The 115,343-nt window shown below is 38.0% G+C and carries 93 protein-coding genes, 7 tRNA genes, 3 rRNA genes, 4 pseudogenes and 1 riboswitch (2 of these 108 running past the window's edge); of the genes and pseudogenes, 54 read left to right on the top strand and 53 right to left on the bottom strand.

The features are described from left to right. A protein-coding gene (locus DJ533_RS05955) for an RNA polymerase factor sigma-54 (protein WP_065995431.1) crosses the window boundary here: on the bottom strand, positions 1 to 1,313 show its 5' portion. The gene continues 136 nt to the left of window position 1, outside the view; only the first 1,313 of its 1,449 coding nucleotides appear in the window; it begins with the start codon at positions 1,311 to 1,313; its stop codon lies beyond the left edge, outside the window. A 521-nt stretch (positions 1,314 to 1,834) separates the two neighbouring features. On the opposite strand from DJ533_RS05955, the gene DJ533_RS05950 reads away from it, so the two are divergent. The 4 genes from DJ533_RS05950 to DJ533_RS05935 all read left to right on the top strand — a co-directional run bounded on the left by DJ533_RS05950 (position 1,835) and on the right by DJ533_RS05935 (position 5,116). After that, a complete protein-coding gene (locus DJ533_RS05950; protein WP_065995432.1) occupies positions 1,835 to 2,734 on the top strand; it encodes an amino acid ABC transporter substrate-binding protein in 900 nt (299 codons plus the stop codon). 103 nt (positions 2,735 to 2,837) lie between these two features. Next, entirely contained in the window at positions 2,838 to 3,680 is an 843-nt protein-coding gene (locus DJ533_RS05945) for an amino acid ABC transporter permease (RefSeq protein WP_065995433.1), read from the top strand. Positions 3,681 to 3,682: 2 nt separating this feature from the next. Further along, a complete protein-coding gene (locus DJ533_RS05940; protein ID WP_065995434.1) occupies positions 3,683 to 4,360 on the top strand; it encodes an amino acid ABC transporter permease in 678 nt (225 codons plus the stop codon). A gap of 12 nt (positions 4,361 to 4,372) precedes the next feature. Continuing rightward, positions 4,373 to 5,116 carry an amino acid ABC transporter ATP-binding protein gene (locus tag DJ533_RS05935; protein WP_065995435.1) on the top strand — a complete coding sequence of 248 codons (744 nt, stop codon included), beginning with the start codon at positions 4,373 to 4,375 and terminating at the stop codon, positions 5,114 to 5,116. A gap of 209 nt (positions 5,117 to 5,325) precedes the next feature. On the opposite strand, the gene rrf is transcribed toward DJ533_RS05935, so the two are convergent. The 5 genes from rrf to DJ533_RS05910 form a co-directional block, all read right to left on the bottom strand. Beyond that, positions 5,326 to 5,440: ribosomal RNA gene (rrf, locus tag DJ533_RS05930) — 5S ribosomal RNA — on the bottom strand. Between the two features lie 180 nt (positions 5,441 to 5,620). Beyond that, positions 5,621 to 8,513 (bottom strand): 23S ribosomal RNA (locus DJ533_RS05925). Between the two features lie 392 nt (positions 8,514 to 8,905). Next, positions 8,906 to 8,981: transfer RNA gene (locus DJ533_RS05920), tRNA-Ala, on the bottom strand. 73 nt (positions 8,982 to 9,054) lie between these two features. Beyond that, positions 9,055 to 9,131 (bottom strand) — tRNA-Ile (locus DJ533_RS05915). 59 nt (positions 9,132 to 9,190) lie between these two features. Then, positions 9,191 to 10,729, bottom strand: a 16S ribosomal RNA gene (locus DJ533_RS05910). The 16S, 23S and 5S rRNA genes sit together here with 2 tRNA genes alongside, the layout of an rRNA operon. 602 nt (positions 10,730 to 11,331) lie before the next feature. On the opposite strand from DJ533_RS05910, the gene DJ533_RS05905 reads away from it, so the two are divergent. Genes DJ533_RS05905 through DJ533_RS05895 form a run of 3 tightly spaced genes read left to right on the top strand, consistent with a single transcriptional unit; the run spans position 11,332 to position 13,525 of the window. Further along, positions 11,332 to 11,802 (top strand): YfiR family protein, encoded by a 471-nt coding sequence (locus DJ533_RS05905; protein WP_228716517.1) that lies wholly within the window; start codon positions 11,332 to 11,334, stop codon positions 11,800 to 11,802. 5 nt (positions 11,803 to 11,807) lie between these two features. Continuing rightward, the gene (locus DJ533_RS05900) at positions 11,808 to 13,025 is read left to right on the top strand and encodes a sensor domain-containing diguanylate cyclase (RefSeq protein WP_065994365.1); all 1,218 of its coding nucleotides are present in this window, start codon (positions 11,808 to 11,810) and stop codon (positions 13,023 to 13,025) included. 20 nt (positions 13,026 to 13,045) lie between these two features. Then, positions 13,046 to 13,525, top strand: a complete 480-nt coding sequence (locus DJ533_RS05895; RefSeq protein ID WP_065994364.1) for an OmpA family protein — start codon at positions 13,046 to 13,048, stop codon at positions 13,523 to 13,525. Positions 13,526 to 13,637: 112 nt separating this feature from the next. Here DJ533_RS05895 and DJ533_RS05890 read toward each other — a convergent pair. The 8 genes from DJ533_RS05890 to secA form a co-directional block, all read right to left on the bottom strand. Then, positions 13,638 to 13,714 (bottom strand) — tRNA-Pro (locus tag DJ533_RS05890). An 18-nt stretch (positions 13,715 to 13,732) separates the two neighbouring features. Beyond that, a tRNA-His gene (locus tag DJ533_RS05885) sits at positions 13,733 to 13,808 on the bottom strand. Between the two features lie 41 nt (positions 13,809 to 13,849). Beyond that, positions 13,850 to 13,926: transfer RNA gene (locus DJ533_RS05880), tRNA-Arg, on the bottom strand. Positions 13,927 to 13,973: 47 nt separating this feature from the next. Then, positions 13,974 to 14,050: transfer RNA gene (locus tag DJ533_RS05875), tRNA-Pro, on the bottom strand. A 153-nt stretch (positions 14,051 to 14,203) separates the two neighbouring features. Beyond that, positions 14,204 to 15,271, bottom strand: a complete 1,068-nt coding sequence (gene nadA, locus DJ533_RS05870; RefSeq protein WP_065994363.1) for a quinolinate synthase NadA — start codon at positions 15,269 to 15,271, stop codon at positions 14,204 to 14,206. A 149-nt stretch (positions 15,272 to 15,420) separates the two neighbouring features. After that, on the bottom strand, positions 15,421 to 16,641 hold the full coding sequence (argJ, locus tag DJ533_RS05865; protein WP_065994362.1) for a bifunctional glutamate N-acetyltransferase/amino-acid acetyltransferase ArgJ: 1,221 nt from the start codon (positions 16,639 to 16,641) through the stop codon (positions 15,421 to 15,423). 234 nt (positions 16,642 to 16,875) lie between these two features. Continuing rightward, positions 16,876 to 17,271 (bottom strand): hypothetical protein, encoded by a 396-nt coding sequence (locus DJ533_RS05860; RefSeq protein WP_065994361.1) that lies wholly within the window; start codon positions 17,269 to 17,271, stop codon positions 16,876 to 16,878. Positions 17,272 to 17,411: 140 nt separating this feature from the next. Then, positions 17,412 to 20,144 (bottom strand): preprotein translocase subunit SecA, encoded by a 2,733-nt coding sequence (gene secA, locus DJ533_RS05855; RefSeq protein ID WP_065994360.1) that lies wholly within the window; start codon positions 20,142 to 20,144, stop codon positions 17,412 to 17,414. 345 nt (positions 20,145 to 20,489) lie between these two features. On the opposite strand from secA, the gene DJ533_RS05850 reads away from it, so the two are divergent. From DJ533_RS05850 to DJ533_RS05840, 3 genes are all read left to right on the top strand, one after another. Beyond that, positions 20,490 to 21,131 carry a peroxiredoxin gene (locus tag DJ533_RS05850; RefSeq protein WP_065994359.1) on the top strand — a complete coding sequence of 214 codons (642 nt, stop codon included), beginning with the start codon at positions 20,490 to 20,492 and terminating at the stop codon, positions 21,129 to 21,131. A gap of 189 nt (positions 21,132 to 21,320) precedes the next feature. Beyond that, on the top strand, positions 21,321 to 22,136 hold the full coding sequence (locus DJ533_RS05845; RefSeq protein ID WP_065994358.1) for an MBL fold metallo-hydrolase: 816 nt from the start codon (positions 21,321 to 21,323) through the stop codon (positions 22,134 to 22,136). Then, entirely contained in the window at positions 22,133 to 22,729 is a 597-nt protein-coding gene (locus DJ533_RS05840) for a dual specificity protein phosphatase family protein (protein ID WP_065994357.1), read from the top strand. The genes DJ533_RS05845 and DJ533_RS05840 overlap by 4 nt, the downstream gene beginning before the upstream one ends. A 3-nt stretch (positions 22,730 to 22,732) precedes the next feature. Here DJ533_RS05840 and DJ533_RS05835 read toward each other — a convergent pair whose 3' ends face one another. From DJ533_RS05835 to trpA, 4 genes are read right to left on the bottom strand one after another with little or no spacing between them, the layout of a single operon-like run. Beyond that, on the bottom strand, positions 22,733 to 23,758 hold the full coding sequence (locus tag DJ533_RS05835) for an SPOR domain-containing protein (protein ID WP_065994356.1): 1,026 nt from the start codon (positions 23,756 to 23,758) through the stop codon (positions 22,733 to 22,735). Continuing rightward, complete coding sequence (folC, locus tag DJ533_RS05830) at positions 23,749 to 25,035, bottom strand: bifunctional tetrahydrofolate synthase/dihydrofolate synthase (protein WP_065994355.1); 1,287 nt, start codon at positions 25,033 to 25,035, stop codon at positions 23,749 to 23,751. Before folC ends, DJ533_RS05835 begins: the two co-directional genes overlap by 10 nt. Further along, positions 25,032 to 25,928, bottom strand: a complete 897-nt coding sequence (accD, locus tag DJ533_RS05825; protein ID WP_065994354.1) for an acetyl-CoA carboxylase, carboxyltransferase subunit beta — start codon at positions 25,926 to 25,928, stop codon at positions 25,032 to 25,034. Before accD ends, folC begins: the two co-directional genes overlap by 4 nt. After that, positions 25,925 to 26,728, bottom strand: a complete 804-nt coding sequence (gene trpA / locus DJ533_RS05820) for a tryptophan synthase subunit alpha (protein WP_065994353.1) — start codon at positions 26,726 to 26,728, stop codon at positions 25,925 to 25,927. The genes accD and trpA overlap by 4 nt, the downstream gene beginning before the upstream one ends. Positions 26,729 to 27,086: 358 nt before the next feature. Between trpA and DJ533_RS05815 the strand changes: the two genes are divergently transcribed. Next, complete coding sequence (locus DJ533_RS05815) at positions 27,087 to 28,418, top strand: Na+/H+ antiporter NhaC family protein (RefSeq protein ID WP_065994352.1); 1,332 nt, start codon at positions 27,087 to 27,089, stop codon at positions 28,416 to 28,418. Positions 28,419 to 28,551: 133 nt separating this feature from the next. On the opposite strand, the gene DJ533_RS05810 is transcribed toward DJ533_RS05815, so the two are convergent. Then, entirely contained in the window at positions 28,552 to 29,583 is a 1,032-nt protein-coding gene (locus DJ533_RS05810) for a helix-turn-helix transcriptional regulator (protein ID WP_065994351.1), read from the bottom strand. A 130-nt stretch (positions 29,584 to 29,713) separates the two neighbouring features. On the opposite strand from DJ533_RS05810, the gene DJ533_RS05805 reads away from it, so the two are divergent. The 4 genes from DJ533_RS05805 to DJ533_RS05790 all read left to right on the top strand — a co-directional run bounded on the left by DJ533_RS05805 (position 29,714) and on the right by DJ533_RS05790 (position 32,803). After that, positions 29,714 to 29,905, top strand: a complete 192-nt coding sequence (locus tag DJ533_RS05805) for a hypothetical protein (RefSeq protein WP_065994350.1) — start codon at positions 29,714 to 29,716, stop codon at positions 29,903 to 29,905. A gap of 21 nt (positions 29,906 to 29,926) precedes the next feature. Further along, the gene (locus tag DJ533_RS05800) at positions 29,927 to 30,802 is read left to right on the top strand and encodes a metal-dependent hydrolase (RefSeq protein WP_065994349.1); all 876 of its coding nucleotides are present in this window, start codon (positions 29,927 to 29,929) and stop codon (positions 30,800 to 30,802) included. Positions 30,803 to 30,861: 59 nt separating this feature from the next. Next, positions 30,862 to 31,737: a metal-dependent hydrolase gene (locus DJ533_RS05795; RefSeq protein WP_065994348.1), complete on the top strand. Its 876-nt coding sequence runs from the start codon at positions 30,862 to 30,864 to the stop codon at positions 31,735 to 31,737. A gap of 190 nt (positions 31,738 to 31,927) precedes the next feature. After that, positions 31,928 to 32,803 carry a metal-dependent hydrolase gene (locus DJ533_RS05790; RefSeq protein ID WP_065994347.1) on the top strand — a complete coding sequence of 292 codons (876 nt, stop codon included), beginning with the start codon at positions 31,928 to 31,930 and terminating at the stop codon, positions 32,801 to 32,803. A 29-nt stretch (positions 32,804 to 32,832) separates the two neighbouring features. On the opposite strand, the gene DJ533_RS05785 is transcribed toward DJ533_RS05790, so the two are convergent. Beyond that, entirely contained in the window at positions 32,833 to 33,828 is a 996-nt protein-coding gene (locus DJ533_RS05785) for a DUF2804 domain-containing protein (RefSeq protein WP_065994346.1), read from the bottom strand. Positions 33,829 to 34,154: 326 nt separating this feature from the next. Continuing rightward, positions 34,155 to 35,273, bottom strand: coding sequence for a CaiB/BaiF CoA transferase family protein (locus DJ533_RS05780; RefSeq protein ID WP_065994345.1), 1,119 nt, complete (start codon positions 35,271 to 35,273; stop codon positions 34,155 to 34,157). Between the two features lie 211 nt (positions 35,274 to 35,484). On the opposite strand from DJ533_RS05780, the gene DJ533_RS05775 reads away from it, so the two are divergent. The 5 genes from DJ533_RS05775 (at position 35,485) to DJ533_RS05755 (ending at position 41,214) form a co-directional block, all read left to right on the top strand. Beyond that, complete coding sequence (locus tag DJ533_RS05775; RefSeq protein ID WP_065994344.1) at positions 35,485 to 36,495, top strand: AraC family transcriptional regulator; 1,011 nt, start codon at positions 35,485 to 35,487, stop codon at positions 36,493 to 36,495. 104 nt (positions 36,496 to 36,599) lie between these two features. Continuing rightward, positions 36,600 to 37,145: a GNAT family N-acetyltransferase gene (locus DJ533_RS05770; protein WP_065994343.1), complete on the top strand. Its 546-nt coding sequence runs from the start codon at positions 36,600 to 36,602 to the stop codon at positions 37,143 to 37,145. Between the two features lie 219 nt (positions 37,146 to 37,364). After that, positions 37,365 to 38,570 (top strand): acetyl-CoA C-acetyltransferase, encoded by a 1,206-nt coding sequence (locus DJ533_RS05765; protein WP_065994342.1) that lies wholly within the window; start codon positions 37,365 to 37,367, stop codon positions 38,568 to 38,570. Between the two features lie 11 nt (positions 38,571 to 38,581). Then, the gene (locus DJ533_RS05760; protein ID WP_065994341.1) at positions 38,582 to 40,714 is read left to right on the top strand and encodes a 3-hydroxyacyl-CoA dehydrogenase NAD-binding domain-containing protein; all 2,133 of its coding nucleotides are present in this window, start codon (positions 38,582 to 38,584) and stop codon (positions 40,712 to 40,714) included. A gap of 182 nt (positions 40,715 to 40,896) precedes the next feature. Further along, positions 40,897 to 41,214, top strand: a complete 318-nt coding sequence (locus DJ533_RS05755) for a hypothetical protein (RefSeq protein WP_065994340.1) — start codon at positions 40,897 to 40,899, stop codon at positions 41,212 to 41,214. 173 nt (positions 41,215 to 41,387) lie between these two features. On the opposite strand, the gene DJ533_RS05750 is transcribed toward DJ533_RS05755, so the two are convergent. Next, the gene (locus DJ533_RS05750) at positions 41,388 to 41,810 is read right to left on the bottom strand and encodes a GNAT family N-acetyltransferase (protein WP_065994370.1); all 423 of its coding nucleotides are present in this window, start codon (positions 41,808 to 41,810) and stop codon (positions 41,388 to 41,390) included. Between the two features lie 20 nt (positions 41,811 to 41,830). Continuing rightward, positions 41,831 to 43,045: a class I SAM-dependent methyltransferase gene (locus DJ533_RS05745; protein WP_065994339.1), complete on the bottom strand. Its 1,215-nt coding sequence runs from the start codon at positions 43,043 to 43,045 to the stop codon at positions 41,831 to 41,833. A gap of 100 nt (positions 43,046 to 43,145) precedes the next feature. Between DJ533_RS05745 and trhA the strand changes: the two genes are divergently transcribed. Continuing rightward, a complete protein-coding gene (gene trhA, locus DJ533_RS05740; protein ID WP_065994338.1) occupies positions 43,146 to 43,787 on the top strand; it encodes a PAQR family membrane homeostasis protein TrhA in 642 nt (213 codons plus the stop codon). Positions 43,788 to 43,927: 140 nt separating this feature from the next. After that, complete coding sequence (locus tag DJ533_RS05735; RefSeq protein ID WP_065994337.1) at positions 43,928 to 45,241, top strand: MFS transporter; 1,314 nt, start codon at positions 43,928 to 43,930, stop codon at positions 45,239 to 45,241. 277 nt (positions 45,242 to 45,518) lie between these two features. On the opposite strand, the gene DJ533_RS05730 is transcribed toward DJ533_RS05735, so the two are convergent. Further along, on the bottom strand, positions 45,519 to 46,529 hold the full coding sequence (locus DJ533_RS05730) for a metallophosphoesterase (protein WP_065994336.1): 1,011 nt from the start codon (positions 46,527 to 46,529) through the stop codon (positions 45,519 to 45,521). Positions 46,530 to 46,626: 97 nt separating this feature from the next. On the opposite strand from DJ533_RS05730, the gene DJ533_RS05725 reads away from it, so the two are divergent. Beyond that, positions 46,627 to 48,258, top strand: coding sequence for a phospholipase D family protein (locus DJ533_RS05725; protein ID WP_065994335.1), 1,632 nt, complete (start codon positions 46,627 to 46,629; stop codon positions 48,256 to 48,258). A 57-nt stretch (positions 48,259 to 48,315) separates the two neighbouring features. On the opposite strand, the gene DJ533_RS05720 is transcribed toward DJ533_RS05725, so the two are convergent. Continuing rightward, the gene (locus DJ533_RS05720) at positions 48,316 to 49,134 is read right to left on the bottom strand and encodes a lysophospholipid acyltransferase family protein (RefSeq protein ID WP_065994334.1); all 819 of its coding nucleotides are present in this window, start codon (positions 49,132 to 49,134) and stop codon (positions 48,316 to 48,318) included. Positions 49,135 to 49,525: 391 nt separating this feature from the next. Here DJ533_RS05720 and hflX point away from each other — a divergent pair, with 391 nt between their 5' ends. The 8 genes from hflX (at position 49,526) to DJ533_RS05680 (ending at position 59,478) form a co-directional block, all read left to right on the top strand. Beyond that, a complete protein-coding gene (gene hflX, locus DJ533_RS05715; protein WP_065994333.1) occupies positions 49,526 to 50,857 on the top strand; it encodes a ribosome rescue GTPase HflX in 1,332 nt (443 codons plus the stop codon). A gap of 45 nt (positions 50,858 to 50,902) precedes the next feature. Beyond that, the gene (locus tag DJ533_RS05710; RefSeq protein WP_065994332.1) at positions 50,903 to 51,274 is read left to right on the top strand and encodes a hypothetical protein; all 372 of its coding nucleotides are present in this window, start codon (positions 50,903 to 50,905) and stop codon (positions 51,272 to 51,274) included. Positions 51,275 to 51,284: 10 nt separating this feature from the next. After that, the gene (locus tag DJ533_RS05705; RefSeq protein WP_065994331.1) at positions 51,285 to 51,953 is read left to right on the top strand and encodes an LrgB family protein; all 669 of its coding nucleotides are present in this window, start codon (positions 51,285 to 51,287) and stop codon (positions 51,951 to 51,953) included. Between the two features lie 201 nt (positions 51,954 to 52,154). Next, positions 52,155 to 52,619, top strand: coding sequence for a DUF2147 domain-containing protein (locus DJ533_RS05700; RefSeq protein WP_407647727.1), 465 nt, complete (start codon positions 52,155 to 52,157; stop codon positions 52,617 to 52,619). Positions 52,620 to 52,924: 305 nt separating this feature from the next. After that, positions 52,925 to 53,374, top strand: coding sequence for a DUF2147 domain-containing protein (locus DJ533_RS05695; protein WP_065994330.1), 450 nt, complete (start codon positions 52,925 to 52,927; stop codon positions 53,372 to 53,374). 465 nt (positions 53,375 to 53,839) lie between these two features. Beyond that, complete coding sequence (locus DJ533_RS05690) at positions 53,840 to 54,484, top strand: hypothetical protein (protein WP_065994329.1); 645 nt, start codon at positions 53,840 to 53,842, stop codon at positions 54,482 to 54,484. A 134-nt stretch (positions 54,485 to 54,618) separates the two neighbouring features. After that, on the top strand, positions 54,619 to 55,872 hold the full coding sequence (locus DJ533_RS05685; RefSeq protein WP_065994328.1) for an exonuclease SbcCD subunit D: 1,254 nt from the start codon (positions 54,619 to 54,621) through the stop codon (positions 55,870 to 55,872). A 9-nt stretch (positions 55,873 to 55,881) separates the two neighbouring features. Continuing rightward, entirely contained in the window at positions 55,882 to 59,478 is a 3,597-nt protein-coding gene (locus DJ533_RS05680) for an AAA family ATPase (RefSeq protein WP_065994327.1), read from the top strand. Between the two features lie 131 nt (positions 59,479 to 59,609). On the opposite strand, the gene DJ533_RS05675 is transcribed toward DJ533_RS05680, so the two are convergent. The 3 genes and pseudogenes from DJ533_RS05675 to DJ533_RS05665 form a co-directional block, all read right to left on the bottom strand. After that, a complete protein-coding gene (locus DJ533_RS05675; protein WP_065994326.1) occupies positions 59,610 to 60,371 on the bottom strand; it encodes a hypothetical protein in 762 nt (253 codons plus the stop codon). 175 nt (positions 60,372 to 60,546) lie between these two features. Beyond that, positions 60,547 to 60,951 (bottom strand): annotated as a pseudogene (locus tag DJ533_RS05670) (hypothetical protein); the annotation flags it as partial. 296 nt (positions 60,952 to 61,247) lie between these two features. Beyond that, the gene (locus DJ533_RS05665) at positions 61,248 to 62,042 is read right to left on the bottom strand and encodes a thioesterase family protein (protein WP_065994325.1); all 795 of its coding nucleotides are present in this window, start codon (positions 62,040 to 62,042) and stop codon (positions 61,248 to 61,250) included. A gap of 182 nt (positions 62,043 to 62,224) precedes the next feature. On the opposite strand from DJ533_RS05665, the pseudogene DJ533_RS05660 reads away from it, so the two are divergent. Further along, positions 62,225 to 62,494: pseudogene (locus tag DJ533_RS05660) on the top strand (phosphate-starvation-inducible protein PsiE); the annotation flags it as partial. A 54-nt stretch (positions 62,495 to 62,548) separates the two neighbouring features. Here the strand turns inward: DJ533_RS05660 and DJ533_RS05655 are convergent. Further along, on the bottom strand, positions 62,549 to 63,031 hold the full coding sequence (locus DJ533_RS05655) for an RcnB family protein (RefSeq protein ID WP_065994324.1): 483 nt from the start codon (positions 63,029 to 63,031) through the stop codon (positions 62,549 to 62,551). Between the two features lie 170 nt (positions 63,032 to 63,201). Here DJ533_RS05655 and DJ533_RS05650 point away from each other — a divergent pair, with 170 nt between their 5' ends. Then, positions 63,202 to 63,654, top strand: coding sequence for a hypothetical protein (locus tag DJ533_RS05650; protein ID WP_065994323.1), 453 nt, complete (start codon positions 63,202 to 63,204; stop codon positions 63,652 to 63,654). Between the two features lie 49 nt (positions 63,655 to 63,703). Here the strand turns inward: DJ533_RS05650 and DJ533_RS05645 are convergent, their stop codons facing one another. The 3 genes from DJ533_RS05645 to znuD all read right to left on the bottom strand — a co-directional run bounded on the left by DJ533_RS05645 (position 63,704) and on the right by znuD (position 68,882). Next, entirely contained in the window at positions 63,704 to 65,095 is a 1,392-nt protein-coding gene (locus DJ533_RS05645; RefSeq protein ID WP_171488535.1) for a tetratricopeptide repeat protein, read from the bottom strand. Between the two features lie 96 nt (positions 65,096 to 65,191). Continuing rightward, the gene (locus DJ533_RS05640; protein ID WP_065994321.1) at positions 65,192 to 66,655 is read right to left on the bottom strand and encodes a phospholipase D family protein; all 1,464 of its coding nucleotides are present in this window, start codon (positions 66,653 to 66,655) and stop codon (positions 65,192 to 65,194) included. 82 nt (positions 66,656 to 66,737) lie between these two features. Further along, positions 66,738 to 68,882, bottom strand: coding sequence for a zinc piracy TonB-dependent receptor ZnuD (gene znuD, locus DJ533_RS05635; RefSeq protein WP_065994320.1), 2,145 nt, complete (start codon positions 68,880 to 68,882; stop codon positions 66,738 to 66,740). 137 nt (positions 68,883 to 69,019) lie between these two features. On the opposite strand from znuD, the gene DJ533_RS05630 reads away from it, so the two are divergent. The 4 genes from DJ533_RS05630 to DJ533_RS05615 all read left to right on the top strand — a co-directional run bounded on the left by DJ533_RS05630 (position 69,020) and on the right by DJ533_RS05615 (position 73,512). Continuing rightward, complete coding sequence (locus DJ533_RS05630; protein WP_065994318.1) at positions 69,020 to 69,799, top strand: DUF4184 family protein; 780 nt, start codon at positions 69,020 to 69,022, stop codon at positions 69,797 to 69,799. A gap of 159 nt (positions 69,800 to 69,958) precedes the next feature. Next, positions 69,959 to 71,743, top strand: coding sequence for an aspartate--tRNA ligase (aspS, locus tag DJ533_RS05625; RefSeq protein ID WP_065994317.1), 1,785 nt, complete (start codon positions 69,959 to 69,961; stop codon positions 71,741 to 71,743). 156 nt (positions 71,744 to 71,899) lie between these two features. Beyond that, a complete protein-coding gene (locus DJ533_RS05620) occupies positions 71,900 to 72,115 on the top strand; it encodes a hypothetical protein (RefSeq protein WP_065994316.1) in 216 nt (71 codons plus the stop codon). Positions 72,116 to 72,240: 125 nt separating this feature from the next. Next, entirely contained in the window at positions 72,241 to 73,512 is a 1,272-nt protein-coding gene (locus DJ533_RS05615) for an O-antigen ligase family protein (protein ID WP_065994314.1), read from the top strand. Positions 73,513 to 73,569: 57 nt separating this feature from the next. On the opposite strand, the gene DJ533_RS05610 is transcribed toward DJ533_RS05615, so the two are convergent. From DJ533_RS05610 to DJ533_RS05590, 5 genes are all read right to left on the bottom strand, one after another. Further along, positions 73,570 to 74,343, bottom strand: coding sequence for a glycosyltransferase family 25 protein (locus DJ533_RS05610; RefSeq protein ID WP_065994312.1), 774 nt, complete (start codon positions 74,341 to 74,343; stop codon positions 73,570 to 73,572). A gap of 77 nt (positions 74,344 to 74,420) precedes the next feature. After that, positions 74,421 to 75,401, bottom strand: a complete 981-nt coding sequence (locus tag DJ533_RS05605; protein WP_065994311.1) for a glycosyltransferase — start codon at positions 75,399 to 75,401, stop codon at positions 74,421 to 74,423. Positions 75,402 to 75,596: 195 nt separating this feature from the next. Beyond that, positions 75,597 to 76,592, bottom strand: a complete 996-nt coding sequence (locus DJ533_RS05600; RefSeq protein ID WP_065994309.1) for a capsular polysaccharide synthesis protein — start codon at positions 76,590 to 76,592, stop codon at positions 75,597 to 75,599. 53 nt (positions 76,593 to 76,645) lie between these two features. Then, positions 76,646 to 77,494, bottom strand: a complete 849-nt coding sequence (locus DJ533_RS05595; protein WP_065994308.1) for a WlaTC/HtrL family glycosyltransferase — start codon at positions 77,492 to 77,494, stop codon at positions 76,646 to 76,648. Positions 77,495 to 77,503: 9 nt separating this feature from the next. Further along, the gene (locus tag DJ533_RS05590; RefSeq protein WP_215900545.1) at positions 77,504 to 78,277 is read right to left on the bottom strand and encodes a glycosyltransferase family 25 protein; all 774 of its coding nucleotides are present in this window, start codon (positions 78,275 to 78,277) and stop codon (positions 77,504 to 77,506) included. A gap of 142 nt (positions 78,278 to 78,419) precedes the next feature. On the opposite strand from DJ533_RS05590, the gene DJ533_RS05585 reads away from it, so the two are divergent. From DJ533_RS05585 to DJ533_RS05575, 3 genes are read left to right on the top strand one after another with little or no spacing between them, the layout of a single operon-like run. Beyond that, positions 78,420 to 79,118 (top strand): hypothetical protein, encoded by a 699-nt coding sequence (locus DJ533_RS05585; RefSeq protein ID WP_065994306.1) that lies wholly within the window; start codon positions 78,420 to 78,422, stop codon positions 79,116 to 79,118. A gap of 2 nt (positions 79,119 to 79,120) precedes the next feature. Beyond that, positions 79,121 to 80,056: a glycosyltransferase family 2 protein gene (locus tag DJ533_RS05580; protein WP_065994305.1), complete on the top strand. Its 936-nt coding sequence runs from the start codon at positions 79,121 to 79,123 to the stop codon at positions 80,054 to 80,056. 39 nt (positions 80,057 to 80,095) lie between these two features. Beyond that, positions 80,096 to 80,893 (top strand): glycosyltransferase family 32 protein, encoded by a 798-nt coding sequence (locus DJ533_RS05575; RefSeq protein ID WP_065994304.1) that lies wholly within the window; start codon positions 80,096 to 80,098, stop codon positions 80,891 to 80,893. Between the two features lie 16 nt (positions 80,894 to 80,909). Here the strand turns inward: DJ533_RS05575 and DJ533_RS05570 are convergent, their stop codons facing one another. The 5 genes from DJ533_RS05570 to DJ533_RS05550 form a co-directional block, all read right to left on the bottom strand. Then, on the bottom strand, positions 80,910 to 81,716 hold the full coding sequence (locus DJ533_RS05570) for a polysaccharide deacetylase family protein (RefSeq protein WP_065994303.1): 807 nt from the start codon (positions 81,714 to 81,716) through the stop codon (positions 80,910 to 80,912). 12 nt (positions 81,717 to 81,728) lie between these two features. Further along, on the bottom strand, positions 81,729 to 82,631 hold the full coding sequence (locus DJ533_RS05565) for an ELM1/GtrOC1 family putative glycosyltransferase (protein ID WP_065994302.1): 903 nt from the start codon (positions 82,629 to 82,631) through the stop codon (positions 81,729 to 81,731). Positions 82,632 to 82,718: 87 nt separating this feature from the next. Further along, entirely contained in the window at positions 82,719 to 83,645 is a 927-nt protein-coding gene (locus tag DJ533_RS05560) for a branched-chain amino acid transaminase (RefSeq protein WP_065994301.1), read from the bottom strand. A 26-nt stretch (positions 83,646 to 83,671) separates the two neighbouring features. Continuing rightward, positions 83,672 to 86,422: a bifunctional [glutamate--ammonia ligase]-adenylyl-L-tyrosine phosphorylase/[glutamate--ammonia-ligase] adenylyltransferase gene (gene glnE, locus DJ533_RS05555; protein WP_065994300.1), complete on the bottom strand. Its 2,751-nt coding sequence runs from the start codon at positions 86,420 to 86,422 to the stop codon at positions 83,672 to 83,674. A 147-nt stretch (positions 86,423 to 86,569) separates the two neighbouring features. Then, on the bottom strand, positions 86,570 to 87,856 hold the full coding sequence (locus tag DJ533_RS05550; RefSeq protein ID WP_065994299.1) for a sensor histidine kinase: 1,287 nt from the start codon (positions 87,854 to 87,856) through the stop codon (positions 86,570 to 86,572). A gap of 1,051 nt (positions 87,857 to 88,907) precedes the next feature. On the opposite strand from DJ533_RS05550, the gene DJ533_RS05545 reads away from it, so the two are divergent. Continuing rightward, a complete protein-coding gene (locus DJ533_RS05545; RefSeq protein WP_065994298.1) occupies positions 88,908 to 91,142 on the top strand; it encodes an NADP-dependent isocitrate dehydrogenase in 2,235 nt (744 codons plus the stop codon). Between the two features lie 375 nt (positions 91,143 to 91,517). On the opposite strand, the gene queA is transcribed toward DJ533_RS05545, so the two are convergent. Then, positions 91,518 to 92,555 (bottom strand): tRNA preQ1(34) S-adenosylmethionine ribosyltransferase-isomerase QueA, encoded by a 1,038-nt coding sequence (gene queA / locus DJ533_RS05540; protein WP_065994297.1) that lies wholly within the window; start codon positions 92,553 to 92,555, stop codon positions 91,518 to 91,520. A 173-nt stretch (positions 92,556 to 92,728) separates the two neighbouring features. On the opposite strand from queA, the gene DJ533_RS05535 reads away from it, so the two are divergent. The 6 genes and pseudogenes from DJ533_RS05535 to DJ533_RS18870 form a co-directional block, all read left to right on the top strand. After that, positions 92,729 to 92,815: transfer RNA gene (locus DJ533_RS05535), tRNA-Leu, on the top strand. Between the two features lie 261 nt (positions 92,816 to 93,076). Then, positions 93,077 to 94,207, top strand: coding sequence for a tRNA guanosine(34) transglycosylase Tgt (gene tgt / locus DJ533_RS05530; RefSeq protein WP_065994296.1), 1,131 nt, complete (start codon positions 93,077 to 93,079; stop codon positions 94,205 to 94,207). Between the two features lie 129 nt (positions 94,208 to 94,336). After that, a complete protein-coding gene (gene yajC / locus DJ533_RS05525) occupies positions 94,337 to 94,666 on the top strand; it encodes a preprotein translocase subunit YajC (protein WP_065994295.1) in 330 nt (109 codons plus the stop codon). A 51-nt stretch (positions 94,667 to 94,717) separates the two neighbouring features. Next, the gene (secD, locus tag DJ533_RS05520) at positions 94,718 to 96,616 is read left to right on the top strand and encodes a protein translocase subunit SecD (protein WP_065994294.1); all 1,899 of its coding nucleotides are present in this window, start codon (positions 94,718 to 94,720) and stop codon (positions 96,614 to 96,616) included. 7 nt (positions 96,617 to 96,623) lie between these two features. Beyond that, a complete protein-coding gene (secF, locus tag DJ533_RS05515) occupies positions 96,624 to 97,607 on the top strand; it encodes a protein translocase subunit SecF (RefSeq protein WP_089024791.1) in 984 nt (327 codons plus the stop codon). Between the two features lie 155 nt (positions 97,608 to 97,762). Further along, positions 97,763 to 98,186 (top strand): annotated as a pseudogene (locus DJ533_RS18870) (VOC family protein); the annotation flags it as partial. A gap of 167 nt (positions 98,187 to 98,353) precedes the next feature. Here DJ533_RS18870 and DJ533_RS05505 read toward each other — a convergent pair. From DJ533_RS05505 to DJ533_RS05470, 8 genes and pseudogenes are all read right to left on the bottom strand, one after another. Beyond that, positions 98,354 to 99,340 (bottom strand): diaminopimelate dehydrogenase, encoded by a 987-nt coding sequence (locus DJ533_RS05505; RefSeq protein WP_065994292.1) that lies wholly within the window; start codon positions 99,338 to 99,340, stop codon positions 98,354 to 98,356. 264 nt (positions 99,341 to 99,604) lie between these two features. Further along, positions 99,605 to 100,090 carry a DUF934 domain-containing protein gene (locus DJ533_RS05500; RefSeq protein WP_065994291.1) on the bottom strand — a complete coding sequence of 162 codons (486 nt, stop codon included), beginning with the start codon at positions 100,088 to 100,090 and terminating at the stop codon, positions 99,605 to 99,607. Continuing rightward, a complete protein-coding gene (locus DJ533_RS05495; RefSeq protein WP_065994290.1) occupies positions 100,083 to 101,726 on the bottom strand; it encodes a nitrite/sulfite reductase in 1,644 nt (547 codons plus the stop codon). The genes DJ533_RS05500 and DJ533_RS05495 overlap by 8 nt, the downstream gene beginning before the upstream one ends. A 231-nt stretch (positions 101,727 to 101,957) precedes the next feature. Continuing rightward, positions 101,958 to 102,467 (bottom strand): annotated as a pseudogene (locus DJ533_RS05490) (DUF1543 domain-containing protein). A gap of 9 nt (positions 102,468 to 102,476) precedes the next feature. Next, the gene (locus DJ533_RS05485; RefSeq protein WP_065994289.1) at positions 102,477 to 103,202 is read right to left on the bottom strand and encodes a CPBP family intramembrane glutamic endopeptidase; all 726 of its coding nucleotides are present in this window, start codon (positions 103,200 to 103,202) and stop codon (positions 102,477 to 102,479) included. Between the two features lie 202 nt (positions 103,203 to 103,404). Further along, entirely contained in the window at positions 103,405 to 104,658 is a 1,254-nt protein-coding gene (gene trpB / locus DJ533_RS05480) for a tryptophan synthase subunit beta (protein ID WP_065994288.1), read from the bottom strand. Then, a complete protein-coding gene (locus DJ533_RS05475; RefSeq protein ID WP_065994368.1) occupies positions 104,642 to 105,283 on the bottom strand; it encodes a phosphoribosylanthranilate isomerase in 642 nt (213 codons plus the stop codon). Before DJ533_RS05475 ends, trpB begins: the two co-directional genes overlap by 17 nt. A 109-nt stretch (positions 105,284 to 105,392) precedes the next feature. Continuing rightward, positions 105,393 to 105,614, bottom strand: a complete 222-nt coding sequence (locus DJ533_RS05470; RefSeq protein WP_065994287.1) for a hypothetical protein — start codon at positions 105,612 to 105,614, stop codon at positions 105,393 to 105,395. 50 nt (positions 105,615 to 105,664) lie between these two features. Then, positions 105,665 to 105,869, top strand: a riboswitch (cobalamin riboswitch). A 36-nt stretch (positions 105,870 to 105,905) separates the two neighbouring features. On the opposite strand from DJ533_RS05470, the gene DJ533_RS05465 reads away from it, so the two are divergent. The 7 genes from DJ533_RS05465 (at position 105,906) to DJ533_RS05435 (ending at position 113,851) form a co-directional block, all read left to right on the top strand. Beyond that, entirely contained in the window at positions 105,906 to 107,777 is a 1,872-nt protein-coding gene (locus DJ533_RS05465) for a TonB-dependent receptor plug domain-containing protein (RefSeq protein ID WP_065994286.1), read from the top strand. A gap of 108 nt (positions 107,778 to 107,885) precedes the next feature. Continuing rightward, positions 107,886 to 108,464 carry a cob(I)yrinic acid a,c-diamide adenosyltransferase gene (locus DJ533_RS05460; protein WP_065994285.1) on the top strand — a complete coding sequence of 193 codons (579 nt, stop codon included), beginning with the start codon at positions 107,886 to 107,888 and terminating at the stop codon, positions 108,462 to 108,464. A gap of 57 nt (positions 108,465 to 108,521) precedes the next feature. Continuing rightward, entirely contained in the window at positions 108,522 to 108,833 is a 312-nt protein-coding gene (locus tag DJ533_RS05455; protein ID WP_065994284.1) for a low molecular weight protein tyrosine phosphatase family protein, read from the top strand. A 96-nt stretch (positions 108,834 to 108,929) separates the two neighbouring features. After that, on the top strand, positions 108,930 to 109,628 hold the full coding sequence (locus DJ533_RS05450) for a DsbC family protein (RefSeq protein ID WP_065994283.1): 699 nt from the start codon (positions 108,930 to 108,932) through the stop codon (positions 109,626 to 109,628). Positions 109,629 to 109,816: 188 nt separating this feature from the next. Further along, positions 109,817 to 110,158, top strand: a complete 342-nt coding sequence (locus DJ533_RS05445) for a VIT domain-containing protein (protein ID WP_065994282.1) — start codon at positions 109,817 to 109,819, stop codon at positions 110,156 to 110,158. Further along, positions 110,139 to 112,757 (top strand): DUF2135 domain-containing protein, encoded by a 2,619-nt coding sequence (locus DJ533_RS05440; RefSeq protein ID WP_081406107.1) that lies wholly within the window; start codon positions 110,139 to 110,141, stop codon positions 112,755 to 112,757. The genes DJ533_RS05445 and DJ533_RS05440 overlap by 20 nt, the downstream gene beginning before the upstream one ends. A 299-nt stretch (positions 112,758 to 113,056) precedes the next feature. Continuing rightward, positions 113,057 to 113,851: a tetratricopeptide repeat protein gene (locus tag DJ533_RS05435; RefSeq protein WP_065994280.1), complete on the top strand. Its 795-nt coding sequence runs from the start codon at positions 113,057 to 113,059 to the stop codon at positions 113,849 to 113,851. Positions 113,852 to 114,071: 220 nt separating this feature from the next. Here DJ533_RS05435 and DJ533_RS05430 read toward each other — a convergent pair whose 3' ends face one another. Beyond that, a complete protein-coding gene (locus DJ533_RS05430; RefSeq protein ID WP_065994279.1) occupies positions 114,072 to 114,923 on the bottom strand; it encodes a symmetrical bis(5'-nucleosyl)-tetraphosphatase in 852 nt (283 codons plus the stop codon). A 3-nt stretch (positions 114,924 to 114,926) separates the two neighbouring features. Then, positions 114,927 to 115,343, bottom strand: the 3' portion of a protein-coding gene (gene rsmA / locus DJ533_RS05425; RefSeq protein ID WP_065994278.1) for a 16S rRNA (adenine(1518)-N(6)/adenine(1519)-N(6))-dimethyltransferase RsmA. It continues 396 nt past the right edge of the window; only the last 417 of its 813 coding nucleotides appear in the window; its start codon lies beyond the right edge, outside the window — the gene reads right to left on this strand; the stop codon is at positions 114,927 to 114,929.

The raw sequence follows: 115,343 nt of genomic DNA, 5'->3' as shown, positions 1-115,343 counted from the left end.
GGGTTTTCTTCTGCAACCAGCTTCTTAATTTTTGCTCGAATCGCAGTTGAAGATGCCTCGCCTCCTGATGTTGTCCCCACATGACTTGAAAAGAAATATTTCAGCTCAAACAAACCACGAGGGGTAAGTAAATATTTATTGGTCGTGACACGCGATACTGTTGATTCATGTAGCTCCACTTCTTCTGCAACCTCTCGAAGTACTAAAGGTTTCATCCCTTCTGCACCAACTTCCAAAAACTCACGTTGATGTTGCACAATACAAGTTGCTACTTTCAATAAGGTTTTATGACGCTCATCTACACTTTTTATAAAGTTCTTAGCTTCCAACATCTGATTACGTAAATATTGATTATCCTCGCTTTGATCTGCCCTACGAATCATATTGGCATAAAAACTATTTACTCTTAATTTAGGCATCACATCAGGATTAAGTTGTACATGCCAAGCATCATTCTTCTTAGATACCACCACATCTGGAATTTGATAATCAACATCTTTTTCCGCAAATTCAACACCAGGATAAGCTTTTAAAGTCTTCAATAAGTCTACCGCAGACTTTAACTGCTCTGCATTCAAACCCGTTTGTTTGAGTAATTTTGGCAATTCATTACTCACCAAAAGCTCATAATGCTTTAATAATGCTAGTGCTTCATTTTTATATGCGGTTTCATTTGGCAAGACATCGACTTGTAATGACAAACATTCAGCCAAATGACGTGAACCTACCCCTACTGGGTCTAAGCGCTGAATATGCTTAAGCACAACCAAGACTTCATCTTCTTCAAGTTCAACGTCATAGTTCATCTGGGTCAAAAGATGAGTCACTGATTGTACAATTTCTGAAATTTCAGCATCTAGAAAGCCTTTTTCGTCCAAAGCATCTACAATGCAATACGCGGTTAACTTATCTACAGGTGAAAAGTGCAGTAAATTAATCTGTGCCAACATATGCTCTTTTAAGGAGGTATGCCCTTGACGATTATCTTCACGCTCTTCAAATTCTGGACGTTCCATTGCAGTTGATTGATGGGTATAAACCTCGTCCCAATCTGTATCCACAGGCAAATCATCAGGTAAATGATCCGCATTTAATTCTTTAGTTAAGTCTTTGGACTCTTGTTCTTGTAATTGCTGCAGACTTTCTATAGAGGATTCTTCCTCAACTTTTTCAAGTAGAGGATTACTGTCGAGTTGGATTTGAATTTCTTGTTCTAATTCTAAACTTGAAAGTTGTAATAATCGAATCGCCTGTTGCAATTGTGGCGTTAATGACAACGTATTTGCAACTTTTAACCCGACCGATAACTTCATAAATCATATCCTAAATCAATTTAAATCATTCTAAATCTACTTTCTATAAATTAAGCAAAATTCATGCCTATTTATTCTTTATAACATACAGATAATACTGAACCTAGTCATAAAAAACCAATTTATATGAAAAAATGTTTATAATTTATTTACTAAAATAAACCCTTGTTTATATAATATTTTTAATGATTAATCACATAATAATCTCGACAAATTATTTTAAAAACCATTATCATTTTGCTAAATACTTGCGCATTTTTTATAATCAAAAAAAATATCTTCCGATCTTTTTATTTAAAATTATTTCCATAAAATACTTTTCAATCGTGATAAACATCACACTCTTTAATGTTGACTTATTATTTTTTTCTTCTTTACTTGGTGAAGTAGTGGTATAAAAATAGTGATGTAAAGAAATATGATGGATCATAATTTTTGAATAAGTATTGGCATATTTCGTGCTTCCGAATACTCAGGTAAGTAGCGAATTTGCTCAATAAAATATGTATGGAGAGCGTAAAATGAAAAAATTAACCACTCAGGTTTTAACAACAACACTCGGTGTGCTTTTGGCATCAGGTGCATTTTCTCAGGTTCAAGCAGCAGACACATTAGCTAAAATCAAAAACTCAGGCAAAGTAGTAATTGGTTATCGTGAATCCTCAGATCCAATTTCTTATGTTGTAGGGGGTAAACCTTTAGGCTATGCAGTTGATATTTGTAATAACTTTGCAAATGAGCTTAAAAAATCCCTCAAAATGCCGAACTTAAAAGTTGAATATAAAGCAGTAACTTCATCTACACGTATTCCAGAAATGTTAGCGGGTAATATTGATATGGAATGTGGTACTACGACAAACTCTATTCAACGTCAACAACAAGTCGGCTTTTCAACCAACTACTATGCAACTGAAGTTCGCATGGCAGTTAAAGCGAACTCAACAATTAAAACAATTGCTGATCTAAATGGTAAAGCTGTTGTAACAACACAAGGGACAACTTCTGACAAATACATCAAAATGGGTGAAAAAGGTCAAAAAGTTAACGTAAATAACGTATACGGTAAAGACCATTCTGATTCATTTGCAATGGTTGCTTCAGGTCGTGCTGCAGCATTTGTCATGGACGACAATATTCTTGCAGGCTTAATTGCAAAATCATCAAATCCTAAAGATTTTAAAATCGTAGGTCCTGTCTTATCATCTGAACCTTACGGCATCATGATTCCAAAAGGTGATGCAGCGTATAAAGCCATTGCAGACCGTGTCGTTACAGGTATGTGGAAAAATGGTCAAATGGCAGCACTGTATAAAAAATGGTTCTTGTCTCCAATTCCACCAAAAAATGTCAACATGAATATGCCGATGAGTTCTTCATATAAAGCACTTATGGCAAAACCGAATGACGCTGGTATTAACTAATACTTTATAAAAATTAGCACATTATAGATCAAAATGCATTTTTTGTATTTTGATCTATATTTATTTAGAGAACTTTTAGAGATTATAAATCCAAGGAGCACACATGTCCGTTGGCTCGCTTAATTGGACGGCATACTGCCTTCCCTCAAATGAATATAGTTTAGACAAAGCTGCTTGGGCTGAATCAGTGTGTAAAGCGATTGGTGGTGAAAGTTATTCTCCTGTTGCAGATGCACCTACTTGGTTACAACTTTTAGGTTCAGGTGTTTGGACAATGATCTGGACTGCTGTCGCAGCATTTTTCATTGCCTTTCTACTGGGTTCACTGATTGGGATTATGCGTACATTACCCAATAAATCACTATCTTTTATTGGCACATGCTATGTCGAACTATTCCGTAATATTCCTTTAATTGTTCAGCTATTTTTCTGGGCTTTCGTATTTCCAGAATTACTTCCTTTGAGTTTAAGTACAGGAAGTGGAGAAATGGTGAATGGTGGTTGGTGGCAAAATATCCTCAATGATAATCCTGCAGTGATTGGTGTATTTGCATTAGGTTTATATACAGCTGCTCGTATTGCTGAACAAGTCCGCTCAGGGATAAATACAGTTTCACGTGGTCAAAAAAATGCAGCTTTTGCTCTTGGTCTAGATCAAAGCCAAAGTTATCATTATGTCATCTTACCTGTCGCTTATCGCATTGTTTGGCCAACACTGACATCTGAAGCAATGAATATTTTCAAAAACTCCGCCGTTCTTTATGCGCTCAGTATTTTAAATTTCTTTGCTTATACTAAAACCATGCGTGAAGAAACCTCACAAGACATTGTGATTTTGATTTTATCTACACCTGTATATTTAGTTATCACTTATTGCATTAAATTCCTGATGGCATGGGTTGAAAAACGCATGGCTGTTCCTGGTCTTGGCTCAGGAGGTAAGTAATCATGGATTTCAGTGTATTACAAAATGAAGATGTGATTAGCACATTATTGTATGGTTTTAAATTCACTATTACTGTTACCGTACTTTCAATTATTGGCGGTATTTTAATTGGCACACCGCTTGCCATGATGCGCCTATCCAATAATAAAGCTCTAAGTAATATTGCAAAAGTTTATGTTGATTTCTTTCGTGGTGTTCCACTTATCCAAGTGATCTTCATTTTCTATTTTTTATTACCTAAATACTTCGATTTTCAATATGACACCTACTATGGTCCACTTTTTTCAAGTGTGGTCACTTTTGCTATTTTCGAAGCTGCATTTTTCTCAGAAATTGTGCGTTCAGGAATTCAATCAGTTTCCAAAGGTCAGGTTAATGCTGGTTATGCCTTAGGTTTTACTTATGGACAAACCATGTCAAATGTTATTTTGCCGCAAGCTTTTAGAAATATGTTACCTGTCTTGCTGACACAATCCATTGTACTGTTCCAAGATGTTTCATTAGTTTATGTAATTAGTGCGCCAGATTTTGTAGGGAATGCCAATACATTAGCCAACACTTATGGCTCTGAAACAAAAGCAACATTCTATTTACTTGTTGCAGTGATTTATTTCTGTATTTCTTTTGCGCTCTCACGTTTAGTGAAGCGTTTACATCAAAAAATAGCAATCATACGATAAGGGAGAATCAATATGCCGATGATAGAAATACAACATATCTCAAAATGGTATGGAGATTTTCAAGTTCTCACTGATTGCACAACTTCAATTGAGAAAGGTGAAGTTGTAGTGGTATGTGGTCCTTCTGGTTCAGGAAAATCAACACTCATCAAAACAGTGAATGCACTAGAACCTTTTCAGGAAGGTAATATCATTGTTGATGGTACTGCATTAAAAAATCCAAAAACAGATCTTGCTAAATTTCGCTCACGTGTAGGCATGGTGTTCCAACATTTTGAGCTTTTTCCACATATGACAGTTTTAGATAATTTAACCATTGGACAAATTAAAGTCTTAAAACGCTCTAAAGAAGAAGCAAAAAAGAAAGCTTTACAGTATCTAGACCGTGTAGGACTTGCTGCACATAAAGATAAATTCCCTGGTCAACTTTCTGGCGGACAGCAGCAACGTGTTGCCATTGCACGTGGCTTATGTATGGATCCAGTTTGTATGCTATTTGATGAACCAACTTCTGCACTTGATCCTGAAATGGTCGGGGAAGTTCTAGAGGTGATGAGTCAACTTGCTAAAGAAGGCATGACCATGATGTGCGTGACTCATGAAATGGGCTTTGCACGTAAAGTTTCAGACCGCGTCATTTTTATGGATCAAGGAAAAATCTTAGAAGATTGTAAAACTGATGATTTCTTTAATAAGCCTGAAGAAAGACATGAGCGCACTAAATTTTTCCTAAATAAAATTGCAATGGTAGTCTAATCACTTCAACTTTATCCCTTAGCCTTCGTTAAGGGATATTCTAAATTTGTGGAATATCTTTAAAATAGCTTTCCTAATAAAAACAAGTCTACTCTTTCTCAATTCAGCTTTACATGCCGTAAATGCTTTCATTTCTATATTCTTTTATATTATTTTCCCACCCATAAAAAACACCCTCTGTCTTCTGACAGAGGGTGTTTGAATTTAAAAGCTGGCGATGACTTACTCTCACATGGGTAACCCCACACTACCATCAGCGCAAAGAGGTTTCACTTCTGAGTTCGGGAAGGGATCAGGTGGTTCACTCTTGCTATTGTCGCCAGCAAACTGTTTATGATTAATCACTTGGTCTTAATTACGATGCTTTGTGCTTCGATGTGCCTAGCTTTGGTCAAATGAGTTATTAACAGAAATTTATTTGAGTTGGATATTTTAACTAGCTTTTTCACTAAATCAAGTATTTTGCATTGAATTTATCGAAACATACAACTGTTTGGGTGTTGTATAGTCAAGCCTCACGAGCAATTAGTATTGGTCAGCTTCATACGTCGCCGTACTTCCACATCCAACCTATCAACGTCCTAGTCTTGAACGGCTCTTTAGGAGGCATAAAGCCTCGGGGAAATCTTATCTTGAGGTAGGCTTCCCGCTTAGATGCTTTCAGCGGTTATCCCTTCCGAACATAGCTACCCGGCGATGCGACTGGCGTCACAACCGGTACACCAGAGGTTCGTCCACTCTGGTCCTCTCGTACTAGGAGCAGATCCTCTCAAATTTCCAGCGCCCACGGTAGATAGGGACCGAACTGTCTCACGACGTTCTAAACCCAGCTCGCGTACCTCTTTAAATGGCGAACAGCCATACCCTTGGGACCTGCTTCAGCCCCAGGATGAGATGAGCCGACATCGAGGTGCCAAACACCGCCGTCGATATGAACTCTTGGGCGGTATCAGCCTGTTATCCCCAGAGTACCTTTTATCCGTTGAGCGATGGCCCTTCCATACAGAACCACCGGATCACTAAGACCTACTTTCGTACCTGCTCGACTTGTGGGTCTCGCAGTTAAGCGCGCTTTTGCCTTTATACTCTACGCGTGATTTCCGACCACGCTGAGCGCACCTTCGTACTCCTCCGTTACTCTTTAGGAGGAGACCGCCCCAGTCAAACTACCCACCAGACATGGTCCTCGTCCCGGATAACGGGACAGAGTTAGAACCTCAATATTACCAGGGTGGTATTTCAAGATTGGCTCCACCGAAACTAGCGTCTCGGTTTCAAAGCCTCCCACCTATCCTACACAAGTAAGATCAAAGTTCAATGTCAAGCTGCAGTAAAGGTTCACGGGGTCTTTCCGTCTAGCCGCGGGTACACCGCATCTTCACGGCGAATTCGATTTCACTGAGTCTCTGCTGGAGACAGCGCCCCCATCATTATGCCATTCGTGCAGGTCGGAACTTACCCGACAAGGAATTTCGCTACCTTAGGACCGTTATAGTTACGGCCGCCGTTTACTGGGGCTTCGATCAAGAGCTTCGCTTACGCTAACCCCATCAATTAACCTTCCAGCACCGGGCAGGCATCACACCCTATACGTCCACTTTCGTGTTTGCAGAGTGCTATGTTTTTAATAAACAGTTGCAGGGGCCTAGTTTCTGTGGCTGCCAGCAGCTCAAGAAGCAAGTTCTATCACCACCGGCAGCGTACCTTCTCCCGAAGTTACGGTACCATTTTGCCTAGTTCCTTCAGCAGAGTTCTCTCAAGCGCTTTGGTCTACTCGACCTGACCACCTGTGTCGGTTTCGGGTACGATTCCTGTGTAACTGAAGCTTAGAGACTTTTCTTGGAAGTATGGTATCAGCCACTTTACTGTACAAGTACAGCTTGCTATCAGTTCTCAGCATAGAGTACCCCGGATTTGCCTAAGATACATGCCTACAACCTTTCACCTGGACAACCAACGCCAGGCTGACTTAACCTTCTCCGTCCTCTCATCGCATTACACAGAAGTATTGGAATATTAACCAATTTCCCATCGACTACGCCTCTCGGCCTCGCCTTAGGGGTCGACTCACCCAGCCCCGATTAACGTTGGACTGGAACCCTTGGTCTTTCAGCGAACGGGTTTTTCACCCGTTTTGTCGTTACTCACGTCAGCATTCGCACTTCTGATACCTCCAGCAGACTTCTCAATCCACCTTCATCGGCTTACAGAACGCTCCCCTACCACGTATACATAGTATACATCCGCAGCTTCGGTACTATATTTTAGCCCCGTTACATCTTCCGCGCAGGCCGACTCGACTAGTGAGCTATTACGCTTTCTTTAAAGGGTGGCTGCTTCTAAGCCAACCTCCTAGCTGTCTATGCCTTCCCACATCGTTTCCCACTTAATATAGATTTTGGGACCTTAGCTGGCGGTCTGGATTGTTTTCCTCTTGACTACGGACGTTAGCACCCGCAGTCTGTCTCCCGGATAGTACTCATTGGTATTCGGAGTTTGCATCGGTTTGGTAAGTCGGGATGACCCCCTAGCCGAAACAGTGCTCTACCCCCAATGGTATTCGTCCGAGGCGCTACCTAAATAGCTTTCGGGGAGAACCAGCTATCACCGAGTTTGATTAGCCTTTCACCCCTATCCACAAGTCATCCCCTGGCTTTTCAACGACAGTGGGTTCGGTCCTCCAGTTAGTGTTACCCAACCTTCAACCTGCTCATGGATAGATCACCCGGTTTCGGGTCTATACCCAGCAACTATGCGCCCTATTAAGACTCGATTTCTCTACGGCTCCCCTATTCGGTTAACCTTGCTACTGAATATAAGTCGCTGACCCATTATACAAAAGGTACGCAGTCACCGAACAAGTCGGCTCCCACTGCTTGTATGCATGCGGTTTCAGGATCTATTTCACTCCCCTCACAGGGGTTCTTTTCGCCTTTCCCTCACGGTACTGGTTCACTATCGGTCAGTCAGGAGTATTTAGCCTTGGAGGATGGTCCCCCCATATTCAGACAAGGTTTCACGTGCCTCGCCCTACTCGTCATCATTATATGTGCCCTTTCGTGTACGGGACTATCACCCTCTACGGTTGCACTTCCCAGAGCATTCCGCTAAAACACATATAACTTAATGGGCTGATCCCCGTTCGCTCGCCGCTACTGAGGGAATCTCAATTGATTTCTTTTCCTAAGGGTACTGAGATGTTTCACTTCCCCTCGTTCGCCTCGCATGACTATGTATTCATCATGCGATACCTACCTTATGGTAAGTGGGTTTCCCCATTCAGAAATCTCCGGATCACAGGATATTTGCCGCCTCCCCGAAGCTTATCGCAGGCTATTACGTCTTTCATCGCCTCTGACTGCCAAGGCATCCACCACATGCACTTAATTACTTGACTATACAACCCCAAACAGTCGTTAATCCCTACAAGTAGGATTAAGACAATTTAATAAATATTCATATTTATCAAACCTACAGTTTGTTGTCTGTGCACTTAAGCACTGTACAGCTTCAATCTAAATTCATATACCAAAACGCTTGATTCAGTTTTATCGCTAGTAACTCAATTTCTTTCAAACATTCAAACATGTCACTTGCGTGTCATATTCTTATGTTTAATTGAAACGAGTATGAACAATTTATTTCAACTCAAATATATTCTGTTAATGATTAACTACTGCCTCGTCAGCACGTAGTAAACTGTGATAAATCACAGAAATTAATCAATTCAATTTTCATCAAATTCATTAATTTCTATAATCTATTTTAGCTCGTACTCTTGAAAGTACTTGGTGGAGACTAGGAGAGTCGAACTCCTGACCTCCTGCGTGCAAAGCAGGCGCTCTACCAACTAAGCTAAGTCCCCAGCTTAAGACCAATATATCTAATTTCCTGCATTCAATACTTAAACTCTCATTCAAATATTTTGTTAGTCAGAATGGTGGGTCTGACAAGACTTGAACTTGTGACCCCACGCTTATCAAGCGTGTGCTCTAACCAACTGAGCTACAGACCCTCAGATACATCAATGAAGAACAACTTGTTGTGGATTCTTACCAATCGTCAATCTTTCGTTAAGGAGGTGATCCAGCCGCAGGTTCCCCTACGGCTACCTTGTTACGACTTCACCCCAGTCGTCGACCACACCGTGGTAAGCGTCCTCCTTGCGGTTAGACTACCTACTTCTGGTGCAATAAACTCCCATGGTGTGACGGGCGGTGTGTACAAGGCCCGGGAACGTATTCACCGCGGCATTCTGATCCGCGATTACTAGCGATTCCGACTTCATGGAGTCGAGTTGCAGACTCCAATCCGGACTACGATCGGCTTTTTGAGATTAGCATCCTATCGCTAGGTAGCAACCCTTTGTACCGACCATTGTAGCACGTGTGTAGCCCTGGTCGTAAGGGCCATGATGACTTGACGTCGTCCCCGCCTTCCTCCAGTTTGTCACTGGCAGTATCCTTAAAGTTCCCATCCGAAATGCTGGCAAGTAAGGAAAAGGGTTGCGCTCGTTGCGGGACTTAACCCAACATCTCACGACACGAGCTGACGACAGCCATGCAGCACCTGTATGTAGATTCCCGAAGGCACCAATCCATCTCTGGAAAGTTTCTACTATGTCAAGACCAGGTAAGGTTCTTCGCGTTGCATCGAATTAAACCACATGCTCCACCGCTTGTGCGGGCCCCCGTCAATTCATTTGAGTTTTAGTCTTGCGACCGTACTCCCCAGGCGGTCTACTTATCGCGTTAGCTGCGCCACTAAAGCCTCAAAGGCCCCAACGGCTAGTAGACATCGTTTACGGCATGGACTACCAGGGTATCTAATCCTGTTTGCTCCCCATGCTTTCGTACCTCAGCGTCAGTATTAGGCCAGATGGCTGCCTTCGCCATCGGTATTCCTCCAGATCTCTACGCATTTCACCGCTACACCTGGAATTCTACCATCCTCTCCCATACTCTAGCTTCCCAGTATCGAATGCAATTCCCAAGTTAAGCTCGGGGATTTCACATCCGACTTAAAAAGCCGCCTACGTACGCTTTACGCCCAGTAAATCCGATTAACGCTCGCACCCTCTGTATTACCGCGGCTGCTGGCACAGAGTTAGCCGGTGCTTATTCTGCGAGTAACGTCCACTCTCTATAGGTATTATCTATAGGAGCCTCCTCCTCGCTTAAAGTGCTTTACAACCATAAGGCCTTCTTCACACACGCGGCATGGCTGGATCAGGGTTCCCCCCATTGTCCAATATTCCCCACTGCTGCCTCCCGTAGGAGTCTGGGCCGTGTCTCAGTCCCAGTGTGGCGGATCATCCTCTCAGACCCGCTACAGATCGTCGCCTTGGTAGGCCTTTACCCCACCAACTAGCTAATCCGACTTAGGCTCATCTATTAGCGAAAGGTCACAAGTGATCCCCTCCTTTCCCCCGTAGGGCGTATGCGGTATTAGCGTCCCTTTCGGAACGTTGTCCCCCACTAATAGGCAGATTCCTAAGTATTACTCACCCGTCCGCCGCTAGGTCAGTTACCGAAGTAACTCACCCCGCTCGACTTGCATGTGTTAAGCCTGCCGCCAGCGTTCAATCTGAGCCATGATCAAACTCTTCAGTTAAAATCATTTGTGCCTTTATTATAGAATAAGACACCAATTCTGGCTCATCAATTTTCTGACAAATTCTCTCAAATAAACTTCGAGTAATTTAAACCAATCAATCAATGATAATATTTCGATCAATCAACCAGTAAAAATCCACACAAGTTGTTCTTCATATACTCTTAATGATCCTCTCGATGCTTCATCAGCATCAAGCTAGGTCGGCTATATTACTCTCTTAAAGCAGAAAGTCAACATGTAATGAAAATTATTTTCAACCCCTCTTCCTAAAACCCAACTTAACCACTTAATGCTAAGCCACTGTTTTAGCAGAAGTTTTAATCTTCATCGCCGCCGATGGATGTGCATTCTACAGTATTTCATTACTGACGCAACCCCTTTTTTTAGTTTATTTTTATTTTTTTATTCAACTGTACGTTTATTCAGCACAATTAAGTCATTTCGCTCATTTTTTCAACTTAAAATACAGAAAAATATTTTCAGAAATTAGTTTTACATTGATTTTTTGAACTATGTCTCATTTTTTATTAGAATAAGCCCATTATTATTTCACCATCATCATAAATATGTCGTTAAATAAGTATAGAGTTATTTTTGTTATGGGAGTTTTGCTTTTTTTTAGCAACATTTCTCAGGCAAACTCTACCCACAATATATATATGATGACACTTTCTATTTTAAGTTATGCAAAATGGAATGATCCAACTCCAACGCTATGCGTTACAGAAAATCAGAATGCAGCTAAACAATTTTTATTTTATTTAAAACAACAAAATTCACCTTTTAGCGTAAAAAATATATCTTATGATGAGATAAAGGGAGAAAACTGTGATGCTGTTTATTTTTCTAATACTTCTCCGACTCTCGAACAGAAACTCTTAAATTCCTCGGCGAAACAGTCTGTGCTTTCCTTTAGCTCAAATAATCATGCCTGTGAAATCGGAAGCGTTTTTTGTTTACAAAGTACAAAAAATGGCAATACTATTTTTAAAGTTAACTTGGATAGCTTAGCACGCTCAAAAGTACATGTAGATCCTCGTGTTTTACTCTTAGCCAAAAATTCGGAGTAACCCTGATGATCCATAAGCTCTATAAGTCGACATCCTTACAAACATTATTCCGTAAATCTCAATTCACTATATTTGCAATTACTTTCGCAATTTGTACTTTCACCTTTGTCACGATTTCAGTCTTTACGATGGAGTCTTTTGCAAAACAAAACCTACAACTGATTAGTCGCACTATTTCAGAACGTATTCAACCCGCATTGGTATTTCAAGACAAATCTGCTTTATCACAAATTTTACACGAATATACTCAACAACATTCTGTACGCTTAATCGAGGTTTACAATGTTCAAAATCAAAAGATTTCTGAAAGTATTAAAAATGTAGATCATTATTCTGCGCTTCAAAATTTGTTCGATCATATTTTTCTACGAGATGCCATTCATGTTGCTGTTTCACACAATGGTAACTATGTTGGAAAAATAATTTTATACGGTAGCTCGAATGAAATTATGATGTTTATCATCAAAATTTTTATTGGTTTAGGCGTAGGGATGTTGTTTATGACACTTGCTTTATGGTGGTCAATCAATTTGACCTATCGCCATATTATGCAATCCATGATGCCTATTGTACAAATAGCACAACTGGTGAGTACCCAAAGCGCTTATAATTTACGCTTCCCCAATAATGATATTCAAGAGTTCAATCATCTAAATAGCGTTTTCAATCAACTACTTGAAGAAATTCAATCATGGCACACGCATTTACAAAATGAAAATCAACAGTTGTCCTATCAAGTTCAACATGATCATTTAACAGGTTTACCCAATCGCAATTACTTTTATCAAGTTTTAGTAAATTCATTTAACAGTACTTCAGAAAAACAACAAATAGCTTTACTTTTTATTGATACCAATAACTTTAAAACTATTAATGACCAATATGGGCATCAAGCTGGCGATGCAGTCCTTAAAGAAATGGCGCACCGTTTGCAAAAAAATATCCGACAAGATGATTTTGTGGCTCGTTTGAGTGGCGATGAATTTGCAATTATTTTAAACTCAATTCAACATATCGAGCACCTAATTTCGATTGCAGAAAACCTGGTTAAGAGTTCTGAAGAGCCTTTGCTTTATAATGATCAAAGTATTTATTTCAGTTTTAGTTTAGGTATTGCACTTTCAAACCAAGCCATGTCACCCGAGGATTTAATTTCTCAAGCAGATCAAGCTATGTATAAAGCAAAATCTCTGACACACCATTGGTTTATTTACCATCATTAATTTATTTTGGAATGTTCATCATGTTTGCAAATCATTTTAAATTTTCTGTACTTGCTTTACTGTGTCTTGCATTAACTGGATGTTTAAATCTTGGTGGTCTTAAATACAATCAGGTACGTGCATTAAAAAAAGAAGGCTTTGTATTAACTGAAGAAGGCTGGAGTTTGGGATTACCTGAGCGTCTACTATTTGAGTTTGACCAAGCTGAAATTAATGCACAAAAGCGAGAAGGCTTAGTGCGCTTATCACAACAGCTACAAAAGTATAATCTCACCAAAGTTAAAATTGTTGGACATACAGACGCTGTCGGCAGCACAGAGTACAATCTCGCACTTTCAAAAAAACGTGCGCAAAGTGTTGCCGATATCTTTATTGCCGAACATTTTAACCCACAAAATATCTATGTCATTGGTCGAGGTGCAGCACAACCTATTGCTGCAAATGATACTGAACAACATCGCGCTGAAAATCGTCGAGTCACTGTAACGATTGTGCCATAAACACTTTCAAGCTAAAGAGGTCTTAATAGACCTTTTTTTATTGCATTAAATTTTAGGCATAAAAAAACCGCTATATAGCGGATAATTTATATTTAAGTTTTATTACTTAAATTGGTCGGAGCAGTAGGATTCGAACCTACGACCCCCTGGTCCCAAACCAGGTGCACTACCAGGCTGTGCTATGCTCCGTTTTTCTCATCAAGAGATTGGGGTGAATGATGGGGCTCGAACCCACGACAACCGGAATCACAATCCGGGGCTCTACCAACTGAGCTACATCCACCGTTACAACATGCTTCAGATTCTACAATATCAAGTCGCAAATGGCGCGCCTGACAGGATTCGAACCTGTGACCATCCGCTTAGAAGGCGGATGCTCTATCCAACTGAGCTACAGGCGCATGACTGATAACTTTAACATTATCAATAAACCTTTGCCTTGAAGAATTGGTCGGAGCAGTAGGATTCGAACCTACGACCCCCTGGTCCCAAACCAGGTGCACTACCAGGCTGTGCTATGCTCCGATTCATCTCAGCTTTAGTGTATCGCACATCGTGCGGTACGGTGTGCATTCTAGGCGTGACGCCCTTGGACGTCAACACCTATCTTCAAAAAAAATGAAAAAAACACGTCAAATGTATATTAATCAAGCATTTCAAATGTTTTTTATACAATTATTAACGTTTTAAGCTCGCACTAAAATTCAACATACGATCTAAAGGGAGTTTAGCGCGTTGTGCTAATTCAGCATCCACAAATACTTCTTGATCATTTTTTTGTAAAACTTGCAAAATTCCTTCCAATTCGTTCATTGCCATCCAAGGGCAATGTGCACATGAGCGACACGTCGCCCCTTCACCTGCTGTTGGTGCTTCGATCAATGTCTTATTTGGTACAGCTTGTTGCATTTTATAAAAAATACCACGGTCTGTAGCCACGATTAAGGTGTCTTGCGTTAAATTTTGTGCTGCTTTAATCAATTGCGAGGTACTTCCTACCGCATCTGCGATTTCGACCACGGATTCAGGCGATTCTGGATGAACCAGTACTGCTGCATGTGGATATAAAGCTTTCATATTGCTAATACCACGAGCGCGGAACTCCTCATGCACAATACATGAACCATCCCAAAGTAACATTTCAGCGCCAGTTTTCTTTTGAATATAACGCCCAAGATGTTGATCAGGTGCCCATATAATTTTTTCACCTAAACTATCTAGATGCTCAACAATTTCTACAGCACAACTTGAGGTAACTACCCAATCTGCACGTGCCTTTACAGCGGCAGAAGTATTGGCATAGACCACCACAGTATAATCAGGATGTGCATCACAGAATGCCGTAAACTCATCCACTGGACAGCCTAAATCAAGTGAACAAGTTGCTTCTAGTGTTGGCATTAAAACCTTTTTTTCAGGAGATAAAATCTTGGCAGTTTCTCCCATAAACTTGACACCTGCAACCACCAAAGTTGAGGCAGAGTGATCACGCCCAAAACGTGCCATTTCTAACGAATCAGACACACAACCACCTGTGAGTTCAGCCAACTCTTGCACTTCAGGATCGCAGTAATAATGCGCAACCAATACCGCATCACGTTTTTCTAGCTCAGCTTTGATTTGAGCAAATTTCGTTTGTTTTGCTTCCTCAGTCAAAGCGTTACTTTTAGGTTCACCCAAACGATCTAAATGCGCTTGTACAATTGATTTTGCTTCATTGGCAATTAAATTGGTCGCATCATTCATAAAACGTATTCTCTATCCATATGCCTGTTCATCAACAAGCGTTTCATATAATTCACTGGCAATTTTGCGTCGGCTTATTTGACCAGTTATTAAAAAACATATAATTATAAAAAAACCTCACAACGGAGGCTTTTTTCAATTTTTTGATTTTAAGAGCGATAATCTGCATTGATTTTGACATAGTCATATGACAAGTCACAGGTATAAACCGTATCTTTTGCAGTACCACGTCCTAAATCAACACGAATGGTCATTTCAGTTTGTGACATTACTCGTGCACCTGCCTCTTCGATATAGTCCGCAGCAGCGCCCCCATCTTTACAGATTTGTACATCATCTAACCAGACTTGGATTTTTTCGACATCTAAATCTTTCACCCCAGCATAACCAATTGCAGCAAGGATACGCCCCCAGTTTGGATCAGAGGCAAAAATTGCCGTTTTAACCAAAGGTGAATGCGCAATACTATAGGCAATGTCACAACACTCTTGTGTATCGTTTCCACCTTCAACAGCAACCGTAATAAATTTGGTTGCACCTTCACCATCACGAATAATTAACTGCGCTAAGCGTTTCATCACGCGACATAAAACATCTAACACCACCGCATAGCGTGGATCATTTATTGACTGGATTTCTGCGCCACCTGCACATCCTGTTGCCGCAAAGATACATGAATCATTGGTCGAAGTATCACCATCCACTGTAATACGGTTAAATGACTGATCAGCACTAATTTTTAACATTGTCTGAACCAATGGGCGAGCAATGGGTGCATCCGTTGCGACAAAGCTTAACATCGTTGCCATATTTGGACGAATCATGCCCGCACCTTTGGAAATACCCGTCATGGTATATGTGATGCCATCTAGCTCAAACTGTTCAGATGCACCTTTTGGCGTGGTGTCTGTGGTCATAATCCCTGTTGCAGCATCATGCCAAGCACTTTCACTTAGTGAATCTAAAGCAGGCTGTAAACCTTGGGTTAAACGCTCGATTGGAAGTTGCTCACCAATCACACCTGTTGAAAATGGTAAAACCTCAAACTCCTCAACCTGTGCCAATTCGGCTAATTTTAAGCAGGTGAATTGTGCGTTTTGCATACCTAACTTGCCTGTACCGGCATTGGCATTTCCTGTATTAATCACTAAATAACGCGGATTAGCTTGTTGTAAATGTAGTTTAGACACATGCACTGGTGCTGCGCAGAATGCATTTTGTGTAAATACACCCGCAACATTTGTTCCTTTAGAAAATTCAAAAATGACTAGATCACGTCGATTTGGATAACGTACATACGCCTCTGCAGAGCCAATTTTTACCCCTTGCACCACATGCATATGTGGCATAGTTACGTCACCTACAGCCATTTTTAAATGTCCAGAATCAAATTAAGAAAACAACAGCTTATTAGAAAATGCATCAAAAATCGAGTTTATTGCTCAGTGAATTGTTTTTTATCATGTTCAAGCGACTTTTAAACCAATTTTTCATTCTAAGATGTTGGCAATAAAACCTTTCATAGAATATAAATATTCAAAATCATATAAAAATAAACCAGCATTTTCTAAATACTGGTTTGATTTGTTTTATCGTGACAAAAATTATTGCTGTGCAGTCGTTGTTGGCTGCACTTGCGCTTGAGCAACTGTTTGTTCATTTGGTAAAAGTGCTTGTTTTACTTTTTCTTGGCTTGAAGCAGACAGTGCTGGATTTGAAGCAACTACACGATTAATGGTTGCAGGAGTTACTGCTGCAATCGCTGCTGTTTTTAAAATAATTGGACGACCACCTGTATTCCCCAAAGTATAACGAATGCCTGTACGTGGGCTAATCACTGTAGTTGAGTCATTTTTTACTTCTGCTTGTGCTTTCACTGTGCCTGCCGCAGCTTGTAAGTTTGCAACCGTCGTGGTTTGGGTTTGTGGTTGCGTATCTGCAAAAGCAAGCACGGGCATTGCTAAAACTGCAACAAATAAGGGTTTGAATAGTTTTTTCATTATCATTCCTAAATCTTTCAAACGGGTCGAGAAAGTAAATACCATTTAATCACACTGGGCGCAATCAATATTCACGCATTGTAATAACTTGTAAAAAAAGCAGAACCAAAGTCCTGCTTTTTTAAAGTATCAGCGGTAAATTACAATTTACCATGACATTGTTTGTATTTTAAACCTGAACCACATGGACAAGGAGCATTACGGCTTTCAGGCGGCGTAAAGCTTGCTTGTGGTTTGTCTAAATTCAACTGCTCATCTTCTGTTTGATAGTTAGCACTGACTTCACCTGTCAAACCATCTACATCATCATGCGCAAAGTTCAAACGCATTGCTTCTGCTTGCGCTTGTTGCTGCGCTTCCATTTCCGCTAACTCTTCTGGCGTTGGGATATGTACACGAGAAAGATCAGTCACTACATCCGACTTGATCACACCCAACATATTTACAAACAAGTTAAATGCTTCTTTTTTATATTCTTGCTCAGGATTCTTTTGTGCATAGCCACGTAAATGAATCCCTTGGCGTAAATAGTCCATCGCAGCCAAATGGTCTTTCCAATGACGGTCTAGTGAACCTAACAAGAAATGACGTTCTAAGGTTGCAGCTGACTCTTCACCCATACTTTCACGACGTCGGCGATAGCGCTCTACAACTTCATCACTGATGCGTTCCACTAATGCTTCTTCATCTAAACGACGATCTTCTTCAAGCCATTGTGATACAGGCAGTTCGATCCCAAAGTCGACACGTAAAGCATTTTCCAAACCTTCAATATCCCATTGGTCATGGATCGACTCAGGCGGAATATAAGTTTCGATTAAGCCTTTCATGACTTCGTGATGCATTTCCTCAATATAATCTTGAAGCGTTGCTTCTTCTAAGATTTCATCACGTTGTGAGTAAATAATTTTACGTTGTTCATTATTTACATCGTCGTATTTCAATAAGTTTTTACGAATATCGAAGTTACGTGCTTCGACTTTACGTTGTGCATTTTCGATTGAACGTGACACCATTTTATGCTCAATGGCTTCATTTTCCTGCAAGCCCATCGCACGCATCATTGCCACAACACGGTCACCTGCGAATATACGCATCAAATCGTCTTCAAGTGATAAGAAGAAGCGTGACACACCAGGGTCACCTTGACGACCTGAACGACCACGTAATTGGTTATCAATACGGCGTGATTCATGGCGCTCTGAACCAATGATATGTAAACCACCAGAACTTAACACCATTTCATTGTTCTTTTCCCATTCACTACGAAGGCGTGCTTCATCTTCAGGCGTTGGGTTTTCGATTTTGGCAAGCAAGGCTTTCCAGTTACCACCCAGCAAAATATCTGTACCACGACCTGCCATGTTGGTAGCAATCGTGACTGCATTTGGCGCACCAGCTTGGGCAATAATATCCGCTTCACGCTCATGTTGTTTTGCGTTTAAAACTTCATGGTGAATGCCTGCTTCTTTGAGTTTATCCGATAAAATTTCTGAAGCTTCAATGGTTGCTGTACCAATCAAAATAGGCGCAACACCAGCGGCATGGATTTTTTGAATTTCTTCAATAATCGCATTGTATTTACCATTACGATTTAAGTAGATTAAATCGTTTAAATCTTTACGCACCATTGGGCGATGGGTTGGAATCAACACAACATCCAAACCGTAAATTTCTTTCATTTCTGCAGCTTCGGTATCTGCCGTACCTGTCATCCCCGAAAGTTTTTTGTATAAACGGAAATAGTTCTGGAATGTCGTCGTTGCTAAGGTTTGGTTTTCAGGTTGGATTTCTAAACCTTCTTTGGCTTCGACTGCTTGATGTAAACCTTCTGACCAACGGCGACCTGGCATGGTACGCCCAGTGTTTTCATCGACAATGATTACTTCGCCTTCATTGACAATGTAGTGCACATTACGTTGATAGAGGAAATGCGCACGAATCGCTGCTGAAACATGATGTACAAGGTTTAAGTTACCCGCTGAGTACAAACTTTCGCCTTCAGCCAACAAGCCCATTTGAATGAGTTCTTGCTCTACTGTTTCATAACCTACTTCGGTCATTTCAACAGAACGCTGTTTTTCGTCAATCCAGAAATGCCCACCGTCAGGAACTTTTTCTTCTTTCTGAGGAGTGAGTTTTGGTGGAATATTATTCATCAACTGATAAAGCTGTGATGAATCTTCACTTTGACCCGAAATAATCAATGGTGTACGTGCTTCATCAATTAGGATCGAGTCGACCTCATCGATAATGGCATAGGTCAGTCCACGTTGTTTTTTCTCGGACATCGAGAAAACCATGTTGTCACGTAGATAATCAAAGCCAAATTCGTTATTGGTACCGTAAGTAATGTCTGCACGATAAGCTTCAGCCTTTTCCATAGGCGCTTGCATGGAGTAAATCACCCCAACAGTTAAGCCTAAGAATTCGTACAACGGACGGTTTAACTCCGCATCACGTTGTGCCAAGTAATCGTTCACAGTAATAACGTGTACGCCTTGTTCACTAATAGCATTCAGATAGACAGCCAAAGTACCCATCAGGGTTTTACCTTCACCAGTACGCATCTCTGCGATTTTACCTTCATGTAAGGTAATACCCCCGATGAGCTGCACATCATAATGACGCATCCCCATCACTCGCTTACCTGCTTCACGGCAGACAGCGAATGCTTCTGGCATCAACTGATCTAGGCTTTCACCTTTTTTGTATCTTTGTTTAAATTCTTCGGTTTTTACAGATAAGTCAGCATCACTTAAAGCAGATATTGTCGGCTCAAGCGCATTGATCTTATCGACAATTTTACGCATGCGTTTCAGTTCACGCTCGTTTTTAGTACCGAAGATTCCTCCGATCAGGCTTGCCAACATGTATAGACTCTCTAAAACTTGCTTATCAAAATAAATTTTTCTCAGACGTTATTATGGTGTTAGAAATTTCAAGTACAAGGTTTTTACACAAAACCAATTAAAAAAATCTGCACACCGATTTTTGCGTGTATGAGTTTAGGCGACCTAATGTAGCAAATTTGCACGATAGACCGATAGATTATTCGACAGAAATCTGCAAATTTTATGCATCATTCAGTCTTTTTATGAAAAATAATCATAAAGAAATACAAAAACACTATTTTTAATTATAAGAAATTTAGGTGATAGTGTTTTTGACGAGCAAATACACAACTTTTTAGCATTTTAAATTTTGAGGTAAAAATAATGACGATTCGTTTAGGTAATGTTGCACCAGATTTTGAACAAGACTCAAGTGAAGGTAAAATTCATTTTTATGAGTTTTTAGGTGATGATTGGGGGATTTTATTTTCACATCCTGCAGATTACACGCCTGTATGTACGACTGAGCTAGGTTATACAGCAAAACTTAAAGATGAATTTGCAAAACGTGGCGTCAAAGCAATTGCCCTGTCTGTTGATGACGTAGAGTCACATCAAGGCTGGATTCAAGACATTAATGAAACTCAAGACACAACCGTAAATTTTCCAATCATTGCGGATAAAGATCGTAAAGTATCTGCGTTATACGGATTTATTCATCCCAATGCTATCGAAACTTTAACAGTGCGTTCTTTGGTAATCATTGATCCAAATAAAAAAGTCCGTTTAATCATTACTTATCCTGCATCGACTGGGCGTAATTTTAATGAGATTTTACGCGTGATTGATTCCTTACAACTGACAGACAACTACAAAGTGGCAACGCCTGCCAACTGGCAAGAAGGTGAGGATGTAGTGATCGTGCCATCCATCAAGGATGAGGCTGAGCTAAAAGAACGCTTCCCAAAAGGTTATACGGCGGTTAAACCATATCTGCGTTTAACGCCACAACCCAATAAAGATTAATATTTAGTACATAAAATTAAAATATTCATTTTCTCCATCAACTCCAATATTACAATTGGAGTTCTTTTTTTAATTTAATATCAAAAAATCAGATATGAAATGCGAGGATTATACTGCTGATTTTTTAAGCATTGGTTCTTATTTAAAAATAAGGTATAAATATTTTAGAAAATTTAAAAACAGAACAAGATGATCTATAACATTCACCATTTACACTGCGGTAGCATGTGTCCCATGTGCGCACCTTTGTTTGGGCAAAAGGGTTTAAAAGCCAATTTGGTCTGTCATTGTTTACTGATTGAAACAGATCGAGGTTTAGTCTTGATCGATACAGGTTTAGGCTTACAAGACTACTTACGCCCACAGCAACGCTTAGGTAAGCTCATGACAAAAATGAGTGCAATTGTGTCTGATCCATATTTGTCAGCGTTTCATCAAATTCAAAAACTTGGTTTTAAACCGAGCGATGTTCAACATATTTTGGTGAGTCATTTAGATTTTGATCATGCAGGTGGTATTAGTGATTTTCCCCATGCAACTGTGCATATTTTGTCGAATGAGTTTAATGCAGCGCAAACATTTTCTAGCAAAAATAAATTACGTTATCGTCCACAACAGTTTAAAAATCATACCTATTGGCATTTTTTAGAACATGAAGCGGGTGAACCTTGGTTTAATTTTCAGCGTGTGCAAAGCTTTAATATTTTTAAAGATGAAATTCTGATGATTCCTTTGCTTGGTCATACTGCAGGACATTGTGGCATTGCCATTCGCCAAAAAGATCAATGGCTGTTGTTTTGCGGTGATGCTTATTACTCTCATCTTGAACTTGATCCAAAGTATAAGTCTTTGGGGTTAAATTTGATTGAGCGTTTATTTGCATTTAATAATCAACAACGTCTACACAGTTTAAAAGCCATCCAAACTTTAGCCCAAAATCAAACGCACATTGACATTATTTGTGCGCATGATCCTTTTGAATTACAGCGTTATTCTTCTTTATGAAATTACATTTTTTAGCAATTTTACTCAGCTCTAGCCTAATGACAGGCTGCATTACTTCATCAACGCTGCCACAAGAACAACGACCACAACAGTGGGGAGATTTAATCCAAGAGTCTTCTAATTTTTATCAAATGAGTGATACTATGTTCCGTAGCGAACAACCTACTGCTCAACTCATTCCCTTGCTGAAAAAGCATCAAATTGATGTGGTAATTAATTTACGCAGTCGAGATAAAGATCGCACAACACTTGCAGGGCAAGCTTTGAATTTGGTGCATATTCCCATCAATACATGGGCAATTGATGAACATGATTTATTAAAAGTGATGCAAAGTATCCAAAAAGCACAACGGAAAAATCAAAAAGTTTTATTACATTGTTATCATGGCTCTGATCGTACGGGTGCAAGTATTGCCATGTATCGAATTGTTTTTGAAAATTGGTCAACCGAAGATGCCTTAAAAGAAATGAAGCATGGCGGCTATGGTTTTCACCCGATTTGGGTCAATATCGAGAAAAATTTTACAGCGGAGAAAATAAAATGGATTCGTGAGCAACTCACAAATCCATCTTTCATAGCAGAATCACAATAGAACTTAACGCTTATCTAAAGGTACCCAATCAATCACCCACGCAGACTTCATTCCTAAGCTTGCATCTGAGTTGATCTTCTTACGTGTTGCATCCGCAGTTTCACGATCTTTAGCTGGTCCAACCATGATGCGAATGCCTTTTGAGGTTGGGCTCTTGGTGACTTTATACCCTTTAGCACGCAGTTTTGCAGCCACTGCATCCGCATTGGCTTCATTTGCCGCCAGTGCCACCTGTACCATCCATTGTTTATCGCCATTTTCCAAGAGATCACGCGCTTTGTCTGCTTCCGCTTTTTTCTTTGCTTCGTCAGCCTTACGTTTTTTCTCATCGGCAACTTTCTTTTCTTCAGCTTTACGTTGTTCTTCAAGCTTACGTTTCTTGTCTTCGGCTGCTTTCTTATCCGCTTCAGCTTTTTTATCCGCCTCGGCTTTTTTCTGGGCTTCTTCAGCTTGACGTTTTTTCTCGTCAGCCGCTTTCTTTGCTGCATCTACAGTAGCTTGGCGCTTCTGCTCAGCGAGCTTTTTTTCAGCCTCCGCCTTTTGTTGTGCTTGTTTTTGCTGTTGTTGCTTTTTATCAGTTTCAGCTTTTAACTGTGCTTTGGTTTTATCGTCTACATTTAATTCAGGTGGAATATTATCTGAGCTTTCTTGTGCAGCCTTACGACGGGCATTGGCAGCAGCATATTCCTCAGCAGCTTTACGTGCTGCCTCAGCTTCCGCTTGTTGTTGCATGCGTAAGAACTCGGCTGCTTTGGCTTCTTGTTCAGCCACTGCTTTTTCACGTGCTCGGCGCTGCTCTTCAAGCAAACGTTTTTCTGTTGCCACATCTACCGTCATCGGTTGTAGTTGTACCGATTCTTCGACAGGGGTAGCTTTACCTTGTTGCGAAGCTGTTGCAGCAGATGATGGTGGTGTCACCTGATTTTGATGAATTTCTTCTTTACCTTTTAGAAGTAATGCCGCTAATAAAACACCACCACCTAATAAAACAACGCCACCCATCCAGCGTTGTTTGTTATTCATTGACATTCTTCTAAATACTCCCAGACCGCTTCTAAGGTATGGAATGAACCGCATACCAAAATCAGTTGATTATTTTTTGTTTCTTCAAGCGCTGATAAAAAAGCAGCTTGTACATTTTCAAACTGTTCAACTGTTTCATTCTGCAAAGCCGATCTTAATTGATCCATCGATGCTGCACGAGCTACAGTCAATGGCGCAATTTTCCACTTTAATACAGTGTTTTTCAATAAGGCAATTACAGATTCAATATCTTTATCAGCCAACATTGAAAAAACAGTAACAACTTCTGTGTACTGTTTATTGTATTCTAAGAATTTTCGCAATTGCTTTAACAAAAATTCAACACCATGTGGGTTATGCCCTGCATCGAAAATTACTGTTTTGCCACGTATTTGTTGTATTTCAAAACGACCTTGTAACCGTGCATTTAAAATGCCTTGTGTCATTGCATCTTGCGTAACGTTCAACCCACTAAGTAAAATCGCAGCTATTGCTGTTGAAATATTTTCAAGTGCAAGCTGACCGAATGGAAATTTTAGTGTTAAACCAGCGCTTGCAAAATTCCATGATTGCCCATCTTTAGCATCCTCATAGAAATAATCTTGATTCACCACGTATAATTTAGCCTGACAATCGTGTGCTTTTTTTTGAATGGCTTGCGGTAAGGGTTGTAATCCAGCGAAAATCACAGGAATATTTGGACGAATAATGCCTGCTTTTTCAAACGCAATTTTTTCAATGCTATCGCCCAACCAATCAGTATGGTCGAGTCCGATATTCGTAATCACAGCAATATCAGGGTCAACAACATTCACGACATCCAAACGACCGCCGAGTCCCACTTCAAGCACCCAGACATCACATTGCATGTTTTTAAAAATGACAAAAGCAGCCAAAGTGGTTGCTTCAAAAAAAGATAAGCTCAGCTCACACTCACGGCGTGCTTGATCTACCAAGACAAAAGCATCAATCAAAGTTTGATCATCAACTTCTTTGCCTGCCAGTTTCACACGCTCATTAAAACGATAAATATGGGGGGACTGGTACAAACCGACATTAAAACCTTGTGCATTTAAAATCGCAGCCAATGTGGTCGTGGTTGAGCCTTTACCATTGGTTCCTGCAACGGTAAAAACTTTGGCTTGAGGTTTCGTCACGCCTAAAGCTTCAGCCACAGGAATGACCCGTTCCAAACCTAAATCAATCCCTGTAACGTGAACATGGCTCCAATAATCGAGCCATGTTTGTAAACTATCAGTATTTAATGGAGCAATGTTATTCAAGGCAGATTCATCAGTTTCGCTACGATACGATATACAGTATCACGTAATGCATGACGATGAACAATTTGATCGACTACACCATGATCAAGCAAGAATTCTGCACGTTGGAACGGTTCTTCTAACTTTTCACGCACAGTTTGTTCGATCACACGTTTACCCGCAAAACCGATCATCGCTTTAGGCTCTGCAATATGTACATCACCAAGCATTGCCAATGAAGCAGTTACGCCACCGTAAACTGGATGAGTAAGCACCACGATATAAGGCAGATGCGCTTCTTTCATTTTTTGAATTGCTGCTGAGGTACGTGCCATTTGCATCAAAGACAACATGCCTTCTTGCATACGTGCACCACCCGATGCCGCAAAACAGATCAAAGGCTGTTTCAAAGCAATTGCTTTTTCCGCAGCTTGCACAAAACGGTCACCAACTACTGTTCCCATTGAGCCGCCCATGAAGTCAAACTCAAATGCACATGCCACCATTGGAATGTTTTTAAGTTGCCCTTGCATCACCACAAGTGCTTCTGACTCACCTGTTTTATCTTGTGCTTCTTTCATACGCACAGGATAGGCTCTGCTATCAACAAAGTGTAATGGATCTTTGGCTTCAAACTCTTGACCAAGTTCAGCAGTGACATGATCAAAAAACCAGTTTAAACGATCACGTGCTTTCATTTTCAAATGTTCGTCACATGATGGACAAACATAGGCATTGAACGACATCGCTGTACGAGTCACTAAAGCATGACACTCAGGGCACTCAATGGTTGGTTCAGTAAATGTTGCTTTGAGTGTTTGCTGTTGATCAGGCATATGAATGCCTGGAATCGAACGTTCAGTCCACGGTGTTGCTGGGCTGAGAATTTTCCCTGATTTCACTTCTTGATTCATACTAACTCATCGAGCGCAGCTCGAAGCTCCTTGACTTTATTCACTGCTTGTTCAGCAGCGTGTTCTGGTGCTAAGTTCGCAAATGGTTTTACAAATGCACTTCCAACAATGACAGCATCGGCAACACGACCAACAGCTTGTGCAGAAGCAGCATCACTGATCCCAAAACCGACACCCACTGGAATATCAGTCATGCTTTTGATCTTTTCGATACGACTTGCCACTTCTGTGGTATCGAGCGTTGCAGCACCAGTCACCCCTTTGAGTGATACGTAGTAAATAAAGCCACTGGCTTGTTTCACTACACGCTGAATACGTTCGTCGGTGGTTGTGGGTGCAAGCAAGAAAATCTGATCCATGCTGTATTTTTGTAATACCGCATCAAAATCTGCTGCTTCTTCTGGTGGTAAATCCACTAAAAGCACACCATCCACCCCACAGTCATTCGCATAAGCCACAAATTTTTCATAGCCAATCACTTCAACAGGATTTAAATAGCCCATTAAAACGACTGGTGTTGTAGTATCTTTTTGACGAAATTCTTTGACCATATTCAAAGCATCAAGGGTATTTGTTCCCGCAGCTAAAGCACGTTCTGCTGCAAGTGCAATTACTGGTCCATCTGCCATTGGATCGGAAAATGGTAATCCAAGTTCCACAACATCTACGCCCGCTTCAACCATTTGATGCAACAATGGCACTGTTACCTGTGGTTGTGGGTCACCCGCCATAACATAAGAAACCAAAGCTTTACGCTGTTGAGATTTAAGCTGTGCAAATCGAGTGGCTAAACGTGACATAGGGCTGACTTTCCTTGGATTATTTAAACTTGAGGAATTGATGTAAAAATACAAGACACTGCATTGTACCGCTATTTTTTATCCAATAGATAGAGCGATACAACCGCATAATACTATCTTATATCCCTACAAAATTTATATATCCACCCAAGTGCTACATTTAGCTATACTTTGATTTTATGGACAATGATCAAAGCTTACTAATTTTGGCTTTTTTAAAAATCATGAAAAATCAGAAAAATATAAATTAAATTCTAAAATCTGATAAAAAAACGTTATTTAGTGATTACATTTTAATTTTTGGGATATTGCAAAAGCTGTTTATACTATAGCGGCTTATCTTTTTATTTTTTGTGTTATGACCACTCTCCCCACCGAAGCAGTGCAAGCTCGGGCGCTTGCACTTGTGCCGCTTATTGTCTTTTTAACCATTTTTTTAGGCAGTGGTATTTACCACTCAATGATTGGCACTGAATTTGCTTTTTATCAAATCAAAGCACCTGTGGCAGCCTTACCCGCCATTATACTGGCTGTCCTACTCTATCGAGGCAAACTCAATGCTGCAATCGATACCTTCTTAAAAGGTGCAAGTCATCCAAATCTCATTTTGATGTTTATGGTGTTTATGCTTGCAGGCGCATTTGCCAGCGTTTCAAGTAGCATCGGTAGTGTTGATGCGACCGTACAGTTTGGTTTATCCATTATTGCACCTGAATTTGTCTTGCCGATGCTGTTTGTCATTTCGGCATTTATTGCCACTGCAATGGGCACGTCCATGGGAACCATTGCTGCCTGTGCACCGATTGCCTTTGGCTTTTCTCAGGCAACGGATATTCAACCTGTGTATGCCATTGGTGCAGTGGTGAGTGGGGCGATGTTTGGCGATAATTTGTCGATGATTTCAGATACTACTATTGCCGCAACGCGCAGTTTAAATGTTGAACTCAAAGATAAATTTCGGGTGAATGTCTGGATTGCGCTGCCTGCAGCACTGATCACGATTATTATTTATATTTTAAATACGCAAGCCTCTCAACACATTAGCTATAAAGATTATGACATTTGGTTAATGTTGCCGTATTTAGCTGTATTCTTTTTGGCATTTACCCGTTTACATGTGCTTGCCGTTCTCTGCATCGGCATCGTGCTGTCAGGGGCTATAGGTTTACTCGAACACCCCTCTTTTGACATTTTAAAACTTAATAATGCCATTTATGATGGCTTTGTTGGCATGTTTGAAGTGGCATTACTGTCCATGTTGTTAGGTGGCTTGTCTGCCATTATGCAAAAAGAAGGTGGGCTAGACTGGCTGATTCAACGTATTTATGCAGTAACACGTTCGTTTAAAGTGGGTACACAACGTGCAGGCGAAATTGGGATCAGCTTTTTGGTAATTTTCTCTAACTTTTTTGTGGCGAATAATACCGTTGCGATTATTTTGTCGGGCGATATGGCACGTGAAGTTGCCAAAGAATATGGCATTGACCCGAAACGTGCTGCGGCACTGATGGATATTTTTTCTTGTGTGGTACAAGGAATTATTCCTTATGGTGCTCAGCTTTTATTGGCATGTTCGATTGCAAAAATGTCACCGATCGAGTTGATTGGGTCGATTTATTATTGTTGGATTTTGGCAATATTTGCTATCTTGGCGATCATTTTTAGATTTCCAAAGTTAAAAACTGGCTAAGGGAATAAAACCTCTTTATTGGAAGTAAAGAGGTTTTTTTAACAGCTTACTTAGCATATTTTTTCTATTCATCATTCTCGCTATAATTTTTAAATAGCGTGATATCTTGCTTATTTTATTGATTTTATAGCGCTTACTCTTTTAACTGTTGTTTCTTTTGCAACAAAGTTTGCCCACTAAAGGCTTTATAAGCACGTGCCAAAGCGGACTGATCGCTATAGCCAAGTTGTAAGGCTATATCTGTCAAATCCTTATCTTGCATCAATAGCGTTTCACAACGCTGCATACGCTCCTCTTCCAAAATTTGCTTAAACGATGTGTCATATTGCTTTAACTGACGCTGCAATGTTCGTCCAGAAACAAAGAGTTCTTGAGCAATATCTTCAATTTTTGGGGCTTGTTGTTCTAGCTTTAAATACTCAGCCACAATAAATCGAATTTGTTGCACAACTGTTGTGTGTTGCGATGTGTGTGCAAGCTTTTCTTCCGCCTGCTTGACTAAAAGCTGAATCAAGTTTGGATCAGCTTGTTCATGTTTCATTTGTAAAGCGTCTATAGAAATGATGATTTCATACATTGGCTGTTCAAACTTTATAATACATTGATAAAACTGCTGATATAAATATAAAGGCATGGTTGGCGCATTGACAAAACTCATTTGAATTAAGGGGAAGTGCTGCGAGCCAACGAATTGCTTTGCTAAAAAAATCATTGCAGCAAAAGTCACTTCATGTAGAAAAATATATTTATCTGCGCCCAAGGGACAAAAAAGACGAATCGTGTTATCGATGATTTCATAACGCATATACGTCACGTTTAATCCAGCAACCACCAATGGACTAAACCGCACAACGTATTCTAATGCCTGTGCCAAACTTTCACTTCGAGATGCCATATAGCCTAAAAGCCCAAAGTTTGCAGGTGTAATACATTTCGCTAGTGCAAAAGCAAGATCTGGACAGTCGATACGAAGATGGATTGCAGTAACAACCTCCATAAAAAAATCATAACTGCTTTGTTGGTCAATCGCTGCACCTAACGTTTTTTCTAATTCTACGCGTTGTTCGTCATTCAAAGCTAACTCAGCTAGATCAACATGTTGTTCCTTTAAAAAAACTTTTAAGAGTTGAAAATAGCCATTTGATATTTTTAATTGATGTTCCATGGCAAACTCATTTTGAAAATAAAAATTGTCACTTGTCGTAAAATGTATAAAAAATGGCAACAACTGTCAAAACAATTTGTTTTATTCATTGCATACTGAAAACATAACTGGCTATTGACGAAATAAAATAATGAACAGTTTAGTCAAATTTCAAGTGACACCTGTTGTATGTCCAAATTTAGAGTTTAAATTACATGACTTCCACCCTAGTCAACATCCAATTATTCGCCAATATCAAACTTGGCTCGATGTGTTACAACAAACCCCAGATCCTATCGCAGCAGGCAATGCTTTTTGGCAAGCAGCCTATCCAAATGAATAGAAAATTTTATAGGTGAATTCAATGAATGCTTATGTAAAACATCAAGTTGATCCTGTTGTTCGTACCAAACTGAACTTTAAGCTTGATGAAGTTCCACGTTTTTGGTTTGGTGGCGATCCCTTTAAAACACGCATGTTCGATGCACTCAGCCTGACTTTCCCTGATGGTGAGCGTTACTTTATTGAGTGTGTCCGTTTGTTTCGTGACAAAATTACTGATCCTGACTTGCAGCGACGTGTTGCAGATTTTATTCGCCAAGAAGCGCAACATGGCATTGCACATGACAAAATGAATGAAGAAATGCGTAAACAAGGCATGCCTGTTGACCAATTCATCAACTTTTTAATGCGTTTGTTTAAATCAGAACTGAAAAATCGTTCACCACAATACAACATTGCCATGACCGCAGCAGCAGAACATCTCACAGCATTGATGGCAGAAACCTTTTATAGCAAAAAAGAAACATTGGCTGACGCACATCCTTATGTACGTGCTTTATTTGCTTGGCATTCGATTGAAGAAATGGAACATCGTGATGTCGCCTTTGATGTGATGCAACAAGTCGGTGAAGTACCTGAGTATCTAAGAAAGTTTACCCTTGCACTGACCACAGTCGCTATGTTTGGTTTTACTTCATACCGCGCCAACATCATGCTCAGTCATGATGGTTTTAGCCGTCTTGAACGTTTGAAATTGGCTTATCGCGGCTTGCCTTGGTTCTTCGGTCGACGAGGCGTCATGAGTCGAATGAAACGTCAATATTTAGACTGGTACAAGCCAGACTTTCATCCAAGCCAACATCCGATTATTCGCCAATACCAAGTTTGGGTAGATACTTTAGCCGAAACCAATGATCCAATTGCTGCTGGAGAAGCTTTTTGGCAAGCAGCTGAATAATAGTCCTTATTTTAAACAGAAGGAAATAAAGTGTTTCCTATTTTGCGAGAAAAATAATCATGAATGCATATATCAAGCACCAAGTTGATCCTGTTGTACGTAGTAATTTAGACTTTAAAATTGATGAGATTCCACGTTTTTGGTTTGGTGGAGACCCATTTAAGACACGCATGTTTGATGCTTTAAGTTTAACTTTTCCAATTGGTGAACGTTACTTCATTCAAAGTGTGCGTGCCTTACGTAATAAAATTAGTGATCCTGAATTAGCACAAAAAGTCACGGACTTTATTAAACAAGAAGCACAACACGGCATTGCCCATGACAAAATGAATGAGGAAATGAAAAAGCAAGGCATGCCTGTCGATCAGTTTATTGCTTTTTTGGATCAACATTTACAATACGTACTCAAGCATCGTTCAAAGCAATATAATATTGCGATGACCGCAGCAGCCGAGCACTTAACTGCACTGATGGCTGAAACTTTTTATAGTAAAAAAGAAACTCTCGCAGATGTTCACCCGTATGCACGTGCCTTATTTGCGTGGCACGCAATTGAAGAAATGGAACATCGTGATGTGGCTTATGATGTCATGCAACACGTGGGTGAAGTGTCTGAAACCCTACGTAAATTCGCCTTAGCTTTTATTACTTTGCAAATGTTTGGATTTACTTTTTATCGTGCCAACGTCATGTTGAAATATGATGGTTTTTCAGCATTTCAGCGTGCCAAAATGGCAGCGCAAGGTTTACCTTGGTTTTTTGGAAAAAAAGGGAAACTTTCCATGATGCAAAAACCTTATATGGACTGGTATAAAAAAGATTTCCATCCAAGTCAGCATCCTATTATTCGTCAATACCAAACTTGGGTTGACACACTCGCCAAAACCAATGATCCGATTGCTGCAGGTGAGGCATTTTGGCAAGCAGCGTTGTAGTGTGGTGAATCAAACTATTAAAAAAACAGCACTGACGGCAGTGCTGTTTTAAAACTTGTTTTAATTCAATTCTGACTAAATGTGTCACCTTTTACCTTTAAATTGGCATGACAAGACAACGGATATTTTCTACTTTTTTGCGATAATTGCCTGAGCCAAAAAGTTTTTTGACAATGTGAAGTAAAATAAAATGAATGCATTAGTCCAATATCAAGTCGACCCGATTGTTCGCACGCACCTCGATTTTAAACTCGATGAAATTCCACGTTTTTGGTTTGGCGATGACCGTTTTCGTACCCGTGTTTTTGATGCCTTGAGTTTGACTTTTCCTGATGGTGAACGTTATTTCATTCAATGTGTACGTTTATTTAAAGATCAAATTCAAGATTCCGACCTAAAGCAACGTGTTGCTAACTTTATCATGCAAGAAGCACAGCATGGTATTGCACATAACAATATGAATAAAATTTTGATCAATCAAGGCATGCCTGTTCAAAAATTTATTGGTCATGTTAATCGTCGTTTTGGACATGCGCTGAAACGTTATCCAAAGCAAGTAAATATCGCCATTACTGCAGCCTGTGAGCATTTAACAGCACTCATGGCAGATGCTTTTTTTACTGAAAAATCAACCATGGCAGAAGCACATCCTTATATCCGTGCTTTATTTGCTTGGCATTCGATTGAAGAAATGGAACATCGTGATGTCGCCTTTGATGTGATGAGTAAAATTGGCAATACACCGAATGCCGTGCGTTATACGGCATTGATCTTGGTTACTGCAATGATGTTTGGTTTTACCATGCAACGTACCAACGGTTTACTCAAATGCGATGGTTTTAGTCGTCGAGAACGCTTAAGCATGATGGCAAAAGGTTTACCGTGGTTTATTGGTCGTCAAGGTATTTTATCGAAAATGAAGCATGAGTACTTAGACTGGTACAGACCAGACTTTCATCCAAGCCAACATAAAATTATTCAACAATATCAAACTTTCGTTGATACCTTGAATGAAACAGGTGACCCAATCGCAGCAGGCGATGCATTTTGGAATGCTGCCCTATAAGTATAAGTTTCTAAATCTCGCTCACAGCATTACCATTTTGCGTAATGCTGTTCGAGTAAGCCATATTCTTGATTTAACGTGACTAACTCTCCCGATTCAGCTTGTACTGTACCACTGATTTTAGATTGCCACTGACTAAACTGACTACCGATTAAGCGTAAATTCAGGTTTTCATAACGACGCCAGCCCGTTTCTACAGTTAAATTTAATTTTTGATCAAGTGAATGAATTGACCATGTAGTATCAGTTAATTTTTCAAACAATACATCACTGATTGGGTATAAAATACCATTTATCCAGAGACAGTTTTCGTTACCAAAACTTTCATTTACACCAGAAGCTAGATTTAATCCTATACGGTTGTCCTGCTCATCCCAAAAATTACAAGACAACCAAAACCATGCTGTTTCAGGACGTAAAAATCCACAAGTATCATCTAAAGAAGCGAAACTTTTTTCATTAAAATGTATAGTTTCATTTTTCTTATTAACGAAAAAGCCTTCGACACCTAAAGTTGTCAATTTCTGAGTATAAGTCCAGCCATTAATCCCTGTCGGACTGCATAAACTTAATGGGTTTGTTGCTGCACAGAAAATACGAGCTTTCAGTTTTTCATCACCATGTTTGGTAATGCTGATATAGCGCACGCCATTGGCATGTTGCATTTCGATTTGAAAAGGTGATTTGTTAAAACGGCTTTGATTATAGAGAGGTTGCTCATCTACAAAAGTATGATGGGCTAAAATATTATTTGAATTCCACTCCAACACATCTCCACTTTCATGATCATAGATATAAATAAAAGCATGCCCAACCCAACCAATATCAACAATGGCAAAACCAATACTATAATGTTCATGCTGAATACCACAAAATTTAAATTTCTTATATTTTAAACTCTTACGCCAACCTTTTAAGGTTTTACCATAGGGCGTTTTATAGATATAACGATCTGTACTGATAGCACTGGGTAATGTCGTAAAGCGTCCATAACGAGGTAATCCATTCGTTTGTATTAAATCCATTTTTAACCCAATCCTTCGTTTAAAAAATCTTTAGACTTTAGTCTACACATCCGATTATTGCTTATTTTAAAGTGAATAGACAATCCTTTTGACTTAGATCTCGCATCAAATAACTGATAAATGGTTTAAATAAAAAGATTTTTTGATATAACCATAGCTCACCCTTTTCAACTATAAAGCTAGATATTTTTTGTATTTAAAATAGGCGCAGCAGATAGGCAAATAAAAAGTAATCTTCTATTGGGTAAAAGATTACTTTATAAATTAAAACATTTAAGGAAGTCACATATTTTTATGCAAATCTCTAAACAAAGTTAGCACGACATTTACCAACGTCCTTCACCTAACTCTTGACCAATATAGTCATAACGCATTTGTGAGCGAGAGAATTTAATTGGACATGCCAACTGCTGTTCTTTTTGCTCAGCGTCAGCTTTTAAAGGAACATCTACCACCCAATTTCTTTGTTGTGCCAATGGTGAACTCAAAGCTTCCTCAAGACTCAATACAGGCTCTACACAAAAATCCAACTCCCCAAAGATTTCATTCCACTCTGCCCAAGTTTTACTGAGAATTTTTTCTTGAATTGCATGTTTCACCGCTTGACGATCTTCAGCATCAAACGATGCGCCTTTTTGTAAGACTATAGGCAAATCTAAAGTTGCAGCCAAACCACTCATAAACTGCGGCTCTAAACTTCCTACTGAAATATAACGTCCATCTTGGGTACGATAATAATCATAGAATGTTCCACCATTAAGTTGCTCATTTTCAGCTTTTTGATGCTGTCCACCCGCCAAACTTGCCGCTGCCGCCATATTATTCATACTGACCACACAATCGGTCATAGAAATATCAATATATTGCCCTAAACCACTTTGATGACGTTCAGTCACCGCAGCTAAAATACCAATAACAGCATGCAGCGAACCACCCGCAACATCTGCAATTTGAATCCCCATCGGTGGTGGGCCACTGTCCTGACGACCACTATGCCCAGCGATACCTGACAAAGATACATAGTTAATGTCATGCCCTGCTTTATCTTTATAAGCGCCTGTTTGCCCATAACCTGTGATGGAACAATAAATCAGTTTTGGGTTAATTTCAGCAAGGGTTTGATAGTCCAAGCCGAGACGTTGCATGACGCCAGGACGAAACTGTTCAACGACAATGTCAAATTCAGAAATTTTCTGTTTAATCAGTTCAATATTTTGAGGGTCTTTTAAATCAAGTGCCACAGATTGTTTATTACGGTTTAAATAGCTATGTGAGGTTGCCTGTCCATTGGCATAAGGAGGAAACAAACGTACTAAATCAGGACGTGTTGGAGATTCAACATGAATCACTTCTGCCCCCATGTCTGCTAAGTACATCGTTGCAAATGGTCCAGGTAATAATGTTGAAAAATCGAGTACTTTCAATCCATTTAGTGCACTTGTCATAATGATATTTACCATTCTTATGTTGATTTTTAGTCCATATTAGAAATATAAAACTAACATAACAATGTCATGTTCAGCCATTTACCTTGATCATTTCGGCAATTTAAGATGTAAAAAGGTGATTCGCATTGTTGTAAATCGCCAATCCAACATTTTTTAGAGTGTATTAGGTCAATCGCTAGTGAACATCAAAGAGTCAGAAGGATTTAACATGAGTCGTGATACGATCAGTATCCATTTCGTGAATGCAGCCCTTACAGGTGTCAAACGCCTAGGCATGGATGTCGAAACTTTGCTTTCGCATGTCGGGATTGAGGCAGAACTATTGCGCCAACCCAAAGCGAGGATTTCACCTGAGCAATACACACGTTTTGTGAAAATGTTGTGGATGGTCACCCAAGACGAGCATGTCGGTTTTGACATTCAGCCAAGACGTTTGGGATCTTTTGCCATCATGTGTCAGTTGATTATCCATGCCAAGACATTAGGGGATGCTTTAGAGCTTTCTTCCCAATTTTATAAACTATTTGGTGATGAATGGTCGGTTGCTGTTGAACGTGATAAGCATGAAGCACGCTTAGTGCCTCTCATTCCCAAAACAATGGATCCTGATCACTTCATTACTGAAAGTATGTTAATGATTTGGCATGGTTTAGCATCATGGCTGATTGAGCGTCGTATTCCGCTAGAGCGTGTGCATTTTGGTTATCCACGTCCAAATCATGCAGATGAGTATGACGCACTCTTCTTTGCACCTGTGATGCAGTTTGATATGCCACGCACTGAAATTACCTTTGCAGCAGATTATTTAGACCTACCCATTCGCCAGAATGAAGCGAGTTTGGAAGAGTTTTTAAAAGCAGCGCCTGCACAGCTTTTGGTAAAATTCAAAAATACCAACTCTTTAACTTCGCGTATTCGCGATGTGCTGAAAAGTCAAATTGGTGAGGAAATGCCAACATTAAATGACGTTGCCTCGATGTTGTATTTATCACCACAAACATTGCGCCGTCGTTTGGCTGCTGAAGGTAAAAGTTATCAGGGTGTAAAAGATGCCTTACGTCGTGATGCCGCAATTCACTTGCTTCTAAACCCAGATCTCACACTTGAAGATGTTGCCCAACAAGTCGGTTTTAGTGAAACCTCAACTTTCCATCGTGCATTTAAAAAATGGACAGGTGTAACGCCTGGTTTGTATCGTCAGTTACATGGTTATCACTGATTTTTATTTCCTGCTTTACCTCCGCCCAAGTTCGACTTGGGCTTTTTTTATTTCAAATATTTAATAGCGATTTAAAAATAAAACTGATTTTAAAGGTATCTAATATGATCTATTCGATTCGACCTGCATTAGTTTCGGATATCTCACTTCTGATTCAAATCGAACAATCTGCCAATCAAGCCTTTGCCCAGATTCCAAAGTTAAAATGGCTTGCTAAAAGCTCCGTCATGTCAAGTGATGAGCATTTACAACTCATTCAAAAGCATTATGCTTTTGTCGCTGTGAACGTACATGATCAAGCGCTAGGGTTTTTATATGCTGAACAGCAAGGCAATGATCTTTATATTATTGAACTTGATGTTGCTGCTGAATATCAACAACAAGGCATTGGTCGTCAGCTCATGACATATATGATTGATTTTGCCAAACAGCAAGGTTTTCAAGCAGTGACATTGGCCACATTTACAGATGTGGCTTGGAATCGTCCATTTTATGAAAAATTAGGCTTTAAACGATTCAATCCGCAAAATTTAAAACCTTATTTAAAACAAAAAATAGACCATGAAGTTACACAAGGTTTTGAACGTGAAAGTCGTTGTGCAATGCAATTCACTTTACCCTCCCATAAAAACATTTTTGAAAATCGTTAAAATATTGTATTGAAACTGGGTGATTTGCTATTTATACCGCATATTATTTCAAATAAGTCACATAAGATTTTGATTTATTTTATAAATAAAAAAATAAATTTGTGCATGAATTGACAAAAAATATCATTAAACTGCTTCGTTCTCGTCATTGCACTTCACCTTTTATAAAGTACACTCAAAGTCACATAACAATTTTAGAAGTCATAAGAAGGAATAGCTATGAGCGAGGCTTATATCATTGATGCCATTCGCACACCACGCGGAAAAGGAAAGAAAGATGGTTCACTGTATAGTGTGAAACCGATTACTTTACTCACGACATTACTCAATGAATTAAAAGATCGTCATCACTTAGATACCTCTAAAGTAGACGACATCGTGTTGGGCTGTGTAACACCGATTGCAGACCAAGGTGGGGATATTGCCAAAACTGCTGCGATTGCCGCAGGTTGGGACAATGATGTCGCTGGTGTGCAAATCAACCGTTTCTGTGCATCTGGTCTTGAAGCTGTAAACTTAGCAGCTCAAAAAGTTCGTTCGGGTTGGGAAGATATCGTTGTTGCAGGTGGTGTAGAGTCAATGTCACGTATTCCAATGGGTTCAGATGGCGGACCGTGGGCACTTGATCCTGAAACCAATTTAAAATCTAAATTTGTTCCGCAAGGGATTGGCGCAGACTTGATTGCCACTTTAGATGGTTATAGTCGTTCTGATGTTGATGAGTTTGCGGCAAATTCACAGCGTAAAGCTGCAGCTGCACAAGCTGCTGGGCATTTTGATAAGTCGATTGTAGCAATCAAAGATCAAGCTGGTGTGACCATTTTAGATAAAGATGAGTTTATTAAACCAACCACCACAGCTGAAGGGTTAGCAAAACTCAATCCAAGTTTTGAAATGATGGGGAGTATGGGCTTTGATGCGGTAGCATTACAGCAATATCCAGAAGCACAAAAAATCAATCACGTACATCACGCAGGTAACTCATCAGGGATCGTGGATGGTGCTGCGGTGGTTTTAATTGCCTCTGAAAAAGCAGTCAAAGAACAAGGTTTAAAACCGCGTGCCAAAGTGTTAGCTACAGCACTTGTAGGAACAGACCCAACAATCATGTTGACAGGTCCTGCGCCTGCTGCACGTAAAGCCTTGGCGAAAGCAGGCTTAAGCATTGATGATATTGACTTATTTGAAGTGAATGAAGCATTTGCGTCAGTCGTTATGCGTTTTATGAAAGAACTCAAAGTGCCAAGCGATAAAGTCAATGTGAATGGTGGTGCAATTGCCATGGGGCATCCATTGGGCGCTACAGGTGCGATGATTTTGGGGACATTGCTGGATGAACTTGAACGTCAAGGCAAAAAACGTGGTTTAGCGACATTATGTGTGGGTGGTGGCATGGGTATTGCAACCATTATTGAGTTGGTATAAGGAGAATAAGAATGAGCGCAATTCAATACGAAAAAAATGCGGATGGTATTGTTATTCTGACCATGGATTCTCCAAACCAATCTGCAAACACCATGAATGCAGATTTCCAAAAAGCATTGAATGAAACTGTTGAAAAATTAAAAGCAGACGCAGGTATTACAGGGATTATTTTCCGTTCAGCGAAAAAAACCTTCTTTGCAGGTGGTGATCTGGATGATTTGATTCAGGCCCGCCCTGAAGATGCAAAAGAGTTTTTTGATGTGGTTCAACTCATGAAAAAAGAGTTACGCTACATTGAAACTTTAGGTGTTCCTGTGGTTGCAGCACTGAATGGTACTGCACTAGGCGGTGGTTGGGAAATCGCACTCGGTTGTCATGCACGTATTGCTTTAAATGATCCAAAGTCTAAGTTTGGTTTACCTGAAGTGACTTTAGGCTTGCTACCAGGTGGTGGTGGGATCGTGCGTATGGTACGCCTACTTGGTTTACAAAATGCATTCCCATTCCTGATGGAAGGCAAGCAGTTTGGTGTCGACAAAGCCAAATCTTTAGGTCTAATCCATGACACGGCAGATTCAATTGACGAATTGATGGAAAAATCAATTGCCTGGGTCAAAGCCAATCCAAAATCACAACAACCATTTGATGTAAAAGGTTATAAAATCCCAGGTGGTGATCCGAAAACGCCTGCGGTGGCTCAGATTCTTGCGATTGCGCCTGCAATGCTGCGTGATAAAACCAAAGGTTGCTATCCTGCACCTGAAGCGATCATGGCTGCTGCGGTTGAAGGTGCGCAGGTCGATGTTGATACAGCACTGACCATTGAATCACGCTATTTCACTTACCTTGCAACAGGGCAAGTTGCGAAAAACATGATCGGGACATTCTGGCATGGTTTGAATGCGATTAAAGCAGGTGCAAGCCGTCCGAAAGATGTCGCGAAATGGCAAGCAACCAAAGTTGGTATCTTAGGTGCAGGCATGATGGGTGCAGGTATTGCTTACTCAACTGCGACTAAAGGCATCGCTGTTGTACTGAAAGATGTATCTGTTGAAAATGCAGAAAAAGGCAAAGCCTATAGCCAAAAACTCTTGGATAAAAAAGTTTCTCAAGGTCGTATGACGGCTGAAAAACGTGACCAAGTTTTAAACTTAATCACTGCAACTGCCAATGCTGAAGACTTAAAAGGCTGCGATTTGATTATCGAAGCGGTATTTGAAAATCAGGAACTCAAAGCCAAAGTGACCCAAGAAGCAGAAGCATTCCTTGCTGATGGTGGTGTATTTGCCTCAAATACCTCCACATTGCCAATCACAGGTTTAGCAAAAGCCTCTAAAGATGACAGAAACTTCATCGGTTTACACTTCTTTAGCCCTGTTGACAAAATGCCTTTAGTTGAAATTATCAAAGGACAAAACACCTCTGCTGAAACTTTAGCGAAAGCGTATGACTATGTTCAACAAATCGGCAAAACCCCAATCGTAGTCAACGACAGCCGTGGTTTCTTCACTAGTCGTGTATTTGGTACTTTCGTTAACGAAGGCTTACGCTTACTTGCTGAAGGCGTACACCCTGCCCGTATCGAAATGGCAGCGTTAAAAGCAGGTATGCCAGTTGGACCATTGGCGATTCAGGATGAGGTTGCATTGACATTGTCTGAGCACGTCACCAATGAAACCCGTAAAGCATTACAAGCTGAAGGTAAAGACTTACCACATTCTCCATCTGAAGATGTACTAAAAACCATGATTCATGAGTTTGGACGTAAAGGTAAAGCAGCAGGTGCAGGTTTCTATGATTATCCTGAAGGTGGCAAAAAACATCTTTGGGATGGCTTGAGCCATTGGAAGAAAGATGTTGATATTTCCGAGCAGGAAATGATTGATCGTATTCTGTTTGTACAATCACTCGACACATTACGTTGCTATGAAGAAAACGTATTGGAATCTGTGGTCGATGCCAACATTGGTTCGATCTTCGGGATTGGTTTTGCGCCGTGGACAGGGGGTGCGATTCAGTTCTTAAATCAATATGGTTTAGACAAAGCTTTAGCACGTGCCAATGAACTTGAGGCTAAATACGGTGAGCGTTTCAAAGCACCACAATTACTCAAAGATAAAGTGGCGAGTGGAAAAATTGACTGATTTTTAAATCTGTTGGGTGAATGAAAAGAGGCAAATAAGCCTCTTTTCTTTTATCTAGGTATTCATTTTTCGTGTAAACAACCATCATTTTATTAAGACTTTTCTTTGAAAAAATCGGAGATCATCATTTTTTGTGTTATAACATTACACGGATTCTCATTTTCTCAATTTGGAATACTCCCATGTCAAATGCTATTGAGTCTCAAAAAGTCGCTGATGAAAAGAAAGGTTGGAAAGGTCTTTTAGTTGCAGCAGTTTTAAGTGTTCTTTTTTTGGTTATTTTTTATTTAGCAATCGAAAATGAACCTGACTATATGCCAAGTAAGCAGCAAGAAACCAATCAAACTTCTTTTAAAAACTCACCTGTAATGTCAAAAGAAGCTTTGGCAGAAGCAGAAAAACAACGTTTAGCAACTACAGAATCTCAAGCTGCTGATACAGGTATGAAAAATATGCAGCAGGCTGCAACTGAAACTCACTCAGAACACAGCGCTCATTAAAATCAATATTAGGTTTTATCACTTCTTTATTGTCTATTGCTTGTGATAAAACCTCTTATATCATTTTAGTCAAGATCGCCATAAATTCTGAAAAATGATGTAAATTAGCATCTGCATATTTAGAAATAATAAAGTTGTAACTTTACTTACTCATTACAAAAAAATTATTTTGCTTAAATGTTCATATACATATCAACATGTGGAATACCACAATCTAAGTATGGATCTCCTCTCAGTTTAAATCCCAAATTTTCATAAAATCCAATCGCATAAACTTGTGCCGATAACTTTAAAAAATCTCTCTGTTCCGTCACTGCAACCGCAATAATATGTTGCATCAATTGCTGTCCAATGCCCTGTCCTCGATAATTTTTTAGCACAGCAACGCGCCCAATACTGTTATTTTCCAGTAAGCGTGCTGTGGAAATGGCTTGATTTTTATCGTACATCACGAAATGCAAACATTTTTCATCTTCTGCATCCCATTCGTCATTTTCAGCAATATTTTGTTCTTGGATAAATACCACTGTACGCACTTTTTTAGCATCTATTGCTAGATCATCCCAAGAACCGTTATGAATTGCATAATCTGGCATAATATCTCTTTCATGATTAATTAACATTTACAACCTATACCTTGCAGGTCCCATTGATCATTCAACAACAGTTCTAATGAGTGTTTTTGAATGCCATACATTTTTTTCAACTCTGCAATTTGTGCCAAAACTTGCTCATCAGGTCTAGTAAAGTTCTTTCGTTTGGTCGCCAAAATCATTTTATTTTTACTGGTATGTTCCAAAGCCACAAATTCAAAAACTTTGGTGTCATAGCCATAAGCATTTAAGAGTAATGCCCGAATGGTATCTGTGAGCATTTCCGCTTGCTGCCCTGCATGAATACCAAACTGCAACATTGGTGCAAGTACTGTTGGACTTTTTAACTGCGGACGTAATTCTTTATGACAACAGGGTGCACACATGATCATCTGTGCATTTAAACGAATTCCTGTATGAATCGCAAAATCTGTTGCGACATCACAGGCATGTAGTGCGATCATCACATCCAATTTTTCAGGCGCATAGGTGCGCACATCGCCTTGGAAAAACTCCAAATGCTTAAAGGCTGATGCTGTAGCTACGTTTTGGCAAAACTCAACCATTTTAGGATTTAGCTCAACCCCAGTGACATAAGGTGTTATTTGATTTTTCAGCAAATAATCATATAGTGCAAAAGTTAAATAACCTTTACCTGAACCAAAATCCACCACATGTAAAGCAGGTTCTGATTGTTCAATTTTCTCTAAAGCACCTGAAAATATTTCCACAAATTTATTAATCTGTTTCCATTTTCTTGCCATGCTTGGAATGATTTGCGCTTTGGCATCGGTAATGCCCAACGGCTGTAAAAAATAACTCTCTTGCTCAACATAACGCTGTTTCGCTCGGTCATGTTGTTCATTCACATTGGATTTTTTCGGTGCTGCTTTGCTATAGCTGAGTAAGGCTTTCTTTTTATTTTTTTTCAGTTGAATTTCTTGTGTATTCGTAAATAAATTAGCTTGTTTACATTGGACAAAATATTGCTGAATAACAGTTAAACTTTCATTGATTGGATAGTTTTTGGTGACATCTTGGGTTTTATAACGATATAGACAACTCATCATCTCTTGATTTTGTAGTGAAATAATACGAAAAGTCATTTTTTCTAAATGTTCTAATGCTCCTTTATATTGACTGAGTATCAATCGTTCAAAAGCTTGTGTTTCAATGGCTTGCTGTACAGCATTGATAAATTGTTGTTCTTGCTCGGACATCGAAGCCAACTGTGACATAGTGCAAACTCATATTGATACAAGTTACTATTTTAAATGTTCTTACTTTAAAGGTAAAACTCTATTACTATACAAATGTATTTTTAAGAAAATTACAATCATGACCTCAAATATTATTCACGTTTATGCCCCCCAAGAAGAACGTATAAATGCGATTAGTCATGCGATCGGTGCTGTTTGTGCTGCAATTGCTATGATTTTTATGCTAATCAAGGGTAGCTATTTACCTACTTGGCAATTTTTTGGTTTAGTGGTTTATGGTTTAAGCATGGTGTTGTTATTTTCAAGTTCTGCAATTTATCATTTTTCTGTCGATGAGAAAAAACGCCATTGGTATAAAAAATTAGATCATACCGCTATTTATTATTTGATTGCAGGGACATATACACCGTTTTTAGGTATCGCAATTCCTACAGCAAAAGCACATTATTTATTAATTGCACTCTGGGTAATTGCTGCTATTGGTACATTATTCAAGTTAGTTTTCATTCATCGCTTTCAAAAAATTTCGCTCATTGCATACTTGGTTATGGGATGGCTTGCTGTATTGGTCATGGACGATATGCAACGGTTTTTAAGTAGCGGTGCCATCAAATTATTGGTCGCAGGTGGGCTTGCTTACACCATTGGTGCATTGTTTTATGCCTTAAAAAGAGTAAGATATACCCATGCTATTTGGCACATCTTTGTGTTGATGGGTGCGGGATTACAATTCTTCGCAATCTATCTCTACGTTATCTAATCTTCACTTACGCATATATCAGCGACCCTGATCGAGTTGGTGTGGATTTATCTCGTTGTTTTTTTAAGAAATTACGCCTTTTTTAAAAAGATTACGCTTTAGAAAATTAATTTTTTACTTTTAAAAGTGTAAGGTCTACCATGGCGTCATCTAATATCACTGCGACTGACCAAGTTCAGCCGAATTCAAAAACGCGTGTCCTTTTTGCAAGCCTTGTAGGCACAACCATTGAGTTTTTTGACTTTTATATTTATGCAACCGCAGCAGTCATCATTTTTCCGCATTTGTTCTTTCCTGCAAGCACAGATCCAACTACTGCTACGATTCAATCTTTAGCGACTTTCGCCATTGCCTTTATCGCTCGCCCAATTGGTGCTGCTTTATTTGGACATTTAGGTGATCGTATCGGTCGTAAAGCCACATTGGTTGCAGCACTGCTAACCATGGGAATATCGACAGTATGTATCGGTTTGTTACCGACTTATCATCAAATTGGCATCATCGCCCCATTATTACTGGCACTTTGTCGTTTAGGCCAAGGGCTTGGGTTGGGTGGTGAATGGTCTGGTGCAGTGCTATTGGCGACCGAAAATGCACCTGAAGGCAAACGTGCTTGGTATGGTATGTTCCCTCAACTAGGTGCACCAATTGGTTTTATTTTAGCTACGGGTTCATTCTTAACTCTTAGTGCATTCATGTCTGAAGCGGACTTTATGCAATGGGGCTGGCGTATTCCCTTTATTGCCAGTGCTGCCTTGGTCATTGTCGGTCTCTGGATCCGTTTAAAACTTCATGAAACCCCTGCCTTCCAAAAAGTGTTAAATAAACAAAAAGAAGTAAATATCCCCTTTAAAGAAGTGCTGACTAAACATTGGGGAATGCTGATTTTAGGAACAATCGCAGCGATTTGTACTTTTGTGGTATTCTATTTAACCACTGTCTTTGCCTTAAACTGGGGAACGACAAAACTTGGTTATTCTCGTTCTGAGTTCTTAGAACTTCAATTATTGGCAACGCTTTGTTTTGCAGCATTCATTCCTCTTTCTGCGATTTTAGCTGAGAAATTTGGACGCAAAGCCACATCTGTTGGGGTGTGTATCGTTTCAGCATTATTCGGTTTGGTTTTCTCGAGTATGTTGGAGTCTGGAAATACCTTTGTCGTATTCCTATTTCTATGTACAGGTCTTGCGATTATGGGCTTAACTTATGGTCCAATCGGTACAGTACTGTCAGAAATCTTCCCCACCTCTGTACGCTATACGGGTTCAGCTTTGACTTTTAACCTTGCTGGTATTTTTGGGGCATCTTTTGCACCTTTGATTGCCACTAAACTGGCAACCACTTATGGTTTATATGCGGTGGGTTATTATTTAACTGCTGCCTCTATTCTTTCACTACTTGCGTTTTTAGCCATTCGTGAAACCAAAAATGATGATGTAAATAATCAGATTTAATGGTGTGATTACAAATAAAAAGCCTGCAAAATTTGCAGGCTTTTTATTTACTTTGAATATTTTTAAGTCAAATAGACAGTCATAAAAAATATCGAATTTCACGATCTTGTATAAAAATACTGTATTTCCTTTTCAACAATCCATCTAGATCTAGACTCAAGATCCTAACTTCAGCGTTGTTGCTGCTTTTCTTTGCTATTTGCAAAATAGCCATATTTGGTAGCAAAAAGTTCAGAAGATCATCCTTATCAGAGCCTTAAGCTCTAACATTTTAATATCAACTCAACTCAATAATATCAATGGTTGGCGGCACTCTAAAACGAAAGGGTACACCCACCATACCTGTACCCACACTGACAAAAACATCGGCATTTTCATGCTGATACAGACCACGTTTATGCCCAAGAATAGACACTTTTTTCATGACATAATTGGTTACCCAAGGCAACTCGACTTGCCCACCATGGGTATGCCCTGCCAACATCAGGGGACGAGATGCCAATTTAGGCACCATATCAACCGTATCAGGGTTGTGCGACAAAATCAGCCAAGGTTTATCTTGTGGTAATAATGGCATGCTGCGCATATCCGTTTTACCTGCCCACAGATCTCCAACACCAATTAAACGGAAATCCTCAAACTCAAGCATTTGCCCTTCGATGTCGATAACATTATTCACCTTTAAAGCATGTGCCAATAAGTCTTGAATCGGAGGACCTGGATATTGCTCATCATGATTGCCGTTGACTGAATAAATCGGTGCTTCTATATCTTTCAGCATAGCCAATTCTTCAGCCAATTTATTTTCAGGTTCATACGTCCAATCACCTGCTACGACCACAATATCAGGCTTTTGTGCATTAATTTTCTTCACGATGATTTTTAACTGACGTTCATGCCCTGAAAATAATCCAATATGTAAATCAGCGATTAAAGCGACTTTGAATGGCTTTTTAAATGCTTGCTCAGCACTCAATTTATACTGATGCGTATCTACCCGTACCAAATGTGGCTCAATAAAACGAGCATAGATCAATAAACACGACAATAAGAAAATAAAAACACTTTCATGTAATGAAAAATATTCGACCCAACCCGCATATAAACTAAAAAAGAACAACGGAAATAATAAATAAGACAGGTAGAATACCAACAAATGGACAAAAGACTTCAATGGATGAATGGTTTCAGTACGCGATTGACTAATCCAAGCTTGTGCAATCCCCCAAAGTGCAACAAAGGCAAAGCACACAAAAAAGTAAAAAATAATTGAATTTGTCATCCACATACGAAATCTCGAAAAAGGCGACTAGCGCCGATTAACTTTATTTATCTTTTGAAATTTGGCAATTATACTCTAGCTCTGTAAATTCTTAGATTAAATTATGACGCAAACCATCAATACGATACGACAACATCACCAATCACATAACAAACACAAGGTTTTTAATACAAAAAACTTGTTTCTCTGCACCGTGATCGTATTCGGTTTACCTGCCTGTAATACTTTACCTAAGCCACAGCCCACGACACCTGTATATGCCAAAGATATCAACACAGAACAAACCTCTTTGGCTAAAATTATTACGCCTTTAAAAGCACAAAATCCAGATTTAACTGGCTTTCACGTATTATACGATCCTTTTGATGCGATTGCGGCACGTATTCATCTCATTGATCGAGCTGAAAAAACTTTGGATTTACAATATTATATCTGGGACAATGACAAAATCGGTTCGTTGGCACTCTATAAAATTATCCAAGCAGCGGATCGTGGCGTCAAAGTTCGTCTATTGATAGATGATAACAATGCACAAAAGATGGAAGCTGTCTATTTAGCCTTAGACCAACATGCCAATATTGATGTAAAACTATTTAACCCCTATCGTTTTCGCTCGTTTCGCCCGTTGGAAATGGTGATTGATTTAAAAAGAATCAATCGTCGTATGCATAATAAAACTTTTACGGCAGACCAACAAATCAGTTTGATTGGTGGACGTAATATGAGCAACCAATATTACAATATCAGCGAGAACTATCAGTTCTCTGACGTTGATGTCATGTTAGTCGGCAAAGCAGTCGATGATATCAACCATTCTTTTGATGAATATTGGAACCACGAATACGCATTCCCTGTTCGAGATATTGTAAGTCATCAAAAATACACTTTACGTTATGAGAGTTTAAAAGAGCAATTAACCGAACATTATCAGGAAATTACCACACAAAATTATATGAATTTAAGTTCACATTCTAATGATTTTGAAAACTGGTTAAATCATCATATCCAACTCGACTGGGTCAAAGCTGAAGTGGTGAAGGACTCACCAGAAAAAATTAAAGCCAAAGCTAAAAAAGAACAACACCTCAACTTTCAAATGCTGACGTATTTAGAAAAGCCTGAAACGAGTGTGGATATCGTTTCAGCATATTTTGTACCCGAACAAGAGGGTGAAAAACGATTAATCGAACTGGCACAAAATGGTGTGCAAGTACGCGTTTTGACTAATTCATTTAAAGCCAACGATGTCGCTTTGGTGCATGCATTTTATGCCAAGTACCGAGAAAGCCTACTCAAAAATGGTGTGGAATTGTATGAGTTTTTGCCTGCAATTCCAGAAGAAGAACTGGATGAGAATATTAAAAAACTCTCGAAAGAAACCAAAATTAGTTTAAAAGGTTTAAGTCGTTCCAGTTTACATGCCAAGCTGATGGCGCTGGATGACAAACAAGTTTTTATTGGTTCTTTTAACTTTGACCCACGTTCTGCTAATTTAAATACGGAAATTGGCGTTATTTTAAATAGTCCACCATTAGCCCAAGCCGTACACTCTACAATGGATAAAAATCTGACCAAATATGCGTATAAGTTGGTATTAAATTCACAAGAAAAAATTCACTGGATTCGGACTACTCAGACTGAAATTCGTACCATTCGTAAAGAACCCAAAATGAAGTGGTGGCAAAAAGCAGGTGTAAAATTTATTTCATGGTTGCCGATCGAAGGTTTTATGTAAATACAAAAAATCTGATTGAGTTTTTCAATCAGATTTTTCATTTCTGAACAATTAAAATCAGCCTAAAACTTCTTTGTGTAATTCAGCTAAGCCTTCTTGCATTTGCTGCTGTACCAGTTTGGTTAATGATTCCACTGTATGTCCTTCAACAGAAATCGCAGGCAAGGCTTTTAAATGTGCGGTAACTTTCGGCATTTCTAGAACAGCCTGAACATGATCCACAAACGTAGTTTCACCAATAAATGGCACAACGCTATCTAGCTTACCTTCTTGATTGACATAGCAAATCACACAAGCTTGTACGGGTTTTTTGGCTTCAATCGCAGCGCCTAAGATACGACCATGGACTTTTTTAACTTTGGTACCATCTGTTGTGGTGGCTTCAGGAAAAAATAAAACGGGCACATCGTGCTTTAAAAACTCAGCAATCTGTTCACGAATACGAATCGAATCACCCGAACCTCGTTGAATAAATAAAGTCCCACCACCTTTTGCCAAAGTTCCTAAAATTGGCCATTTTTCAATTTCTGCTTTTGCTAAAAAGAAAATACGTGCACCCGACCCCAACACTGCGATGTCTAACCATGAAATATGGTTACTCACCCATAATGCGGGTTCTCGTGGAATTTCCCCATGAACATGTACATCGACATTAAAAACGTCAGCAAGACGACGACAAAAATACTGCACATAACGTGTGTTATTTGAATTATTTGGGTCTTTATACAATTGATGTCGGAAAACCAGATAAAAGCCTTCTGAAACGACACTGGTACCTTTGACCAGCTTTTTAGTATATAAAAACGTTTTCGAAAATAGATTTAATTTCTTTTTTGCGTTTGACGGTATTGTGGCATTTGTCTGTGGTTGAGGCATGGGGACTCACTAAACTGAATATTAGTCAAATTCATTTACATCTAAGTATATTGTATACAGATATACAGAAAGTTGCATTGATCATATAAACACAACAATTGCATAACTTAAGCTCATTTTTCTATACACGACATTGTATTAAAGTTTGTTGACCACATGAGTAAAAATGAAGCAAAAAGCATGATGTCACAAAGTAAACATGTGCATACTCCCCAGTATTCTCACTTTAAAATTCCATTTAACAAGCTCTTAGGTTATATCATTTTATACTGCGGAAGCTTGGTGTTTATGTCTAAAATATTTATTGCATTTCTTTGACAAGAATTGCACTTTTCCTCATAAATTACTCTAGAATGGCATTTAATCAATCTATTTGAGAGTCTAAATATCTGTGGAATATGTAAATCGAAAACAAATCAATGAATGTACCATCTTAGTCAGTGTTGCAGTTCAAATTTTAGATGATATTGATCAAGAAGAGTTTCGATTATTAGCCAAATCCGCAGGTGCAGAAATTTTAGAACATTTACATGTGCAACGCATAAAACCTGATCCAAAGTTTTTTATAGGTTCAGGCAAAGCCGAAGAAATCGCCCAAAATGTAGCTGATCTAGAAATTGAATTGGTTATTTTTGATCATGCGTTATCCCCTGCACAAGAACGAAATTTAGAAAATATTTTAAAATGTCGTGTGATTGACCGTACTGGTTTAATCTTAGATATTTTCGCCCAACGTGCTCGCACGCATGAAGGAAAATTACAAGTTGAATTGGCTCAACTGGATCACCTCTCTTCTCGCCTGGTTCGCCGCCACAGTAACTTAGACAGCCAAAAAGGTGGGATTGGACTGCGTGGTCCTGGTGAAACAATCTTAGAAACAGACCGCCGTTTATTGCGGATTCGCATGGATCAACTCAAAGATCGTTTAGAGAAAGTGCGTAAGACACGATTACAAGGTCGTGCAGCTCGACAAAAAGCGGATATTCCAACTGTGTCTTTGGTGGGTTATACCAATGCAGGAAAATCTACATTATTTAATATCTTAGCCAATAGCGACGTTTATGCTGCAGATCAATTGTTTGCCACACTAGACCCCACTTTAAGACGCTTAGATTGGGATGGTATCGGTAGATTAGTCCTTGCAGATACTGTCGGCTTTGTGCGCAATCTTGCCCATTCTTTAGTTGAATCCTTTAAAGCAACACTAGAAGAAACATTACAAGCCAGCTTATTGCTACATGTGATTGACTCAAGTAGTCCAGACATGTTGGAGCAAATAGAAGCCGTTGAAAACGTCCTCAAAGAAATTGGTGCCGATATCCCAACACTGCGGGTTTATAATAAAATTGATCAATCTGGCGAAGAACCTAAAATCATCTATGCACGTCCACATCAACCAGAGCGTGTTTATGTATCTGCACATACAGGACAAGGTTTAGACTTATTACGTCAAGCAGTTCAAGAATGTTTGATGGGGCAAATTCAAAGTTTTCAACTTGTTCTTAAACCTGAGTATGGAAAATTACGCACACAACTTTATGCGCTAAATGTGATTCAGTCTGAAAGCTATGATGAACAAGGACAATTGCTTTTAGTGGTAAATATCGCCCCGTATAAACTTGAGCAACTGATCAAACAAGCACATTTACCGATTGATCAAATTTTAGGTGAAAAAGCACACCAATTTACAAGACCTTTAGAAGAGTTTGAAATTCAGCGCTGAATGAGTTAAAACGTGAAAGATAAATTGAGTTGATTAAAAAATAGCATGGACTTGTTCAAAAACATTGATTGGCTGGCATGGATTTGCACCATTGCACTGATCATTTTCTTTCGTGAAGCTTCAGTATGGATCATGGGTCTGTTTCACCATCCTGAACTGGGAAATTTAACTGGTTTACTAAGCTTACTCATTGTTTTAGTGATCTGGCGTAGATTTAAAAAAATTCCACCTCGCTTAGTTGACACCAACAACAAATTAATGAAAGAAAGTGGTTTTGCTTTTCTACCCATTTGTGCAGGCTCACTGCTCATGTTGGTAAGTATGGGTAAAGAAATTCCTTTGTTCTTAGTAGTGATGTTTGTCAGTACCCTGATCCCTTTGTGGGTCTACGCAAAAATGGCAAAAAAATGGTTATAGGGAGATCATCATGCTCAGTGTGTTAACTGGTTTTTTAATCACTCTCATTGCTTATTTGGCTGCAAAACCTGTAAATAAAAGATTTCCTCAAGTACCTTTATTGGTCATTGCGATGTTCTTTGTGATTGGTATCTTAATGTTATTTAAAATTCCTTATGAACAATATAATACGCAAATGAACGGTATTTTTAGCCATCTTTTGGGTTATGTCACAGTAGCACTTGCCATACCTCTAGCAGCCATGCGTTATGATGATTTACCCATTAAATCAGTCGTGGGAATTTTAGTATTTGCTAGCATCAGTGCTGTAGCACTGCCTATGGGTTTAGCCTATCTATTACATATGTCTGAGCCGACCATCATGGCTTTTGCAACCCGTGCAGTGACTACACCCATTGCCATTAATATTGCAACACTGTTGCACTCACCTGTATCGTTAGTGATTTTGATCGTGATTTTATCAGGAGTAATTGGTGCTGCATTTTCTTCAATTATTCTACGTAATATCAATGATGAACGTGCATCAGGGTTGGCTTTGGGATTGGCGGCACATGCCATTGGAACGGCACAAGCATGGCAACGTGGTGCTGTTGCAGGTCGTTATGCTGCCTTTGGTATGGCAGTAAATGCTGTATTTACTGCAATTTGGTTACCTAGTTTTATTTTATTTATTCAATAATTCACTTAAAAAAGGTTGTTGATCTAACAATCTTTTTATCTTCAAATACGCATTCCATATTGCTAACAAAAAATGTCACTATTGTTAAAAATACGTGATGTAATTCACACTATAAAAATAATGTTTGCTCATGATTTAAATAATATGGCAAACTCATCATAATTAATGAACATTTGTACAATATCAAAAATTGCAATGTGAATGAGAAAACGTACTATGAAAAATGTATTTAAAATGCTTGCGGTGGGTACTTTAACCTGTATAAGTACAGCAATTTGTGCACAAGATATTATAGGCTCTTGGCAAAGTATTGATGATAAAACAGGCTCACCGAAAGGTATTGTAGAGATTAAGAAAGATGCGAACGGTACATACTACGGCATTATTACCAAAGTGACACCACGGGTCGGGTATCAACCGAAAGAATTATGTGTAAATTGTCCCGCACCTTATACCAATAAGCCTATTATAGGTATGAAAGCAATTACAAATCTGCAAAAAGTTAATGATTTTGAATATGATAAAGGCAAAATCTTAGATCCAAACACAGGACGTTTATATAGTTTAAAAGCAAAAATGTCGCAAAATGGCAGTAAACTTAATATTCGTGGTTATTATGGATTTTCAACTATTGGACGTAGCCAAACTTGGATCAGAGTTCAATAAAATGAGTGTGAACACGACCGATTTTATTTTATAAGTAGCATTTTAAGCGTCGTTAGTGAATCTAAATAAATAGACAAGGATGTCCAAATTTAGATAATAACACTTTAAAAATTAATATCGTTAACACATTTTTAACAGCCTTCTAAAACATTATTTTATTGTTCAAATAACAAATTTATTTGAAACTTTCATTACAAATAAGCGACTACAGCACTCACAACTATGGCTTGACCATTAGCTACTTTTCATGTTTTATGAATGCCTCATTGCATTTAATCTCATATCTTATTCACAGGGAAAGTAAGATGAAAACTCAAATAAAAATCGCAACATTCCTGCTGGGCTTTTGTATAAGTACATTGGCTTTAGCACAAGATATTTCAGGTATTTGGCAACAAATTGATGATCAATCTGGTGAGGCAAAGGCTCAAATTTCCTTTAAAAAAGATAGTGTTGGAAGATATACAGGTACGATTATCAAAATCACACCAAGACCAGGTTATACTCCCAAAGAGCTGTGTGTAAACTGTCCTGCACCTTATACCAACAAACCTGTGCTTGGTCTAAACATTATTACGGGACTTAAGCATATTAAGGATAAAGACTATGATCAGGGCAAAATCCTTGATCCTTTAACTGGTAAGACGTATAACCTTAAAGCCAAATTAAATCAAAATGGTAAAATTTTAAGATTAAGAGGTTATTTAGGTACTGCGGTTTTAGGGCGTAGTCAAACCTGGATCCGTGTTGAATAATTTTCTAGGTTTATTAATGTAAGTACCTCATGTTTAATTCTAAACTGTATGCTAGATCGTTCTGCCAATACAAAATTTACAAATCAGTAAAGTATTTTCAATACTTACTCAGATTTAAGTTTTAGGCAAAATAGCTAGCATACTTTTTAAAGCAACTCTTGAACGAGAAATAAAATTTTATAGTAAAGTCTTTGGTTGATATTTACAGAAGTCGAAGGCTTACCAACTGAATACATCAAATCAAAATAACTAATATGTACGGAAGTTTACTCCAACGCTGATCAAACTTTAGCGATGTATTATGGAAATCAATACATTTACCTGTTCTTTTAAAATTATCGATTTGGGTCAAAGACTGAAAAATAAATAAAGCGTGATATTTTTAGGAAAAATCACACACTAAAATCTAGAATAATGTATTTTTATCATTTGATTAACTTAAAATAAAATTGGTAATCCCGAATAATGAAATGCCCAAAATGTAATTCATCCATTTTAAATGAAAATATCAACATTCAAGACAATATTGCAAAATGTATAAGCTGCGAAAATGTATTTAAAGCATCTGAAGGCTTAGATACGTCTGACTCAAAATTTCAAATTAATCAACCTCCTCATGGTGCTTGGTATGAGCCCCAACCCAATGAAGTCATTGTAGGTGCAACCACACGCAGTGCTGCTGCCTTATATTTGATTCCATTTACTTGTGTTTGGGCAGGATTTTCACTTGGTTCAATTTATGGATCACAAATTGCCAATCATGAATTCAGTTTATCTGATTCCCTCTTTGGTATTCCTTTTCTGATCGGAACATTGTTTATGTTGAGAATGATCTTAATGAGTGTATTTGGGAAAGTGGAAATCCATGCTAATCGTGAAGGTGGAGTTATTTTTACAGGCGTTGGCTCAATTGGACGTAAAACAGAGTTTCTATGGCGTGATATTTCAAATATTCACAGTGGTACGACACGCCCAATCTTTCAACGCTATGACCAAGAAGCTATTGTAATGGAAGGGAAAAGTTCAATTACCTTTGGTGAGTCTTTAAACGATGAACGTCAATATTATCTTCTCAATGCTTTAAGGAAAATGAAATCTCAGTATCGTTAAATCAATCAAGTACTCATTTATCCAGATTGTTCAAAAGTTGAATGCACTTCATCATATGTAAAGCGCAATTCAGGCATTGTTTCACTCTAAAATATGCTAAGGTTATTATGGCTATTTTTCCTGTTTGAGTTCACATGACTGTACGTTTTTTTCATACTTCGGATTGGCATTTAGGGCAATTTTTCTATCACCATTCTCGTCAGTACGAACATGAACAATTCCTCGCATGGTTACTTGAACAAATTAAAGCCAAACAACCCCATGCCCTGCTGATCGCAGGAGATATCTTCGATGTGATCAATCCTGCATCCAGTGCCCAAAAACAACTTTATCAATTTCTCGCAGATGCACATGCACTTGCACCGCACATGCAAACCTTAATGATTGCAGGCAATCATGATTCTGGTTATCGCATCGAACAAGTTGAACCTTTACTTGAAAAATATAATGCAAAAACAGTCGGTGTGATTCATAAAAATGCTGAAGGTGATTTTGATTTAGATCGTTTAATTGTTCCAATTTATGATGAAAATAAAAATATAGTAGCTTGGTGCTTAGCGCTGCCCTTTTTGCGTCCTGCGGAAATTACCGGGTTTAATGAACAAACCACCAACAGTCAAAATGCCATTGCCTATTTACATCAACAACTTATTGCTGCAGCCAAACAACGCAAAACAGATGATCAAGCACTGATTTTAATGTCACATGCCCATATGCAGGGGGGAGAAACCTCTGACTCTGAACGTCCTATCATTATTGGTAATGAAGAAGCGTTGTCCACTGCATTGTTTGATGATGTGATTGACTATGTGGCACTTGGTCATTTACATAAACCGCAAAAAGTAGGACAAACACATATTCGTTATAGTGGTTCACCGATTCCCTTGTCATTTAGTGAAATAAATTATAAACATCAGATTGTTGAAGTGACAATTGATCCAGCAAAAAACGATGAATTACGTTTTCAATATGAAGCGATTAGCATTCCTCGCAGTATCAAACTGCATAAAATCAAAGGCGAACTAAATGAGGTTTTCACCCAATTAAGAGGCTTAGAAAGCGGTGAAATTACCGAAATTGATCAACGTGAATATGTCGATATTGAATACCATACCGATGTCCCACCACAGCCTAATCTAAGACAACAATTCGAAGATGCATTGCCTACAAATCGCTATCGTTTAGTGCGTATTTCTCGTCAGTATTTCGCAATAGAAAAAGATGCAGATGACACAGTTCAAGTCAGTTTAGAACCACCAACACCTGAAAAACTCTTCCAACAAATTTGGGAGAAAAATGGTTATGCCAATGATGATGCTGTACTGAAGGACTTTTTAAGCTTGGTTCATGAAGCCGAAAAATCACTTGAAGATGAGCATAAAGGTTAAGAATTTGTCATGAAAATTTTATCTATCCGTTTAAAAAACTTAGCATCTCTTTCGGGTGAGCATTTTATTGATTTTGAATCTGAACCTTTGGCTTCAGCAGGCTTAGTGGCGATTGTTGGAAAAACAGGTGCAGGCAAGTCCACTATTTTGGATGCGATGTGCCTTGCTCTTTTCAACAAAATTCCACGCCTAAAAGATAGCGATGGCAAACTACAAGATATCGATGGTTCAGAACTTTTAACCAACTCACCTTTAACTGTTTTACGTCGTGGCACTGCACATGGTTTTTCGGAACTGACTTTTATTGCACAAGATCAAAAACATTATTTGGCTCGTTGGGAGTTGAAACGTTCACGTGAAAAAGCCGATGGTAAATTACAAAGCGTACAACGCTATTTAAAATGTCTTACAGATGGCGTGGTCGTTGCAGATAAAGCCAAAGCCGTTGATAGTAGTATTTTTAAAATCACGCAATTGAGTTTTGAGCAATTCACACGTGCGGTACTTTTAGCGCAATCTGAAGTCACGGCATTTTTAAAAGCACGTGACAATGAACGGGGTGAATTACTTGAATATTTAACCAATTCTTCTATTTTTGCCAAAATTGGTCAATTGGCTTTTGAACGCACTAAAGCTGTTGCCCTTAAACGCAAAGAGCTTGAAAATTTACTTGGTCATGTCGAAGTGCTCTCCGATGAAGCAGTAGCGGAACTTCATACACAATTTCAAAATGTCGATACAGATTATAAAAAGTTAGAAGCGAAAAAATCTCAACTGGAAAAACAACAGCAATGGTTTGAACGTAAACAAAAGTTTGATCAAGAGATTATTCTAAAACAAAGCAGTGTTGATCAATATTTAAATGAGCAACACAAATTAGCCTCTGAACGCGAACGTCTAAATCGTTTAGAAATATTCTCTGAAATTCGTTCAAACGTGTTTCAACAACAACAATTTCTCAAAACAGAACAAGCCCTTGCACCACAGATTCAACAGCAACAACAAGTTTTTAATGATCTGGCTGCCGTATTTGAAACACAAAAAACTCAATATCTGCAAGCAGAAACAGCACTTACTGAAATTCAAGATTTTGAAAATAAAAATCTTAGCGCTATTCATCAGGTGCGAGATTGCAATTCAGAACGTGAACGAATTGGCGTTGAATTTAATCAAGTAAAGAAAAAACTATTGGATTTAGTACAAGCTCAACAACCTTTAACTCAGCAAAAGCAACAACTTGACCAACAGATTCAGCAGATTCAAGGAAAACAAGAACATGTCAATACGGAGCTTTTAGCTACACAACACTTTACAGACTTAGATAAAGGACTATCGGCTCATTTACAACAATTATCAAAATTTATTCAGCATTATCAAAATATTGAAAATCAAATCGGCTGCACCCTAGATGCTGAATATAAGCTTAATCTTCAAAAAGCAGAATTACAGCAATGCATTGCACACGTTGGAACGCTTGATCAACTAGAAAAACAACTAGAACAAGTACGACAACAACGTGAATTAAAACTTAATCACCACAATCAATTGGGTGTAATTCAACAAAAGCTTAATCAATACTTTGAGCTACAAAGCGAATCTTTACACATTCAAGAAAAATTAGACTATCTCACAGCACAGTTACAGCAAACCGAAAAAAGTACTTTAATTGCGGAACAAGAATTTCAATCGAGTAAAGACGCACGTCTCAAACTTCAAGAAGTTTTGCAACAACAAAGACTTTTACATGCTGAAAATGTAGAAAATTTACGTGCAGAACTTACAGAAGGTGAACCTTGTCTGGTTTGTGGTAGCACTTCACACCCATATAAAAAGGATGATTCAGTTGTATCTAAAGCCCTATTTGAATTACAACAACAGCAGCAGCAACATGCACTAAGCAAAGAACAAGAAGCCTTAAAAATTTGGCAACAACAGCAACAGCAACAAACCAAACTCAATACGGAATTAGAACAATTCAAAACTGCACTAAAAAATAGTGTGGAGAAAACAAAAGCAATTGCAAAAATATTGCGAGAACAATGCAAAACTGAACAAATAAACTTAAATTTAGACCAAACACAAACTGAAATTTCAAAGCAATTTGAACAAATCAGTCAGCAAAATCAAATGGACTGCCAGCATTTTGAAGCTCAAATTAACCAATTCATTTTACATCTAAAAGCACAACAGCAATTAACACAAGATATTCAGCAGGCTGAACATTTACTACAAAATGCACAAAACCTACAGCAAAATGTTTCACATATTATTGCTTGTTTAACAGATGCTGAAAAATTGCAATGGCAACAAAAAACCACCTTTCAAGCTCAACATCTGTATCAACAACTTGAGCAGCGATTTCAACAATTAGAGCAATTAGCACAGTTAAAGTTGCAACTCGACCAAACCTCGCAGCAATTACATTCGGCCATATTAAACTTAGAAAATGCAGCGAAACACATTGCTGAAACACAAGAAAATTTAAATACCATTAAACTGAAAGGTCAAAAAAATACAGAAAAAGCCAATCAATTAATTTTAGCCATGACAGGATTAAGGGATGTTAAACCGAATGAATGGTTGGCTAAACATGATACAAAACGTCAGCAAATTCAATCGCAATATCAACAGCACAAGCAACAGTTTGATCAATCTCGCACCGAATTTGAACAGCAAAAAAGTCGTTTAGAGCAGTTACAAGCGCAGCAACGACAAAGTCAGCATAATTTAAACCAAGTTAACAATGTGATTCAAAATTGGTTGGACGCTCATACTGATTTTCAAGCCTCTGATTTAGCAGAATTGGCTCAAGTCAGTCCCGCGCAAGAACAACAAATCCGTCAGCAATTACAAGATATTGAACGTCTACTACATGAAGCAAAGTCTGCTTTAAAAACCATTCAAGCACAATTGGCTGAACACGCTTTGCAACAGCCTGAACTTGATTTTAATCAATTAAAACACGTGATGCTGGAGAATGCAGAATCCTTAAAAACCCAATCTGAGCTTCGTGATCAAATTAAAATTGAGCTTGCCAAACACCAAAGTAACTTACAAAAGCAGAAACAGTTTGCAGATGAAATTTTGCACATTCAGCAAGAAGAACACCGTTGGAGTAAGATTTCAGGCTTGATGGGAGATGCAACAGGTAAAAAATTCCGAGACTATGCGCAACAATTTAACCTTGATATTTTACTGGAACATGCTAATCAACAATTAACGATGTTGTCACAGCGTTATACTTTAAAACGTTTAGAAAACTCTCTAAGTTTAGCCATTATTGACCATGATATGGATGGCGAAACCCGTTCAGTCGCCTCACTTTCGGGAGGTGAATCTTTCCTCACAGCGCTTGCCCTCTCTTTGGCAATTGCCAATATGGCATCAGGTTCGATGAAAATTGAATCACTGTTTATTGATGAAGGTTTTGGTACTTTGGATGCATCATCTTTACACATGGTCATGAATGCACTGGATCAATTACAAAATCAAGGACGTAAAGTTGTACTGATTTCCCATATTCAGGAAATGCATGAGCGAATTCCTGTGCAAATTCAGGTTAAACCATTAGGTGCGGGTGCAAGTACCATTGAAGTGGTGAGTTAACAAATACTTTAAGTTATAAAAGCAGCGTTTTCTATCTGCTTTTATAATATTTTTTTCATAGATTTTTCTTTTATCTAAGTGAATTAAAAAGGTATTTTCATTGACTAAAAAATACCTTATGGATTTTTGGATTAATCTTTATCTGCTGGGAAAGCATTCGGTGGTGGTGCATATTTATTGATTGGTTTTTTGTTTTCTTCAGGTGCTTCAAGTTCATACACAACTGTACCGATAATTCCTGCATTATCGATTGAACCATTATCTGAGTTTGCAGCATAGGATTCCTCAGGTTTACCAAAAGTAAATGAAGCCACCGCATCAGCACTTTTACGGAAACCTTCGATGGTTAATGTGTCATGCGCATGTAGCACATAACCTGAGTTACTACGTGAAGCAGCACTTCCATCAATGACATCAATTCCATCTACACTGGTCACAATTTCAAAGGTTTTACTAGTGTTATTTTCATAATGCAGTTGATAACTTTGTCCTTCCCGACCAGCCAAATAATAGTTTGAACCGACCCGATATAAAGGAATCGTATCGCCACGATCATCAATAATCGTAAAACTAATTTTCCCACCTGCGACAGATATACCTTGAATGGGTTTACCCTGATATTGCTTATCCGCATATTGGACTTGGGTTTCTGCAAATGGAGAATTTGACTTACGTTTTAAATCCACTTCGGTCACTTGTGAGCCGATTTCATCGCCCCACTTGGTTCCCAATTTTTCATCACTCGCCACCTCATTATTTGCAGCATCGGCAGCGACATCCGCACTGGCTGTAGTTGATGAATTATGGGACACATCATTTTGTGATTGTTTTTTACTACAAGCAGCAAGAAATACACACAATAACAAGCAGATAAAATAATTTATAATTTTCATTCTTATCACCTTTTTTCAAATACGACTCAGCAACGCTTCAAAATTGATGCTGAGTTCAATTGAACAGTCATTTTAAGGCATTTAGATTATTATCGGATTCAGCATACCTGTGTATATTTCAGTTTAGCAATTGCTATTTTTTGCATTTATGTAAATACAATCCTTAAAAAATCACTTAGTCTGCTGGAAATGCATTTGGTGCAGCTGCATATCCTTTATCCTGCTGTGGTGAATAACCCTTCGGTGCTTTTAACTCATAAATCACAGTACCAATAATCCCTGTATTTTTAATCGAACCCTGTTTGCTATTGGCTGCATAAGATTGTTGTGGTGAACTAAATGTAAAAGATGCAACTGAAACATGACTTTTTCTAAATCCTTCAATCGAAATCGAACTATAAGGTCGGAGTACATATCCACTTTTTTGACGAGAAGCTTGGCGACCATCGAGGACATCCAAACCATCGATACTTGCCACCACTTCAAAGGTTTGAGCGCTGCTGTTGCTATAGTGCAACTAGTAACTTTACCCATCATTTCCCGAAAGAAAATAGTTTTTCCCATCACGATATAATGCTAAATGAGGATTGATATTTTCTGCTTGTATGGCTGAAGCTTTTGCGCTGTGTATTGGCGCAGGCGCATAAGGCTCAGCATTGGCTACCTTGTTGCATCACAGGTTGTGAGGAACACGCAGCAAGCAAACTTATAGAAATAAGATAGAGTAAATAGTGTGATTTCATCGCATGATCCTGTTGTTAGAATTATTCAACTCAGTATAAACTGTACCAAAACTAAGGGTTTGTAATCATTTGTAGAATAATGTTTAAAACTCACTCACACTATTGCGCCATTTATTAAACATTTAGAGCCTGTTTACATTGGTCGTAACGTTAAAATTTGCTCACTGCGTCCAAATGGTCCATGCACATCATGTAATACCGAACTGGTTAAGCCAATGCCATCTTCACCATATTGCTGTACTGTTTCTAAACCTAACCATTTACCTTGTGGTAAACGATATAAATGAATCTGTAAATCTAAGTTTGGGAAACCCCATTTAAAAGGTGGCTTTTGTCTTGCCACAATGCCATTCGCCGTATCAACCATGCCCATAAGTTTGACAAAGTCTGTGGTTTTTTGACCTTCAACCATATCCAATGCATTGCTTAACCACACAATACCCGCACCTTGGCGGCGTTGTTCTGTACGTGCTTCTATAGATTGAATATATCCCCCTGGCCACTGACGAATTTCTTGCCAAATTGGCAAGTTTTCAGGTGTGCCAATATTTTGATCTTCTAGGCCTGCGACATTTTGACTGTTATTGGTCATCATGCGCCAAGTTCTTGCCACGATACAAATTTTTCCTTGTGCAATCATTTCGGACTCAAGTAGTTCTATGGTTTTACCACCACGAATTACTTTTGTTCGGATGCTAAACTCACCCGCAGCAATCAACCCAAAAATATCTAAACTGATCCGTCCAATCCGCACATCATCTCGAGGAGAAAATCGTTCTAATTCAGCACAAATAATCCCTGTAGCGGGTGCCATGTGTTGCTCGTGTTCATTCCAAGCCCCTTGTGCATGTATGGTCGACTGATAATGTGCTGTGACTACACCTTGTTCATCTACAGTACGATTTAATAATTGATAATAGCTTGACATACTCTTCCCTGCATCTTGATAATTAAAATAATATTCCAGTAATTTATACAATTAAATCATTGTATTTTTGTACTCAATTTAAACAGAAATGTCCAATTTTTAGCAAAATAGTGAACCCTATAGTTCAGCATTTTACTAAAACCTTCTAAAGATTATTTTTAAAATTTTCTGTTGAAATCTAATTTAAAAACAATTACATAACTGTTCGTTTTTTGATTTATATCGCCATTACCCTACTGACTCTTCTGCTCCTCTCTAATATTCAACATGGATCACAAAGCAGATATGGTTCAGGTGATTTTGACAGATTCTATTTTAATTTTGGCGATTTCTATTTTAGTGGTTCGTTTTGCTTCATGGAAATTCCCCCATCAGTCATTCGGGAAAAACATCGTGATAAGCCATTACCGTATGGTAAAACGCCAAAACCTGAAGATGATGAGTTGGCTTAAAGTGCTAATAGGCACATGATTTAATTACTAAATCAGACAATACAATAAATATGATTAATCATTGGGTATTTGTAGATATCGTCCATTTTCAAATATCCAATGCATTCCTACTTCAGGATCAGGTAGTCCATAACGTCGCCAATCACTGATTAACATATACTGTGAACTTTCTATTGTTCCATTACCATTTACATAACCATGACTCTCAGAATGGTAAATATTCGTTGTCGGCAGTTGTTGTCGATAAATAATGGTAACGCCATTTTGCTGTGGATATACTGGATAAGGTCGATTTGGGTAATGAGGATAACTTGGATAATGTCCCCATTGACCTGAGTTTTGCGGTGGTCTCACCGGGATTTGTTTGGTTTTAGTCAGACCATTTTGATCTGTGTATTGATAAGTGGTTGTAGGAACACGATGTTGATAGCGCTCTACACTCCCATAGCCTACCCAATCTTTAGCATCAGCAAATACAGAAGTAGACATCATCCCCAATATACCGACTATGACATTCAGACTCAGTAAATGTTTCATCTCCCCCCCTAGCAAAATGCTGTTGTTGTTATTTTAATATAAAATTAAAGATAAATAATGAATATTTTATAAACAAGTTAAATCTCATTTGAATATTCGCTATCTTTCAAACACACCATTTTAACTGCAATCTGCTAAGATATTTGTTTTAGTCTGATGGATGCTGTGCTGTGGCTGAACTAAGTTTTGACCGTCTACATCAATTTTTTTGTAAAGTACCCAGTGTGCAAAAAGCTTTTATCGACAGTTATGGTACAGATGGTAAATCTGCGTGGTGGTTTAAGTTTCAGATTAATATCGATCATCCGCTTGCATGGCAAACCGTACAAGAATTGGGACATGTGCTAAATTATATTTCTAAAAATGAGCGTCTACCCACCCAGTTTTTACCTATTTCTCCACCACCTTATATGAATGGTGAAGCGAAGCAATTTTTAGCATGGGTGATTCAGTGTAATCATGCTGATTTTCCACCCGATGTGGTCTGTGACTGGTTAGAAGCGCGTTTGCCAAAACCTGTTGAAGATGAAAGTCAGTGGAAAATTAAAACTGATTTGCATGAACTGGATAAAATCTCAGATAAAGATTTGGATAAAATGGTGTCACCAAATCCGCAACCATAACAAGCGATACAAATAAAAAGCCAAAGTTAAACTTTGGCTTTTTATTCAATTATTCTTCTCCAAGTCCCCACGCTTCTTTCATCGCTTGACTATTATTTTCAATACGATCTATGCGCTGCTGTACTTCAGCCGCAATTTTTGCATCTTTTTCTACGCCAATACCTTCAGCATATGCTTGATATGCCATCGGTAAAATATCATCATCTTTACCGCCATGCTGGAATGCGATGCTTGCCCATTTATAACTTTCTGGCGCATCTAAAACACGAGCTAAGTTTTGCATTGCATCAACGGAACCTAACTGTGCCGCATGTAAATATAGCTGTTTGGCTTTATCTTGATCTTGTTGTTTATCACTTTGATCTGTGTACCACACTGCTAAATAGTTCATTGCCTCCGCATCATTTAACTGAATCGCTTTTTCTAAATACTGAATACCGAGCTTAGTATTTGGCTTTTGCTTTTCATCTTCAGGGTATAAATAAGCATAGCCTAATTCAGTTAAAGCAATGGGATTATTTAATTGTGCAGCTTTTCCATACCAAGGCTTTTTTACTTTAAAATCATAGTCATCTTTTACAAGATGTATATAAGCATCGCTATAGCCTCGTTGACCTTGCTGAATATAAAAATCTTTGATTTCCTTCTCAATTTTTGTCGGAAAATCGGTAAATTCCTCTGTTAAATTCCAACCAATTCTATCCAAAACTGCCATTTTCTGTTTTAAAGTCGGTTGGGTTATCTGTTTATAGTTTTGAATTTCTTTACGCACATTATTATCATAAATCTGACTAAACTCTTGTGATGATGGTGCTTTCATTTTCTTTAAATCATCATCATCACAACTTTTTAAGCGGTAACCTGCATCCCATATATCCCCTAAACGATAACCTCGATATAACCATTGACATTGTTCAGCACTAAAACCTCTATAATTTGACGGCTCATCTAAAGTATCTGCCATCGCAATAAAAGCTTTGGGATCTTTATTTTTAATACCACGCGCAATCACAGGTTTTAGCGCATTCATTTCTTTTTTCATCTGTGCAGGTATGGAGAATGCCTGCGTAACTCGCTCCTCAGTCATTAATTGGCTAATCGCATCCCAATTGCCTAATTTTGCTGACTTAAGTAATAAATCTCTGTTAATTTTATAATTTGCAGGTAAATATCGAAAATCATTGGTAGAAAGATAATACTGACTCAACAAATACATCGCCTCAGCATCCCCTTCATCTGAAGCTTTTTTGAGGAGTGCAATGGCTTTTTGATGATCTATCCCGATTTTTTCACTGCCTGTTTGCAACTCTTTCGCTTGCGTGACTAAAGGATTTTCCGCAAAAGCCGAAGTTGAACTCAACATTGCAACAGCAAGGACTAGGTTTAGAAATGGTGCTTTAAATTTTTTCGAAAGTTTATATTTTTGCAGAGTTTTTTGCATATTTAAGCTCAAGTTTTTAATTAAATTATTTTGAGCAGCAATTATGCACTGAATCATTCACCATTCAGTACATAATTTACAAATTTATAAATTAAATCAGAATGTTGAAAGTCCACTCCACTCCATAAAACGATACACACCGTATTTCAGTTTCGATTCATCCGCATATTTCGAATAATCCACACTCATATGGCGATCATTTAAATTTGACCAAGCCGTATTAAAATACTGCTCTGCATCAATAAAAACTTGCTGTTGTGGGGTGCCTACAACACGTAAATCAGTTTCTAAATTATAATTTTTTAAATTACGTGCCGTGAAATTTGCTGAGCCTAAAACCATTTCAGCCGATTGAGCATTGTGTTTAATCAACATCTTACTATGACATTGCTCCCCTTGGGTATTACACCAACGCACATCAATACCCGCATCATTGAGCTCTGATGCAACTTGACGATTGGGTATGCCATTTTTCTGACGTCCAAAAGCATCTTTATTCGGATCCAGTAAAATGCGTAACTTTGCGCCACGTTGTTTTGCAGCGATTAATTCTTTTATGATCTTACGTTCAGATAAATAAAACATTGCCAAGTCGATCTGATCATTGGCTTTTGCAGTTTTTAGCATTTTTAAAACTGCATCATAAATCGCCTGTTCCGTCAGCACTTGCACTTGTGGGTTATTGCTATTTTCAGGTAATTTGCCCACGATCACAAAAGGTGTATCTCCACCTGACATCTGTGCTACGGGTTGTTCAGACTTCAACACATCAGTTGCGACAGCACCATTCACCAACAATGCCACATTAGAATGACGAGAACTCCCATCATGTGGATTTGCCGAAGTGACAATGGTTTTCCACCCCTCATTGGTATCCACCACAATGGTTTTACGATGATTGGCTTTGAAATTAAATAAATTTAAATAACTACGAATGGTAATCGGCTCTTTGCCAAATGGATTATTCAACCAGCCTTTTTCAGCATTATTTCCCAAGTCTTGACAACATAAATACCAAAAACCTGACCATGTCGGATTGGATGCACGAAGTGGTGTGAGATTGGTTTCAATCACCTCAATGCCCCCTTGACGTAATTTCCGATATTGTTCAGGAGCAACCCCACCATAAACGGAGTTGATTGGATCAGTGATAAATTTAATTTCAAGGGTTGGATTCACCACTTTTTGATTAATCAATGCTTCTGTGAGTTGATGCGTCAATGCCCGATGTTGAAGTTTTGAATCACCAATTTCTTGGTTAAATAAAAACATATCTACGACAATCGTGGTTTTGGCTTGTTTAATGAGATTTAAAATTTCATCAAAAATATAATGGTCTAAGTGTTGTCTACCTTGCGCATCCATATAGGTTCGGTCTGCAATAAACTTCACGTCAGCATGGCGTAAAGGACCTGTAAAGTTCAGTCCACTTGGTATAGGTTTAACTGTATGATAGATCGCAGAAGATAAATATCCGAAGATCAAGACTGCACAAATTAAACCTAAATAACGTCGTTTAGACCAATTCAACTTACTGTGAATTTTATTGAAGATACGCATATTAAAAAACCTAGTCTGTTATAAGCAGACTAGGTTGAATTGCTTTATTTTTCAATGATGGTTTGGTGAAGGATTGAAAATTTTAGAATTTATAATTAATCCCAACCACAAAGTTACGTCCAACTTGTGGAATACTCGACAAGAATGAACTATGTTCATAGACTGTTTCGTCCAGTAAATTGTTGGCATTTAAATAAACTGTGGCTTCTTGTTTATATGCAAATGGGTATCTATAAGCCACCCCTACATTGACCATGTTATAGCCTTTGGTTTCTTTTTCGTATGCAGCAAACTTATCTTGATTAAATACATGAGAGTATTCTGCCGAACCAGACCAATTATCATCAAAGTTAGCTGTCACACGGGTACCCAAACGCCCTGCTGGAACGCGTGGCGCATTTTTATTGTCGATTTTGCCACGGACATAATCACCAAATAGACTTGCGTTATAAACATCATTGAACTGATACGCAATTGCCGCTTCGGTACCATAGAATTTTGCTTCATCTTGGCTATATTGGATCAAACGGAAATTCTTATACTGGTCTAAAGTACGTGCATAAATGTAGTTATCAAACCAATTATGATACAAATGAACATGATAGCTTAATTGATCACCTTTATAATGCAGCCCTAACTCGACATTATTGGATTTTTCTTTATCTAAGTTCTCATCGCCCAATTCATAAGTATTGGTCGCAAAATGTCCACCATGCGAATATAGCTCTTGTGCTGAAGGCAGACGTTGCTGATGTGATGCAGACAATGACAAGGTGTAATCAGGTATAAATTCCCAATTTGCAGCACCCGATACCGAGACTGCATTGCCATCATAGTCTTTTTGCGTTGAATCAATCTCTATTTTTTGATGATCAAAGCGAGTACCTAACTCCACATGTACATCGCCAAATTGACGATGTTCTAAACCAAATAAACTATATTTTTGGGTTTTATTAGGTGCAAAAAGTGCTTCTTCACCAGTAATATCCAGTTTTTGTTGGCTCGCTTGTACACCCCATACACCTTCCCATTGCGCCAAAGGATTGTGTACTAATTCAATACGCCCATCATAACCTTTACTTTTGAAAGTGGTCATCGCTTCATCACCTTCAATTTCATCATGCTGATAATCGGTATAACTGGCTTGGGCACGTAGTTTTTTAAAGCCTGTAAATGGATCCTTTAACTCTGAACGGAAATCATAGCGTTCTGATTTTAAATCAATCCACGGCCCAGCACCATGCTCGTGATCATGCTCATCATGGTCGTGTCCATGACTATGCCCGTGATCATGTCCATGTTCGTCTTTATGCTCATGATCGTGGTCTTCTTCGTGCGGTTCACAATGTAATTTTAAGTCATGTAAATGGCATGCTTCATATTCATGGCTATGTCCAGGTAAACCGTATTTATCTTTACGATTACTATAGGAAACGCCTGCAAAACCACGCTCCCCGATCCAAGACAAACCAACATTAACATTGTCAGACTCAGCAAAGGTATTGCCTACACGTCGTTCTTTTTCAAAGTCACCATCTTCATGTTCATGAAAATAGTTTGGTGAAATATAATCATTGGCTTCACGAGTTAAACCTTCTACACGTAAAGCAACATTTGAACCTAAGCCAACAGTTACACCAGCATTTGCTAGTTTTTCATCATTGCCAGAGTTATAACGTACCCCAACATGTCCTTCTTGCCCATTTACAGGCATTTTACTTGGAATTTTTGAATCCGTGACATTCACCAAACCACCCACCGAACCTGCGCCATAAAGTAAAGTCGATGGACCACGAATAATATCAATTTTTTCTGCAAGTTGAGGATCAACGGTTACGGCATGGTCAGGAGATAGACTTGAAACATCAATAGTTTCCGTTGCATTTTGCGTTACTTTCACTCGTGCGCCTTCTTGCCCACGAATTACAGGGCGACTCGAACCTGCACCAAAGCTATTTGAATAAACACCTAGTTCTTGTTTAAGTGCTTCACCGAGTGTTGAACCACTTTGTTGTAAATGTGCACGATTCACTGTTTGATCAGCAACCCCAAAATCTTGCGTACTTTGTTCCAAAGGGTGAGCTGTAAAGGTAACTGCTTCTAATTGTTGTACTTCATCTTTGCTACTTTGGTTGTTTTGAATAGGTTGAGAAATATCATCCGCCCACACAGAACCTGCAAAAGCGGCTGTAATTGAAAGTGCCAAAATATGTTTTGAAAAAGACATGTGATCGCTCGCAAAGCATCATTTTTTAAATTATCGTTATAATATAACATTACAACATATTTGCAATAAAAAACATTTGATTTACTTAAATTCAGTACACTGCCTAGAGCTTTTGATTATTTATACTTTTGTTGTTTATGCCTTTCACCATTTCTCATGCTGTCTTAGCGCCCCCTATTTCTAAACTTACTGGGCATCGACTACCGATTGCTGCATTGGCGATCGGTTGTATGACACCTGATTTATATCGTTTATTTACCAATGCAGATTACAATCAGTCACATCAATGGTCAGGTTTAATTTTCCCAAATCTATTGATTGGGCTATTTTTTTGTATACTTTGGTATGCATTGTATCGCCCAATGTTTTTTGCATTTTCAGGACTAAATAAACCTTTAAATATAAATAATTTAAATAATTTTTCAGGATTTATACTTGGTATTATTTTCTCAATTTGGGTCGGTGTGGCAACACATATTCTTTGGGATGGGATTACCCATGTCGACTTTCGGACTTTCGCCTTCAAAGAGATTTTAAGCTACCCAATCCACATTTTTCAGCATAGTTATCCCTTGCACCGCGTGTTACAAATCGGTATGTCCGCATTCGCATTGCCAGTTTTATTGTGGATGATTTATCGACATCATCAACATTATCGACAAACTCAAGCAGTACATAAAAATATCAAAATTTATGTAATTGCTGTATTTTTATTTTCTCTATGGGCAGGCATTTTAAGTTATTTATATTTTGCTGAAGGATCATATTCCGATGCATTTTCCCACGATTTGTATAGCTATGTCGGCAAATCTATTAATTATTTTTTTAGAGCTTTTTTAACCACATTGAGTTTTGGTAGTTTAATTTTCATCATTTTAAAGCGAAGTGGTTCAATATTTTCTAAATCTTCCACATAACCCTGTTTTTCTATGTCAAATCAGCCTGAATTTTTATAGTTTTCCCGCTAAGTCCTTGTGACTATATGCCCAAAGAGGCATAATCCTACCTTCGAATAAAAGCGGTGCGCTGTTTACGCATACGCTAACCTTAACCCATATAGTTGGATTTCTAACGCTATGATGCGAACTCATTACTGCGGCTCATTGACTGAAGCCCAAATCGACCAAACCGTTACATTATGCGGTTGGGTTCACCGTCGCCGTGACCACGGTGGTGTCATTTTTCTTGACATGCGTGACCGTGATGGTCTTGTGCAAGTGGTGATTGACCCTGATACCCCTGAAGCATTTGCAACTGCTGACAAAGCACGTTCAGAATATGTATTAAAAATCGTAGGACGTGTACGTCGTCGCTATGAAGGCACTGAAAATGCCAATATGGTGAGTGGTCAAATCGAAGTTTTAGGTAAAGAAATCGAAGTTCTTGCTGCGTCTGAAACTCCTCCATTCCCATTGAATGATGAAAATGCCAACATTTCTGAAGAAGTGCGTTTGAAATATCGTTTCCTTGATATTCGTCGTCCAGAAATGATTGACCGTTTGCGTTTCCGTTCTAAAGTAACGACATTAATTCGTAACTACTTAGATGAACACGGTTTTCTTGACGTTGAAACACCGATCTTGACGCGCGCAACGCCAGAAGGCGCACGTGACTACTTAGTCCCAAGCCGTGTTTCCAATGGTAGTTTCTATGCACTTCCACAATCACCACAATTATTCAAACAATTGTTAATGGTGGGTGGTATTGACCGTTATTATCAAATCGCAAAATGTTTCCGTGACGAAGACTTACGTGCGGATCGCCAACCTGAATTCACTCAAATCGACATCGAAACATCGTTCTTAAACGATGACGACATTATGGATTTGATGGAAGGTATGACCGTTAAGATGTTCGATGAACTTCTTGGCGTAAAATTCGACAAATTCCAACGCATGACCTATGCAGATGCAATGCGTGACTATGCATCGGATAAACCCGACTTACGTATTCCTTTGAAATTGGTTGACGTTGCGGACATGATGCAAGACGTTGAATTCAAAGTATTCGCAGGTCCTGCAAAAGACCCTAAAGGTCGTATCGTTGCGCTTCGTGTACCGGGTGCAGGTTCACTTCCACGTAGCCAAATCGACGAATATACTAAATTCGTGGGTATCTACGGTGCGAAAGGCTTGGCTTACATCAAAGTCAACGAACTTGAAAAAGGTATCGAAGGTCTTCAATCTCCAATTGTTAAATTCATCGAGCCAATCGTGCTTGATTTGTTGAAACGTGTTGGCGCTGAAAATGGCGATATCGTATTCTTCGGTGCAGACAAAGCCAAAGTTGTAAACGATGCAATGGGCGCTTTACGTATCAAGATCGGTCACGACATGAACATGGCAACCTGTGAGTGGGCGCCTCTTTGGGTGGTTGACTTCCCAATGTTTGAAGAAACTGACGATGGTAAATGGACATCTGTTCACCACCCATTCACACTACCTAAATCAAGTGTTGAAGAAGTGAAGAACAACCCAGGGGAAGCATTGTCTGTTGCTTATGATATGGTATTGAACGGTACTGAAATCGGTGGCGGTTCACTGCGTATCTATACTTTAGAAATGCAAAAAGCCATTTTTGAAGCTTTAGGTATTGGTGAAGAAGAAGCAGAAGAGAAATTCAGCTTCTTATTAAATGCCTTGAAATTCGGTGCACCTCCTCACGGTGGTTTAGCATTCGGTCTTGACCGTTTGGTGATGTTAATGACTGGTTCATCGTCTATTCGTGATGTGATTGCATTCCCGAAAACTAAGACTGCTGAATGCCCATTGACGCAAGCACCAGCACCAGTTGAGTCAAATCAATTGCGTGACTTAGGTATTCGTTTACGTGAAAAACCTAAAGCGGAAGAATCAAAATAATCATTTAGATGATGCTAAGACCCTGCACTTGCAGGGTTTTTTATATCCAATAAAATAAACTACTTAATAGTACCCAAATCATCAAATTTTGGATTAAATTGAGATTAGTTCTCAAAGATGGCATACTATCTGCGTTCTTTTCATAGGTATTTCCCCATGGCTATGCGTCCTGATGTTCGTCGTCATACGATTGTTCTTATTGCTTTTTCACTTATTCAATGGGGTTTTGTCTTATATATTTTAAATCATCAACTTTTTGACTTAGATAAATCCGAACGCATTTTATTATTTTGCTTGAGTTGTTTTGGTGGTGGTTTTCTGATTATGGCTTCTTTAATTTATTTGGTTATTAAAGGCAATGCGGATCGTTAACTTAACCATGATAAATAAATAGGAGTCTTATTGGTTAATAATAAAGTAATAATTATATAATATTAACTTTACTACAGAGTAGTCATTTCATCTAATATTATAGAATGATATTGACAAAACACATTATGTTTAAAATTATGCAGAGCAATCTTTATTCGAGACAAGCCACAGTATTCATTTCAATATTATTTCTCGTTTTTTTCTTTTATTATATTTTAAATGAAAAATTTCGACTCTGGTATATTTCTCTTGCTTTTGTAGTTGCTTATTTGTATACATTTAAAAAAAATATAATTTCAATAAAACCTAATCTAACACTTATGATACTTTGTTGTATTAGCATTTTTACTTGTACATTAAGTTATTATTTATTTGATCGCTTAGATGACTTACCGAGTAAAGGCTACTTAAAAACTTATAAACGTTTAATTGATCAATATTTTTATTTTTTAGCTTTTTTAACCTTACCTACAATATTTTACGCTTATAAATTTACACCAAAGATATTTTTTACAACTATATATATTGCACTAATATTTACAGGAGGTTATATCACATATTTTAATATTTTTTTTGACTTTAATCGAGGACAATTATCAGCTTTTTTTAATCCTATTATTACTTATAATATTGGTTTAATTTCATTGAGTGTCTTAGGGTTATTTTATGCATTTTATGATCAAAGCAAGAAATCATATGTACTTTTAACGATAAGTTTGATCAGCATGTTTAGTCTAATTCTACAAGGCACTCGCGGAGCATGGTTAGCTCTTCCCTTTATTTATTTTCTTATTATCAGCAGTTATTTTAAACAACAAAATAAAAAGTGCTTATTTTTCCTTGCTACACTATTTATATTTATTGCAGTAAATATTGCATTACCTAACTCACCATTAAAAAATAGAATGAATGCTTTTCAACAAGACTCAGTAAATATTCAAGAAAGTGATTATCAAAATAGTACAGGTCTTCGATTGCTACTTTGGAAAAACTCAATTGAACTCTTTAAAACACAACCCGTTTTAGGCATTAGTCTTTATGGTGTTGAAAAAAACAATTGTGAATTACAAACTCAAGGGAAACTTCCACAATGCTTTCAACATCAACACAGTATTTATTTTAATGAGCTAGCCGCACATGGTTTACTTGGCATATTTGGATTATTAATTACACTGCTTTTACCTTTTATTTATTTTGTTAAAAACTTCAGTCGATCAAATGAAAATTTAAAATTATTAACACTCTCGGGTGCAGCATTCGTGTTTTATTTTGCAGTATGTGGTTTGACAGAATATTATTTATTCTTCCTAAATACGACATATATGTACTTTTTAATTGTTGCTACGTTAATCAGTTTTATTCAGTTAGAAAAACATCAATTCAAGAAAAAACTATAATTTAAATACTCCCCTATTTTATATAATTTTAGGGGAGTACTTTTATATTGCACTAAGTTAAGAATAATATTTTTTTAAAGTTAACTTATATAATCTTTTAATCAATGAAATTTTCAAACGTTCAAAAAAAGACTTCTTCTGAATTTTCTTTGCTTGTAAACTTTGCCGCTCTTCTTCTAAATAACTTTGTCCTGTGGCACACTCTGCTAATTCTGGATGATCAAATAAATGTGTTGCATAAAAATTTAAGTTTTTATCCTCGTCATATAACTCACCCCAATGGTCATAAACTTTTGGCAGATGGTGATAATCAACAAAGGTTTTCGCCATTTTGCGATCTACAATATACGCATAAGCATAAGAAAAACGGCGAATATAAAGTAGATTTACCTTTAAAACCTTTTTCTCCACTAAGGTTTCTGGCAAAAAATGTCCTCTCACATATCGATTCACATATAACTGAATACCACCGAGACTTAAAAAAAACTTCTCATTTAAACCTAATTGCTCAATTTTTTCCTGTAATTCATCTAAATCAAAATCAGATCTAGTCTCAGCATCGTCTTCAAAAATACAAGCATATTTTTCATCTGATGCTAAAAAATCCTTTAAAGCAGCTACATGAGATAAAGTACAGCCAAGTTCTGCTGGACTTAATGCCCTTTGCTTTGATGCAACCGCAAGTTTAAAATATTCTGAGGTAGGTATATGTGTACCAATTACTCCAAATTTTTGAAAATCGTGCTGATATCGCTTAAAAGTTTTCTGAGAAAAAAAAGCTTTTAAACGTGGACTTTCAGCACTTTCAATACTAATAAGATATTTTTTCAAAATTCTATCCAAAGTTTTAAATCATAAAATACAAATGCTTTTACCTGATGCGATATAACTGAGATTCATTGAATACTCTATTCCTTTGTTGTGTGAATTTGTGGAATTTTATCAAAATTAAATTTCTTTAGCTTTTTTTCCGCATGGGACATTAAAAAAAATAAAATTAAAATTAAAAAAATTCCAGAAATATTTACAATCAATCCAAAAGTATCAATATAAGATATTTTTAAGTTTAGAACTGCACACAATAAAATAAATGCCAACAAAATTTTAATTATTTTAAAAACCTTCTTTACACGTTTATCCGTTTTTAGTTTTAAATAAGCAACATTTAATGGAGAAACTAAAACTTCATCATAAAAATTATAATGTTCCCTATATAACTGATAATAAGCTTGATGTACAATATGCTTATCTTTACTCATCAAATCAGTTAAACTTGATAAATTTTTATGTTTTCTATAATAAAATAAATACTCAGGAATAATAAAAACATTCGGGTTAATTTTCGCTATTTTTAAATATAAATCCCAATCTTCACAAACTTTTAGTGATGTATTATAACCCCCCACTTGATCAAATAAGTCTTTTTTAACTGCCATAATAGAGGGAAATAACGTATTATGAAAATAAAACTCCTCTAAATTAAATTTTTTAATTTTAATTTTTTTCTGGGAACGCCCAATTTCTTGAACATAACATGCGACCATTGAGGCATTATTATATTGTAAGAAAGCGCTTACCACTTTTTCTACATACAAAGTATCGATCAAATCATCTGCATCTAAAAAGACTAAAATATCTCCTTTTGCTTGCTGAACAGCATTATTGCGTGCAGCTGCAACGCCCATATTTTTTTGCTGAATAGTGATAATATCTGATAAATAATTTTTAATCGTTTTTACTTCAAAAATTGGCGTAGAAGAACCATCATCAATAATAATATGCTCAATATTATTATATGACTGACTCTTTACACTTATAATAGTTTCAATAATTGTTGTCTGATTATTGAAAAATGGTGTAATAATTGAGACTAAAGGAGAACTTTGCATAAAAAATTTAGAGTTAACTAAATACTTAATAAGTATACACTATAGTCTATTTTATTTTTCATTTTTTAAAAATCATTGAAAAATAACATTTAAAATCAATTACTTTCATATAATTAATTTAAATATATTTTACATTTTTTTTTGGAATATTTTTAACCCATTGAACCCAAAAAAGTAATTGAGAATTATTATCAATTATTTATATTGAGATAATAGATAGGCATTAAATGAATTTGGAATAATATCTTTTATATAATTTAATTTATGAATCATAGTGTTATTTAGTATTTCATCATATTTTTTTTGATCTAGTTTTTCATTTTGTACAATTTGCAATAAATGAACCAAAGTATCATCTAATTTTAAAAAATCTGTTTCATTTAAATACTTTTCCAGTAATTGATTAAACATAATTTGAAAAAAGAAATAGTGTGGAATATGGCTTTGCGTTTTCCAATAATTCAACATTATTTCTACGCAAATATGCATGAGCTGATTATCTTTTTTTCCTACAATAAAACTATTTAATACATTAACTACATGCTCATCATTCCAGCCAAAATAATCTGCATTAAATGCTGTCCAAAATTCTTTATTTTGTGCAGAATCCATACGTTGAAACATAAAAAAATCTTGCTGTAAAATAACGGAGTCAATGGGTGCAGTTAATAGAATGGTCGCATCAACCCAAACCCCCCCATATACATCTAACAAAGCCAAACGAATTAAATCAGCAAAAAATGCAGGTTTAAATTCTGGATTTTTTTTCTTTTCCCACACAAAATCTGGAAAATCCAAATATTCTTTTACACTTTCTTCATCCAATCGTATGACTTGATAATCACCTTTAAAACGGTCAATAGAAGCAAAACATAAATTTACTGTGTCATTTTGCTGTGCAGCTGCAAAACCTTGTCCCCAGTACTGCCAAATAATTTTTTGATCAGAGAATTGTTTTTTTGCTTTTAATTGAAAAGACTCTAACTTTCCAGAAAAGTATTGATCTAAAAAAATATTCCACAATTGAGCAACATGTTTCTTCTGCAAAATGTTGGCTTGGTATTGCTCTAGTTTACGTTTTTCTTTTGGTATAAAGGTTGAATAGAAAGTTCGCCATGGTTGCTTTTTTAAACGCTTTAAACGAATTGTTTGCTCTTCATCTTGGGCAAATAGGTTTTCTACTTGGTGCATATAATTTCACTATTGTCTAATGTGCCTTGGTTTACTGTCTAACTAACTATCTATTAAAAATAACCAATTAATTTTTTAAAGCGATTGTTTAAACTTTTATATGTTGTTTCATCATAACGTTTAAACACATCAAACCACTGATCTTCACCCAAATAATGTATTTCAAATAAATCAGGTTGTTCCAATAATGCTTGTAAATAAACCCCTTGATCATCATCGACTACATTTTGTGCAAGCATTTGTTTTTGACAAGTATATACTAATTTAAAAAAATCGATCCATTTTTCAGGTGCTGCAACAATCACCCCCCCAATAATAAAAGCCTGATTATTAAAAATTGCATGCTGTACATTTTCAGCAGTTAGCTCAAAGGTTTTTTTAATCGAGAAAAAATGAACTTTATGCTTAGAAAATGTAAAATTCCATTTTTTAATTTTACTGAGAGTTTTTAAATTACGACAATAACCAAAATCAACCCATGCCGCTAAATCACCATGAATTAATCCTTTTTGAATTGCTTGATTAACAAAGTATGATTTTAAATTTGTAACAAGCACGTATTCAGGTGACCAGTATTCAGGATTCTGTAATTGCTCAGTGCCAATATTTTCTCGAAAAGCTTCACTATTCTGAATCTTTGAAATTTGCTGTTTAATATTAAAAAAATTATCATCTAAACAAATATCAATAATCGTCGTTGGCTTATTACCTCGGATCTCTTTAATTTGATCAACATAATCTCGACTGGTAAAAACTACCATATCATTTTCGAGCTGGGCTAAATTCGAAAAATATTTAAAATATTTATCATTGGAACGTTGTAAATAGCATGGGTGTCCATTTTCTACACTCCATCCGCCACGTCCAATATCAAAGAATGCGGTAATAATCGTAATCGACATTCTATTCACCTATTTTGGATACTGACTTAACATGATTTTAAAAATTCTTTTTAAAAGAGAAACTTTCCATTTATCAAAAATAGATTTTTTGAATTTATCTTCTTTATTTAACAATTTACGCTCTTGCTCAATATAACTCTGTCCTGAACGCATTTCATCAAGCTCAGGGTGATCAAATAAGAATGTCGCATAAAACTGACAGTGAGCGTCATAATCACGCATCTGCGACCAATGATCACAACCTTTTGGAATCTCGTGATAACGAATTAATAATTCAGCCATTTTTCGGTCAATAATATAAGCATAAGTATAAAATAAGCGTCCAAAATATACAGGGTGTAGTTTCAATACTTGGGCTTGATTAATCTTATTTTTTAAAAAAGTACCACGTACAGTTTTACTACTTCTCAGTTGAATACCGCCCATACTGAGAAAAAAACATTCTTGTAAATTTAAAGCTGTAACTTGTGTCTCTAAGTCATTTAAATCTATATCGTTTAAACAAATCGCATCATCTTCAAAAATACAGGCATATTGTTCATCTGATGCCAAGAAGTCTTTAAATGCATTGACATGCGACAAAGTACAACCTAGTTCAGCAGGACTGAGTGCTTTTTTACGCCCTGCGACAGCAAGTTTAAAATATTCAGCCGTTGGCAGTTGTGCGCCGATCACTCCCATTTTGGTAAATTCACTTTGATATTTTCCAAATGTTGGTTGTGCAAAGAAGCTTGCCAATCTTTCGCTGCCTTCCTTTTCAATACTGATTAAATATTTTTTCACTGCACGAACCTGAAACATTAATTTGGAAAAGAAGCATTATATTTCATTCACCATTTAAATAGTATTTCTCATCTGGTCGATGAATAGATTTTTTACAGTAACACGATTATGATGTTGGTTTTTATTGGATTGATCACTTGATATGACTGCACTTGGTTTTTCTTCTGAGTATTACCATATAAAGATCGAAGAACTGCTTCAACTCAGTGATTCAAATGCGGATCTGCAACTGAAAAATGATCATCCACATATTCAAACAGATGATGTGATTTTATTTATTGGTAAAGAATCCAAAAGTATTGCTGACAGCCTATTTCAAGGGCGTGAAGTCTTACGCCAAGCACAGCAACAAGGTTTAACCCATTTTCCAACATGGATCATGTTTGAGCAACGTGCACCACAATTGGGAATTTTGGCACTACTTAAACCGATTCGTAAGAAATATCTTGATTTTTCAACGCAAAGTTATGAAATTGCGCTCAGTGATATTATTGATAATCATCTCGAACGTAATTTAAAAACTGAAGAAACGGCTTATAATTACAGTGATCGTAATAAATGGGGGGTGCCCAAAGATCAACGTCAAAGCCGTTTTCATGACATTGATCTGTCCTTTAAAGAGCATGGTTATGATAAAACTTATCCGATGGCGATCATGTTGTGTCGTGGTTTGGGGGTAAAAGATAAGTTGCATCAAGGGCATCATCGTATGTTTTTTTGCCGAAAATACAATATTCCCTATGTTCAAGTACAATTTTTAGCAACCAACAGTTTTTCAGGGCATCTCAAAACTTTGTTTTTATGGTTAAATAAAACCCTTAAATATAAGCAAGTGAACTAGATATGGCGACAGTTTCCATTTCGGTTGTTTTAACCCATTTTAATAAAGGTCCGCTGTTACAACGGACAATTGAATCGTTACAACCTGACTTGCCTGAACTTTTAGAAATTATTGTGGCGGATGATGCCTCAACGGATCCCCATTGGGCGGATTTTTCACAACAATTAGAACAACAATATCCTAAAGTTAAAATTATTCGCAATACTGTCAATCTTGGTCCTGCCAATCGCCTGAATCAAGGCGGTCATGCAGCACAAGGCGATTATTTATTTTTTATGGATGCAGATGATGTTCTTGCGCCCCATCGCCTGAAGCAAATCGTCGACTTGATGCGAGCTGAAAATTGTGACCTATTTTATGGCAATAAAGTCAAAATTTATGATTTGGCTGACATCAATAATTATCCCCAAATGGACACGCATTGCATTGAACAACCACTCAGCTACATGATTCAGCACAATATTATGGAAATGTGTGTGATGTGTTCAAAAGCGCTGTGGCATAAATCCAATGGTTGTAATGCAAGTTTATTTATTCAAGATGAATCTTTAGCTTTAGAGTTAGGTGTGGTTGCACAAAAGTTGTTATTTACCGAAACTGCGACTGTTTTTGTGATTTTAGATGCTGAAGAAACCAAGACTAAACGGGGAAATAACCGTTTATCACAAAACCTGAATCAGCAACACCATGATATGTTTTTGACGATTTATGATTTTTTAAATACGCATCATTTGGATCAAACACAGCAAAATTTACTCAAGAAAAAAGCCCTTTCTACCTATTGGAAAAGTTTAAAATCCCGTGATCAAAAAAGCTTAAAAGAGTTTTTTTATTATGTTCTTGCCAAACGAAATCCTGAAAAATGGTGGGCAAGTCGTGCAGAAGCACTGAAAACTTATTTTGCCCAACTTGATCATGTCCGTCACCCAAATAAATGATTGTTTTAATCTCTCCCAATCTTGATCTGAGCCTTCGGTATGTCAATTCCTAAAATCATTCACCAAATTTATTTACAAGGTGAAGCCAATATTCCTGACAATATCAAAAAATCAGTGGCTGAATTGCGGCAGCGCAATCCTGATTGGGACTATCGTTTATATGATGAAACACAGATTTTGAACTACATCCAAGACCATTATGATCAAGAGACTTTAGCGACTTACCTCCTGATTGCAGAAAATTATGCTGCTGCTCGTTCTGATTTTTTCCGTTATTTACTCATGTATCAGGAAGGTGGAGTTTATCTTGATTTAAAAAGCTCGTGTGCTGTGCCTTTTAATGACATTTTACATGAAGATGATGAATTTATTATTTGTGGTTGGGAAAATGAAATCGGACAACAATATCAAGGCTATGGGATCAATAAGCATTTGAAATTTTTAAAATATGGTGAATATCAGCAATGGAATATTATTGCAAAACCACATTCGCCATTTTTAAAAGCGGTGATTGATGAAGTACGCTTTCGCATCCACGATTACACCCCGATGAAATATCACGTTGGGCGTAAAGGTGTGTTAAATACCACCGGTCCTGTGCCCTATTCGATTGCCATTGAAAACGTCATTCAAAACCAACAGCATTCATATCGCTATGAACGTTTTGCAAGTGAGTTTGGCTTGATTTATATCAATGCTGATACGACAGTGGTCAATAAAAACCACTACCGCTTGCAAATCAACCCTGTGGTTCAATTAAATACTTTCAACTATATTCTGTATAAATTGTGGTTATATGTATTACATCCAAGAAAAGCTTTTCAACAAAGAGCTTAATCACCTTTTCAAGTGATTATGCACGTTTTCCTAACTTCAAACGTAACTTCACCGCAAACATCGAGTCTTTACCACTGATTTTAATCCGTTGTAACTGCATAAAGTCAGGATTTAAACCATCAATCCCTTCTTTGGTGGTCACTGCATTGTGATAGCCTGCCTGCTTTGCCAAATCTACATCACGCTGTGAATAAATTCCAAATGGATAAGCAAAACTGTTCACGCAGGTTTGAGTCAACTGCTCAAGTTGTTGTTTTGAATCCACTAACTCTGCCAAGCAAGCTTTATCATCAAGTTTGTCTAAATTAGCATGAGTCAAAGTATGCGAACCGATTTCCATCACACCACTTTGTGCCAAAAACTGTACTTGTTCATCATTTAACTTTGCTTCACGTGCCAACTCGCCACTATTATGATGGGCTTTTTTATAGGTCGACCAATCTCGATTATGACGATCAACAACCACGTAAATCGTAGCTTTGGCTTGATATTTTTCTAAAATCGGATAGGCATTTTCAAGATTATCCAAATAACCATCATCAAAAGTAATGGCAACAGTTTTCTCAGGGTGCTGTCCCCAATTATCTTGTAATTCTTGCATGGTCACAAAATGAAAACCCTCAGCTTTCATCCAAGCCACTTGTTTCTCAAACTCAGTCGGTTTAACCCGTAATTTATTAAATTTCGCCCCATCAATATGTTCACGTACCATGTGATACATCAGTACCCGTGGACGCTTCCAATCTACAGCGGGCTTCCACCATGCATATTTCATGCTGAATGCAATCAGCAAAACCAACAGTAAAATGAGTATATAAATCACGGTGACAACCAGTTATTTTGCTAAAAGATATGTTGCCACACGATCTGCTTCTTTAAAAGTCTGTGCAGTTGGTAATCGTGACAAATGTGCCTGTGTTGCAATGAGTTTCTTTGCTACAGCCTGATCTACCGACTGTGTAATCCGATCCTCTTTCACCCGATCAATCTTAATCACACCAACTTTACAACCTGCAGTTAATGCCTCATAAATCATCGAAACACTATCTTCTGTCACCCATACAGCTTCAGCCAATTGCATTTCCTCAAAAATCCAACCTTGGGGAGTGTGCTCGACAGGAAAAATTTGCAATTTTTCTGCAAAATCATGCAACTGTAAATGTGTTAAAAACTCATTTGGGGTACGGCGTGAACTAGTCAGTATAATTTCTGCATCAGGATGACTTTGAGTAACGTTTTGCACAATATTTTGAATGGTAGTTAAAACTTTCTGCTCATTCCACTGATGCCGTTTCGATGAGCCGCCTAATGCAATCAAAATCCGATTTTGCTGATGTCGCTGCTCATTTACAATCGGATTCAGTGCACCTTGTGTCACAATGACACGATCAGATGCTTGCACTTCATCATGCTCAGGAATCACTGCAAAATCAAACCAAAAAAATGGGAAATTGGGTTTCATCAAAATTACAGTTTTGGCATTTTTATAAACTATACCCAATAATAAAACTCGAAGTTGTGTATGACTCCCTACACCCAAAATATAATCTGGTACATGTTCAACGTTCTGAACTGATTTCTTAAAAACGCCCATTACTAATGAAAAAATAGCCAATTTTTCAATCGAAATTTCTTCAAAAGTTATGTCTTTTGTAGATTGTCTTTGCATTGCCTTAAACAGTCCTATCGCTTGCGAGCGATGTCCTGCTTTACCATCACTGACATAGACAATATGCATAACACATCCTTCAATGTACTTAATCTTAAACACTCAAAATAGAAAAGGCGAAACTTAAGCTCCGCCTTTTCATCTTAACTGATCAACTTATTTTACGTAAGTTAACCAGTCTGCATATTTAGGATTTTTTCCTTGAACAGCATCAAAGTAAGCTTTTTGGATTTCAGTAGTGATTGGACCACGAACCCCTTCACCAATTTGACGATCATCATATTCACGGATTGGAGTAACTTCTGCCGCTGTACCTGTGAAGAATGCTTCATCAGCGATATAGAATTCATCACGCGTAATACGACGTTCAACCACATCGTAGCCTAAATCTTTGGCAATGGTAATGATCGTTTGACGAGTAATCCCATCCAATGCGCCACCAGCGATATCAGGCGTATGAATCACGCCATCACGTACTAAGAATACGTTTTCACCAGACCCTTGACATACATAACCTTGTGGATCTAAAAGCATTGCTTCATCATAGCCTGAGTGTGCAACTTCTTGATGCGCAAGAATAGATAAGGTGTAGTTACCTGATGCTTTGGCTTTACACATGGTCACGTTTGGATGATGGTGGGTAAATGATGAGGTTTTAACACGAATACCCTTTGCCATCGCCTCTTCACCAAGATAAGCACCCCAACTCCATGCTGCAACCACAGCATGAATTGTATTGTCTGTTGCTGCGATCCCGAGCTTTTCTGAACCAATAAAAATAATTGGACGCAAGTAGCAAGATGCTAATTTATTTTCACGAACCACATCGATTTGAGCTTGTTCTAATGCTGCTTGATCAAACGGAACTTTCATTTGATAAATTTTTGCAGAATTTAATAAACGCTTTGTGTGTTCTTTTAAGCGGAAAATAGCCGTTCCATTCGGAGTTTCGTAGGCACGGACACCCTCAAACACACCCATACTATAATGTAATGTATGTGTTAAGACGTGAGTTTTTGCTTCACGCCAGTCAACCAATTGCCCATCTTGCCAAATAAAACCATCACGATCAGCCAAATTCATGGCACACACTCCAAATTTTTACACAATTATTCACTTTCCAAAGCGAAAGTCGCTGTTGGATCAATTAATCTTTGCCACAACTTGCAAACGACCTCTCGGGTATCGTGCCAATCGGCTGCGCTCACTTGCATATTATGATTTGCAAGGGCTAAGCGATGGCTCTCGGCGCGTTCACTGAGATAAGCTTGAATCAAAGCGGATACATCGTCACTGGATAAGCAACCTGCCTTTGCGGCATCCTCAAGAATTCTAACATTGTCGGAATAATGGGCGAGATCAGGATTCGTCCCACTCCAGGCTAACACTACATACTGTGCCATAAATTCTATATCAACGATACCACCTGCGTCTTGTTTTAAGTGAAAAATTCCATCTTTTTTCTGCTCTTTAGAAGAACCGAGATGATCTTTCATTTTTTGACGCATGTTTAATACTTCTTGGCGAACAGATTGCTCTTCTCTAGGTAAAGTTAGAATCTTACATCGTAACTCTTCAAACTTTGCTCGTAGTGTGGTTTCACCTGCAATGGAACGGGCACGTACAATCGCTTGATGCTCCCACACCCACGCACTTTTGAGTTGATATTGTTCAAATGCTTTTAAGCTTGTAACCAGTAATCCTGCCTCACCTGAAGGTCGTAGACGTGTATCTACTTCATAAACCCGTCCATCTAAAGTTTGCGTGGTCATCAGTGACATAAACTTTTGTGCTACACGCATGGCAAACTCAAAACCGCTAATGACTTTTTGACCATCAGTATCGGCTTGTTCATCCATATAGTGAATAAAAACCAAATCTAAATCAGAGCCATAACCTAGTTCTATTCCGCCCACTTTGCCATAACCGATAACGGCAAAAGCAATATGTTGCAGTGAACAACGTTGCCCTTCTGCATCCAAAGGATAGCCATGTCGTTTTGCCACCATTTGATAGGCTAAATGTAAAGTAGCAGTGACAGAAACCTCCGCAATATCAGTCAATGCATCCGATACTTTCATGAGAGGACTTTCAGCAAGTACATCACTCGCTGCAACGGTTAACACATTGGATTTTTTAAATAGACGTAGTACCCGCATTTGATCTTCGACTTGATCAATTTCAATGCGTAATAATTGTTGGCGAAGCGAATCTTCCAAATCTTTACGTTTGGGCAATTCAAAATCCATCGATAGAAATTCATCTAGCAATACAGGATAATGGGTAAGTTCCTCACAAATCCATGGACTGACTGTTGCCATTTTGACTAGACGCTGCAATGCCCCTTTACTTTCAATCAACATTACCAGATAGACAGTACGGCGCATCACCGATTCCACCAGTGGCATTAAGCGCACCAATGCCATTTGTGGTTGATCTGACTGTAAAACTGCTTCAATCAAATGTGGCCAAAATTCTTTTAAACGTTGCACCGCTTTGGCAGGCAATTTTTTAATGGCATGCCCATACCAAAATTCATGAATTAAATTTTTAGCATGCTCATCAAGCAGATCATCCAGTTGTTGTTCTAGTTGGCTAAAGTTTTCTGCAGGAGAGTCACATCCTTTTTCTTTAATTAAATGCTCAAACTGATAAATGACTTTACTGCGTTTTTCATTTAAGACATCGAGAAACTGCTCCCATGTGGCAAAACTCAAGGTTTCAATAATCCGATTACGCAAATCTTTTTCTGTCGGTAAAGACTGTGTTTGTTGATCATTTAAAGCTTGAATAGCATGCTCTAAACGACGTAAAAATAAATATGCATCTTCTAAATCAATCACGGCTTGCTCATCAAGCAAACCAACTTCACCTAAGTGCTGCAAACTTACCAAACATTGACGGTCTTGTAGCTCTAATTTTGAACCCCCATAAATCAACTGAAAAACTTGAACAATAAACTCAACTTCACGAATTCCCCCTGCACCCAGTTTTATATCATCTGAAATATTACGACGTGCCACTTCCCTTTCGATCATGGCTTTCATTTCACGCATTGCTTCAAAAGCAGTGTAGTCGACATATTTACGGAACACGAAAGGACGGGTCATTTCTAATAAATCATCACCTTCTTTTCCGCCAGAAACAACCCGTGCCTTAATCCATGCATAGCGCTCCCATTCACGTCCATGTTGACTAAGATATTTTTCTAAGGCGATATGACTAATAGCAAGTGCGGAGCCATCCCCCCAAGGACGCAAACGCATATCGACACGAAACACAAAACCATCTGCGGTAATATGTTCCAGTAAATAAATAAGTTTTTGTCCCCACAAAATACAGAATTGTTGTACATCTATACACTTACGACCATTGGTTTCACCTTGTTCATCAAAGGCAAATATTAGATCAATATCACTTGATAAATTCAGCTCTTGTGCACCTAACTTCCCCATGGCTATCACAATTAAGTCTTGTACTTTGCCATTGTAGCCCACTGGTTCACCATGTTTAGCAAGCAAGGGAACACGAGCAAATTCCTTCGCCGCATTAATACTGGCATCAGCAAAATCAGATAATTCTTGGGTCAATGTCACCACATTGGTCAACTGATTAGCATCTTGCCAAATCCAGCGAAACATTAAACGTGCACGTAAAATCCGAATGGCTTTCATCCATTGGATTTCATCTGCAAGATTAGCCAAAGTTTCTTGTACGAGTTGATGAATCTTTTCCGTTGTAAGCGAATACTGAAACTGATCTACAGCATAGTCTTGTTCTAAAAAAGTTGAATGTAAACTTAATACTTGTTCTGCATACTGACTTGCACGTAAGGTTTTTTGCAACTGCTCAGCGTTCATCGGAAAAGAGCCTATACTTTGAATTCACTTTATATTTATATCAGGTACACACAAGTTTAGGGGGCAATATTTTAATTATTATTCCGCTTAGAGTCACTTTGAAAAAAAATTTCTCGTTAAATCAAGAGAAACTCTGCTTAGGCTTTTTTAATGTACCAGAGGATTCATTTCTTGTGTTGCTCGTTGCTCGACATGCTCTGTTACCAGTGCTTGATGATTTTTAGCTTCAGGCAATATAACTTTAAATGTTGTGCCTTCTCCCATTTTTGAACTGACTGAGATCGTCCCTTGGTTTAAATCAACGAAACGTTTACATAATACCAAACCTAAGCCTGTCCCTTTTTCACCCGCAGTCCCTTTAAAACTGGCATTTATTTCAGGTTCAAAAATGCTCTGCATCTGGGCTTCTGTCATTCCCAAACCTGTGTCCTGAACCAGAATCTCCACCCCTTGACTTATGGATCTTGCCGACATGCGTACATGTCCTGTACCGTCAACATGGGTAAATTTAAGCGCGTTCGACACAAGATTCTGTAATACCGAAGTAATCATATTGATATCCCCACAGACTTTTAGCTCTTCTGGAATATCATCGATTAGGCGAATATTTTTATTAATCGCAAGGCTATTTAAAACATCAAATACAATTTTAGAACTTTGTTTAAGTTTAAAATTAATCGGATGATAGACAAAACGTCCACCTTCTGCCATTGCCCAATTCAGTAGGTTTTCCAATAAATTATAAGTCGATTGAGCTGTATCATATAAATATTCTGCAATATTTTTTACGCTAGCATCATCTAAACTATCACGCTCTTGCGACAAAACCTCTGAAAACCCGAGTAAACCATGAAATGGTGCTCTTAGATCATGCGCAATAATTTGGAAAAATTTAGTTTTACTAAAGTTTAATGCCAATTGTTGTTCATAGCTTTCTTTTAATTCTTGATATTCTGCATGTGTTTCAATGGCTTTAATCAAACCTTGAATAATATCTTGTACAAATGTATAACTTTCTCGGTCTAATTCAACATCCTTATCATCAAAAAAAGTGACATGCCCAAATGAAGTATGTTCATCTTTTCTTAAATCAAAACAAACAATGCGTTGATGATCTACCCCAATCTTAACGATATGCTGTGAAAATTTTGCATAATTTTCATGAGATGAGTCTATTATTTTTTGATTATTAAAATAAAAATGTAGGTTTGCTTCTGGGCTGGCTTGAAAAGCTTTAAATTCATTCTGAGTGGAATACCAAACATAAGGTTCATCCACGAAAGAAATCACCGCTTTTTCAATATTTAATAATTTTCTTGAAATGCGTAAAAATCGCTCAACAGAGTTTTGTGGATTTAATACTCCAAGCAATAACGATAATTTACATGCGCTCAGTTTATCTGTCTGCCCCATTTCTAAGAGTTTTAGTCTCATGGCTGCCTCATTATTTTTAAAAATGGCTAAAATACAACTCTTAACGCTTTACATAATTTTACGCTTTATAATATAGCAACAATAATTAGGAAATTATATAGCCATTTATCTATAATCATTTTGATTAAAAATAAAGCTTAATTCAATAAAAAACTTTTAATTAAAAATTATCATATTTAAAAACAAAACATTAAATATAATGAGTTAAATTTTTAAAAGCTTTAATTTGATCTATTTTTCTTATATTTACATGATATAAACTTGATATATTTATCAATAAGTCATTTATTTTTGCATCTTGTTCAATAAAATCTTCAAGTTTGTGATGCTGTTTTTATTTTATTGAAAGTGAGTATGAATAACTTGTGAAGTTTTTAGCTGCTTTTAATAATACTTGTAACTTACACGATATGACCATCACACTAAGTTATTTTGCTTATCTTAATTGATTATGTTTTAGCAAATTTGTCTATATTCACATCATTATCCGTTCTGCAGCTTTAAATATATCTTTAGAATAATAAATAGCACATGCTTTAAGAATAACTATAGCAAAAATTCTTGACTATTTTAAAAATTTAAATTCCAAATAATAACTTAGCTTTGAGTTAAGCTTTAATAAACAAAAGCTGCTATACTATTATATAGTAATTTTAGTTTTATAAATTGGTGCATCTGTGTTCTTTGATGAGAACAGATCAAGTTTTAACACGAATCTGTCTTACAAGATAAAAATAAGAAATACCTATTGCTTGTACAGCATTCAATTTAAAACCTCAAAATCATCACTTATTTATTCGCTTATCTTGTTATATTTGTTAGAAACTGAAGACTTTTTCAATTTTGAAACAAATATGGTAGATCACGCAATAGATTAGTCATGCAAGCAGAGTATCATTTTCTAGCGAAATGTCGTTATCACTAGATATTACATTGACTGAAATGCAAGGAACATTGATACTTTCAATGTTTTTATTTAAGCAAATCGGTTCGTAGGGACTGAACCACAAGTTTAGTCCTCAAAAACATAATCCAAAGCAAGGGGCTATATATGGCTGGTGGAAAGTCAACTATCATTTACACACTGACCGATGAGGCGCCGTTATTGGCGACTTATTCACTACTGCCGATCATTGAGACCTTTACTAAGCCCGCTGGCGTAGAAATCGTTAAAACCGATATTTCTGTCGCTGCACGTGTGCTTGCAGAATTTACAGACTACCTCAGCGATGAACAAAAGGTTCCAAACAACCTAGCAGAATTAGGTCGTCTTACTCAAGATCCTGATACGAATATCATTAAACTTCCGAATATTAGTGCATCTGTTGCCCAATTAACAGCATGTATCAAAGAGCTTCAAGCTAAAGGTTTTGCGATTCCTGATTATCCAGAAAATCCAACCACTGAAGCAGAAAAGGAAATCAAAGCACGTTATAGTAAATGTTTAGGTTCTGCTGTAAATCCAGTATTGCGTGAAGGTAACTCTGACCGTCGTGCGCCAACAGCAGTTAAAAACTATGCAAAAAAACACCCACACTCTATGGGTGAATGGAAACAGTGGTCACAAACTCATGTTTCACACATGGATCATGGTGACTTCTATCATGGCGAAAAGTCGATGACTTTAGACCGTGCACGCAACGTAAAAATGGAATTGGTTACAAAGAATGGTGAAACCATCGTTCTTAAGCCAAAAGTTGCACTGCAAGACGGTGAAATTATTGATTCTATGTTCATGAGCAAGAAAGCACTTTGTGATTTCTATGAAAAAGAATTAGATGATTGTAAAGAAGCAGGCATTTTGTTCTCTTTGCATGTGAAAGCAACCATGATGAAAGTTTCACATCCGATCGTTTTCGGTCACTGTGTGAAAATTTACTATAAAGAAGCTTTTGAAAAACATGCCAAATTGTTTGATGAGCTGGGTATTAACGTAAACAATGGTATGGCAGGTCTTTATGAAAAGATCGAAACTTTACCAACCTCTTTACGTGAAGAAATCATCGAAGATTTACACGCATGCCAAGAACACCGCCCTGCACTTGCAATGGTGGATTCTGCAAAAGGTATCACCAACTTCCACTCACCAAATGACGTAATTGTTGATGCTTCTATGCCTGCAATGATCCGTGGTGGCGGTAAAATGTGGGGTGCTGATGGCAAACCTTATGACTGTAAAGCTGTAATGCCTGAGTCAACATTTGCACGTATTTACCAAGAAATGATCAATTTCTGCAAATGGAATGGTAATTTTGACCCACGTACCATGGGTACTGTGCCAAACGTTGGTTTAATGGCGCAAAAAGCGGAAGAATACGGTTCACACGACAAAACGTTTGAAATCACCGAAGCTGGCGTGGCAAACATTACTGACCTTGAAACAGGTGAAGTATTGATGTCGCAAAATGTGGAAGAAGGTGATATCTGGCGTATGTGTCAGGTGAAAGATGCACCGATCCGTGACTGGGTAAAACTTGCTGTAACGCGTGCGCGTAACTCTGGTATGCCCGCAATCTTCTGGTTAGACCCATACCGTCCACATGAGAATGAACTCATCAAAAAAGTTCAAACTTATTTAAAAGACCATGATACTACAGGCTTAGATATCCAAATCATGTCACAAGTCCGTGCGATGCGTTATACGCTTGAACGTGTAGCACGTGGTTTAGATACGATTTCTGTAACGGGTAACATTTTACGTGACTATTTAACAGACTTGTTCCCGATCATGGAGCTTGGTACTTCTGCGAAAATGCTCTCTATCGTGCCGTTAATGGCGGGCGGTGGTATGTACGAAACTGGTGCTGGTGGTTCTGCGCCAAAACACGTACAACAACTTGTTGAAGAAAACCACTTACGTTGGGATTCTCTAGGTGAATTCTTAGCACTTGCTGCTTCTTTAGAAGAAATGGGCATTAAAGAAGACAATCCACGTGCAAAATTGCTTGCTAAAACCTTAGATGAAGCAACAGATAAATTGCTTGACGATGATAAGTCACCTTCACGCCGTACAGGTGAGTTGGACAACCGTGGTAGCCACTTCTATCTATCTAAATTCTGGGCTGAAGCACTTGCAGCACAAGATGAAGATGCAGACTTAAAAGCAAAATTTGCGCCTCTTGCAAAAGCACTTGCTGAAAATGAAGAGAAAATTATTGCAGAGCTTGCACAAGTTCAAGGTCAAGCTGCGGATATCGGTGGTTACTATGCCGTTGATCCTACAAAAGTAAGTGCAGTAATGCGTCCAAGTGCAACATTTAATGCAGCACTTGAAGCAGCCAAATAAGTCTATACCCCACTAAATCATAGAGTGGTGTAAAAGAAAACCGATGCAATTGCATCGGTTTTTTATTGCTCAATTTCAATATAAAAATTAAATAACCTAACTTCGAAGTAGAATTTCACCCAAAATTTGATACGCAGAAACGGCCTTCGCAACTGTTTGAGCAGGATAATTATCGCAAGATAATGTTTCTGCGATCATTTTAAAAAATTTCGGTCTTCTGCGAGTTTTGCCAAGGACAATGGTTTTGGTTGCTTTTGTCGAAACAAAAGTAACTCGAACCGAAGGTTAATCCTGAAATATAAATAAAATCGATAAGACTCCGTTGTGATTTTTCCTTATCTATATGAAATTATAAAATATTTCATCGAACTCACGTTAAACAGATGTTTTTTCAATCAGCATGGCATCACCATAACTAAAAAAGCGATATTTATTTTCTACCGCATGTTGATATGCTTTCAAAATATTTTCTTTGCTCGACAATGCTGAAACTAGCATAAGCAAAGTAGATTCAGGCAAATGAAAATTGGTAATTAAACGATCCACAACACAGAACGGATAACCTGGATAGATAAAAATTTGGGTGTCCCCTGTCCATGCACCGATCTTTCCACCACACGCTTGTGCTGCACTTTCCACTGCTCGTGTTGCCGTTGTTCCAATGGCAATCACTTTATTGCCATGTGCTTGGGTTTCCTGAATCATTTGTGCGGCAGTTTCCGATACTTCACACCATTCACTGTGCATAATATGATTTTCAATATCCGTCGTACGCACAGGCAAAAATGTACCTGCACCGACATGCAAGGTCACAAAGGTTTTATTCACTCCTTTTTGTGCAAGTTTTGCCAAAAGATCTTCATCGAAATGCAAACTCGCTGTTGGCGCAGCAACACTAGCAAGCTTGGTCGGATCATTAAATACCGTCTGATAACGCTCTGTGTCGATCGCTTCCGCCTCACGATTAAAATATGGTGGAATTGGAAGCTGACCATAAGCATCCAAAACTTGTAAAATCGGTTGCGAAAACTCAACTACAAATAAATTTTCATGGCGACCTGTCACAGTGACTTTCACTTCATCTGAACCCATAAATAATTCTGCACCTGCCTTAGGTGAATTACTGGCTTTAATATGACAATGTGCAATGGTTTGATCGAAAATACGCTCCACCAAAACTTCAACCGCACCGCCTGTTGCACGCTTGCCTTTTAAGCGCGCTTTCATCACCTTCGTGTCATTTAACACCATTAAGTCACCTGCTTCAAACAGATCTAGAATGTCTGTGAAATGGTGATCTTGATAACTGCCATCTGCATTTAAATGTAATAAACGTGAAGCACTGCGAGCTTCCAAAGGATAACGAGCGATCAGCTCATCAGGGAGATCAAAATTAAAGTCAGAAAGTTGCATAAAACACAAACGATTAGAAATAAAACTCGGTGTAGTATAGTCTTTTTTGTGCTTGATCGTAGAAATTGCCGATTTTTAATCGAAAAAAATTACATATGAATTAAAAATAAACAAATGTAAAAATTCTTAATTGACAATGAGCTGAAAAACGCTATTATAGCCACACAACCTCTCCCGAGGTGGTGAAATTGGTAGACGCGGTGGACTCAAAATCCACTGTCAGCGATGACGTGTCGGTTCGAGTCCGACCCTCGGGACCATATAAAATAAAAGCCTTCAAGCACATTAAGCCTTGAAGGCTTTTTTATTATTTACAATTATATCAATGATTTAAATTACAAGAATACTTTATCCTAAAAATAACTAAGATTATTGATTTGCAAGCTTATGTCTTCCATTCATTTTCAATTCATATTTAGTCTTTAACATGACTAGCAATTCACCATCAAAACATGGGAAAATAACCACCTTTTGCAGCAAATCAATCAGCGAACTGTTTTTTCGCCAGATTTAGGTCATTTATGAAGTTTGAAAAATTAGGTCAGTCGGGGCGTGCCCGTCGTGGTCGTTTAACCTTAGCGCATGGCGTGGTTGAAACGCCTGTATTCATGCCTGTTGGTACGTATGGAACGGTTAAAGGCATGTTGCCGCGTGATATTGAAGAAATTCAAGCACAAATTATTTTAGGCAATACCTTCCATTTATACTTACGTCCAGGTCTTGAAGTGATTCAAGAACATGGCGGTTTGCATGAGTTTATTAAATGGGATAAACCTATTTTAACCGACTCTGGTGGCTTCCAAGTTTTTAGCTTAGGTGCGATGCGTAAAATCAAAGAAGAGGGTGTCACCTTTCGCTCCCCGATTGATGGTTCAAAAGTATTTTTATCTCCTGAAATTTCTATGGAAATTCAAAAAACTTTAAACTCAGATATCGTCATGATTTTTGATGAATGTACGCCTTATCCTGCAACGCATCAAGAAGCGCAAAAATCATTGCAGCTTTCATTACGCTGGGCAAAACGTTGTAAAACACATCATCATGATGTCTTAAAAAATAAAAATGCACTGTTTGGAATTATCCAAGGTGGTATGTATGAAGACTTACGAGATGAGTCTTTAAATGGCTTAAAAGAAATTGATTTTGATGGTTTTGCCATTGGTGGTTTATCTGTCGGTGAACCTAAAGAAGAAATGATCAAGGTTTTGGATTATCTGCCTGCAAAAATGCCAGAAGATAAACCCCGTTATTTGATGGGTGTGGGTAAACCAGAAGACATCGTTGAAGCAATCCGTCGTGGTGTCGATATGTTTGATTGTGTGATGCCCACCCGTAATGCACGAAATGGTCATTATTTCGTGACTGATGGTTTAGTGCGTATTCGTAATGCGAAGTATCGTCATGATCAAAGTCCGCTTGATCCACATTGTGATTGTTATACGTGTAAAAACTTTACCCGTGCCTATTTATTCCATTTAGAAAAATGTGGCGAAATGTTAGGTTCAATGCTTGGAACGATCCACAATTTGCGTTATTACCAACGTTTTACCCAAGATATTCGTGATGCTTTAGACAATGGTACCTTTGATGATTTCGTCGCAGACTTTTATCAACGCCGTGGTTTAGATGTCCCACATTGCCCAGTCGACTAAATCTTAAAATGATGATGCATATTTCATGCAGCAAGATTTGCGCTGAACCACAAGACCATGTAAATTGCAGAACAAGTCAGTTTAAATGTCATGTTTTTGACACCAGTTATTTAACTTTAGGAAACTAAAATGAGTTTATTTATTTCTGCTGCTCATGCAGCTGATGCGCCTGCACAAGGTCCCAGTATGATGGCTAACTTATTGATGATTGCTGTTTTTGTTGCAATCTTCTATTTCCTCATCTGGCGTCCTCAAGCAAAACGCGCCAAAGAACATCGTGCACTGATCGACAGCTTAGGTGTAGGCAGTGAGGTAGTTTTTGCAGGTGGCTTAATGGGTCGTGTGACAAAAATTGACGGTGACTTTGCAGTAATTGAACTCAACCGTGGTAATGAAGTAAAAATCCAGCGTGCAAGTGTTATTTCAGTACTTCCTGAAGGCACATTAAATAACCTTTAATCATAAAGTAGTCGTGCCACGCACGACTTTTTAATTTTAAGAAGAAAGCGAATGCGTTACCCTGCATGGAAATATTTACTGATCCTGGTTGTCCTTGTGGTCAGTACATTATATGCCCTGCCAAGTTTGTATCCTGATGAACCTGCTGTTCAGATCTCTGGTGCCAAGGCTGGTACGCAGATTGATCAGTCTGTCATACAAAAAGCAGAGCAAATATTAAAGAGTGACAATATTGCCACTCATGACAATACTTTTACCAACAATGCCGCATTGTTGCGTGTAAGTTCATCTGATGCCCAGCTCAAAGCCCAAGAAGCTTTGCGTAAAGGTTTAGGGGATGAATATGTTGTTGCGCTGAACCTTGCACCAACCACACCAGAATGGCTACAGAAAATTGGTGCTAAACCAATGAAACTCGGTCTAGACTTACGTGGTGGTGTTCATTTTCTACTTGAAGTAGATATGGATAAAGCAATTGCACAACGTATGGAAACCTCTGCAACCGATTTACGTCGTGATTTACGTGAGCAAAAAATTAAATTTAATAGCTTAACGTTAAATAACAACACACTTACTTTGTTATTTGCCAATAATGATGATCGTGCTGCTGCGATGGATTTCTTACGTCGTGATGGTAATAAGTACAATCAACAAGCGCTTGCAACAGAAACTGGTTCTACCTTAAAACTCACCTATAACGATACGACCAAACAAGAAATTCAGTCTTATGCCTTAGACCAAAACTTAACGACTTTGCGTAATCGTATTAATGAGTTAGGTGTAGCTGAAGCCTTAGTACAAAGTCAAGGTAGCAACCGTATCGTGGTTGAATTACCGGGTGTGCAAGATACTGCTGAAGCAAAACGTGTCTTAGGCCGTACTGCAAACTTAGAGTTCCGTTTGGTGTCTGATTTAAATGATCAATACGTCATTCCAAATGGTGCATCTAACGGCCAAGCTGTTCCACCGGGCACAGAATTATTTGCTTATGAGTCTTTAGACAGCGGCAAAGAGTTACTCTTGAACCGTAACCGTATCTTAACCGGTGAACGTGTTCAAAATGCGTCAAGTGGTTTTAGCCAAGATACTGGCGGTGCTGAAGTAAACATTACTTTGGATAATGCTGGCGGTAAGCTCATGGCAGACGCAACACGTAATGCTGTTGGCAAACGTATGGCAGTATTATTTATTGAAAATAAGCAAAAAATTGAATTTATCACAGACCCAACAACTGGGGTACAAACTGAAGTACGCACCCCATTTACTGAGTCTGTCGTCATTAATGCAGCCACCATTCAAGCAGTACTTGGCTCACAGTTCCGTATCACTGGTTTAGACTCTCCACAAGAAGCAGCTGAACTTGCGCTAATGCTTCGTGCAGGTGCTTTGGCTGCGCCAATGTACTTTGTGGAAGAACGTGTGGTTGGTCCAAGTCTTGGTCAAGAAAATATCGATAAAGGTGTACTTTCTACCCAAGTCGGTTTCATCCTTGTTGCCATTTGGATGGTGGTATTCTTCCGTGTATTTGGTGTGATTGCTGACTTAGCGTTAGTGATTAACCTTGCCATGCTATTAACTGTCATGTCTTGGATTGGCGCCTCCCTTACCCTACCTGGGATTGCAGGGATCGTAATCACGATCGGTATGGCAGTCGATGCTAACGTACTAATCTGTGAACGAATACGAGAAGAAATGCGGTGGGGTGCCTCCCCGAAACAGGCGATTGTGGCAGGTTATGATCGAGCATATAACACCATTTTTGACTCGAACTTAACCACTTTCTTGGTTGCTTTTATCTTGTTTGCGATTGGTACAGGTCCGATTAAAGGCTTTGCTGTCACCTTGATGATTGGTATCGTTTGCTCGATGTTTACTGCGATTACAGTAACACGTGCAATTGTCCAAATCATTTATGGTAAAAAACGCAACTTGAAAAAGTTGAGCATATAGGAGATCAATGATGACTGATGTGACTCAACCTGAAGTGCCAAAAACCAAAAAGTATGGTCGTCCTGATGATGAAAAAGTCATAAACTTTATGAAGATTGCCAAACCTGCGGCAATCATTTCCATCATCCTGACCATCGCAAGTATTTTCTTTATCGTGACCAAAGGTTTAAATCTCGGTTTAGACTTCACAGGTGGTGTTTCTGCCGAATTGAACTATCAACACGAAGCAAAACCAGCCGAAGTAATTAGTACTTTAGATAAAGCAGGCTTTAAAGATGCAGTGGTGCAAACTTTAGGTTCAAACAAAGATTTGATTGTACGTATGCCTGTACAAGACATTAATGTTGAAGACTTAAACAATGCTTTAACCAAAGCAGTTCAATTGCCCAATAACCCTGCAAATGTCCATAAAGTTGACTCGGTCGGTGGACAAGTCGGCAATGAACTCTATGTTCGTTCAGCAGGCGCTGTCGCTTTAGCAATGTTATTGATGCTGGTTTATGTCACCATCCGCTTCGAATTTAAATTAGCCTTAGGTGCGGTATTATCCTTACTGCATGACGTAATCGTGACCATTGGTATTTTTGCAATGATGCAATGGCCATTTGACTTAACAGTTTTGGCTGCCATCCTTGCATTGATCGGTTTCTCACTCAACGATAACATCGTAGTATCTGACCGTATCCGTGAAAACTTCCGTAAAATTCGTGGTGCAAGCCCCATTGAAGTTGTGAACTCAGCATTAACAGAAACCTTACGTCGTACCATTCATACCTCAATGACGCTCTTACTCGTAGTACTTGCGATGATGTTCTTAGGTGGTGATGGTTTAAAATGGTTCTCTGTAGCAATGTGTATTGGTGTTTTTGTCGGGACATATTCTTCGATTTATATCGGTACAGCCTTCGCTTTATGGCGTGGTCTAAATCGTCAAGATTTCATTGTTCAGGTCAAACCTGAATTTGAAGATGAAGAACAGATTCCACATTAATACGGTGTTTTAAAAAATGGTTTATCTGGATAAATGTACTCAGTTAAATCCACCTAGCTTACAAGCTAATAACGATGAGTGTATGTAAATACACTCATTTTTTATGCGTTCATCTTAAAAAGAACCTTGCCTGATCAACATTTCATTTTTATCTTTATTTTAATTTTCAAAGAACAACGCAAGCCGCTTTTAATTTTTATAAATCAGTTTTTGGTAGAGAGTTTTTAAATGTCATGCGTTATCGTGATCTTCCCATTGAAAATAGTAGGCAATTATCAGAACAAGATGGTCATAGGATCATACACTTTTCTTTTCCAATCAATAGTTTTACAGTTTTAATGGCTTCAGATCTCCATGATCAGCTCGGTATACAAAACAACATTCCTTTTTATTCTAGGTACAAATCATTATATTTCGATTAAACCTTGACGCAGATGAATAGATCGAAGCAGAGTTTTTATTTACAGCTTTATCTGAAGTCAAATTGAAATGCCTTTGCAACAAACATTCTGTGGTGCAATTTATGGCACTTTTAGCGACCAATTTGGCATTAAATGGATGATAAACTGTCAGCTTTAAAGGTCTATTTTTAAATAAAAAAGTGGTACTGAATCAGACTGCTTTTATCTTCAAATATTTAAAGATCAATATTTGAAAACCACCTAATAAATAACAATCAGTCCCATACGAAGAAAATAAAAAAGCCGAATTTTCATTCGGCTTTCTACTCAGTATTAGACAATCTTTTAAAGTAATTCTTTACGTAATTGCTCAGGTGATTTCATTGACAATAAACCTGGCGCAACATCAAATGCAGTTTTCGCACCATACTGTTGCATTTGGTTTAGGCGATAACATGCACGTGCATAGGCAACCAACACACTCGCTGTAAATTCAGGGTTACTATCAAGTTTCAATGAAAATTCAACCACTTGATTTTGCTCATCACTGGTATTTCCACTACGAATCACAAAACCACCATGTGGCATTTTTTGGTGATCTTTTTTCAATGTTTCTTCATCAATGAAATTTACAGTGGTGTTGTAGTCAGCAAAATAGTCAGGCATGGTCACAATCGCTTGCTCAACCACTTTTGCATCCGCACCTTCTGCAAGAAACACATAACATTCACGGTGATGTTTATCTTTGGTCGTTAAAGTTGGACGTGAACCACTACGTACTTTTTCAATCGCATCATTTGAAGGAATGGTATATTGCACGCCCGCTTTCACACCCTCTACACGACGAATCGCATCAGAATGCCCTTGGCTCAAACCCTTACCCCAAAACGTATAAGTTTCACCATCAGGTAATAGTGCTTCACCAAATAAACGGTTAATCGAGAACATACCAGGATCCCAACCAATCGAAATCATCGCAGTTTTCTTGTTTGCCAAAGCAGGCGCATCTACCGCAGCAAAATATTCAGGAATACGTGCATGTGTATCAAAACTGTCTACGGTATTGAATAGGCTAGCCAAGATTGGACCTTGTTGTGGCAAATCATCTTTTGAGCCACCACACAAAATGAGGACATCAATTTTATCTTGAAAATCACTTAGCGAATCCATTGCATAAACTTGAGTTTCAGCAAAGCATGGAGAAACTGTTGCAGGATCACGACGGCTGAAAATGCCGACCAATTGTAAATCAGGATTTTTTTGAATCGCAGTTTCAACACCGCGTCCAAGGTTGCCATAACCCGCAATACCAATACGAATAGAATTTTGCATAAAACAATGTCACTATTAAATAAAAAAACTAGAAATAAAAGACTAAAAATAAAAGTAAATGCCTAAGGTTTTAAAATTAGATATTCACTTTTATTTTGAATATTCCGAAAATAATCATCCTAAAGTCTGAAACTTAGGTGACCTTATTCTACATGACTATGCACTAAAATAGAGCAGTGCTAACATTATAAAATATATAAATTTCTGATCATTTTTAAAAACAAAAAAGCCTGCTCGATGCAGGCTTTAAGTGATCAAACAGGCTTAAGCACCTGTTTGATAACTTGCTTGTGCAACCGCCGTCGACGCTTGGTAAGGGTTGGTAAAGTCACCTAAACCTGCCGCTGCTTCAGTAATATCTTTACCTTCTTTAATCACAAAAGTATCGAAACCAGAACGCTTCATGTAGTTTAAAACGTCTTTAAAAACATCGCCTGTGGCACGAAGCTCGCCTTGATAGCCTTGGCGACGTAACAATGCAGCAAATGAATAACCACGACCATCATTAAAGCCTGCAAAATCAATAAAGATCGCATCTAACTGATCAAGTGGAAATTGATTCACCTCTGGAGAGGTATCCACAGTGATAAATAAGGCTTTTTTACCAGAAACATTGCTAATTTGATCCAATTGCTCAACGGTCAACAGTACATCACCTTGTGGCAACACACCATCCTCACCGATGATTTGATAAGTGTTATCTGCGATTGTGCCATCTTTAGAGAGGACTTGAAGTGCTGTATTAAGCATATGCACGCTCCTTAAATGGTTGGATGCCGACACGACGATACGTTTCGATAAATTCTTCACCCTCAACACGAAGATCAAGATAAGTATTTAAAATTTCATCCACAATATCTGGAATCACTTCAGCTGAGAATGATGGCCCTAAGATGTCACCAAGTGAAGCATCATGGTCTGCATTTCCACCTAAAGAGATTTGGTAGAATTCAGCACCTTTTTTATCTACACCCAAAATACCAATATTACCCACATGATGGTGACCACAGGCATTCATACAACCTGAAATATTCAGATCAATTTTACCCAAGTTATAAATGGTATCTAAGTCATCAAAACGACGTGAAATCGCTTCTGAAATTGGAATTGATTTTGCATTTGCCAATGAACAGAAATCACCGCCCGGACAGCAGATAATATCGGTAATAAAACCAATATGTGCACGAGCAAGATTATTCTTTTCAAGGATTTGCCACAATTCAAACAAGTCTTTCTGTGGTACATCAACCAAAGAAATGTTTTGTTCGTGCGTGGTACGAAGCTCACCAAAGGTATATTTGTCTGCAAGATCAGCAATCAAATTCATTTCTTCAGTGGTCATATCCCCTGGTGCAACACCTGCACGTTTCAGTGAAATCGTCACGATACGATAACCTGCAACTTTGTGTGCATTGGTATTAATATTAAACCATTGTTTAAATTTAGGATGCTGCGTAAACAACTCACTAAAATCTTCATCTGCATAGTTTTGATAGTCAAATGGCGTAAACTCTTCATCCATTTTCTTTAAAGTTTCTGCATCAATTTTTAAAGTTTTAATGGTATGTGCAAATTCTGCTTCAACTTTTTCAGCAAATACCGCAGGGGTTAATGCTTTTACAAGAATCTTAATACGCGCTTTATATTTATTGTCACGACGACCATGCAAGTTATACACACGAAGAACTGCTTCAAGATAAGCAATTAAATCTTCACGTGGTAACCATTCACGGATCATAGAACCAATAATTGGCGTACGACCTAAACCGCCACCGACTTTGATTTTATAACCGAGTTCACCCGCTTCATTGCGTGTTAGATACACGCCAATATCGTGGAATGATGTCGCTGCACGATCTGTTTCTTCAAGTGCAGACACTGCAATTTTGAACTTACGTGGTAAAAATGCAAACTCTGGATGGAACGTTGACCACTGACGGATCAACTCACAAGTCGGACGTGGATCTGCGATTTCGCCTGCAACCACACCTGCATATTGGTCAGTGGTCGTGTTGCGAATACAGTTACCAGAGGTTTGAATCGCATGCATCTGTACTGTTGCGAGTTCTTGCAACATATCAGGCACATTTTCCAGTGCAGGCCAGTTAAATTGAATATTCTGACGTGTAGAAACGTGCGCATAGCCACGGTCAAACTCTTGCGCCAACTCAGCAACTTTGCGTAATTGTTTTGAGTTCATTAAACCGTAAGGCACAGCGATACGTAACATCGGTGCATAACGCTGTACGTATAAACCATTTTGTAGACGTAAAGGGCGATACTCATCTTCAGTAAGCTTACCCGCTAAATAACGTTCCGTTTGATCACGGAATTGTGCAACACGTTCATTCACCAATTGCTGGTCAAAATCAGTATATAAATACATGGCGTACGGCTAGTAGTTTCATTATAACGATGCACAATATAACGAGATTTGATCTATCAGCGAAATGCTTTTTTTACATATTTCATAGCGATTTTACTGATAAGCATTGTGCAGAGACATAAGCAGCAATGCTTTTAGAATAAATCATCATAATATTCACAGTATTGATGTTTTTCTTCGTTGCTTATCTCATTAAGTGATAAAGACTCATTTACTAAAATTGCTGTATTCTTAAAGCGTTAAATAGGTATTTTCCCATTGTCCTTGTTCAAAATCACCTTCAACCAATTGTACATAGCGACCATAAACATGATCGATCGCAATACAATCATCTACTTCAAGAACACGATCTGTGTGTAATTTTTGCCAATGACGTGCAAAATATTGCTTTCCTTTTTCTTTGGCAACCATAGCATTTTGTGCAATCACCAAAACATAGCGATGTAATTCACCAAATTCACGCACATCGTACCCTCCTAAATTGATCAACCACAGCTTTTGATCGGCTTGATTAGGCGCTGCATTTGTAAAATGAATTTGATAGTTTTTATTTTAAAACTCAAGCCCTTGTAACTTCGCCCAGGCATCAATATGTAGGCCTTGTGGTTCACCAAACCATGCATTTTTGAGTTGAGGATAGGTTTGTTCAAGAGAGTCACCAACAGCAAGTACTACGTCATGGACTTCAGTATTAGCCCGTGCATGACGACCGCCCAACATCACAATAAATAAACTCGACATTTCTACACTCTAAGTTAAAGCTTGTACAATTTGCAGCAAAATCAATCCACCGACAGATAATACTGCATTATTGAGAAAATGAATGAGTAACACATGCCAAATATTGCGTGTCCACAAATAAATTAAGTTTAAAAATAATCCTGCTGCCATAAAACTAATGGTTGCAATAAAATTGCCATCAAAATTATAAAAATGAATCAGACCAAAAATGATGGAATTGAGCAATAAAATAACAATACGCCATAAAGAATTGGGAATAAAAAGCTTGTGTAATAAGGTATAGCGAAAAACAATATCTTCGAGTAAAGCGGTAAACAGTGGACTTAAGCTGATCAACAATAAACTCAAAAATGGCACAGATTCAGGTGGAATAACCGTATTTTCAATATCTGATGAGGTCGAAATCGGTAAAATTGCCCGTGTTACACTAATCACAATTTGTAAAATAACAGCGCCAACCAAAACCAATAAACTTGAACGCCAAAAAGCTGCTTTATACTTTTGCCAATGTTCATACAACATGGTTTTATACAACACACATACCATGCCAAATAAAATGCCTCGAAAAAGACTATCCGCAATGCCCATTTCAACATGAGAAAAATGAAAATGTTGGAAAATCAAACTATTTAGAAAAATAAAAGGCAATAGTAAAACAGCAAAAGTGTCCCGAATATTCCATTGTATTTTCTGTGGAAATTGTTCAGCACGAACCAAAGTTAAAAATGAAGCCATGAAAATCGTATTGAATCTGATAGAAAAGCTATTGTGATATATTTCACATAAAACTCTACAGTGTTTTTGTCAATCTATGATTTTATACTTATGATTATTAGAAAAAATCCACTCATTAAAAAGTGCGTAACACCTGTTATTAAAATAAAAGTCATTCCCCCTCACCCAACCCTCTCCCAAGGAGAGGGCTTAGTCAAGGCTATTACATCTCAACCATTTCCACACCATCAATACGAGCAACAGTCATCAAATCTTTATCACCACGACCTGAAACCGTCGCAATAATGATTTGATCTTTGGACATGGTCGGTGCAAGTTTAGTCACGTATGCCATCGCATGGGAGCTTTCTAGTGCAGGAATAATCCCTTCAATTTGGGTTAAATCACGGAAACCTTGTAATGCTTCCGTATCGTTAATCGGTACATAATCTACACGCTGCATGTCTTTTAAGAAACTATGCTCAGGACCTACACCCGGATAGTCCAAACCTGCTGAAATTGAATGTGTTTCAATAATCTGACCTTGTTCATCCGACATGAGATATGTACGGTTGCCATGCAATACACCGACATGCCCTGCATTTAACGGCGCTGAATGTTTGCCTGTTTCAATACCGTAACCTGCTGCTTCAACACCATAGATTTTCACATCTTGATCATTTAAAAATGGATAGAACAAACCCATCGCATTTGAACCCCCACCAACACAAGCCACAAGCGCATCAGGTAAGCGCCCTGCTTGCTCTAAGATTTGCTTACGTGCTTCACGTCCAATGATCGATTGGAAATCGCGTACCAATTGTGGATAAGGGTGTGGACCTGCAACTGTACCGATCACATAGTAAGTTGAATCAACATTAGTCACCCAGTCACGCATCGCTTCGTTTAGGGCATCTTTTAAGGTTTTCGAACCACTTTCAACAGGTACAACTTTCGCACCCAACAAACGCATACGGTACACATTCATGGCTTGACGTTTGACATCTTCTGCGCCCATGTATACGACACATTCCATACCTAAACGTGCTGCGATGGTCGCTGTTGCCACACCATGTTGACCAGCACCTGTTTCAGCAATAATACGTTTTTTACCTGAAAGTTTTGCCAACAATGCTTGCCCAATGGTGTTATTTACTTTGTGTGAACCTGTATGATTGAGGTCTTCACGTTTCAGGTAAATTTGTGCACCACCTAACTCTTTTGACCAACGCTCAGCATAATATAAAGGACTAGGACGTCCCACGTAATACGCTAAATCACGATCAAACTCTGCTAAAAACTTTTCATCCGTTTTCATACGGTTATAAAGATTTTCTAAATCTTCTAAAGCCGCCATCAAAGTTTCTGATACAAAACGTCCACCATGGATACCAAAATGTCCTTTTGCATCAGGAAATTGGGTATAGTCAATCACTTGATCTTGTAAATCATTTTGTTGATTACTGTGCTGATCCACGTTGGACTCCTTGCATAAACTGTTGAATAAGTTGTTGGTCTTTTATACCTTTTGCGAACTCTACACCGCCACTGACATCGACAGCATAAGCACCCGTTGTCTTGATCGCAGCTTCAATATTTTCAGGTGTTAAGCCACCAGCCAAAATCAAAGGAATATCGAGTTTTGGAAATTTTTCCCAATCAAAGCAATGCCCTGTTCCACCTTTAAGTTCAGGATGCCATGCATCTAACAGCATAGCACTTGCACCTGCTTGTTGATATTGCTTAATCTCTGCAATCACATCTAAATCAGCTTTGACTTGGATGGCTTTATACCAACGGCGTTTATTTTCTTGCGCAATTTTTTGGCATTGTGTTGCTGTTTCATCGCCATGAAATTGTAAAATATCCAGTGAAACCTCTGCCAAAACTTGTGCGATTTCATCACTGGTTGCATTGACAAATAAACCCACAATGCTGACATAAGCAGGAATATGCTGTGCTAACACTCTCGCTTGTTCAATGCTTACAGCACGTGGACTCGGTGCATAAAATACAAAACCAATCGCATCCACACCAGCATTGACTGCTGCATAAATATCTTCTGTACGGGTGATTCCACAAATTTTGGCACGCGTTCGCATAGTTTTTAACTCTAATTCCATTTTTATAAAATAGATATTGTCTCTATTTTAGCGCAGTCATTGTAATGCAATTTTTTTAATCCTGTCCGATTTGTTGTTCAGTTTATAATTAAAATATTTTCTTATCGTTCTCATAAACCGATATTGCACTATTATTACAATAAAAAATTACACCTTTTATGAAATACTTCATCTCAAAATCAAGTATTTCACCTTGATCATCTTTGATTAAAACTTTTGAGTTTGGTTGAATTTCAAGTTCTATTGCCCATGGCTCCACAATCACAGTTATAGTTTCTTTTGCACCATTTTCAAAGATAAATTCTTTCATCTTTTTCTTGCTCTTTTTTTAGATTGTCTAATTCAACATCTAACTTTATACTGCGCGCAAAGACAACAAGTCTATAGCTTCGGCTCTGGGAAGTTGGTGCAAATCCAACACTGCCCCCGCAACGGTAATAAAGAATCTTATTTCGTTTAAATTTTAATTTAAGCCACTGTACTGCAGTATGGGAAGGTAGAAATAAGAGGAATGTCAAACATTCTATATTTAAGTCCGGATACCAGCTTGTTGTGCCTCTCAACTCAATCATTCACGTGGGGTGAATGTATGGAGCATATCATGTCTACTTTTTTTAAACCTACAACACTTGTAGGTGCAATCGCTGTTGCGATGGGGTTTAGTTGTTCTACTTTTGCAGAAACTCAAGCATCTGCGGATATTGTCACCTTAGCGCCTGTGGTGATTACAGCGACACGTTCTGAAACAAAAATTGAGGATGTCCCTGCCCGTATTGATATTATTTCTCCACAAATCGTTGCCCAATCTCCAATTGCTGAATTACCGCATTTACTCATGAATGATGCAGCAATTAACATGGTGCAAAGTGGTGGTTTTGGTCAAACAGCTTCTATTTTTATTCGTGGCACAAACTCTGAACATGCACTGATTTTACGTGATGGCGCACGCTTAAATACAGCATCGACAGGTGCAGCATCATTGTCATTTTTAGATACCACTGACATTAAACAAATTGAAGTCCTCAAAGGACCTGCTTCTGTTTTATATGGAACAGATGCTATTGGTGGGGTTGTTCAAATTATTTCTAAAACACCTAAAAAAACGGGGGCTTTTGTTACCGGCGAAATCGGTGAACAATCTACTTATAAAGCCGTGGTAGGTGCAGATTTAAATGAAGATGGCATTTATGCTCAAATTCGTGGACAACGCCTAGAAACCGATGGTTCTAAAATCACCGATCTTAAAGGTGCAAATATTCAACCCGCGTCTTATGAGCAAAAAGGCTTTAGTGCTAAATTTGGTGTCGACAAAAAGGACTATGCGGTTTCATTAGATTATAACCAAAATGAAGGGAACAGTTATTACGATGCTTATCGTAATGATGGTTCATTAATTTCCCAAGATTTTAAAAATGAAATTATCAATTTGCGCAGTCGTTTAAATGTGACGGACAGTCTGGAACTAAATACACGCTTGTCACAATTTAAAGATGACATTCAGCAAAATCAATCTGCTGACTTTGTAGAAAGCACGACACAAGAAGCTGAACTCAACGCACGTTGGAAGTTTACACCTCATCAAAATATTTTAGTGGGTGTCACACATCAAAAACTAACAGGTGATGTACTGTCTTACGGCTCACCTTACGATGAAAATGTTGACTCTACAGGTTATTTCATTCAGCACCAACTCAACAATGACAATGGTTTAAATACCCAGCTAGGTGTACGAGTTGAAGACAATGAAAAATATGGCTCTCATACGGTAGCGCAAGCTGCGATTCGTTATCAACTCCTGCCAACAACCAGCATCTATGCCAATGTAGGTACAGCATTTAAAGCACCGACTTTAAATGACATGTATGGCTATGGTGGCAATCCCGCACTTGATCCAGAAGAAAGTATTTCTTATGAAATCGGTATCGATCAAAAGCTGAACCATAATATCTCTACAGGTATTTCAGCGTATTACACCAAAATCGATCATTTAATTGAATCTAAATGTGTGGCTGTATGTGATGGCGATTGGGTGAATACTTTCCCAATTTATCAAAATATCAATATTGATAAAGCCTCAATGCAAGGCGGTGAATGGTACGCAAAATGGCAAGAAGATGAACTCTTCTTCAAGACAGCATTTAACTACGTCAAAGCCATGAATGACGATACAGATCAAGAACTCACCCGTCGCCCACGTCGCAGCTTAACCTTCACCACAGGTTTACAAAATGAAGTGTATGGAATCAGTGCGTCATTTTCAGCAAAATCAAAAGCAAAAGACTACTTACAAGAAACCCCTGGTTATGCCACTGTTGACCTCAACGGTTACTGGAATGTACATCCCAATGTAAAAGTCTTTGCCAACATTGAAAATGTCGGGGATGTAACATACAAAACAGCATCCTATAACCCTGGCATTTACTATGTGGATGGTGGTCGTCTAGCCTCTGCTGGTGTGACATTTAAATACTAAAATGCAGCATTCAAGTACATAAGATTTTGCGGATAATGTCAGTACTAGGCATTATCCTTTTTAATTTAACAGTTGATTTAAAATTTATAAAACTTTCAAGGATTCATCATGGGACATCGTTTAAGTAAAATTTATACCCGTACAGGAGATGCTGGTACAACAGGTTTGGGCGATGGCTCACGTGTGGCCAAAGATGACTTACGCATTACTGCCCTAGGTGATGTCGATGAGCTCAACTCGATCGTAGGTGTATTACGTTCTCAGATTGCGCTGAGCACAATTGAGAATAAAGCAGAATGGGATAAATCTTTAAGCTTGATTCAACACTGGTTGTTTGATCTAGGCGGTGAAGTTTGTATTCCTAATTACAACTTACTACAACCCATTTGTGTAAAATTTCTTGAAGAAGAAATTGACCGTATGAATGAAGACCTTCCGATGCTAATAGACTTTATTTTACCATCAGGGACGATCGTGTGTAGTTATACACATCAAGCACGTGCTGTATGTCGCCGTGCAGAAAGAAGTTTAATGACTGTGCATACACGCGATCAAAATATTCAAGCTACAGCTTTACAACTCCTCAACCGTTTGTCTGATTGGTTCTTTGTGGCTTCACGTACATTACAACGTGCTGAGGGGGGTACTGAAGTGCTATGGCAAAAGAATATTAATGAAACGATTTAAAGCGATCAGTAGGTAAGTAGACTTTTTCTTCAAAATTTAATTCATCAAGAAACTAACATTAACACGCTATTTATTTGTAGCCGTAATCAATGGCGCAGTCCTACTGCTGAGCGAGTCTTTGCAGTGGACTATGGCATTCGCACTCGTTCCGCAGGCACAAGCCGCCATGCCAAACATAGCATTTCGAGCAAAGATGTCGCAGGGACAGACCTGATTTCTGTAATGGAACAAAAACACAAACAAAAATTTCCTCAACAACTACAACACAAAAAGATTATCGTGCTTGATATCCCTGATGATTATCATTATATGGATGAAGCACTGATCGCACTTTTGCAAGATGTTGTACCGCCCTATTTAGGAGAATAAATTTCAATCATCTTTTGAGATGCAATTACAGGATTGAGCTATATTTTTTTAGATAAATTCGCCAATATAAAGCCAATATTTTTTTCGAGCTTTATCATGAAAACATGGTTCACTGCCCTTTCTCTTAGTTTTTTTGCGCTCACTACAAGCCACGCAGACATTAAAACCGTTGAACAAAACCTTAAACAAAACTTTCCAGACATTCCTGTTAAATCCGTTAAGACATCCCCAGTTAAAGATATTTACGAAGTGTATATGGGTGGGCGTATTGTCTATACAACTAATGAAGCAAAATACTTTTTTGTTGGAAATTTAATTGATTTAAAACAACAAAAAAACTTAACTGAAGAAAGTATGCAAACGTTAAGTAAAGTTGAGGTGGCAAAGCTGCCTTTAGATCAAGCCATTAAGCATGTAAAAGGCAAAGGCGAACGGGTGATCTATTTATTCAGTGATCCTGACTGTCCGTATTGCCAAAAACTTGAACATGAACTACAAAAAATTGATAACCTAACCGTATATTTATTTTTATATCCGATCCCATCTTTACATCCAAATGCCGTTAATATTTCCAACCAAATTTGGTGCTCAAAAACCCCATATCAGGCATGGCTTGATTATACGCTGAATAAAAAGCAGCCGAATAAAATCAGCAATTGCGCCTCACCTATTCCCCAAATTTCAGCCTTAGGCAAACAATTTGATATCAGTGGCACACCGACCCTTTTCTTAAAAGATGGTACACGAATTTCAGGTATTCGTAGTGCAGAAGAATTAGAAAAAGTTTTAAAATAAAATAGTCAGGATGGTGAATATTCGCAATACATTCACCATCCATGTTGAGAACCAAAATACAATTTTCCAAGCTTATTTTTTCAGTTATATTTAAATCAACCGCTGTGAAAAAAAATTTCACGAATCCCTATTTTTATTGACTATTTTTACTGTAAAACCTTCATAAACTTTTATTTTAAGAATTGAAAATGATGAAAAAAAATCTCATTACTTGCTTAGTCTTAAGCCTCACACCATTCACATTTTCAACCGCCAAAGATGTTGTAGCGCAACCTCGCATTACCATTACACCTGTAGAAATTATGCCTCGTCCGATTCAGGTCATCACTGCAAAAAATGAAGTGGCAATTCAACTTAAAAGTGTCAAAACCCAAGTGGAAATCATCAACGGTTTGGCTGAAACGACTTTGGAAATGCAATTATATAATCCCAACAATCGCTCACTTGAGGGCAATTTAGAATTTCCATTACAAGAAGGACAGCAAATTACTGCACTTGCATTAGACATCAATGGCGAAATGCGTGAGTGATGCTGTGCCTGTGCCGAAAGTCAAAGGACAGCAAGTTTTTGAAGCCATAGAACGACGCAATGTCGACCCAGCACTGCTTGAGCAAACCCAAGGTAATAACTTTAAACTCCGTGTTTATCCCATCCCTGCCCAAGGCACACGAACAGTTCGTATTCGTTATCAACAAACATTATCCAATACAGCGCAAGGAAAGCTGTATCGTTTACCCTTACAATTTGCCAATCAGGTTGAAAACTATCAACTTGATGTCAATGTGAAAGGTGTTGAAAATGCGCCCCAAAGCGATCAACTCAGTTTTAAAAATTATGCACAAAATAGTTATACTGCAACGCTTAAAAATCCAAAACTTACTGCGCTGAAACACATCGACATTCAGATTCCAAACAGTCAGCAAGCACAGCTTTTTATACAACACTTTAAAAATGCCGATTATTTCTATGCTGAAATTCCTATAAATAACATCTCACAAACCCGTGAGCTTCCGCAAAACATTGGCATTCTATGGGATGCGTCGTTATCTGCTCGACAACGTGATGTGCAAAGTGAACTTGCCTTGCTCGATGCCTATTTTCAAAAAGTGCAAAATGCCAATGTAGAACTCACCTTGTTACGTCACAAAGCATCGTCACCACACAGCTTTAAAATTAAAAATGGGGATTGGTCAGCACTGAAAAAATTTTTAGAAAATCTCATCTATGATGGTGCAACCAATATATCAGATTGGAAAAACAACACGAAAATTCAAGAATATTTACTGTTCAGTGATGGCTTAGAAAATTACGGCATTCCACAAAATATTCAACTCAATGCCAATCAGCGTTTATATAGTCTCCAAGGCAATGCTGAGAGTTTAAATCATCTGCAACTGCGTCAACTTGCTGAAAAAAATCATGGGCAATATCTATCTTGGCACAATCCAACAGAATTTAAACAAGCACAACATGCGCTGCTCCATGATCAGAGTCGTTTAATTCAGGTCGATGGTACTGGCGTTAGTGAGTTATATGTGCCTTCCTACTTTCCTGAAAATGGCATAGTTCGTGTGCTTGGAAAATATTCACCTGTGATGGGAGATCAAGCCAAACTAAAATTTAAACTACAAAATGGTACACAAATTCAGAATTTTGAAATGCCATTTAAAAATAGTGTGAACAGTCAACAAATTGCAGCATTATGGGCAAAACAAAAAGTTACTGAGCTTCTGCCACAAGCAACCCTAAATCAACAACAAATTCAAAACATTGCGCAAGATTTTAATATTGTGACGCCAAATACATCTTTAATTGTATTAGAAAATTTGGATGATTATGTACAGTATGAAATTACTCCCCCAGCAAGCCTGAGAGCTGACTACGGACAACGTATTCAACAGAAAAAAGACAGCTTACAACAAAAGCAACAACATGCCCTTAATCAAAGTATCCAGGAATATCAAGCACATCAACAATGGTGGGAAACTGATTTTCCTAAACAAAAAGTTAAACAGCCATTGGTTGAAAAACTACAGCAACGTTTAAATCGTAATGCACCTGTAGTAGAAGTTGCACCGATCGAACCTGTTGCACCTGTAGCCCCTGCACCACAAGCAGCATCGGCTGAATACGCTGCGGATGCAGTTGCAGAAACGACAACTTCTCGTATTTCTCAAAGCAAAAAGAATATTGAAAATCAAAATATTAAAATTGAAATTCAGCCATGGAAAGAAGATGCACCGTATGTGACACGCTTAGACAAAGCAAGCAAACAACACGCCTATCAAGTCTATCTAGATGAACGTGCAAATAACTTAAATAATCCTTCATTTTACTTAACTGTTGCCGAAATATTCAGACAAAAAGGTTTAAATGATGAAGCTGTTTTAGTTATTTCTAACCTTGCTGAATTGAATCTTGAAAATCGTCATGTCTTACGCCTGTTAGGACAACAATTGATGTTATTAAAACAGTATCAAGATGCGATTGTGATTTATCAAAAAGTCCTGAAAATGGCAGAGGAAGAACCACAATCTTGGCGTGATTTAGCCTTAGCATATGCTGAAAATAAACAATATGATGATGCTATTCGTACGATGTATCATGTGGTCACCAATCAATGGGATCGACGTTTTGGTGGTATCCATCTCATTGCGACAGATGAGTTGAATAATATCATACATCAAGCACCGAATAGTGCCGCCATTCAAGACATAGACAAAAAGTTAATCCGCAATCTACCTGTTGGTATCCGAGTGGTCTTAACATGGGACAGTGATAATTCTGATATGGATTTATGGGTGATTGATCCAAATAATGAAAAGACCTTTTATGCACATCGTAACAGTGTACAAGGCGGTAAAATTTCCAATGACTTTACAGGTGGATATGGACCAGAAGCGTTCTGGCTCAAGCACCCCATGAAAGGCGAATATAGTATCAAAGCGCACTATTATGGTGATCGTCAGCAAATCGTGACTGGACCAACCACCGCATTTGTCCGTTTAATTCGTAACTGGGGGACGAGCAAACAAAGCGAAGAAGTTTTACGTGTGAAAATGACCAAAGAGCGACTACAAACGGGTGATGATGGTGCTGTGTTGATTGGTAAATTTACTGTCAATTAAGAAGCGATTATGAAGTTAAACTCATCTGAAAATGAGCTTTTTTCAGGTGAGTTATTTCCATTAAAACTTAAAACCCATGAATAAGTAATAAAATTTAAATACTTAATTTAAAAAATTCTAAATAGTTGCTGTATGGAATTTAAATAAAAAAAATTTCAGATACTCACATTCCCATACAAAAAATTAAAGAAAACACGACCTACATGCCTTTATTCCTATTTTTATAGCACTTATGATTATATCGTTTGAAAACTAAAAAATTTCTTTCAGGAAGAAATGATTAAAAAGGTTATGTGTTCATGAAAAAAATTCTACTCTCTACTTTACTCAGCTTTTCGTGTGCAACTGCATTTGCTGCACCACAACCCGCTCCTGTCGATCCAAAGTTTGCGAAAGTTGAGCAACTGATTCAAAAGAAAGATTATAACGCTGCGTATAAAGAACTGGAAAACCTTGCTAAAACAGGTGATGCACAGGCTTTATATAACTTGGCTTTTCTCACTCAAGCAGGTCAAGGCACACCTGTAGATAAAAAGAAAGCGCTGCAATACTATCAACAATCTTCTGATAAAGGATATTCAGTTGCCAGTTATGCACTTGCCAAAGCTTATGAAACAGGTGATTTAGGCGTAAAACAAGATCAAGCCAAAGCACGCCAATATTTAGAGAAATCATCCAAACAAGGTTTTGATGATGCAACCACTGAATATGCATTTTTACTCTTTGCAGAAGATAAACCTGCTTCTGATCAGTTGGCATTGCAAAAACTAGCTCCTTTAATTAAAAAAGGCAATATGCAAGCCATACATTACAAAGCTTTATATGATATTAAACAGGGTTTAAAAAATAAAAATACCAAATCCTTACAACAAGGAATCACCACGATTCAGGGGCTAGCACAAAAAGGCTATATTCCTGCACTTATTGCTATCGCAAATATGATGGCAAAAGGTGATGTGATTGCACAGAACTTACCAGAAGCGAAAAAGATTTATGAAGCAATGGTTAAAGAAAATATTCCAAATGCAAAAGAATCTTTAGATGCAATCAATAAAATGATTGCTGAGCAAGCCAAAGCACCAGCTAAAAAATAATTTTTCATTGATCCCTTGAGTGGCGACATGTATGTCGCCACTCTGCTGCGGTAAAGTCAGAGCCAGTATATAAAATCTACTATGTTATACATGTACATTTTATATATGTGTGCTTTAGGTTAAATCCAAAGTACAACATCCTCTATTCCCGATTTTCACAAATAAGGTCAGTGCACAACATGCAGCTATTTTATAAATATTTTATGTATAAAGATGCAGTTTAATAAAGAGGTACAGGATTATCTACCGCAAACATTTTCTGATCTTCTAAACGATAAGCCAACAGTTGATAGCCCCAAACAGCACCACCATCTACATTTTGAATCTGTGGTTTTACTGTTTTACCTTGTAAGGCTGCCCAATGCCCAAAAATCAGTTGATGAGTTTTAGCGGCTTTGGAGTCGTATTCAAACCAAGGCTGAAAACCCTCAGGCATCGGTTCATCCAATGCATCTTTAAAGCTGAACTCTAAACGACCTTGCGCATCAGTTAAACGCATACGGGTTAAGTAATTGGTAATACAACGTAAACGCACATTGCCAGTCAAACCCTCTGACCACACATCTGGCTCAGTGCCATACATTTCCTTCAAAAATGTATCTAAAACATCGAAATCTTCATGTGCAATTACAGCTTCAACCTCTTTGGCATATTGCGCAGTTTGTGCCGCATCCCAAATACATGGAATGCCTGCGTGCGCCAGTATCGTGTGTCCATTGGGAAATAAACACAAAGGCTGTCTACGCAACCATTCAATCAACTCATCGCTCTCTAAAGCATGAATCACATCATCAATGCGATCTTTGTCCTTGAGCTTTTTAATACCACGTGCAACTGCAAGTAAATTTAAATCATGATTTCCTAAGACTGTTGCGGCTGAACCACGCTCACAGAGTTTCTTGATGAAACGAATCGCACCCACTGAGTTCTCACCACGGGCGACAAGATCACCCGCAAACCAGATAAAGTCCTGATCTGCATCAAATTGGATTTCTTTCAGCAACATTTTCAAAGCTTCAAAACAGCCTTGTACATCACCAATTACATAGTTATATCGGATTGCACGGGTCATCAGTTAAGCCACCATTTGATCTGACAATGCGACAAATTGTGCCAAAGTTAAGGTTTCTGGTCGCGCCATTGGGTCAACACCTGCTCGTTCAAACCCATCTTCTACGAGCATGCCTTTTAAACTGTTCCTTAAGGTTTTACGACGCTGAGTAAACACATGCGCCACTAAACGTGCCAATGCCTTTTCATTTTTTGCCACAATGGGTTTAGTTTCATAGGGCTCTAAACGAAACACCGCAGAAGTCACTTTCGGAGGTGGATTAAATGATCCTGGTGGCACTTCAAATAAGAACGTTGGCTTACAGAAATACTGAATCATTACCGACAAACGTCCATATTCTTTGGTATTTGGTGAAGCCGTGATGCGATCAACCACTTCTTTTTGCAACATAAAGTGCATGTCTTTGACTTTATTACCAAA

The sequence above is a fragment of the Acinetobacter defluvii genome (genome assembly GCF_001704615.3).
In the GTDB taxonomy this organism is placed as follows: domain Bacteria; phylum Pseudomonadota; class Gammaproteobacteria; order Pseudomonadales; family Moraxellaceae; genus Acinetobacter; species Acinetobacter defluvii.
The sequence above is the reverse complement of the archived record's forward strand: the minus strand, read 5'-3'. Positions and strand labels throughout refer to the sequence as shown.

Excerpts from the sequence above, each read along its gene's own strand:
- DJ533_RS05795 (WP_065994348.1), top strand. The coding sequence starts at position 30,862 with ATGAATGCATATATCAAGCACCAAGTTGATCCTGTTGTACGTAGTAAT.
- secA (WP_065994360.1), bottom strand. The coding sequence starts at position 20,144 with ATGTTGGCAAGCCTGATCGGAGGAATCTTCGGTACTAAAAACGAGCGT.
- DJ533_RS05485 (WP_065994289.1), bottom strand. The coding sequence starts at position 103,202 with ATGGCTTCATTTTTAACTTTGGTTCGTGCTGAACAATTTCCACAGAAA.
- DJ533_RS05800 (WP_065994349.1), top strand. The coding sequence starts at position 29,927 with ATGAATGCTTATGTAAAACATCAAGTTGATCCTGTTGTTCGTACCAAA.
- DJ533_RS05905 (WP_228716517.1), top strand. The coding sequence starts at position 11,332 with ATGGGAGTTTTGCTTTTTTTTAGCAACATTTCTCAGGCAAACTCTACC.
- DJ533_RS05560 (WP_065994301.1), bottom strand. The coding sequence starts at position 83,645 with ATGAATTTGGCTGATCGTGATGGTTTTATTTGGCAAGATGGGCAATTG.
- DJ533_RS05770 (WP_065994343.1), top strand. The coding sequence starts at position 36,600 with ATGATCTATTCGATTCGACCTGCATTAGTTTCGGATATCTCACTTCTG.
- DJ533_RS05695 (WP_065994330.1), top strand. The coding sequence starts at position 52,925 with ATGAAAACTCAAATAAAAATCGCAACATTCCTGCTGGGCTTTTGTATA.
- DJ533_RS05755 (WP_065994340.1), top strand. The coding sequence starts at position 40,897 with ATGTCAAATGCTATTGAGTCTCAAAAAGTCGCTGATGAAAAGAAAGGT.
- DJ533_RS05550 (WP_065994299.1), bottom strand. The coding sequence starts at position 87,856 with ATGAGACTAAAACTCTTAGAAATGGGGCAGACAGATAAACTGAGCGCA.
- secD (WP_065994294.1), top strand. The coding sequence starts at position 94,718 with ATGCGTTACCCTGCATGGAAATATTTACTGATCCTGGTTGTCCTTGTG.
- DJ533_RS05460 (WP_065994285.1), top strand. The coding sequence starts at position 107,886 with ATGGGACATCGTTTAAGTAAAATTTATACCCGTACAGGAGATGCTGGT.
- DJ533_RS05500 (WP_065994291.1), bottom strand. The coding sequence starts at position 100,090 with ATGCTTAATACAGCACTTCAAGTCCTCTCTAAAGATGGCACAATCGCA.
- tgt (WP_065994296.1), top strand. The coding sequence starts at position 93,077 with ATGAAGTTTGAAAAATTAGGTCAGTCGGGGCGTGCCCGTCGTGGTCGT.
- DJ533_RS05595 (WP_065994308.1), bottom strand. The coding sequence starts at position 77,494 with ATGTCGATTACGATTATTACCGCATTCTTTGATATTGGACGTGGCGGA.
- DJ533_RS05835 (WP_065994356.1), bottom strand. The coding sequence starts at position 23,758 with ATGTCAATGAATAACAAACAACGCTGGATGGGTGGCGTTGTTTTATTA.
- DJ533_RS05440 (WP_081406107.1), top strand. The coding sequence starts at position 110,139 with ATGGCGAAATGCGTGAGTGATGCTGTGCCTGTGCCGAAAGTCAAAGGA.
- DJ533_RS05655 (WP_065994324.1), bottom strand. The coding sequence starts at position 63,031 with ATGAAACATTTACTGAGTCTGAATGTCATAGTCGGTATATTGGGGATG.
- aspS (WP_065994317.1), top strand. The coding sequence starts at position 69,959 with ATGATGCGAACTCATTACTGCGGCTCATTGACTGAAGCCCAAATCGAC.
- DJ533_RS05860 (WP_065994361.1), bottom strand. The coding sequence starts at position 17,271 with ATGAAAAAACTATTCAAACCCTTATTTGTTGCAGTTTTAGCAATGCCC.
- DJ533_RS05945 (WP_065995433.1), top strand. The coding sequence starts at position 2,838 with ATGTCCGTTGGCTCGCTTAATTGGACGGCATACTGCCTTCCCTCAAAT.
- DJ533_RS05605 (WP_065994311.1), bottom strand. The coding sequence starts at position 75,401 with ATGCAAAGTTCTCCTTTAGTCTCAATTATTACACCATTTTTCAATAAT.
- DJ533_RS05775 (WP_065994344.1), top strand. The coding sequence starts at position 35,485 with ATGAGTCGTGATACGATCAGTATCCATTTCGTGAATGCAGCCCTTACA.
- DJ533_RS05705 (WP_065994331.1), top strand. The coding sequence starts at position 51,285 with ATGCTCAGTGTGTTAACTGGTTTTTTAATCACTCTCATTGCTTATTTG.
- glnE (WP_065994300.1), bottom strand. The coding sequence starts at position 86,422 with ATGAACGCTGAGCAGTTGCAAAAAACCTTACGTGCAAGTCAGTATGCA.
- DJ533_RS05745 (WP_065994339.1), bottom strand. The coding sequence starts at position 43,045 with ATGTCACAGTTGGCTTCGATGTCCGAGCAAGAACAACAATTTATCAAT.
- nadA (WP_065994363.1), bottom strand. The coding sequence starts at position 15,271 with ATGAATGATGCGACCAATTTAATTGCCAATGAAGCAAAATCAATTGTA.
- DJ533_RS05690 (WP_065994329.1), top strand. The coding sequence starts at position 53,840 with ATGAAATGCCCAAAATGTAATTCATCCATTTTAAATGAAAATATCAAC.
- accD (WP_065994354.1), bottom strand. The coding sequence starts at position 25,928 with ATGAATCAAGAAGTGAAATCAGGGAAAATTCTCAGCCCAGCAACACCG.
- DJ533_RS05940 (WP_065995434.1), top strand. The coding sequence starts at position 3,683 with ATGGATTTCAGTGTATTACAAAATGAAGATGTGATTAGCACATTATTG.
- DJ533_RS05465 (WP_065994286.1), top strand. The coding sequence starts at position 105,906 with ATGTCTACTTTTTTTAAACCTACAACACTTGTAGGTGCAATCGCTGTT.
- DJ533_RS05730 (WP_065994336.1), bottom strand. The coding sequence starts at position 46,529 with ATGTGGATGACAAATTCAATTATTTTTTACTTTTTTGTGTGCTTTGCC.
- DJ533_RS05615 (WP_065994314.1), top strand. The coding sequence starts at position 72,241 with ATGTTTAAAATTATGCAGAGCAATCTTTATTCGAGACAAGCCACAGTA.
- DJ533_RS05575 (WP_065994304.1), top strand. The coding sequence starts at position 80,096 with ATGTCAATTCCTAAAATCATTCACCAAATTTATTTACAAGGTGAAGCC.
- DJ533_RS05475 (WP_065994368.1), bottom strand. The coding sequence starts at position 105,283 with ATGCGAACGCGTGCCAAAATTTGTGGAATCACCCGTACAGAAGATATT.
- DJ533_RS05935 (WP_065995435.1), top strand. The coding sequence starts at position 4,373 with ATGCCGATGATAGAAATACAACATATCTCAAAATGGTATGGAGATTTT.
- DJ533_RS05680 (WP_065994327.1), top strand. The coding sequence starts at position 55,882 with ATGAAAATTTTATCTATCCGTTTAAAAAACTTAGCATCTCTTTCGGGT.
- DJ533_RS05630 (WP_065994318.1), top strand. The coding sequence starts at position 69,020 with ATGCCTTTCACCATTTCTCATGCTGTCTTAGCGCCCCCTATTTCTAAA.
- DJ533_RS05585 (WP_065994306.1), top strand. The coding sequence starts at position 78,420 with ATGACTGCACTTGGTTTTTCTTCTGAGTATTACCATATAAAGATCGAA.
- DJ533_RS05675 (WP_065994326.1), bottom strand. The coding sequence starts at position 60,371 with ATGAAAATTATAAATTATTTTATCTGCTTGTTATTGTGTGTATTTCTT.
- znuD (WP_065994320.1), bottom strand. The coding sequence starts at position 68,882 with ATGTCTTTTTCAAAACATATTTTGGCACTTTCAATTACAGCCGCTTTT.
- DJ533_RS05620 (WP_065994316.1), top strand. The coding sequence starts at position 71,900 with ATGGCTATGCGTCCTGATGTTCGTCGTCATACGATTGTTCTTATTGCT.
- DJ533_RS05720 (WP_065994334.1), bottom strand. The coding sequence starts at position 49,134 with ATGCCTCAACCACAGACAAATGCCACAATACCGTCAAACGCAAAAAAG.
- DJ533_RS05685 (WP_065994328.1), top strand. The coding sequence starts at position 54,619 with ATGACTGTACGTTTTTTTCATACTTCGGATTGGCATTTAGGGCAATTT.
- DJ533_RS05700 (WP_407647727.1), top strand. The coding sequence starts at position 52,155 with ATGAGAAAACGTACTATGAAAAATGTATTTAAAATGCTTGCGGTGGGT.
- DJ533_RS05950 (WP_065995432.1), top strand. The coding sequence starts at position 1,835 with ATGAAAAAATTAACCACTCAGGTTTTAACAACAACACTCGGTGTGCTT.
- trpA (WP_065994353.1), bottom strand. The coding sequence starts at position 26,728 with ATGTCACGTTTAGCCACTCGATTTGCACAGCTTAAATCTCAACAGCGT.
- DJ533_RS05900 (WP_065994365.1), top strand. The coding sequence starts at position 11,808 with ATGATCCATAAGCTCTATAAGTCGACATCCTTACAAACATTATTCCGT.
- DJ533_RS05665 (WP_065994325.1), bottom strand. The coding sequence starts at position 62,042 with ATGTCAAGCTATTATCAATTATTAAATCGTACTGTAGATGAACAAGGT.
- DJ533_RS05450 (WP_065994283.1), top strand. The coding sequence starts at position 108,930 with ATGAAAACATGGTTCACTGCCCTTTCTCTTAGTTTTTTTGCGCTCACT.
- DJ533_RS05710 (WP_065994332.1), top strand. The coding sequence starts at position 50,903 with ATGGACTTGTTCAAAAACATTGATTGGCTGGCATGGATTTGCACCATT.
- DJ533_RS05435 (WP_065994280.1), top strand. The coding sequence starts at position 113,057 with ATGAAAAAAATTCTACTCTCTACTTTACTCAGCTTTTCGTGTGCAACT.
- DJ533_RS05845 (WP_065994358.1), top strand. The coding sequence starts at position 21,321 with ATGATCTATAACATTCACCATTTACACTGCGGTAGCATGTGTCCCATG.
- secF (WP_089024791.1), top strand. The coding sequence starts at position 96,624 with ATGATGACTGATGTGACTCAACCTGAAGTGCCAAAAACCAAAAAGTAT.
- DJ533_RS05495 (WP_065994290.1), bottom strand. The coding sequence starts at position 101,726 with ATGTATTTATATACTGATTTTGACCAGCAATTGGTGAATGAACGTGTT.
- DJ533_RS05810 (WP_065994351.1), bottom strand. The coding sequence starts at position 29,583 with ATGGAACATCAATTAAAAATATCAAATGGCTATTTTCAACTCTTAAAA.
- DJ533_RS05895 (WP_065994364.1), top strand. The coding sequence starts at position 13,046 with ATGTTTGCAAATCATTTTAAATTTTCTGTACTTGCTTTACTGTGTCTT.
- DJ533_RS05850 (WP_065994359.1), top strand. The coding sequence starts at position 20,490 with ATGACGATTCGTTTAGGTAATGTTGCACCAGATTTTGAACAAGACTCA.
- DJ533_RS05750 (WP_065994370.1), bottom strand. The coding sequence starts at position 41,810 with ATGCCAGATTATGCAATTCATAACGGTTCTTGGGATGATCTAGCAATA.
- DJ533_RS05470 (WP_065994287.1), bottom strand. The coding sequence starts at position 105,614 with ATGAAAGAATTTATCTTTGAAAATGGTGCAAAAGAAACTATAACTGTG.
- DJ533_RS05640 (WP_065994321.1), bottom strand. The coding sequence starts at position 66,655 with ATGCGTATCTTCAATAAAATTCACAGTAAGTTGAATTGGTCTAAACGA.
- DJ533_RS05600 (WP_065994309.1), bottom strand. The coding sequence starts at position 76,592 with ATGCACCAAGTAGAAAACCTATTTGCCCAAGATGAAGAGCAAACAATT.
- DJ533_RS05760 (WP_065994341.1), top strand. The coding sequence starts at position 38,582 with ATGAGCGCAATTCAATACGAAAAAAATGCGGATGGTATTGTTATTCTG.
- DJ533_RS05445 (WP_065994282.1), top strand. The coding sequence starts at position 109,817 with ATGATGAAAAAAAATCTCATTACTTGCTTAGTCTTAAGCCTCACACCA.
- DJ533_RS05790 (WP_065994347.1), top strand. The coding sequence starts at position 31,928 with ATGAATGCATTAGTCCAATATCAAGTCGACCCGATTGTTCGCACGCAC.
- DJ533_RS05645 (WP_171488535.1), bottom strand. The coding sequence starts at position 65,095 with ATGCAAAAAACTCTGCAAAAATATAAACTTTCGAAAAAATTTAAAGCA.
- DJ533_RS05545 (WP_065994298.1), top strand. The coding sequence starts at position 88,908 with ATGGCTGGTGGAAAGTCAACTATCATTTACACACTGACCGATGAGGCG.
- DJ533_RS05805 (WP_065994350.1), top strand. The coding sequence starts at position 29,714 with ATGAACAGTTTAGTCAAATTTCAAGTGACACCTGTTGTATGTCCAAAT.
- DJ533_RS05815 (WP_065994352.1), top strand. The coding sequence starts at position 27,087 with ATGACCACTCTCCCCACCGAAGCAGTGCAAGCTCGGGCGCTTGCACTT.
- DJ533_RS05725 (WP_065994335.1), top strand. The coding sequence starts at position 46,627 with ATGACGCAAACCATCAATACGATACGACAACATCACCAATCACATAAC.
- DJ533_RS05505 (WP_065994292.1), bottom strand. The coding sequence starts at position 99,340 with ATGCAAAATTCTATTCGTATTGGTATTGCGGGTTATGGCAACCTTGGA.
- DJ533_RS05735 (WP_065994337.1), top strand. The coding sequence starts at position 43,928 with ATGGCGTCATCTAATATCACTGCGACTGACCAAGTTCAGCCGAATTCA.
- DJ533_RS05430 (WP_065994279.1), bottom strand. The coding sequence starts at position 114,923 with ATGACCCGTGCAATCCGATATAACTATGTAATTGGTGATGTACAAGGC.
- DJ533_RS05780 (WP_065994345.1), bottom strand. The coding sequence starts at position 35,273 with ATGACAAGTGCACTAAATGGATTGAAAGTACTCGATTTTTCAACATTA.
- DJ533_RS05765 (WP_065994342.1), top strand. The coding sequence starts at position 37,365 with ATGAGCGAGGCTTATATCATTGATGCCATTCGCACACCACGCGGAAAA.
- DJ533_RS05565 (WP_065994302.1), bottom strand. The coding sequence starts at position 82,631 with ATGCATATTGTCTATGTCAGTGATGGTAAAGCAGGACATCGCTCGCAA.
- trhA (WP_065994338.1), top strand. The coding sequence starts at position 43,146 with ATGACCTCAAATATTATTCACGTTTATGCCCCCCAAGAAGAACGTATA.
- DJ533_RS05785 (WP_065994346.1), bottom strand. The coding sequence starts at position 33,828 with ATGGATTTAATACAAACGAATGGATTACCTCGTTATGGACGCTTTACG.
- DJ533_RS05840 (WP_065994357.1), top strand. The coding sequence starts at position 22,133 with ATGAAATTACATTTTTTAGCAATTTTACTCAGCTCTAGCCTAATGACA.
- yajC (WP_065994295.1), top strand. The coding sequence starts at position 94,337 with ATGAGTTTATTTATTTCTGCTGCTCATGCAGCTGATGCGCCTGCACAA.
- queA (WP_065994297.1), bottom strand. The coding sequence starts at position 92,555 with ATGCAACTTTCTGACTTTAATTTTGATCTCCCTGATGAGCTGATCGCT.
- argJ (WP_065994362.1), bottom strand. The coding sequence starts at position 16,641 with ATGGCTGTAGGTGACGTAACTATGCCACATATGCATGTGGTGCAAGGG.
- DJ533_RS05580 (WP_065994305.1), top strand. The coding sequence starts at position 79,121 with ATGGCGACAGTTTCCATTTCGGTTGTTTTAACCCATTTTAATAAAGGT.